Source organism: Rhizobium sp. 16-488-2b, assembly GCF_017741815.1.
Taxonomy (GTDB): Bacteria; Pseudomonadota; Alphaproteobacteria; order Rhizobiales; family Rhizobiaceae; genus Rhizobium.
In genome coordinates, this window is record NZ_JAGHMF010000034.1 from 572,668 (window position 1) to 655,493 (window position 82,826).

Genomic DNA, 82,826 nt, shown 5'->3' on the forward strand with positions numbered 1-82,826 from the left:
TGCGTCTGCGCCATCGCTTTCACGAGCGCCACGATCTTTTCGCGCAGCTGCGTGTCCGTGATCTTGATGAACGCCTTGTTGAGCGCGAGCCCTTCCTTGGAATGCAGGAATTCGGCGACCGGATCGGTCGTTGCCGTCAGATCGAGGCCGGCGAGCGACAGGGGCTCCGACGGATCCTGCTGAAAGAAGAAACTTGGCGTGGTATTCAGAACCTCAGCGATACGCTGCAGCCGGCTGGCGCCGATCCGGTTCATTCCCTTTTCGTACTTCTGCACCTGCTGGAACGTCACGCCGATCTGCTCGGCCAACCTTTCCTGGCTTAGTCCCAGCAACTGCCTGCGCATCCTGACTTGGGAACCCACATAGCTATCGATTGCATTCGGTGTCTTTGCATTCATCCTGTATTTCCTATGCCGGAATCAAAGCGAAACAGTCCCCGGCAAACCGGCTCTATCCAGCAACAACAGTTTGTCTTAGCAAGCGATCAAATTCAACCTCAGGATTATGACGATAAGGTGATCTGTGGGCTGAAACCCCGAAGATGCGCGCCATACGTGCGTTTCGCTCAATCTCTACCGCCGAAGCGGATCGGCCGGATCACACGGTGGACAATCTTTAGCGTCCGGTCGGGCTGGATCATGTAGGTCTCCTCGACCTCCTGTCCGTACTGGTCGATGAAGCTGTGCGGGAAGGTCGAGCCGATCGGCGATTTGGTGAGCTTCGTTCGAGGCTGGCCACTATAGATGATGCTGCCTGGAATCGGCGTCAGGCCGGGTGCGGAGTAGTCCTTGCCCGTCGTGCATCCTGCCATGAGAACCAGCGCGACAATTGCAACCACAGTCCGTTTCATCGCACCCTCACATCTTCGCTTCGCTTGACCTGTGCATATATGGTCGCGGCTTGGAATGGACAGGAGAAACCGGCTTATCCCGGATGTTTTTTGATGGCGGCGGCAGACGCCGCCATCAAAAGCTGCTTGCGCCGCGCGCCTAAAGCAGTCCGCGTTTTGCCAGATTGGCCATCAGCGCGCCGATGCCGAAGGTCCAGGGGGTGCAGTCGTTCGAGCGTCGCACCGTATTCACAAGCGAGCCGAGTCCGGCCGACGAAATCTCCACGACATCGCCGATCTTGTGGGTAAAACCCTGGTTCGGCGCGTCGCGGTCCTGTATCGGGGCAAACAGCGTTCCGAGAAACAGCATGAAGCCATCGGGATATTGGTGATGCGCGCCGCAGGTCTGGCGGACGAGATCGGTCGGGTCGCGGCTGATCTTTGACATCGAGCTCTTGCCGTGAAGCACGAAGCCGTCTTCGCCGGTTACCTTCAGGTCGAGTTCGGCGCTGCGCACGGCGTCGAGATCGAAGCTCTTGTCGAGCAGACGGATGAAGGGGCCGATCGAGCACGAGGCGTTGTTGTCCTTGGCCTTGCCGAGCAGCAGCGCCGAACGCCCCTCGACATCGCGCAGGTTGACGTCGTTGCCGAGCGCGGCGCCCCGGATTTCGCCACGGCTGTTGACCGCGAGCACGATTTCCGGCTCCGGATTGTTCCAGGTCGAGACGGGATGCAGGCCGACATCGGCACCCCATCCGACGGAGGAGAGCACCGGCGCCTTGGTGAAGACTTCCGCATCCGGGCCGATGCCGACCTCGAGATACTGCGACCACATGCCTTCCTCGATCAGCGCTTGCTTGACCGTGGCTGCTTCAGGCGAACCGGCCTTCAGATTGTTGAGGCTACCGCCTATCAACGTGCTGACGCGCTGGCGGATCGCGGCCGCCCGGTCGGGATTGCCCGCCGCCTTCTCCTCGATCACGCGTTCGATCATCGACTGCGCGAAGGTGACGCCGCAGGCCTTGACCGCCTGCAGATCGACCGGCGCCAGCAGATAGGGGCGCGAGGAATCCGGCTTGCCGGTGCTGTTTGCGGCGATGTCCTCGAGCGTTCCAAGCGACTTGCCGTTAGCCGAGCGAACGAAGGCGACGAGATCGGGCCTCTCCAGAAGCGCGCTCATCGTGGCCACGTCCTTCGAGGTGATATCGATCACCTGTTGATCGCGGATCGTCACGAGGCTGGGGCCTTCGGCGGCAGGGTTCCAGACACGGCCAACGAACAGACCACCCGAGGCGGCGGCGTCGAGAAGGGTATAAGGCATGATAATGTTCCGTCACGCGAGCGATGGACGCGCTCTATGAGCCAGGGGATGCGCCGCCCTCCAACCCAGCGGCAGCAGAATCGATCACATTCGCCTGCGACGGGCAAGGCCGGAATGCGGGGGAATGATCGCCTATCTGCGAAAACGATGATGGGCCGATGCCTAACCAGACACCGGCCCATGATCGAAAGTTGCCGCTTAGTGGTTATCGCGCGGGATACCTTTGGTCTGGGCGATCCGCTGATACTTCACCGCCGGCTCCAGCACCGCGCCTGTTTCCATTTGCCCGACATAGGAGCGCTGGATTTCCTGCCACGGCGTCTGGCTTTCCGGATAGACATAGCCGCCGGCGGCGACCAGTTCCGCGCGTCGCTTGGCGATCTCCTCGTCGCTGATCAGGATGTTGGCGGTTCCCTTCTTCAGGTCGATGCGCACCTGATCGCCCGTCTGCAAGATCGCAAGACCACCACCGGCGGCCGCTTCCGGCGAGGCATTGAGGATCGAGGGCGAGCCTGACGTGCCCGACTGGCGGCCATCGCCGACGCAGGGGAGAGACGAGATGCCCTGCTTCAACAGATAGTCCGGAGCGCGCATGTTCACCACCTCGGCAGCGCCCGGATAGCCGATCGGGCCGGCGCCGCGCATGAAGAGGATGGTCGCGGCGTCGATGACCAGCGACGGGTCGTCGATGCGGTGATGATAATCCTCCGGCCCGTCGAAGACGACGGCGCGGCCGGTGAAGGCTTCCGGGTCATTGGGATTGGAGAGGTAGCGGTCGCGGAACTCCGGCGAGATGACGCTGGTCTTCATGATCGCCGAGGAGAAGAGGTTGCCCTTCAGCACGCGGAAGCCGGCGCGCTCCTTCAGCGGCCGGTCAAAGGGCCGAATGACCTTCTCGTCCTCGATCATCGAGGCCGTGTAGTTTTCGCCGACCGTCTTGCCGTTGACCGTCATCGCGTTGGTGTCGAGATGGGCGTGCTTGATCAGCTCGCCCATGACGGCGGGCACGCCGCCTGCGTGGTAATAATCCTCGCCGAGATATTCGCCTGCCGGCTGCAGGTTGACCAGCAGCGGGATTTCCTCGCCATGCGTCTGCCAGTCATCGACCGAGAGCTCGACGCCGACATGGCGGGCAAGCGCGTTGAGGTGGATCGGCGCGTTGGTCGAGCCGCCGATCGCGGAGTTGACCTTGATTGCGTTGATGAAGGCTTCCCTGGTCAGGATGTCCGATGGCTTCAGATCCTCGCGTACCATCTCGACGATCCGTAGACCGGTCTCGTAGGAGATTTCCTGGCGGTCACGATACGGCGCGGGGATGGCGGCGGCGCCCGGCAGCTGCATCCCGAGTGCTTCGGCAAGCGAGTTCATCGTGGTCGCCGTGCCCATCGTGTTGCAGTAGCCGGTCGAGGGCGCGGAGGAGGCGACGAGCTTGACGAAGCCCTGGTAGTCGATCTCGCCGCGCGCCATCATCTCGCGGGCCTTCCAGACGATCGTGCCCGAGCCCGTGCGCTCGCCACGGAACCAGCCGTTCAACATCGGGCCGACGGACAACGCGATCGCTGGGATGTTCACGGTTGCCGCGGCCATGAGACAGGCCGGCGTGGTCTTGTCGCAGCCGATCGTCAGCACGACGCCATCGAGCGGATAACCGTAAAGCACCTCGACGAGGCCGAGATAGGAGAGGTTGCGGTCGAGGCCCGCGGTCGGGCGCTTGCCGGTTTCCTGGATCGGATGCACCGGAAACTCGATGGCGATCCCGCCTGCATCGCGGATGCCTTCGCGCACACGCTTGGCGAGTTCGATATGGTGGCGGTTGCAAGGAGACAGGTCCGAGCCCGTCTGCGCGATGCCGATGATCGGCCGGCCCGACTGCAGCTCTTCCTGGCTGAGGCCGAAGTTCATGTAGCGTTCGAGGTAGAGCGCCGTCATGTCGGGATTGGCCAGATTGTCGAACCAGGCGCGGGAGCGAAGCTGCGGCTTCCCTGTCTTCTCGTCGATTGCGGTGTTGCTGGATGAGGGGGGTGTTTTCTCGACCACGATCATTTTCCTTGGTTTTGCTGCGGTATTGTCATGCGGTTAGCCGATCGGTACGTCCAAGTATTATCGGTAACATGGCGGATTGTCGGCGCGCGAAGCGGCTCACGTCACTCCGGCAACGTTTACGGCGTTGTCTCCTCAGGCCGGAACGTACTGCGAGATGAAGCGCGCGTCGCGACGGAAATCGGATGGCGACATGCCGGCGATATGGCGGAAGGATTTGTTGAAGGCGCTGATCGAGCCAAATCCGCTATCCATCGCCACCTGCAGCACATTCGCCTCTTCGTTCATCAGCATCGCCTGCGCGCGCGAAAGCCTGAGCAGGTTGACGTATTTGCTGAGTGTCATCCCCGTCGTTTTCTTGAAGAGGTTCATCGCATACTTCGGATGCAGGTCGGCGGCGCGGGCGATATCGACCGAATCGATCTCGTGCAGGAAGTTCAGGGCAATGAAATCGCACATGCGCGCGACGCTGCGCGAGGATTGCGGATAGGCCTGCTCGACATCATCCGTCGCCGACAAGCCGTTTGGCGCCAGCATCGAATAGGGCTCGAGCACGATGCGCTCGATGCGCAGAAGCATTTCCTCCACGGCGTGCTGCGCCTTGGCGGCATCGCCGGATTTCGCGTAAGCTACCCAGCGCGGAAAGTTCTCGATGTCGGCGGCATCGGTGGCGGACGTGAAGAGGATCTCGCCCTTCATAAGCCGGCTCGAAATGTTGATCGGCACGCGCATGCGGAAGAAATAGACCAGCGGCAGATGCCCGCCGGCATAGATCGAATCATCGCTGCTCTCGTCCATCTGGTGCGGCTGCCCGCCCCAAAACAGGCACATGTCGCCGGCCTTCATGCTGATGTCGTGGCCGTTCATGCGGTAGTGCACCTCACCACGCATGATGTAGTTCAGTTCCACCTGCACATGCCAATGCGGCATGAGCATTGGCGGCGGATGGTTGTGAAACATCTGGAGTGCCGTCGGCAATCCCTCGATGCTGCTCGCTCCCGGCTGATAGACAGCCCTCTGCTCAATCTTACTTTCCGCCAAATCCATATTCCCTTTTTAGGAGACAGCGGCTCCCTTGCGGTTAGTGTAGTCACGTTCGCTAAGGGACGGCAATTGAAAAGGGAGGATTTTCAATGCGCTTCAAACTTATCGGTGCAACCGCTGCTGTTGCACTTCTCGCATCCGGCTCCGCATTCGCGCAGTCCGCCAATCTCACCATCTGGAGCTGGAACGTCGCCGCATCGGCGCTGAAGTCCACGCTCGAGGGCTTCAACAAGCTCCACCCGGATATCAAGGTCACCGTGGAAGACCTTGGAAACCAACAGGTTTTCGACAAGATGCTGGCAGCCTGCGCCGCTGGCGGCGAGGGCCTTCCTGACATCGTAACGGTCGAAAATTTCGAGGCCGAAATCTTCTGGAATCGTTTCCCGGATTGCTTCGCCAACTTGAAGGACCTCGGCTATACGGCTGATATCCAAGCGAAATTCCCTGAATTCAAGCGTACCGAGCTTGAAGTGGGCGATGTCGCCTATGCCATGCCATGGGATTCCGGCCCGGTCGCCGTCTTCTATCGCCGCGACTTCTACGAAAAGGCGGGCGTCGATCCGGCATCGATCAAGACCTGGGACGATTTCATCGCCGCCGGCAAGAAGATCTCGGCTGCCAATCCAGGCGTCGTTATGGCGCAGGCCGACTTCAATGGAGACAGCGAATGGTTCCGCATGATCTCCAACGAGCAGGATTGCGGCTACTTCTCGACCGATGGCCAGAACATCACCATCAACCAGCCCGCCTGCGTCGCCACCCTTGAGAAGGTCAAGGAGATGAAGGACGCCGGTACGCTGACGGCCGCCATCTGGGACGAAAAGATCCAAGCCAACACCGCCGGCAAGGCTGCCAGCCAAATGTATGGCGGCTGGTATGAAGGCACCGTGCGCTCGGGCTCGCCCGATCTGTCGGGCAAGTGGGGCGTCTACATGATGCCGAGCCTGACGCCGGATGGCCCGCATGCGGCAAACCTCGGCGGCTCATCGCTGGCGATCGCCGCCAACTCGGCCAACAAGGAAGCCGCCTGGACCTATGTCGATTATGCGCTCGGCACCAATGAAGGCCAGGTCGCGATGCTGAAGTCCTTCGGCCTCGTTCCGTCGCTGCTGTCGGCGGTGCAGGATCCGTTCGTCAACGAGGCGCAGCCCTATTGGGGCGGCCAGAAGGTATGGGCCGACATTCTCTCGACCCTGCCGAAGATCAAGCCGAGCCGTGGCACGCAGTTCCAGACGGATGCTGACGCGATCTACAAGGCCACCCAGACCAAGTATTTCGCCGGCGGCTATCCCGATGCGAAGGCGGCGCTCGACGATGCCGCCAAGCAGATCGAGACCGCTACCGGCCTTCCCATTGCGGAATGAGTGACGATGCCGGGCATCCCCGTGGTGCCCGGCTTCCATCTCTCGCTTCGACTTTGAGGAGAATGAAATGCCGACCCGGAACCGGAGCGCATATTTTTTTCTTGCGCCCTATCTGCTCGTCTTCGCCACCTTCTGGCTGTGGCCAATCATCAGTTCGTTTCTGATCTCGTTTCAGAATACGCGCGTAAATCCCTGGAAATTCAGCGCTTCTGTGAATTGGGGACGCCTGATCGGCGATCCCGCCTTCTACAATGCGCTCTATAACACGCTGATCATCCTGGTGATCCAGGTGCCCGTCATGATCGCGCTTGCGACGCTGATGGCCGTGTTGTTGAACTCGCCGCTCCTGAAGGCGCGACCGCTCTATCGCTTTGCCTTCTTCGCGCCCGTCGTCGTCGGCGAGGTGGCCTATGCCGCCGTCTTCCGGCTGATGTTCAGCATCGACTTCGGCATCGTCAACAAGCTGATCACCTCGGTCGGCCTGTCTCCCGTCTCCTGGTTCGACAATGCCAATGCCGCGATGGCGCTCGTCATCATCGCCGTCACCTGGCGCTGGGCTGGCTACAACGCCATCATCCTGCTCGCGGGCCTGCAATCGATCCCCGACGATGTCTATGAGGCCGCCACGCTCGACAAAGTGTCGAAGACCAAGCAGTTCATCCATATCACCCTGCCGCTGTTGAAGCCGATCATCCTGTTCTGCGTCATCCTGTCGGTCATCGGCACGATGCAGCTCTTCGCGGAACCCTTCCTGATCACCAATCGCGGTGGTCCCGGCGGCGGCACCGAAACGCTCGGCCTGCTGCTCTATCGCCAGGGCTTCCTGTCGCTGAACTTCGGCTACGCGTCGGCAATCGCCTACACCATGGCCATCCTCGCCATCACCATCTCGCTGCTCAATCTCTGGGTCGGGAGGGAACAGAAATGAAATCCAAGTCCCAATCCAAGATGCTGCAGACCGTGCTGTTGCATGTCGTGCTGACGCCGCTCGCCATCGTCTGGCTGTTTCCGATCTGGATGATGTTCGTGTTCTCGACCATGCCCGACTACGGCATCTTCAGCCCTGACATCGTGCTCTGGCCGTCGACGAACTTCGTCGAAAACTTCAAGAACCTGCAGGCCGATACAGACTTCGTGCGTGCCATGTTCATCTCGGTCGTGGTCGCCTCGGTCTATACCTTCCTGTCGGTGCTTCTGACCTCGATGGCGGGCTGGGCGCTGGCGCGCTATCGCTTCGTCGGAAAGTCGATGGTCGTCGCCATCATCCTCGGCACCATCACGCTGCCGTTTGCCGTCGTGGTCATCCCGCAGTTCATCATGGTGGCCCGCGAGTTCAAGCTCGCCAACACCTGGGTTGCGCTGATCGTCCCGCCGCTGTTCAACTCGCTTGGCGTGTTGTTCATGCGTCAGGCCTTCTCGATGATGCCGGCTGAGCTCTTCGATGCCGCGCGTGTCGAAGGGGTCAAGGAGCGGCAGATCTTCCTGCGGATCGCCTTGCCGCTTGCCCGCCCGACGATGGCGGCTCTCGCCATCATCCTCTTCCTGGCGTCGTGGAACAACTACCTCTGGCCGCTGCTCATCAATTCCAAGCCCGGAATGATGACCGCGCCGGTGGCGCTCGGATCGCTGATCGGTCTCACCAAGGTTTCTTGGGGCGGCATCATGGCCGGCGCCATGCTGCTCACCGCGCCGATCCTCGTGGTCTTCGTGTTCCTGCAACGTCACTTCATCGCCGGCATTTCGGCCGGCGCAGTCAAATAGTCGGGGAACGCCTGATGTCTGAACTTTCTTTGAAAAACGTGGTCAAGCGCTTCGGCGCGCTCGAGATCATCCATGGCGCCGATCTCGACGTGAAGGATGGCGAGTTCGTCGTCTTCGTCGGCCCGTCCGGCTGCGGCAAGTCCACGCTGCTGCGCATGATCGCCGGGCTGGAGGATATCTCCGGCGGTGAGATCAACATCGGCGGCAGGGTCGTCAACGATGTCGAGCCGGCCGATCGTGGGATTGCCATGGTCTTCCAGTCCTATGCGCTCTACCCGCATATGACGGTCGAGGAGAATCTGAGCTTCGGCCTACGCATGAACGGCAATCCCAAGGCGGATACCGAAAAGCGCGTCAAGCATGCCGCCAACATCCTGCAGATCAACGAGTTGATGCAGCGGCGGCCGAAGCAGCTCTCTGGCGGCCAGCGCCAGCGCGTCGCGATCGGCCGCGCCATCGTGCGCGAACCTGAGGTCTTCCTGTTCGACGAGCCGTTGTCCAACCTCGATGCGGAGCTGCGCGTGCAGATGCGAGTGGAGATCTCGCGGCTGCACAAGCAGCTGGGCACTACGATGATCTACGTCACCCACGACCAGACGGAGGCGATGACGCTTGCCGACAAGATCGTCGTGCTCCGGTCCGGCAACATCGAACAGGTGGGCGCGCCGCTCGATCTCTACGACGATCCCGCCAACCAGTTCGTCGCCGGCTTCGTCGGGTCGCCGAAGATGAACTTCCTGAAGGCCAAGGTGATCGAGACGGGGGGCGGAACGGCCACCGTCGCCATCGCCGGCGAGCAGAACGTGCGCCTGACGCTGCCGATCACCTCGGCGGTCGAGAACGGCGCTGACGTCACGGTCGGCATCCGCCCGGAGCATTTCAGCGATGCCGGGCAGGGGGATACGGATCTCACCGTCTCCATCGACGTCGCCGAACACCTCGGCAATACCAGCTACATCTACGCCACCACGAAAGGCGGCGAGCAGATGATCATCGAGCGCCCGGAATCACGCACCGCCGCGGAGCGCGACACGCTGACGGTCGGCCTTACTGCAAAGCGGGTCTTCCTGTTCGACAGCGCGGGCAAACGCCTGCGCTGACCACTTTTCCATCCCAAGACTTGAAACTGACTGACATGAAAGAAGAGGACTTTCCCATGAGCTCAGATCAACCGATCCGCTGGGGTATCATCGGCCCGGGCACCATTGCGCGTACCTTCGCCGATGGCATCGCGCATTCGCGCACCGGCAAGCTCGTCGCCATCGCAACCCGCAACCCCGAAAAGCCGGGTCTTGCGGAAAACTTCCCCGGCGCCCGCATTGTCAAGGGCTATGAGGCGCTGCTTGAGGATAACGAGATCGACGCCGTCTACATCGCCGTGCCGCACACCGGCCACGCCGAATGGGCGATCAAGGCGATCCGGGCGGGCAAGCATGTGCTGGTCGAAAAGCCGATCGCGCTGACCGCCTACGATGCCGACGCCATCTATCATGAAGCCAAGAAGGCCGGCGTCTTCGCGGGCGAGGCCTTCATGTACCGCGTCCATCCGCAGACCGCCAAGATCGTCGAACTGGTGAAGTCGGGCGCCATCGGCGCCCTGCGTATCATCCGCACCAGCTTCGGCTTCAACATGGGCACGTTCCGGCCCGAACATCGCCTCTTCGCCAACGAGACCGCCGGCGGCGGCATTCTCGATGTTGGCGGCTATCCTGTTTCCATGGCGCGGCTGATCGCTGGGGCTGCCGAAGGCAAGCCGTTCCTCGAACCGGAAAAGGTCGCGGGCGTCGGCCATCTCGGCCAGTCCGGCGTCGACGAGTGGGCATCCGCCGTGCTGCAGTTCCCCGGCGGCGTCATCGCCGAAGTGTCGTGCTCGATCATGGCGAACCAGGACAACACGCTGCGCATCATCGGCTCGGAAGGGCGCATCGAGGTCAAGGACTTCTGGTTCGCGTCGGGTCACAAGGGCGGCGTCGGCAAGATCGAGCTCTTCAAGGGCAACGAACAGCAGACGATCGAGGTCAAGGAAGAGCGTTGGCTCTATTCGTTCGAAGTCGATGCGGCAGGCGATGCCATCCGTGCGGGCCAGCAGGAGTTCACCTCTCCCGGTATGGGCTGGGCTGATTCCGTCGGCAATCTGCGTGTGCTCGACCAGTGGCGCGCGTCGATCGGCCTCGAATACAGCGTCGAGAAGGCGGCAAAGCGGGTGACCAATCTTGCCGGCGACAAGGTCACGCTCGGCAACAGCATTCCCAAGCGCGCCATCCCCGGCATCTCCAAACCCGCCTCTGTGGTCACGCTCGGCTTCGAGTTCTTCCCGAACTTCGCCGCCGCCTCCCTGACGCTCGATGCCTTCTATGAGGCCGGCGGCAATGTCTTCGACACCGCCTTCGTCTATGGCGGTGGCAAGACGGAGAGCATCTTCGGCGACTGGCACACCAGCCGCAATGTCAACCGCGAGGAGATCGTGCTGATCGGCAAGGGCGCGCACTCGCCGCTGGTCTACCCCGATGTCATCGCCAAGCAGCTCGACCAGTCGCTCAACCGCCTGAAGACCGACTATGTCGACATCTACTTCATGCACCGCGACAACACCGATGTTCCTGTTGGCGAGTTCGTCGATGCCATGGACGCGGAGGTCAAGCGCGGCCGCATCCGCGGCATTTTCGGCGGTTCCAATTGGACCCGCGAGCGCATGGACGAGGCAGCGGCCTATGCCCAGAAGAACGGTAAGCTGGCGCTGGCAGCGCTGTCGAACAACTATTCGCTGGCTGAAATGCTCGACCCGATCTGGGCCGGTTGCGTGACGTCGTCGACCGACGAATGGAAGACATGGCTCAATGAGCGGCAGGTGCCGAACTTCGCATGGTCCAGCCAGGGCCGCGGCTTCTTCACCGACCGCGCCGGCCGCGACAAGCACGACGACGAGGAAATCGTTCGTTGCTGGTATTCCGACCGCAACTTCGTGCGCCGCGATCGCGCGATCGAGCTCGCGGAAAAGCTTGGCCGTAGCCCGATCCACATCGCGCTGGCCTACGTCATCGCGCAGCCGTTCCCGGTCATTCCGCTGATCGGACCACGCACAATCGCCGAGCTGGAAGACAGCCTTTCGGCGCTTGATATCAAGCTGACGCCAGAACAGGTGAAGTGGCTCGAGGCATGATCCATCGTCTTTTAGGATGATGTGAGAAAGCGGGAATTTGGGCTCCGGGTTCCCGCTTTTTTCTGGCGTTCGCCGCCATTCGACCTATATCGGTCTCAGCGCTCCGGCGAAGGGTTGGAGCAGCGCTCGGATGGGCGCGATTTCGCGCGATCGGCCGTTTGGCGACCCCGCGCTTAGGCATGAACGATACAGGAGCATCCCATGAAACCGCTCTTTTCAATCGCAGCGCCCCTGGCGCTCGTGACGCAGCTGGCGTTGACGCCGATCGCGTTGGCGCAGGAGCCGGTGGTCGGTGTGTGGAAGACGCAGGTCGGAACGACGGCGACGATTGCGGAATGCGGCAATGGCTATTGCATCACCATGAAGACCGGCGATCATGCCGGCCAGAAGATTGGCTCGTTTACCGGCGAGAACGGCAATTTCACCGGAACGATCATCGAGCCCGACAGCAAGAAGACGTTTGATGGCGTGCTGACCGTCTCCGGCGACACCGTGAAGATGCGCGGCTGCACGATGAAGGTCATCTGCCGCTCGCTGATCTGGACGCGCCTCTAAGTTAGCGCCGCAGTCCCTCGATGACGGCCTGATATTCGTGAGCGAGCGAGATTGCCGCTTTTGCAACCACGGGATTGATCGAATTCCGATCAATCGCCTTTGAGCATGTCTCGAACAGTCCGCGCAGCTCGCATTCGATCTCGGACAGTTCGGGATATTGCTGCACAAGCACGTGCGGAAGCAGTTTTGCTTTCGTTTTCATGGATTTGGAACCGAACCATATATCCGGCGACGCGATCGTCGCGTTCAGGATGGCGGTTTCAAGCTGTCCGGTGGCACTCACGATGTCAGTGACCAAAGCCGTCATTCTTCCCTCCAAGCAAAGAACCCGGAGATGACGATGCATATCTCGTGCCAAGCGCCATTTGTCGCCCGCGGATCGGCTCGATAGCGTTCCGGCGCCGATGCGCGGCAGCCATCGAAATTTACCATCAGGATAAATTGGCCTCCCCAAGCTGCGATTTCGGTACACATCCATTAGACAATTCGCAAATACTTGCTTACGCTGAGATTCTGGGCAGAGGGGACACGTCCATTATCAATCGTTGGCGCTTATTTCGTCATCGCAAGACCGGCCACCGCGAGCATATCGCCGGGGCGGCGCACCCCCACAATTGCCTCCAAGTTTCGCTGGCACTTCTGCTTTGCACCGCCGCCTTCTTGGCGCCGGCACATTCACAGGGACAAGAGCGCGTCCCGTACGACGTCGCGCCGGGCACCACACTTTCGGGTGGCGCCGGGGGCGCGGGTGGTGCGGCTTCAGGCTCGCCGGGATCCACCGGCGGCGCCGGCGGTGCGGGCGGCCCTGGGTTCCTCGCAACTGTCCCGACCGCGATCACGATCGGCACAGGCGCGACGGTCACGGGCGGCGCCGGCGGAGCCGGTGGATCGGGCGGCCTCTTTGGCACGCCTGGGGCGGCGGGCGCGGGTGGCGTCGGCATTATCGGCCGCGACCTTTCGATCATAAATGGTGGCGCGATCAGTGGCGGCTTGAGCGGCGATGGCGCCACGCGCGCGGACGGCTTGCAGACCGGCGGCTCGACCTTTCTCGGGTTTTCGACCGGCGCGACGCTGCTTGGCGGCATCCTGATTTCAGACGGCGAACTGGCCGTCGGCGCAAGCAACACGACCATATCCGGCGCGATCAGGGGCGGCGGCGCGCTGACGCTGCAAAGCGGCCTGCTCACCTTTGGCGGAGCGAACAGCTACACTGGAGATACCACGATCAAATCCGCCGCCACCTTGCAGGCGGGTGCGGACAATGTGCTGTCGCCGACGAGTGGCTTTGTGGTCAACGGCAGCCTCGACCTCGTGGGGCATGTGGCGACGATCGGCTCGCTCGCGGGTTCCGGAGACGTCGGCACGTCGGGCGGTGCGGCGACACTGACCATCGACACGGCGGCGTGGCGGCAAGTCGCGTTTATGGGCAGCTTCTCGGCCGGTCCGCTTGGTATCGTCAAGACCGGCGCCGGGACACAGGTTTTTTCGGGAACGGCGGCCTATACCGGCGCGACAATCGTCAATGGCGGCACCCTGGCGATCAACGGCATGGACCTGTCGAGCTCCAGTTCGCTCACGGTCAATTCCAGCGGCACGATCGCCGGCTATGACAGCACCTTGCCGTCGACGACGGTAAACGCGGGCGGCTTCATCTCGCCCGGCAGCACCGGGCACGATATCGGCGTGCTCTCCATCGCGGGCAATCTGCTGTTGGCGCCCGGCGCGACCTATCGCGCGGACATCGGCTATGTAGGCAGCGTGGGGACCAGCGATCTTCTCGACGTTACGGGCGTGGCCACCATCGGCGGCTCGTCGCTCAATCTCGTCGGCTCCTTCTTTCGTCCGGCGCGCTATACGCTGATCACGGCGACCGGCGGCGTCAGCGGTCTCTTCGCCAACACGCCGCAACAACTTCCGCTGGCCGAGCTCGCCTTCGCCTACGATGCCTCCAGCGGCTATCTCGACGTGACCTATAACGGCCAGCCCATCACATCCGCCATCGCGGCGCGAAGCTTCGCGCGGATCGGGACGGGAACCGGCGTGCAGTCATTGGGCTCGGGCAATCCCGTTTTCGACGCCATCGTTGGGCAGGTCTCCACGACTGCCATCGACACCGCCCTCGATCAGCTCTCCGGCCAGAGCTACGCGTCCATCCGCTCCTCGATGATCGACGACAGCCGATTCATCAGGGACACACTCAACGACCGGCTCTATGGAACCGCGCAGACAGCGCGGAGCGAAGAGACCGCGAACGGCTTCTGGCTTCAAGGTGTCGGCTCATGGGCCAACCGCGACGCAACCTCGGAAGCATCCGCTCTTGACCGCTCCATCGGTGGCTTCTTCCTCGGCGGCGATGGTGAAATGAGCGATACTGTGAGGATTGGCCTCGCCGGCGGCTACAGCAGATCGTCTTTCGACGATGACGGCCGCAATACCCGCGCGAACAGTGACGACTGGTACATCGCGGCCTACGCTGGAGCGGACTTCGGCCAGGTCAGGGTCAGAGGCGGCGTTGCCTACACCTGGCACGACCTCGATACGACACGCGATGTCGTCTTCCCAGGCTTCAACGAGAGGCTCTCGGCCGATTATTCGGCGGCGACGGCGCAGATCTTCGGTGAAGCCGGCTATGCGATCGACCTCGGCCAGGCAACGCTGGAACCATTCGCCGGGGCCGCCTACGTCAACGTGCGCTCCAATGGTTTCAACGAAACTGGCGGGGATGCCGCGCTCCGGGTGGACGACGGCAACGACAATGTCGGGCTCACCACCTTGGGGCTACGAACCACGTCGGCCTTTTCCATCGAGGATGTTACCGTCGAAGCCAGAGGGATGGTCGGCTGGCGCTATGCCTTCGGCGACCTCGCGCCGGTCGACGTCGTCGCCTTTTCCGGCGGCTCGTCCTTCGGCGTGACCGGGCTCACAGCAACCAGGAATGCGGCGCTCATCGAGCTCGGCTTCGATGCCCTTGTTTCCGACAATACGAGACTCGGCCTGTCATACAATGCGGCCTTGTCGCGGGACGCTATCGATCAGGGTGTGAATGCGCGGCTGATGGTGACGTTCTGATAATCTGAGAGTTCCGCTCCCGCTGCCGCCTCTCAAAGATCGACATAGCCCACCCTCCGACGCTGATCGGATGGTTTATCCGAGGAGCTCGTATTGCTTCGCAATCTCAGCAGTGGTCTTTTCGAGGCCAGGGTAGATTGTGCTGGACTTGATGTTTAGCTTGGCCAACTGCTCAAGGATCGACTGCTTGTTTCTCACCGTGACGCGCCTGATGTTAAGCCCGCTGTGCCCGGTCTCAGGAAGGACAGCGTCTTTACCAAAGATGAGAAAGGCGCCTGATTGCGACAAGATGCGCTCATGTGTGCTTCGGGCGCGAACGAATTGAATGCTCTCCAGATCGCTTGGCACTATGCGGGCCTCGAAATACGGCTTCTCGCGTCTGATGAAGTGCAGCAGCCTCCCGCATTCAGGTAGTAGGTTGAACGCCTCGAGGGACCGGCCGGTGTCCAAGCGATCTTTCGCTTGCTCCTCGAGCATCGCGAGGTTTGCGATGCAGCTAACAGTGTCGGACTCGAAGAAGCGAACTTGCTCCTTTGGCGTCGTTAGGATGATGACCTCCCCGTCTATTTCGTGATTGGATTGGTCGAATTTGGCCGTGGAGCAGCAAAAATAAAGCCCCACCAGCGGATTCGACGTCACGTCGAGCAGTCGTGTTGGCAGTCCAAAATGCTGCATGCGGACAAGTCGATCCAGCATATACGCGTCACTGCTGAACGCAGAGGACTGGGCACTCAAGAGTTCCAGTATCATGCGCGCTTCGTTCTGAAGATATCTATACTCGCCCGAGGCCGTCTTCCGATAGAGGGATGGCTCGAGCTTGTAGCGTGAGTCCGAGTGGCCCCGATAGAAAACCTCGTGATCAGGAGGCACCTGCAACGTCATCACGACCTGCATGAACTGTTCAAGGTTCTCGACAACGGTGGATGCTGGCCTTGGCTCCACTGGCAACGGTGGAGCTGGGTTCAACGGCACTGCGAGGCTCGGCGCCGGGGCAGGCCAATCTTCATTTTCAGTCAGAAGATCGGCTGCCCGCAGCGCGCCGACAACATCATGGCTCTTGACTGCCCAATGGCTTCGATGGATCTCGAGCTTTCCCATCCCGAAGGCGTTCTCGAACGGCTTGAGATCGGGAACTGTCCGAGGACCGAAATCGCGCTCGATCACGAAGGAATACCGGATCTCGGTGCTCTCGATGGACAAGGCGAAAACCCGACCGATCTTTACCCAAACTGTTCCGCCCGGCTTCTGTCGGTCCGACTGAAGTTCGGTCATGAATACCGTTGGGAGACCTGCGAGGCGCGCCAACGAGGAAGGGACCACGGGTGTGAACTGCCCCTCTATGTCGGGAATCGTATACTCAAACAGACGCGCTAGGGGAAAGGTTGCCGTGCGGATCGCATTGAGCGGCACCTGCCAGTCAGACCCGTCGTACAACATTATGAGGTTGAACAAGGCGTCAATTCCTTTCGGGGCGGTCGTCGACCGATAACATCGGATACGTGGGCACCATAGGCAGCATAAGGAGAACGACCGTTATCTCGCAACCAACAGGCCCGATGTGTTGAGGTCCCAATGCCAGATCGCCGCGCCCACAATCGCCGGTATTGCGTCTCCGCTCGAGATTGGGGAGGGCCTGCTTCTCGTAGTGCAGTCGTTCTGTTGACGTTGGCAGGCATAGCATAAATTGCAAGCAATTTTGAATGCACGCGCTCTTATCCTTTGGGCGGCGTGCGGCTAGCTGTCGTCAGCCGGCGTTGGAATAAAGCGTCTGGTGCGGCAATTGAGTCAGTAAATAACTATTTAGATACAAAATATCATGATTTAAAAACAATTAGATAGGTTAATTTTTGGCAATCCAGCCGGATCGTCCGATCTTGACAGCATATCGCTTTCGCTGTCTGTCTTGTCACGAGGAGTGCGGTGAAGCCTGATAGATCTGGGTTTCGCGCTGCAAGTGAGGAGGACGCGTTTCTATGTTGAGATTTGCCGTTGTCGGGATCGACCATGGGCATACCTTCGATCACGTGAAGGGATTGCTGGCCGCTGGCGCCGAATTCGTCGGCTATTGCCCGAAGACATCCGTTCCCGCCATTCGCGAGATGTTCGAGAAGACCTATCCCGATGCGCCACAGATCGACCGCGAACAATTGCTCGCCGATCCCTCGATCGACGTGATCTGCATCGCGGCGATCCCGGCCGATCGCGCGGATCTCGCCATCCGCGCCATGAAATCCGGCAAGGACGTGATGTCCGACAAGCCCGGCGTGACGACATCGGCGCAGCTGCAGGCGGTGAAGGACACGATGGCCGAGACGGGCCGCATCTTCTCGATCTGCTTTTCCGAACGCCACTGCGTGCGCTCGGCCGTAAAGGCCGGCAAGCTGGTCCAATCTGGCGCCATCGGCACGGTCATCCAGACGCTCGGCATGGGGCCACACCGGCTGCAACTGCCGACCCGGCCCGACTGGTTCTTCGACCCGGAGAAATTCGGCGGCATCATCGTCGATATCGCCTCGCACCAGGTCGACCAGTTCCTGTTCTACACCGGCTCGACATCGGCCACGGTCGCCGCAAGCTCGGTCGGCAATTTCGGCATGCCCGACCGACCGGCCTTCCAGGATTTCGGCGAGGTGCTCCTGCGCTCCGACAAGGGCTCCGGCTACATCCGCGTCGATTGGTTCACACCCGAGGCCTTGCCGACATGGGGCGACGGTCGCCTCACCATTTTGGGGACAGAAGGCTATATCGAGCTGCGCAAGTACATCGACATCACCGGCCGTCCCGGCAAGGATCACCTCTTCCTCGTCAACGGCAAGGAGATGACGCACATCGATTGCAGCGACGAGAAGCTCGATTATTTCGAAGCGTTCCTGGCCGACGTGCGCGACCGTACGGAGACGGCGATGCCGCAGGCGCATGTCTACGAGGTCTGCCGGTTGTCGCTCGAGGCGCAGGCAAATGCGGTGAGGATCGGCCAAGGTCAAGCTCCGGTCGGAGGGCGCTGAGATGAGCAGGAAGTTTCGCGTCGGCGTGATCGGCGCCGGCATCGCTGCGCGCCATTTGTCCGGCTTCGGATGGAACAAGGAGCTGTTCGACGTCGCGGTCCTTTGCTCGCTCGATGCCGATCGCGGCAAGGCGCTTTGCGAGGAGTTCGGCATCCCTGAATACACGCAGGATGCCGAGGCGATGATCGCCCGCGCCGATCTCGATATCATCGACATCTGCACACCGCCGAGCTCCCATTTCGAGCTCTGCCGCAAAGCGATCGAGGCGGGCAAGCATGTGATCTGCGAGAAGCCGTTGTTCGGTTCGATTGCCGAAGTGGACGAGATGGCCGGCATCGTGGCGAGGGCCAACGGGCCGCAGCTGATGCCAATCTTCCAGTATCGCTATGGCTCCGGTCTTCAAAAGCTGAAGATGCTGATCGAGCTCGGGCTCACCGGCGAGGCTTTCCTGACGACGATCGAGACCCATTGGTGGCGCGGGCCTGACTATTACGCGGTGCCCTGGCGCAGCAAATGGGCAACCGAACTTGGCGGTGGCCTGCTCGGCCACGCCATCCATGCCCATGACATGCTGAACTATATCCACGGCCCATGCGCCGAGCTCTTTTCCTTCGGCGCCACATTGGTCAACCCGATCGAGGTCGAGGATACGGCCGCGCTCTCGGTGAAAATGAAAAACGGATCGCTCGCCAGCCTGTCGATGACGCTCGGTTCGCGCGAGGAGATTTCGCGCCTGCGCTTCTGCTTCCGCGATCTGGTGGCCGAAAGCATCATCGAGCCCTACACGATGGGCCGCGATCCCTGGAGCTTCAAAGCGGGCAACGATGAGCACCAGCAGAAGGTGGATGCGGCGCTCGCCCGCTACGAGGTCCAGGAGGACGGCTATACCCGCCAGTTCGAGCTCTTCCATCAGGCGCTGGTCCGTAACGAAGAACCGCCGGTGACGCTTGCCGACGCTCGCAATTCGCTGGAACTGGTCACCGCCGCCTACCACTCGCAACGCACCGGCCTTCCGACATCCCTGCCGATCCTTCCCGACCACCCGCTCTACCGCTCCTGGCTGCCAGAAGAGGCCCGCTAGCAGGGAGAGACGATCGCGATCAAGCTTAACCGATAATATTGCGACGGGGACGACGAAAGTCGCGCCGAAGTAACGACTTGCTAAGCTCCATTTGTCAGCCTCGGATCCATTGATTTTCATAATCCGTTGTTCGAGGTCTTTCATGTTTTTGAGTAAAGACGATTGGATCAACCAGCGTGCCTATGCGCTGTGGGAAGCGGAAGGTCGGCCCGACGGGCGCGGCGGGGCGCATTGGCAACAGGCGGCCCGCGAGTATCAGTTGCTGGAGCGGACGCGGGCCTCCGCCGATGGCAGCGACCTGATAGAACGCTTGAAGACGATGGGCCGGATGATGCGTGAAGCGGACCGCGACGACCGAGCCGAGACACCGGAAAATTCAGCTTCCTCGCGCCGTTAAGCAAGATGATCTGCCACGCCACGAAGTCGTCATTCGGCCATGCCGCGCGTTAAGGCTTCTTTAGGCATAATCATCTGTTTCCATTATAATTTAGTGGGAAAACGATCGCTAGAGTACAACGTCAACCTTTGCTGAAGAATATGCAAAGTCGAAGGCATGATCGCCTTCTTGCATGGCAGAGGCGGCGAATGTTTTCATCGATTGTACGCGAAGTGAGGTCTCGACTCACGGGACGCCTATCCGCTCGTCCTGATCGCCCCGAGATCGGCGCCGACGCGTGTTCCGCCGATAAGTCCGCCGAACTCGTCCACCTGAAGAAGCTGTTCGATCACTCGTCGCGCGCCGCCCGCATCGGTGTGTGGGAATGCAATCTCCCGGACGAGACGCTGGCATGGACCGACATGGTCTACGAGCTGTTCGACCTGCCGGTCGGCCACCCGCTCAGCCGCGACGAGACCGTCAAGCTCTATACCGAGCGGTCGCGCATCGAGCTGACCATGCTGCGCGATCGAGCCATCAAGGAGCGATCCGGCTTCAGCCTCGACGCGGAGATCATCACGGCCAAGGGCAACCATCGCTGGATCCGCATCACCGCCACGGTCGAATGCGAGGGCGACCAGCCGGTCCGCATCTTCGGGATGAAGCAGGACATCACGGCCGAGAAGAAGCTTTTCGACGAGATTCGCTATCTGGCGGAGTTCGACCTCCTGACCAACCTGCCGAACCGCGTCCAGTTCCAATCCACCTTCGAGAGGCTGTGCGCGACCGAGGCCTCCAGGCAAAGCGTGGCGTTGTTCCTCATCGATCTCGACGGCTTCAAGCAGGTCAACGACCGCCTCGGCCATCAGGCCGGAGACCAATGCCTGCGCGTTGCGGCCAATTGCCTGCGGTCCGTGCTCGGCGGCGCCGAGCTCGTGGCGCGCATCGGTGGTGACGAATTCGCGGTGCTTCATCGCTATGGGTCGAGCGACGAGGCGGCCCGCATCGCGAGCTCCATCGTCACTGCGCTTGCCGCTTCCTGCGACGAGGATGGCCGGCATATCGGCATCGGCGGCTCGGTCGGCGTGGCGCTGGCGGCGGGCTATCTCGCACCGAAGGACATCTTCGCGGCGGCCGACGGCGCGCTCTACGCCGCCAAGAGCGGAGGCCGCAACCGCTTCAGCCTCGCGCATCCGTCGTTTGCGTCGCAGACCCACGCGGCTTAAGGCACGGGCAACTTCCCCCAGATTGTGTGATCAGGCGCAGCCGCTTGCGGCTTTCCACGGCATGCGCTTTTGGGCTAACAGCTTGGCATCGACATGATCCAACGAGCACCAATACATGAGCCACATTCCGCAAATCGATTACGACACCGCTTCCGAGGAGATCCGCTCGGCTCACGACGAGGAAGTCAGGGTTCGCGGTCGGATGACCAACATGAAGCGGACGCTGCTGCATTCGCCTCAGGCGCATCGCATCTATGCGGAATGGTTCACGCTGCGCGCCGAGCTGGCCGCAATCAGCGACCGGCCGATCTGGATCTTCTCCCACGCGATTTCGAAGGCCTGCAAGTCGAAGATCGCCATCACCTTTTTCCGCCGCGCGCTGATCAACAACGGCTTTAAGCCGGATGCGCTTGAGCTCTCCGAGGAGGAGGCGCTGCTCGACGCATTCGGCAAGGCGATCGTCGCCGATTCCAACGCTATCCCGAGCGAAATCTGGGTTGCGCTGAAGCAGCGTTACGACGCCAAGACGCTGGTCGATCTCGTCGCCTTCGCTGGCATCATGATCGCCACCGCCGTCTTCAACAACGTCGTCGAGGTCGATTTCGATCCGGAGCTTGAGGCATTCGCCGAGGGCGCCGCTCGATAACGAAGATGCCGTTTATCAAGCGATATCAATCATGTTCGAGATCTTTCTCGACTTTTTTGTCAAGTTCGCTCGCGACGAAGACCGCGTGTTCGGTGATCTGCGGCAGACCCATCAGCTCGCCGAACGCGCCGCGTGCCAAGGGACCGGAGATCAGCAATGTCGAATCCGGTCGCCCGTCACCGGCAAGCGCCTCGGAGGAGAGGTTGCAGGCGATGCCCAGCCCGGTCGGATCCAGCTGCAGGTGGCCGAGATCGCGTAGCCTCGCCAGCCACGGCTGGCTGTTCAGGATGCCGCCATGGGCGGGGCCCGTGGTGACGACCATCGCATCGTAAACCCGCTCCAAGCGTTCACCGTTGCGCCGTCGCAGCACGACCCTGATGTCTTCGGCCTCGCGCCTGATGCTGGCAACGGAGGCGGCCAGCACCTCCATGCGGCCGTTGGCGACCGCCCGGTCGAGCACCTCTTCCACTTGCGGCGCGATACGGAAGCGGTGCACGTCCCAGAAGGGGCGAAGGTGACGAACGATCCGCCGGCGCTCCGACACAGGCAGCGCCCGCCAGATCGCGTGCCCGTGACCGCGCACCTGATCCAGCACCGCATGCCATGTGAACCCCGCTTGTTCGGCCTCGCGGATGGTGCGGCGCACGAGGCGCAAGAGCTGGGTGGCGCTCTCGACCGGCACCGTCTCGAACGCGCCAAACGGATCCTGCGCGACCGCGGGGTGGCCGCGCGATCTCAAGCCTCGCCGTGAGATCGACGTGACCGGGCCGCGATGTCCCGTGATCGATAGCGACGCCACGACATCGGCGGCTGTCAGCCCGTTGCCGACGACGAGGAGGCGATCATCAGGGTCGATGGCATCAAGCGCGCGCGGCACGGTGGAATCGGCGACGAACTTCGGATGACCGGCGAGCGCCATCAACGCCGAGGGCGGCGATGGCGAGGGGTGGCTTGTCGCGATGACGAGATAATCGGCAAAGGTCTGGCCGCCCTGGCTATCGGAAATCCGCCAGAAGGCGCCGTCGCGCTCGACATCGGTGACGACCGCTCGTCGATGCCTGACGGCGCCGGTTTCGACAAGCGGCCGCAAGGCTGATGCAACATAGCGCCCAAACAGCGCTCGGCGGGGAAAGATGGCCCCATCGACACGACGGGCAGCGGGATCGTCGGCGATCGCGTCGTTGAGCTCGATCCATTCGAGGAAATCTCCGGGATGCTCCGGCAGAAGGCTCATTCTGGCTGCTGGCACGTTGATGCGGTGCGCGGGGTCGTTCGTGTCATAGGCGAGGCCACGGCCAAGCTCGGCGCGCGGCTCGAAGACGGTGATGGCCGGCGGCCGGTCCCTGTTTGCCAATGCCAAATGATAGGCAACACCGGCGCCAGATATGCCGCCACCGATGATGGCGACAAGCGGCCTGCGCGGTAGCTGCAGGTGCTGATGGTCGTAAGGGAGATTATCGTCATGCATGTCTGGTTGCCGTTTTAACTCGGTGTCGAGATTGTTCGATTCTAGTTCGGATGGGTGACAGTTCAAAACCCACGTGATCCTCCCAAGCGTTATTTTTGGCAAACCCACAGAAGTCTTGGCATTTTTGTATTCCATGGCGCGGTCGGGGAAATTGTCGCCGTTCACAATCTCCTGATTGGGATTTAGCCGAAGAAAGAATTGACTCGACCGGGGATAGATGTTCAAAAGCTGACACAATTTGTCAGCAATAGATCGTGGGGAGGCGATCTCACGAAGGACTAGCGATAGCTTTCATGAGCGCCAACCCTCCAGCGGCCACCCCTCCAGTGAATGGCGCTTTCGCGGAACAAGCCGCGCACGTCGGCATCCGCACAGGGCGTATCCTCGGCCTCTTGGTTGCTGCTGCTGTTCTTGTCTTCGTGATCTGCGCCTCCCTGGCGGTCGGCGCGCGAAACATCTCGGTTACCGACGTAATTTCGGTCTTCTTCTCGAGCGCGAGCCAGATAGACAGCGAGACCATCTGGTCCCTGCGGCTGCCCCGCACGCTGCTCGGCGTGATGGCGGGTATTGCCTTTGCGCTGTCCGGCGCACTCATGCAGGCGCTTACCCGCAATCCGCTGGCTGATCCTGCCATTCTGGGCATCAACGCCGGCGCGGCGTTTTCCATGGTCGTCGCGATCGGCCTTCTGGGAATCACTCATCCATTGTCACTGATCTGGTTTGCGTTTGCCGGTACCGGCCTTGCGGCCATTGCGGTCTATCTCGCGGCCATGGGTGGACGCGCCGGCGCGACACCGTTGCGGCTGACGCTGGCCGGCGTCGCGATCGGCTCGATGCTGCGCGGGCTCACTTCCGCGTTGATCTTCCTCGACCCGAACACGTTCGATCACATGTTGAACTGGGAAGTCGGCTCGCTGGCGATCACCGGTTACGACAATCTGATCGTCACGGCGCCGTTCGTCGCCATGGGGATTGTCCTCGCATTGGTATCGGCGCCCGTCCTCAACGTCGTTGCCCTCGGTGACGATCAGGCTCGCTCACTTGGCGCTGGCATCGGCAGGGCGCGCGTGATGGTCGTGTTGGCGGTCATGCTGCTGACGGGTGCTGCCACAGCCGCGGCGGGCCCACTCGGCTTCATCGGCTTGATGGTGCCCTATGCCGCGCGCTGGATCGGCGGCACGGATCAGCGCTGGATATTTGCCTACACCCTGCTGCTCGCTCCGATCGTCCTGCTCAGCGCCGATATCCTGGGTCGTCTGAGCATGCGACCCGCTGAAATCCAGGTCGGCATCGTCACGGCCTTTGTCGGCGCACCGGTGCTCATCTGGCTGGTGCGTTCAAGAAAGGTCAGAGCGCTGTGACCCTGCATCCCGCTTTCACCCGCCGACGTATCATGGTTCGCGCGTTCAGCGACAAGCTGGCTCTGGCTATCGACAAGCGGCTTCTCCTTGTATGCCTGTTGCTTCTGCTTGCCGGGTCGACCGTCATGATCGCGGCGCTCGTCAGTGGCCAGCTGCACGTGCCGGCCATCGACGTTCTGAACGTGCTGATGGGGGGTGGCGAGCGCCGCTTGCGTATGGTCGTTCTCGACTGGCGCATGCCGCGGGCTGCTGGAGCTGCAATCCTTGGCGCGCTGCTTGGGCTGGGCGGCGCGGTTTTCCAGTCGATTACGCGCAATCCGCTTGGAAGCCCCGATGTTGTCGGCTTCGATGCGGGCGCATACACCGGCGCCATCCTGGCGATCACCTTCGCCGGTGGCAGCTGGATTGCGCTTGCGGGCAGCGCCATAGCCGGCGGCCTCGCGACGGCGTTCGTCGTCTACCTTCTCACCTGGCACAAGGGCATCCAGGGTTTCCAGCTGATCGTCGTCGGCATTGGCGTCAGTGCCATGCTGACTTCGGCCAACCACTGGATTCTGCTCAAGTCTTCTTTGTCGACGGCCATGGCCGCCAGCACCTGGGGCATGGGCTCGCTCGCTAAGATCAACGGTCAGCAGCTGTCTCTGGTCCTGTGGCTGGGTATTCCCGTGATCTTTTTTGCTCTCATCCTGGCGCGACCGCTAAAGCTCATGGAAATGGGTGACAGTCGCGCAAAGGCGCTTGGAGTGCCGGTCGAAGCTGCAAGGTTGGCACTGATGGTGGTTGCCATCGTCGCAACCGCGCTCGTCACGGCGATTGCCGGTCCCATTCCTTTCGTCGCGCTTGCCTCGCCACCGATCGCCCATGCGATAACTCGCACGGCGGGCACGTCGATCGCCGCATCCATGGCGACCGGCGCCTTGTTGCTGTCGGCTGCAGATTACGTCGCTCAGCACAGCTTCGCACCCATCCAGCTCCCCGTCGGCGTCGTGACGCTCTGCATCGGAGGCACTTATTTCCTTTGGCTGATCATCAAGGAGGCGCGTCGCGCGTGAAGCCTCAAACCGCTCCCCGTCTCGAGGCGCAGGCCATCGAACTCGCATACGGAAAATGCGTCATCGCGGAGGATCTTTCGGTAACGGTTCCATCAGGATCGTTCACCGCGATCGTCGGACCGAATGCCTGTGGCAAGTCCACTCTGCTGCAGGCGCTGTCGCGCTTGCTGATGCCTGGCCAGGGTGCCGTCCTGCTCGACGGCCGCACGATCTCGACCATCCCGGCCAAGGAATTTGCCCGCAGCGTCGGGCTCATGCCGCAGAGTTCGGTGGCGCCGGATGGCATCACCGTCACCGAGCTTGTCGCCTGTGGCCGCTACCCCCATCAAAACCTGCTTCGCCAATGGAGCCGGGCAGATGAACAGGCGGTGTCGGCTGCGATCGAAGCGACCGGCATGAACGATCTCGCCGGCCGCCGCGTCAACGAATTGTCGGGCGGTCAGCGTCAGCGTGCCTGGATCGCCATGGTGCTGGCGCAGGAAACCCCGCTTCTCCTGCTCGACGAGCCGACGACTTTCCTCGACATCGCCCACCAGATGGAGCTGATGCTTCTGCTCGAGCGGCTCAATCGCGAACGCGGCTACACGATCGCCGCCGTGCTGCACGATCTCAATCAAGCCTGCCGCCATGCCACCCACATGATCGCCATGCGCGGCGGCCGCGCGATCGCCGAGGGCCGTCCAGGAGACATCGTGACAGAGACGCTGGTCCGCGAGGTGTTCGGCCTCGATAGCATCATCATCAAGGATCCGGTCGTCGGTACGCCGTTGGTGGTGCCGCGCGGACTGCATCACAATTCTGATTGAAAAAGGAAAGGATAAGACTTTGTCGCTGCGACTGACACGACGTGAGATCATTGCCGCATCGCTGCTGCTTGCGGCCGGTCCGCTACTGGCCCAGGAAGAGACAATCACCGTGGATGGGATGTTTGGTCCCGTGCAAGTGCCGAAGTCGCCGAAGCGCGTGGTCGTATCGGATGGTGACGACGTGCTGCAGCCGACCGTCGCGCTTGGAATTATTCCGGTCGGCGCATCCCGGCCGAACTTCACGGGCGGTTTCGCAAAGGGCGTTGCCGAGCGTCTGCCGGCCGATATCGGCTATATCGGATCGTCTGGGGAACCCAATTTCGAGACCGTGCTTACGCTCGAGCCCGATCTCATCTTGATGAGCAACGACGATATTCCCGATCTGCAGGGAATGTACGAGCGCTACAGCCAGATCGCTCCCACCGTGCTCATCGATGTGCAGCCCAAGGATTGGCGGAAGACGCTGACGACGATTGCGGGTGCCACGGGGCGTGAGGCGCAGGCGAGCGAGTTGCTGACGAAATACGATGAGCGCGTCGGACAGGTTCGCAGCGCGATCAGCGGCAATATCGGAACGGCGACGATCGCCCGCGTTCGCACCAATCTCGTGCGCTACATGCTGCAGGACACCTCTTTCACCTGGAGCGTGCTGAAGGATGTCGGCTTCCGCGCCCCGCCGCAGCAGCAGATCACCAGCAATGACGGCTTCATCAACATCAGCCTCGAACGGCTTGACCTCCTGGAGGCCGATTTCATCCTGCTGCTGGAGGACGAAGGCGCCAAGGGGCCGGGCGCCATGAGCGAGAAACTCAAGGCGCTGCCGACCTTCGCCAACCTGAAGGGCGACAAGATGGAGCTCCCGTCTGCGGACTACCTGTTCGGCAACGTCCTGACGGCCTTCAACATGCTCGACGTGCTGGAAGCCAAGTTCAAGGCATAGCCAGGCCCATCCCTGTGGCGATGGTGCAACTGCATCGCCACGGGAACGCTCTTTTAGCTCTTCCCCTTCCACGGCACCAGCACGGCTTCGAGGATGCGGATGGCGGCGCTGAAGGAGAAGGCGCAGGCGGCGATGATGCCGATGCCGACGAAGACGACATCTGTCGCCAGGAACTGCGACGCCGACATGATCATGTAGCCGATCCCACGGGTGGAGGCGATCAGCTCGGCTGCGACCAGCGTGCCCCAGCCGATGCCGAGCGCGATCCTGAGCCCCGTCAGGATCTCCGGCAACGCCGAGGGCAGAACGATGCTGATCAGGATCTGCCACGGCCGGGCACCGAGCGACCGCGCGGCGTTGACGCGCTCGATCGGCAGCGAGCGGACACCGGCCTGGGCCGAAAGGCAGATGGGCGCGAACATGGCGAGCACCAGCAGCGTCACCTTTGAGGTCTCGCCGATGCCGAGCCAGATGATCATCAGCGGCAGATAGGCAAGCGGCGGCAGCGGCCAGTAGAACTCGATCGGCGTATCGAGCACGCCCTTGACCCAGCGGTTTAGCCCCATCAGCAGGCCGACCGGAATGCCGACGACGGAGGCGATGGCGGCGGCGGTGACGATGCGGAACAGGCTCGCGGAAACGTGCTCGTAGAGCGAGGCGCCGGCATAGCCGTCATTGTAGATCGCCCCCACTTGCGTCCACACTTCCTGCGGTGTCGGCAGGAAGAGATGCGGCACCAGCGCCAGCTTGGCCACGAGCCACCAGGCGGCCAGAAGCACCAGCGCGGTAGCGATGCTGATCAGCACGGTCGGCTTTTCGCCGGCACCGAAGCCATTTATCTTCACGAGTTTCGGCTGTTCCGCAGGCGAGCCGATGACGACGCGGCCGGTTTCTGTGAAATCGCTCATTCGGCGGCACTCCTCAGTTCTTCCGATCCATGCAGGATGTCGCGGATCTCTTCACGCAGATTGGCGAATTCCGGCGATGTCTTCACCGCCCTGGCATCCCCCGTCTCGGCGAAGCGGCGGACGAAATCGAGGTCGAAGCGGGCGACGATGCGACCCGGGCGCGGTGACATCACCACGACCTGCGTGCCGAGAAACAGCGCCTCCTCAATCGAGTGGGTGATGAAGAAGATGCGGGTATGCGTCTCCTTCCAGATCGAGACGAGCAGTTCCTGCATCTGTTCGCGGGTGAGGCTGTCGAGCGCGCCGAAGGGCTCGTCCATCAGGAGCACGGCGGGCTCGGTGGCGAGCGCTCTGGCGATGCCGACGCGCTGACGCATGCCGCCGGAGAGCTCATAGGGGAAGGCCGCTGCGAAATCCTTGAGGCCGACTAGGTGCAGCAATCGTTCGGCGCGTTCGCGGCGGGCGCCTTTCGGCACGCCGGCGAACTTCAGGCCGAGGGCGACATTGTCGATCACCGTCTTCCAGGGCAGCAGCGTGTCCTTCTGGAACACGACGCCGCGATCGGCACCCGGCGAGGTGACGGGCCTCCCGTCCAGCGTGATCGCGCCTTCGGAAAGCGGCAGGAAGCCGGCGATGGCGTTGAGCAGGGTGGACTTGCCGCAGCCGGACGCGCCGAGCGCGACCACGAAGCTGTTTTCGGGAATGGCGAGCGAGACGCGGTCGAGCGCATGGACCGTCCGGCCGTCTCGTGTCTGGAAATAGACGCTCGCGTGATCGACTTTGAGCATGTCAGGTCTCTTTGAAAATGAGGACGCCGGCGCGGTGTCGCGCCAGCGTTTCTGCCGGAAACGGCTTAGTTGCTCGGATTGGCCAGCGCGTCCGCGGTCACGAAGGCGGCGTAGCTCCGCAGCACTTCGCTGACCTTGCCCTGCTCCTTCAGGAAGGTGGCGGTGTCCTTGAGGATCTTGGCAGCACCAGCCTTTTCGCCGCCGCCGAGCCATGCGTCGGATGCCTGGACGTCGGGCGTCAGAAGCGTCAGGTTCTTCAGCGCCGCAGCCTGCTGTTCGGGCGTGCCGCCGAGCGCCTTGGCGAGCAGCTTTGCGTTCTCGCTATCGGCGTCCCAGGCCTTCTTGTCCTTGGCGAAGGAGGCGTAATAGGTGTTGATGACACCGGCAAAGCCCTTCAGGAATTCAGGGTTTTCATCGGCGAATTTCGAGGCTGCGACCCAGGCGGAGAAGGTCGGCGCGCCCTTGTCGGCGACGTCCTTGGAGGTGACCAGCACCTTGCCCTTCTTCTTCAGTTCCGTCAGCGCCGGATCCCAGACGAAGCCGCCATCGATGTCGCCGCGATTGTAGCTGGCGACGATCTCGGGCTGCGGGATCGCGAAGACCTGCACGTCCTTCTCGCTGAGGCCGAGCGACTTGATCAGCGCCAGGAGCTGGTAGTGGTCGGTGGAAACAGGCGCTGCGGCGAGCTTCTTGCCCTTCAGGTCCTTGAGCGAGTTGATGCCCGAACCGTCGCGGACGACAAGAGCCTCATCAATCCCCGAGATCGAGGAGAGGTAGAAGGCCTTGACTGCGAGGCCGCGCGAGGTGGCGGCCGCGAAGGGGCTGGAGCCGACATAGCCGACCTGCACGTCGCCCGAGGCGATCGCCGCGAAGATTTCGGCGCCGGAATTGAACTTGCGGAAATCGATGTCATAGCCCGTCGCCTTGGCGAACTCGCCATTTGCGATGGCGACCGACGACGGCAGCGCGTCCGTCTGGTAGGCAACGACAACCTTCTTGTCGGCTGCCTGCGCGAGCAACGGCGCGGCCACGGCTGCTACGCCAAGTGTAAGTCCTGCGATAATGCCCTTGATATTCATGTTTCGCCCCCAAATGCCGCGCTTGTGCGTCGGCTCAACTTGTTTCGACGGGAAAACACTACGGCGGGCCATGGGCGGCACACAGATAAAACTATCTATTTTATAGAGTATGGCGACAATATTGTTTTGCGTCTGATTTGCCGGGCAGATGATTGCGGCTTGTCGGTGGTTGCCGCGTCAGGCGGCATCCATGGTGATGAGGTAGCAGAGCGCCTTGCCATCCATCTCGAGCGAGATGCCGGCCGCGTCCTGCAGCAGCAACGTGTCACCTTCTGCGAGAGATGCCTGGCTATCGGCCCAGGTGAGATTGACCGCGCCGCGATGGCAGAACACCAGCAGCGTGCCGGCCGCGCCGCCGAACGTCACTTCGCCATCGACGGCGACGCGCTCGACCCGGTGCCACAGGCCACCGCGGCGCGTCATGACGTTGAGATCGGTGATCGGCCCGGATTTGAGCGTCGCGGACACCGCGACGTCCGCGGGAAAGGCGAGGGGTGCGCTCTCCTGCGTCAACAGCAATGGCGCGCGACCGTCGATCGCAAGCGACATGCCCTCGCCGTCAAGGATCGACAGGGTCCTGTCGATGCCGGGGAAGATCGAGAACGGTCCATCGGTTGCGACCGTCGCCATGCTGATCCGCCAATCGAACTCGGACAGTGCGGCCCCCTCCGGCGAAACCGCAATCTCCACCGTCTCCCCGCCACCGTTCTTCCACGGCATGCGGCGATAGCTGCTGGCGGTCAGGGTTGTGGCGCGGGGCATGGAATCTCCGGAGGTTGCAAATGGGAGGGGAGTGGAAGACACTCAGGGGATTGGAGGCGAGTGATGGACATCGTCAACATGGCAAAGGATGCCCCGATCAATCAACCGGAAACGGCGCCCAAGAAGCGCCGCATTGGTTTCATGGAAGGCATGATCACCGTTCCCGACGACTTCGACACGATGATGGCCGAGGAAATCGAAGACATGTTCTATGGCGGCGACCTCTTTCCTCCTGAAGACCCAATCAAGCCGATCGTAACAGACAAGGAATGAGCGGGGACGTTCGAGCGGACGCTGATTGCGACCTCTCGTAACAGTCGACCAGACCATCCTTCAGTATCCGGGCCTCATACCGTTCTGAGGCCCGGTGTCTCGCTCTATCAGTTCCCGAGAATCCCCGGCAGGCGCAGGCCCTTCTCTTTGGCGCAATCCAGCGCGATGTCGTAGCCGGCGTCGGCGTGGCGCATGACGCCGGTGGCCGGGTCGTTCCAGAGCACGCGCTCCAGGCGCTTGGCCGCATCGTCGGAGCCGTCGGCGCAGATGACCACGCCCGAATGCTGGCTGAAGCCCATGCCGACACCGCCGCCGTGGTGCAGCGAGACCCAGGTGGCGCCGGAGGCGGTGTTGAGGAGCGCGTTGAGGAGCGGCCAGTCGGACACGGCGTCCGAGCCGTCCTTCATCGCTTCCGTCTCGCGGTTCGGCGAGGCGACCGAGCCGCTATCGAGGTGGTCGCGGCCGATGACGACGGGGGCCGAGAGTTCGCCGTTCTTGACCATCTCGTTGAAAGCCAGCGCCAGGCGGTGGCGATCGCCGAGGCCGACCCAGCAAATGCGGGCCGGCAGACCCTGGAAGGAGATGCGCTCGCGGGCCATGTCGAGCCAGTTGTGCAGGTGCTTGTTGTCGGGCAGCAGCTCCTTCACCTTGGCGTCGGTCTTGTAGATATCCTCAGGATCGCCCGAGAGAGCCGCCCAGCGGAACGGGCCGATGCCGCGGCAAAACAGCGGGCGGATATAGGCCGGCACGAAGCCCGGGAAGGCAAAGGCGTTTTCAAGGCCTTCGTCCTTGGCAACCTGGCGGATGTTGTTGCCGTAGTCGAGCGTCGGCACGCCGGCATCCCAGAAGGCGACCATGGCTTCGACGTGCTTCTTCATCGAGGCGCGGGCGGCGGCCTCTACCGCCTTCGGATCGCTTTCGCGCTTGGCCTTGTGCTCGGCAACGGTCCAGCCGATCGGGAGATACCCATTGAGCGGGTCATGCGCCGAGGTCTGGTCGGTGACGATATCGGGGCGCGGGCCGCCGGCCTTCATGCGAGCCACGAGTTCCGGGAAGATTTCGGCGGCGTTGCCGAGCAGGCCGACCGACTTGGCTTCGCCCTTCGCCGTCCATTCGGCGATCATGGCAAGCGCTTCATCGAGCGACTTGGCTTTGGCATCGACATAGCGGGTGCGCAGGCGAAAATCGATGCGGGTCTCGTCGCTTTCGACCGCGAGGCAGCAGGCGCCGGCCATGACGGCCGCCAGCGGCTGCGCGCCGCCCATGCCGCCGAGGCCGCCGGTCAGGATCCACTTGCCCTTGAGGTCGCCATTATAGTGCTGGCGGCCGGCTTCCACGAAGGTCTCGTAGGTGCCCTGCACGATGCCCTGCGTGCCGATATAGATCCACGAGCCGGCGGTCATCTGGCCGTACATGGCGAGACCCTTCTTATCCAGCTCGTTGAAATGGTCCCAGGTCGCCCAATGCGGCACGAGGTTGGAATTGGCGATCAGGACGCGCGGCGCATCCTTGTGTGTACGGAACACGCCGACCGGCTTGCCGGATTGGACCAGCAGCGTCTCTTCTTCCGTCAGCGTCTTCAGCGTCGCGACGATCTGGTCGAAATCCGCCCAGGTACGCGCGGCGCGGCCGATGCCGCCATAGACCACCAGCTCGTGCGGGTTTTCGGCGACGTCGGGATCGAGATTGTTCATCAGCATGCGCAGCGGCGCTTCGGTCATCCAGCTCTTGGCGTTGAGCTCGGGGCCAACAGGGCTTCTGACATCGCGAATGTTGTGGCGTGGATTGCTGGTCATTGCGTTCCCCTTATCCGGGTTGGATGGCTTGTTGTTTCAGGCTTATTTCTTGAGGTTCGGCGCAATCGCGGCGATGCGATCGAGAATGTCTTTGAGATGGACGCGCAGGCGGTCGGCCTTGGCGGTGTCGTAGGCAAAGGGCGGCTTTTCGGTCTGAAGATGCGTGGATTGCGCGAGCTCCATCTGGATCGCATGCACACCGGTTTCCGGCCGCCCGTAGTGCCGCGTCGTCCAGCCGCCCTTGAAGCGGCCATTGAGGATGCTGTCGTAACCGGTGGCCGAAGCGGTCGCGGAGACGACTGCCTGCTCGATGGCGCGGTCGCAGGTCTTGCCCAGATCGGTGCCGATATTGAAATCCGGCAGCTTGCCTTCGAAGAGGAACGGGATGTGCGAGCGGATCGAGTGGCAGTCGTAGAGGATCGCGACGCCGTGGATCGCTTTCACCCGCTCGATCTCGGCGGCAAGCGCCGCGTGATACGGCGCGTGGAAATCGCGCAGGCGTTCAGTGATATCGGCGTCATCAGGTGCCTCGCCGTCCTTCCAGATCGACAGGCCGTCGAAATCCGTTTCAGGCACCAGGCCGGTGGTGTTCTGGCCGGGATAGAGGCTGGTGCCGGATGGATCGCGATTGGCGTCGATGACGTAGCGGTGGAAGGTGGCGCGCACGGTTGTGACGCCATGGATGAGGCCGTCATAGAGATCGTGGATGTGCCAGTCGGTGTCGGCGAGCAGCTTGCCGTTGTCGTTCAGGCGGTCCCAGATGGCTGGCGGCACGTCCGTGCCGGTGTGCGGGAAGCCGAGGATGATGGGGGATGTGCCCTGGTGGGTTTCGTGGGTGGTCATTGGTTGAATGCTCCACGGGTTGCGGGGGTGTTACCCCCCTCTGTCCTGCCGGACATCTCCCCCACAAAGGGGGAGATCGACTCGTTGTTATCGCCTTGCAGAACGGTTGACTTTGGAGCGAGCGGGAGCGCCCAGCCAATCTCCCCACCTGTGGGGGAGATGCCCGGCAGGGCAGAGGGGGGCGCCACGAGTGCCGACATCACCATCACCCCTCCAACCCAGGCAGAATCCCCGAAGACACCGCTGCATTCAGCCCACCCGAGGCCACCAGATCGCTCGCCGCCTGCAGATCACCGGCCATGTAGCGGTCGACCTCCAGCGTCGGCACGACCGTGCGGATCGCGGCGATGGCGCTCGAAAGCTCCGGGCTGGTGGCGAGCGGCGCGCGGAATTCGACGCCCTGGGCTGCCGTCAACGCTTCGATGCCGATGATCGAGAACAGGTTGTCGGTCATGGCAAGCAGGCGGCGGGCGCCGTGGCAGGCCATGGAGACGTGGTCTTCCTGGTTGGCCGAGGTCGGCGTCGAGTCGACCGAGGCCGGGTGCGACATCTGCTTGTTTTCCGACATCAGCGCCGCGGAAGTCACTTCCGCGATCATCAGGCCGGAGTTGAGGCCGGGCTTCTTGGCGAGAAAGGCAGGCAGGCCGTAGGAGAGGGCGGGATCGACGAGGAGCGCGATGCGCCGCTGCGAAATGGCGCCGATCTCGCAGACGGCGATGGCGATCTGGTCGGCGGCGAAGGCGACCGGTTCGGCGTGGAAATTGCCGCCGGAGACAACGGAATTGTCAGACAGCACCAGCGGGTTGTCGGTGACCGCGTTGGCCTCGATCTCCAGCGTGCGGGCGACCGAACGCAACAGGTCCAGGCAGGCGCCGTCGACCTGCGGCTGGCAGCGGATGCAGTAGGGATCCTGGACGCGCTCGTCGCCCTCGATATGGCTCTGGCGGATAACGGAGTTGTCGAGAAGTGCGCGGAGCGCAGCGGCCGTGTCGATCTGGCCCTTGTGGCCGCGCAGCGTGTGAATGTCGGGATGGAACGGCGCCGAGGACCCCATGGCAGCATCGGTCGACATCGCGCCGGTGATGAGCGCTGCCTGGGCGGCGCGATGAGCGCGGAAGAGGCCGGCGAGCGCCAGAGCGGTCGAGGTCTGCGTGCCGTTGATCAGCGCCAGGCCTTCCTTGGCTGCCAGCACGACAGGGGCCAGCCCGGCCTTGTCGAGCGCCGCAGCGCCGGTCAGGCGCTCGCCTTTGTAAAAGGCTTCGGCTTCGCCCATCATCACGGCCGCCATATGCGCCAGCGGCGCGAGGTCGCCGGAGGCGCCGACGGAGCCCTTTTCCGGAATGACGGGAATGACGCCCTTTTCCAGCATGCCCTCGATCAGCCGCACCAGTTCCAGACGCACGCCGGATGCGCCGCGGCCGAGCGAGACGAGTTTTAGGGCCATGATCAGGCGGACGATGTTTTCGGGCAGCGGCGCGCCGACGCCGCAGCAATGCGACAGGATGAGATTGCGCTGCAGGGTCGCGACGTCAGCGCTGTCGATCTTGATCGAGGCGAGCTTTCCGAAGCCGGTGTTGATGCCATAGACGGGCGCATTGCCGGCGGCGATCTCGGCGATACGGGCGGCCGCCTTGTTGATGCCGGCGTCGAAGGAGCGGTCGAGCACGGCAGGCTCGCCGGCCCAGTAGATCGTTTCTAGATGTTTGAGCGATACGGAGCCGGGATGAAGAGTGATGGTCAACGGTCGATCCTTTCGCCCTTGAAGACGTGTGCGTGAAGCGGGTTGAAGCCGATGCGGTAGACGAGTTCGGCGAGGCTCTCGACATCCCAGATAGCGAAATCGGCGGACTTGCCGGCTTCGAGCGTGCCGGTTTCGTCGATGAGCCCAAGGGCGCGCGCACCTTCCCGGGTAGCGCCGGCGATGCATTCCTCGACGGTGAGGCCGAACAGGGTGGCCGACATGTTCATGGTCAGGAGCAGCGAGGTCAGCGGCGAGGTGCCGGGGTTGCAGTCGGTGGCGATGGCGATGTGGGCGCCGGCCTCGCGCAGCGCCTTGACCGGCGGCTTCTGCTTTTCGTTGATGGCGTAGAAGGCGCCGGGCAGGAGCACCGCGACGGTTCCGGCCGCGGCCATGACGACGGCGTCATCGGCGGTGAGATATTCGAGATGATCGGCCGACAGCGCCAGATAGGAGGCGGCGAGGCGGGCGCCGCCGAGGTTGGAGAGCTGCTCGGCATGGAGCTTGACGGGAAGACCGAGCTGCTGGGCGCGATCGAAGACGCGGCGCATCTCTTCGACGGAAAACGCAATGCCTTCGCAGAAGCCGTCAACAGCATCGACCAGACCTTCGGCATGCGCCTGCTCAAGGCCGGGCAGCACGACATCGGTGATGTAGTCGCCATTGCGGCCTTTGTACTCGACCGGCGTGGCATGGGCGCCGAGGTAGGAGGTGACGACGCGGACCGGGCGAATATTGCCCAGCGTACGGGCGGCGCGCAGCATCTTCAGCTCGGCTTCGATGTTGAGCCCATAGCCGGACTTGATCTCGATCGTCGTCATCCCCTCCGACAGCAGCGTGTCGAGACGCGGAAGCGAGGCGGCGACGAGGCCGTCGACAGAGAGTGCGTTGGTGGCCTTGACCGAGGAGACGATGCCGCCGCCGGCGCGGGCGACTTCCTCATAGGTAGCGCCTTCCAGGCGCATCTCGAACTCGCGGGCGCGGTTGCCGCCATAGACGATGTGGGTGTGGCAATCGACGAGGCCGGGTGTCACCCAGCGGCCTTCGAGATCGGTGATCTCGGCGCGCTCGATCGCCAGAACCGGCAATTCGCTTTCCGGGCCGACATAGGTGATGCGGCCGGATTCGACGACAACGGCACCCTTTTCGATGACGCCGAGTCCATCCTTGCTTGGGTCGAGTGTTGCCAGGCGGGCGTTGCGCCACAGGTGCGGGCGAACCTCTCCCTGGGCTTGCTCGTCTGAAAAATTGTTCCCGTTCATCAGCTTTGCGCCTTTCCTTATGCCTTAACATGTATATACATAATAAACAGGTGACAAGGGAAAATTTGGGCGTATCTCTGGAAAAGAAAGAGACGCTTCCGCCAGAAGGAGAGAAATCGATCATGGCACAAACCGTTGCGACGACACTCCATGCACGCGCAGCACTTCTCCCGGAAGGCTGGCGGGAGAATGTCCGGCTGACGCTCGCGGGCGGACGCATATCGCGCATCGAGACAGCGGTTCAGCCAGAGCCTGCCGACGAACGCCATCATACGCTCGTTCCGGCCATGGGGAACCTTCACAGCCATGCTTTCCAGCGCGCCATGGCGGGTCTTGCCGAGGTAAGGGGCCCCGCCAACGACAGCTTCTGGAGCTGGCGCACCGTCATGTATAAATTCGCGCTGTCGATGACGCCTGAACATGTCGAGGCGGTGGCCGCGCAGCTCTACATGGAGATGCTGGAGGCCGGTTTCTCCCGTGTCGGCGAGTTCCACTATCTGCATCATGACAAGGATGGGCGGCCTTATGCCAATATCGCGGAGCTGGCCGAGCGGATTGGCGCGGCGAGTGCCACTGCTGGCATCGGGCTGACCTTGCTGCCGGTCTTCTACGCGCACTCCGGCTTCGGCGGCGCCGAGCCGATCGACGGCCAGCGCCGGTTCATCAATTCGCTCGACAGCTTCGCGGCGCTGATGGACGGCTGCCGGACGATGACGTCGCGGCTTGCCGGCGCCGAACTCGGGCTTGCGCCACACAGCCTGCGGGCAGCGACGCCGGAAGAGCTCATCAAGGTGGTGCCGATGGCGGGCGAAGGACCTGTTCATATCCATGTTGCCGAGCAGGTGAAGGAGGTCGAGGATTGCATCGCCTGGTCCGGCGCCCGGCCGGTCGAATGGCTGCTCGACAATGCCGATGTCGATGGCCGCTGGTGCCTGATTCATGCCACCCACATGACCGAGAAGGAGACCCGCGAGATGGCGCGGCGCGGCGCGATTGCCGGTCTCTGCCCGATTACCGAGGCCAATCTCGGCGACGGCACCTTCCCGGCGCCGTTGTTTCTCGAAGAGGGTGGGCGTTATGGCGTCGGCTCCGATTCCAACGTGCTGATCTCGCTACACGGTGAATTGCGACAGCTCGAATATTCGCAGCGTCTGGCGCTGAGGGCTCGCAACGTCATCGCCGCATCCGGCGGCTCGACGGCGCGCAGCCTCTTCGACCATGCGATCACCGGCGGCGGTGCGGCGCTGAAGGCGCCGGGCGGGCTGGCGGTCGGGCATCACGCCGATATCGTCGCGCTCGATACATTAGCCGTTCCCTATCTCGCCGCTGATCAGCTGCTCGACCACTGGATGTTTGCCGGCGGCGTTGCGGTCGACAGCGTCTGGGCGTTGGGCGAGAAGAGGGTCGAGGGTGGCCGGCATATCGGCCGCGAGGCGATCAACCGGCGCTTCCTCAAGGCCATGAGCGAGTTGCTGGCGGCCTGATGGCCTTTCCAGACTCAGGCAATGCCGGTAGACCGAGAGAAAAGCGGAGCGTGACGATGGATCAGGGCAGGGACATCACCTTGCATCAGCGGATCGTAAACGACATCGAAGGCCGCATCGTCTCGGGCGAGTGGCCGCCGGGTCACCGCATTCCGTTCGAGCTCGAGCTCACCAAGGAGTATGACTGCTCGCGCATGACGGTCAACAAGGCGCTGACCCAGCTCGCCAAGGCGGGCCTGATCGAGCGTCGCAAGAAGTCCGGCAGCTTCGTCACCCAGCCGCAGGCCCAGTCGGCGGTGCTCGAGATCCACGACATCGCCGCCGAAGTGAAATCGCTGAACCTCGCCTATGCGTTTTCGGTTGCCAGACGCGCCAGGCGCAAGGCGGATGCTGACGATAACAGGCGTCTCGAACTGCAGCCGGGCTCCTCGGTCGTCGAGGTGGTCTGCATCCATTTGGCCGGCGGTCGTCCCTTTTGTCTCGAAGAGCGCCTGATCAGTCTCGCCACCGTGCCCGAGGCGGAGGAGGCCGACTTCTCGACGGTTCCGCCGGGCAGCTGGCTGATCAACCAGATTCCATGGTCGAGCGCCGAGCACCGGATCCACGCGGTCCCTGCCGGAAGTGAGGCTGCGGCGTTGCTCGACATTGCGCGGAATACTGCCTGCCTGGTGGTCGAGCGTCGTACCTGGAGCAATGTCGGCCCGGTCACCCATGTGCGGTTTACCTATCCCGGCGACAAGCATGCGTTGGTGGCGCGGTTTACGCCGGCGTCTTGAGCGCTGGGCGTTCGGTCTGACAGGCGACTGAGAGGTTGTGCCGTGCGGCCCCCTCATCCGGCTGCCGCCACCTTCTCCCCGCGGGGGAGAAGAGACTCGTGGCAGGCCGCTCGCTCAACCTCCCCTTCGCCCCAACGGGGAGAAGGTGGCCCGAAGGGTCGGATGAGGGGGCCACACGGCAAAACTTCTCAACCATAACCTTGTATCCCGCCGACACACCAAAACCCCACGCCGCCCGAAAGCCCGTGTTTCCACCATGCAAACTTCACTCGGACGGGGCGCTGGAAATCACCTCGATTGAGTAAGTAGAATATGGCGCTTTCCAGCGCCCCGTTCGGCGGTTTATGAACGCAACTCCGGTCTCTCTGCCTTCTCGCCCAACTTCGCGACGAGACCATGTGTGCCTCACAGGCACGTCCGGGCTCAACTCGGGCCCATCTTGCGACGGAACCCGCCGTCACCGGAGGGAGACCATTTTCTGCGAACCCGGGTCATGAGGTTTTGCGTCCTACCCTCACGCTCCGCGCCGATCCCGCCTCGCCGGCACGCCTGCCGGTGTATCCGATGACGGGACGGCGTTATTCTAGGCCGAGGTTTTTCGAATGGGGAAAATTGAAGCAGAAGATTCGTGTAAGCTGTTGATTTGACGAACATACGTCGCCCGCAGAAACGAAAAAGCCGCGCGCCTTTCGACGCGCGGCTCTAAAGCCTTGGGAGGCTCAAAACCTTAGAGCAGGCCGGCTGCGGTCATCAGTTCGACGACCTTCTTGTTGTCGAGCTTGGAAGCTTCGACCTTCGGTGCCTTCAGGTCGGCGATCGGGACCAGCTTGGCGTTGGAATCGCCGGCAACCGCGTATTCGAACGAGCCGCCGTTCTTCAGGACGTCCTGTCCAGCCTTGGAGGTGATCCACTTCAGCAGGGCCTGTGCTTCCTTCGGGTGCTTGCTGGACTTCAGCACGCCGCCGCCGGAAACGCTGAGGAAGGCGCCCGGATCTTCGTTCTTGAAGTAGTGGAGGCTGACGTTCTTGCTGTTTTCGCCGGTCTTGGCCTGATCGCCGAACCAGTAGTAGTGGTAGATCACGGCGCCTTCGACTTCGCCGGCATTGACGGCCTTCATGGCAACGCTGTTGCCCTTATAAGGCGTTGCGTTTTCCTTCATGGCCTTCAGCCAGGAAGCGGTGGCTTCCTCGCCCTTCAGCTGCAGCAGCGCGCCGACGATCGCCTGGAAGTCGGCGCCACCGGGAGATGCGCCCCAACGGCCCTTCCAGGCCGGATCGGCGAGATCGAGCATCGACTTCGGCAGCTTGTCTTCCGTGAGCTTGGTCTTGTCGTAGGCGAAAACGGTCGAGCGGGCAGCGATGCCCGTCCAGGTGCCGTCGGCCGGGTGGAACTGGGCCGGAACCTGAGCCAGCGTTTCCTTGTCGACCGGTGCGAAGAGGCCAGCGGAAGCGACCAGCGCCATGGCCGGGGAGTTTTCGGTCAGGAACACGTCGGCCGGCGAGGCGTCGCCTTCCTGGACGATCTGGTTGGCGAACTGCATGTCGCTGCCCTTGCGGACAGTGACCTTGATGCCGGTTTCCTTGGTGAAGCCTTCGGCCCACTCGGTGCCGAGGCCCTCGTGCTGGGCGTTGTACACGACGATGCCTTCGGCATCCTGCGCGAACGCGCCGTTTACGAAGGCTGTCGCGGCAAGAAGCGCTGCGGCGGAAGCCAGCTTCAGGCTGATGGATTTCTTCATGTCAAACTCCCGATTGGAGCGAAACCAAGCGCACATGGGCTCAAGTTTTCGGTCGCTATGAATTGGTCTTTTCACGCGTCTGCATGTCTCGGCCAGCGCTGCCGGCTAAAACTATTCCAACGCACTCCACTTATCGTGAGCCTTGGTCCGTGACCATGGGGACTAAAGTCCCTAGTGGCGGCGTAGAGGACCGGGGCCGCTAGAAATGGGCGCTCAATCGTCGAGAATTGCAGCATCCGGCCGGTAGCAATCAACCGATGGCAACCGTTTCGGTCGGAAAACCAAGGAGCATACGCATGAAGAAGATCATCGTTCACACTTGCGTTACCGCCGGATCGCTGTTGCTGGCGCTTGGCGCGGCCGTGGCTGGCCCACTATCTCCCAATGCCGGCATGACAGCGACCAAGCCGCCGCTGGCAACACTCGTGCGCCAGGGCGCAGACCATCTCGTCAAGCACAAGCGCCACGGCCGCGGGCTCGATGACGGTCCGGGCCATGTCCGCCACAGCTCGTCGTCGTTCTCGTCGGCATCCTCTTCCTCCTCCCGTGGACGCGGCTCCGATGATGGCGCGAGCCACGAGCATCACGGCGGCGACGACCATGGTGGAGACCACCACGGCGGTGGTGGCGGCGACGATCACGGCGGACGCCGCTGATCGCGATGTCAGTCATGTCCTGGCCCATTGAGGGCCGGGACCGTTCTCAAGGAGATCGATCGTGAGCACGTGGCCGAAAATCGCCTGTACCGTCATTCTCTGCACGATGTCAGTCGTGGCGGGTCCGGTCTGCGCATGGGCGGACAAGGGAAGCGGCGGCGGGTCGAGCGGAAGCGGGAGTTCGGGCGGAAGTGGGAGTGGTAGCTCGGGGGGTAGCGGATCTGGATCGGGGTCCGGTTCGGGCTCGTCTGGCTCCGACCATTCCGGATCCCCCGGTTCGGGGTCTTCGGGCTCAGGCTCAGGTTCATCCGAGTCGCACTCGTCTGATGATGGCGGCAGCCGCTCGGGAGGTGGCCGGCATGGCGGCAGGGATGATAGCACCGGCTCGATAGCCCCGCGCGAGGATCGCGCCTTCGATGGCGGCTGGCGCGAGCGCATCCGGAACGGCCGCTACGAGCTGTTCGATCCCGAGGGTCGCCTCGTCATCCGCCGCGACGCCAAGAAAGCCGATATCGACCGATTCCGCTGATCGATATCCGGAATGATCAGGACCGCGATCGCGCGTCGCGCAGGAACATCGCGGCTTCCGTGCGATTGCGCGCCTTCAGCTTCTGCAGGATGCGCGTCATGTTATGCTTGATCGTCTTTTCCTGAAGGTTGAGCTGGCGGGCAACTTCCTTGTTGCTGTTGCCATCGGCAACCAGGGCGAGGATCTGCTCCTCACGTGGCGTCAGCGAGGCCAGGGCATCCTCTTGCAGGGTGCGCTCCGCGGCGGCTTGGGGCTGGGGCGCATCGCCCTTCATCTCCGTCAGGATGCGCGCGGCGAGGCTTGGCGACACATAGCTCTCGCCGGCCACCACATTGCGTACCGCCGACACCAGCGTGGATGCGTTCACGCCTTTCAGAATGTAGCCCTTCGCCCCTTCCTTCAGCGCGTCGAACAGATCGCTGTCTTCTTCCGAAGCCGTGAGCACGATGACGGTTGCGGCCTCATCCGCCTTCATGATCATGCTCAGCGCGTGGTGACCGCCGCCGGGCATGGAGAGATCGAGCAGCAGCGCATCCGGACGGTGCTGGCTGAAAAGCGCGATAGCATCGGCGGCGCTGGCGCCTTCGCCGACCACCTCGAAACCCGGCTCATCGGACAGGCTGCGGGCGAGGCCGTTGCGGAATATCGGGTGATCGTCGACGATCGCGACCCTGAGCATGTCTGACGTCATTCCGCCGTCCTCCTCGGTAGTGTCATGCATATGCGGGTGCCGGTCTTCGCGTCGGACGCAATGTCGAGACGTCCGCCAAGCCCGGCAAGCCGTTCCTCCAGGCCGGCAAGGCCAAGGCCGTCTTCATCGCCCGACCGGACGAAGCCGGTTCCGTTATCTTCGACGGCGATCCTGATATGCTGGTCGTCCTCAGCCGCCGTGACTGAAATTTTCGACGCGCCGGCATGCCTGGTGGCGTTGCTCAGCGCTTCCTGGATAAAGCGGTAGGCGCAGATCTTGGCGGCCTGCGAGGGTATATCGAGCGGCCCTACATTCGAGATGATCCTGGTGCGCGAATGCGTCTCGTGCGCCTGGATGGCGCGGCGAACGACATCCTCGCCCGAGAGCCTTTCGAGCTCCGGCAGGGTCAAGCCGCGGCAGATGTCGCGGATCTCCTGGATGGCCTCGGTGATGGAACTGCTGACGAGCGACTCGTCATCGCCCTTTGCCTTGCCCTTGGCGATCGCTTCCAGCCTCAGCGCCGCAAAGCCGAGCAGCTGTGCCGGGCCGTCATGCAGCTCGGCTGAGATGCGGCGGAGATAGCGCTCGTTGAGCGTTGCCGTGCGCTGGTTTGCCCTGTCGGCGCGCTTTCGCAGCGCCCGGTTGAGGTCGAGCATCCGCGACAGCTCGATCACCTGCGCGTCAAGCGAGCGGCGCTGGACATCGATCAGATGGCTGCCTCTGGCGACGATGATGAAGAGCAGTGCGAGCATGCCGGCCGTCACCGTGCCGACGACCAGCCAGCTCTGCAGCCTGGCCACCGCGAGCTCCGCGCGCAGGTCGCTGGCGATCTCGTAGAATTCCGCGACGCCGATGATGTCGCCCGACCAGGGTTCGCGGATTGGACTGTAGATCTCCAGAAGCGGCTGGCCGCTTTTCTGCTCCAGCTGGTTTTCCTCGCCCTTGAGATCGTCGAATTCCGCATGAACCGAACCGGAAAGTGCCGTGGCGAGACCCTCGGTCATCGAGAAGTGCTTGCCGACGAGGCTGGGCTCGCTGCTGAAAAGCACGGTCCCATCGGGCCGCCAGATCTTGAACGAATAGAGCCTGTCGCGCAGTACGCCTTGCTGCAATGTTTCGGTCAGCGCCAGCTTGGCGCCTTCGCCAAGCGAGGTGGCCGAGGCAAGTTCCTGTGTGAGCGGGGCGATGATGCTGTCGACATAGAGCGCGGTGGCGTTGGCGGCGTTGCGAACAGCTGCGCCCTCGATGCGGCTTGTCACCCATAGTCCGATCAACGCCATGCCGAGCACGAGCACCAGGCCACCGGCGATGCCGAATTGCCACGCCAAAGTAAGCCTTTGGCGCAATATCTTGCGGGGTTGGGTGACCGAAACGACGTTCATTACGCTAGCATATCGATGTTTCCGCCTGAGCAGAAGAAGGACCAATGGCGGTTCTGCACGGACGAAAGCCGGTGAAGGGGAGGCGTGTTGCCCGGACGCTCCATGTGCGGCGCCTGAAATATTGAGAATTAGGTAAGGTTCTGCCGCTAGGCTGGTTAGCGTTAACGAAGCCTTACCCGGTAGAAGATGATTCGGCGCATCCTCATTGTTGTGATGATCATGCTGACCACGATCGGCAGTGCGCAGCTTTGCCTGCCGAGCGCTTCCTTCGCGGCCCCGTGCCAAACCGAGGTCGTTAACGAAGGCGACGCCCTTTCCGGCGCAGACAGCCGCGACATCAGCCATATCCATGACGCTGAGCACTGGACGAGGCGGTCGCCTATCGATGCCTGGCCCAGTGCCTGGGAACTCGCCGACGTAAGCTACCATCCCAATCTCCCGATCCATCTCGAAGGCCGGACGCTCGATCCCATGTATCGGCCGCCGATCGCCGGTGGCGCTCTTTCCCGTCCCGATTCACTAGCCAGAGCAGCCTGACGATCTCCTGATGATATCAGGGCTGCTCGAGAGAGAGCCCCGATGTTGTTACTCGCTGACGCACCCAAGAGCCTTCCTGCCTCGCCGCGATATCTCAGGATACCGGGAGCGCGCGCACGATGACCCTCGTATCGAAAATCATCCTCGCCAAACGCCGCGGCCATCTCAATGTCTCGGCGCTCAACAGGGGGCGCCGAAAGAAGGTCGATCTCTATAGGCAGGGCAAGACGCGTGTGCTTCTGGTCGCGCTGGCGCTCGTCATCGGCTTTACGGCCAGTGCCGCGCGGCTCGTCGAATACGGGGCTCGCGATCCCGAGGAGACATCCGGCATCCTGCCATCGGACAAGCTTCTGGCCTCGCGGCCCGACATTCTCGACCGGCATGGGCAATTGCTGGCGACCGACGTTCGCACCGTCTCGATGTTCGCCGAGCCCAACAAGATCGTCGATGTCGATGATGCGGTGGAGAAACTCGCCACGATCTTCCCCGATCTCGATCGGCGGGGGACCTATGCGAAGCTTTCCGTGAAATCGTCGCGCTTCGCGTGGCTGCGCCGGCAGATCACGCCGCGCCAGCAGAGCCAGATCCTTGAGTTGGGCATCCCGGGGGTCGGTTTCCGGCCGGAGAAGAAGCGGTTTTATCCGGGTGGGAATACCGCCGCGCACGTGCTCGGCTATGTCGATATCGACAATCGCGGCGTCGCCGGGATGGAGCGATACCTCGACCAGCAGGGTCTGCTCGACCTTCGCGCCGCAGGCCTGACGAGTGACATGCCGCTGGAGCCTGTGAAGCTCTCCATCGATCTGCGGGTGCAGAACATCGTGCGCGAGGTCGCCGCCGAAGCCATGGTCAAATACCGCGCGGAAGCAGCCGGCGCCGTCATTCTCGACGTGGAGACGGGCGAGGTCCTGGCGATGGCATCGGTCCCCGACTTCGATCCCAATCAGCCGTCGCGAACGCTTGCCAACGGCAAGGTCGACAAGGAATATGAGAAGGGCTGGTTCAACCGTATCAGCAACGCGACATTCGAGATGGGCTCGACCTTCAAGAGCTTCACGCTGGCGATGGGCCTGGACGAGGGCAAGATCAACCTGAACTCGATGGTCGACGCCACCCGGCCGATCCGCATGGGCGGCTTCATCATCAAGGACTTCAAGGGCAAGAACCGCGTTCTCTCGATCCCCGAGGTCTTCCAGTATTCCTCGAACATCGGCACCGCCGCCGTCGCCGACATGGTCGGCATCGACCGGCACCGGGAGTTCCTGACCAAGCTCGGGCTGCTCTCCAAGATGGAGACGGAAATGCCAGGCGTGGCGACGCCGACGCAGCCGCGAACCTGGAAGAAGATCAACTCGGTGACGATTTCCTTCGGTCACGGTGTCGCGACGACGCCGCTTCAGACGGCCGTGGCTGCCGCCTCGCTGATCAACGGCGGCAAGCTTCTCCCCCCGACCTTCCTGCCGCGCAGTTCTCAGCAGGCGGGGGATATCGCCAAGCTCGTTCTCAGCGACAAGACGAGCCAGGACATGCGCTACCTCTACACCTGGAACGGCATCAAGGGCTCCGGCCGCAGCGCGCAGGTCGAAGGCTTCAACATCGGCGGCAAGACGGGCACGGCGGACAAGGTGGTCGACGGCCGCTATGCGAGCGACAAGAACTTCAACGCGTTCGTCGCCGCATTTCCGATGGACCGGCCGAAATATATCGTGCTGACCATCATCGATGCGCCGGAAACGGGTGAACATGGCGGCCGGACGGCGGCCTCGACAGCTGCCCCGATGATCAAGTCCATCATCGGCCGCGCCGGGCCGCTGCTTGGTGTCGCCCCGCGCTTCGGAAGCCCGGATGCGGAGTATCTGCTGGCGGACTACTGAGTGCGGCAGGAGGCTTGCGGTCGTCGAATATCAGGCGACCGCCAGTGCAAGACGCCTGGGTCGAGGATCGCCCGCCCCATTCTGCGAATGCTTCGCAGCTGCATTAAAAACTGGAAGATGCAGTTGCAAGTCATTGTTAAGTAGCGATTTTTGCTGTTTTCTTTTCCACTTTGATTGTTGACAGAAAGAGGCGGGTCGCCTACCCAGCGCTCATCGGGGAGTAGCCACCGCCTGAGGGCGGGAGCGTGTCAACATACTCGTGCGAGAGCACGTGGCGCGTTCGGCCGGTAAGATCGGCTCGGCAAGACCGTGGCGGACGTCACCTGGCCAAAACAGGGTGAATTGGCTCAGCTACGAATCTCCTGAAGGGTTCAACCATGTCATTGCTATCGATCATCGTGCTGGCGTTCAGCATGTCCATGGACGCGTTCGCCGTCTCCGTCGGCCGGGGTGCAGCCCTTGGTCGCCCGCGCTTCAGCGAGACGCTGCGCACCGGCGTCGTCTTCGGCATCGTCGAGGCGATCACACCGCTGATCGGCTGGGCGGCGGGTGTCGCCGCTGCCCGCTTCGTGACGGCAGTCGACCACTGGATCGCTTTCGGCCTGCTTGCCGCGGTGGGCATCAACATGCTCCGCGCAGCGATGAGCAGCGAGCAGGAAGAAGAAAAGAAGCCTGGCATGTCCTTTGCCATGCTGATCGCGACCGCGATCGGGACCAGCCTCGATGCCATGGCCGTCGGCGTCTCGCTGGCGTTCCTGGAGGTCAACATTCTTGTCATTGCGGTGGCGATCGGCGCCGCCACTTTCCTGATGGCGTCAGGCGGGATGCTGGTCGGACGCCTGATCGGCGAGCGTTTCGGGCGCTACGCCGAGGGTGTCGCCGGCGTGGCGCTGATCATTCTCGGCTCAACCATTCTCTATGAACACCTGATGGCCGGCTGAGGCGATCAGGCAAACGCGCGGTGGTGGAGCGCCGTCAGGCCTTGATCAGCCGGACCTCGGTTCCCCAGGGATCCATTGCGATATAGCCGCCGGGCACATGGCCGCCGATGCCGGCCGTGTTGAACCGCTTGATCTGCTGCTCGTAGAGCAGGGGTTCCGAGACTGTCAGCGAGAACCAGCTGAGGCCGGTCTTGGAGCTGTCGCGGCCGCCGGCGCCGGCGCTGCGCCATGTGTTGACCGCCACGTGATGGTGATAGCCGCCTGACGACAGGAAGGCTGCGTTGTCGCGCTCGGCGCTGGTGGCTGCGAGGCAGAGCAGATCGCGGTAGAAGCCGTTCGCCTCGTCGATGTCGCCGACGCGCAGATGGATGTGGCCGATGCGCAGCCCTTCGGGCGCCGCGTCATAGGTGTCCTTGGACATGTCGGTCAGTGCGGCGATCGCGTCGATGTCGAGCTCCTTGGTGCCCATGGTGACGACGCCGTCCTTCCATTGCCACTGGTCTCGCGGCCGATCGGAATAGACCTCGATGCCATTGCCCTCAGGGTCGGTCAGGTAGATCGCCTCGCTGACGCTGTGATCCGCGAAGCCGTCGAGCGGGATCTTGGCGACCGCGGCATGCACCAGCCAGCGCGCGAGATCGACCCGCGTCGGCATCAGATAGGCGATGTGGAAGAGGCCTGCCGAGGTCGGATCCTCGTAGCCGGCGTCGGGTATGCTGGTCAGATAAAGCAGCGGTTCGTTTGCCACGCCGAGCATAACCTCGTCGGCACTTTCGGCGAGCACCTGGAGGCGCAGCGTGTCTTGATAATAGCGGCTCATGCCAGCGAGATCACGGACGCGGAGCGCCGCGCTCTTGATATGCGCGGCGGTGGTCACGCCATAAGGCAAAGCGGCGGCCGCCGGCATCGTTCCCGTTTCGGCGTTTACGGCATGATTGAATGCGGCTGCGAGCGAGCTCACGCCCGCGAGTTGCAGCATATGGCGGCGGCTGATGACCATTAAGACGATCCGGTGGCTGGCATGTTTATTCCCCACCACCGCATCGGGCCTTCGGGCCGGTTCATCAAGTCAAAACTATGTGAGCCGGCCCTCCGTCTTTAAGGCCTTAGAGTTTGACGGCCTGGCCGGTACGCACGCTTTCATCGGCCGCAAGGCAGATCTTCAGCGAGGTGACGGCGTCGTCCATATGGCGGGCGAGGTCGAGATCTTCCGTTATTGCGCGATAGACGAAATCCTGCTCGCGATCGCACAGCATCTGATGGTCGGGCTCGTCGTGCATGTCGAGCCAGTCGTCGGATCGGCTGAAGCCGCCGGCCGCATCGGTTCCCGCGTGGTGGACGCGCAGGCGCGACGTCTTGGTGTGGGCGTCAAGGCTGGCGGAGCTTGCGCCTTCGTCCATGACGATCGAGACCGAGCCGTTGGGCGAGATCACGTCTTTGACGAAGAAGGCCGTCTCCGACATCATCGGCCCCCAGCCCGCCTCGTACCAGCCGACGCTGCCATCTTCGAACAGCACCTGGAAGTGACCGTAATTATACATGCCCTTGGGGAGGCCCTGCGCCAGTCCGACGCCCATGCCGCGCACTTCGACCGGCTTGGAATCGGTGATCTGGCACATGACGTCGACATAATGCACACCGCAATCGACGATCGGCGATGTCGTCTGCATGATGGAGCGGTGAATGTCCCAGGCGGCACCGCTCGATTGCTGATTGAGGTTCATGCGGAACACGTAGGGACCGCCGAGGCTGCGCGATTCGGCGATCATCCGCATCCACGAGGGATGGTGACGCAGGATGTAGCCGATGACGAGCTTGCGGTCATTGGCCTTGGCTGCTGCGACGACGCGCTCTGCATCGGCGACATTGGCCGCGAGCGGCTTTTCGACGAAGACGTGAGCGCCGCTTTCCAGGGCTGCGACCGCCATGTCGGCATGGGTGTTGGTATGCGTGGCGACCGAGACGACGTCGGGCGAGAATTCGGCGAGCGCGGCGGCATAGTCGTTACGCAGCGGATAGCCGGAAAGCTCTTCCGGCAGCGTCGGTGTCGAGCGGTTGACGAGACCGACGATCTCGAAGCCGGGATGCGCGTGGTAGGCGAGCGCGTGGCTTTTGCCCATCTGGCCGAGGCCGACCACCAGGACCTTGAGTTTTTGTTTTGTCATGACATTCGCCTCGTTTTTCAGGCCGCCGTCCGGCGCGCTTCGGCAATCGCGCGGGCACCGATGCTGGCAAGGGCGACCGAGAACAGGGTGGGATTGGTCGCGGTTGCGGTGGGAATGACGCCATTGCCGGCGACATAGAGATTGTCGAAGCCCCAGACCTTCGACGTCTTGTCGCAGACGCTGGTGCCATCGTCGGCCTCACCCATGCGGATCGTGCCCTGGAAGTGGAGCGACGAGCCCACCGGCTGCACGAAGGTGGCGAAGCCAGGAGCGGGCCGGCCGATGATGTTGGAAATCTTCACCGCGAGGCTCTTCGCGTCTTCGAGGCGCGCCTTGTCGCCTTCCGATTGGCGCCACTGGATCGAGATGGCGGGCAGGCCGAGCCAATCGGTGCGGGTGTCGTCGAAGGTGACGCGGTTGTCGGGGCTGATATCGGAAGAGACGAAGACGCCCATGCCGATCGGCTGTCCCAGAATATCGCCCGAACGCGGCATGCTGTGCAGGCTGGCAGGCGCGATGGTCACCGAATATGGGAGTTCCTTGGTGGCCGGAATCCAGTTCATGGCCTTCATCGGCACATCGGTCTCCATCTCGGAAATCTGCGAGACGATGTAGTGGTCGTTGAGGTTGCGGCCGAGCGCTTCCGGGCGGATGCCGGATGCATAGAGAAGCTGTGGCGAATGGAGCGCGTCGCAGGCGACGACGACGGTGCCGGCGGTGACCACGAAGGTGTCGCCGGAACCCGTGCCAGCGAGCTCGACGCCGGTGACGGTCTTGCCATCATGGATGACGCGGCGGCAGGCGGTCTCCTTCAGGATAGAGAAGCGCTCGGCCCGCTCATCGACGAGATCGCCGAGAACGACGTCGGTGCCGTGATAATGCAGGCCGTCGGGGCCGGGCGTGGCCGCGAGCGGCATCGGCTGGACGAAGCGGTCCGGCGTGCGGCCCGCATTGAAGACGGCGCCGAGACGGTCGCGAAGCGCAATCGCGGCAGGATCGCCGGCATTCGGGTCGGTGTTGGTGCCGAGAAGCTTGGCGGAAGTCGCGAGCGCCGCCTGCATCTCACCGGCTGGGATGAACGGTACGAGCTCGATTTCCGACGGCACCGGCGTGCCGGTCGACCATTTGGTGCCCATGCCGCCGACATTGGCGGCCGAGAAGCCAGCAAACAGGTTTTCGTCCTGCGGGTCGCCGTCATTGGCGATGAACAGGCCCGAGCGGCGCAGCAGCGAGCCGTCGAAACCACCGGCGCGGCGGGCTTCCCACTCTTCCTTGTTGATCGGCATGCGCGGGCTGCGGTCGCCGCCCTGGGCGAGGACTTCGAGCGCGCCGCGCTCATCGAGATCGGCGACGTTGTCGAGATGTGCGCCTGTCTTCGGCAGGATCTGCGGCCCGGCCTCCACCATCACGATGCGCGCTTCGGGCCACTCGTTGCGAATGACCCGGGCATAGGCCGAGCCAGTCGGACCGGTTCCCACAATGACGACGTCTGCAGACTTTATTGCCATTCCCGCATGCTCCATGCACTTCATCTCTTTGATAACAAACAAGGATGTATCGCGGTGATTGTCAATCTCGATATTGACAGTCTCAACCGCGTTTCCGATGGTGACGCCACAGATCGCGAGGAGTCCCCATGAAGTTCGGTTTGAGTTCCTACAGTTTCCGCCCGCTGATGTTGGATGGTTCGATGCAGATCGAGGACCTGTTCACCTGGCTCAGGGACAATAGCGGCGAGCACCTTGAGCTCGCGACGCTGTCGATCGCACCAGGTGGCGACGACCTGAACTACGAGCTGATCAAGGATGAGGCGAGTATCGAGCGTCTCCGCAAGGCATCCGCCGAGACCGGCATTCCGCTCTCCGGCCTCTGCATCGCCGGGAACTTCATCGGCGACGACCGACGCGCACAGATCGACCGGGTGAAGCGCTATGTCGAGCTTTGCGACCGCCTCGACGTCCGCTTCCTCCGCCACGATGTCGTGCCGTGGTCGCTGCGGGCGACGAATGCCGCGCAGTTCGAAACGGTCTTCCCTGTGATTGTCGACGCCTGCCGGGAGGTGGCCGACCATGCGGAGCGCCTTGGCGTCATCGCAAGCGTGGAGGACCACGGTTTCTTCATGAACTCCAGCGAGCGTGTCAAACGCCTGCTCAACGCCGTCGACAGCCCGAACTTCAAGATGACGCTCGATGTCGGCAACTTCCTCTGCGTCGACGAAAATCCGGTGACCGGCACGCGCGCGTCGATCGCGCATGCGAGCTTCGTGCACATCAAGGATTTCTACGTGCGCGCCGAAAGCCCGGGACCGGGCTGGCTGGAGACGCTGAACGGGCAGTTTATCCGCGGTTCCGTCTTCGGCTTCGGCGACTTGCCGGTGAAGTCGATGCTGAAGAGTGTGGTGGATTCCGGCTATGACGGCTTCGTCTCGCTCGAATACGAAGGCAACGAACCGACGCTCTATGGCTGCCAGACGGGTCTTGCCAACGCCCGTAGGCTGTTCGCCGAACTCAAGGGCTGAGGCTGCGGGTGATGATCGGCGGGCTTGAGCGCCCGCCGGTGTTCTTAGAGAGCGGCGATTCGATCGACCCGCTCCTTGAGCGCCGCCAGCCGGTGGCGGTCGCCGCCGGGTACCTCGACGGAAGCCCAGCCGGAATAGCCGACCTCGGCGAGGGCGCGGTTGACCGCCGCCCAATCGCAGTCGCCATCGCCGATCTCGACCTCGAAGCCCTTCCACGGACCCTCGCTGTTCATCTTGTCGAGGCTGTACTCCTTGACGTCGATCTTCAGGATGCGGTGGCCCAGCGCCTCGATCCAGTCGGTGGGTCGGCCGTAGCGCAGCACATTGCCGACATCGAAATACCAGCCGACCTTCGGATGGTTGCAGGCGTCGACGAAAGCGGCGGCTTCCAGCGGGCTGAGCAGAAAGTCGTTCCACACGTTTTCGAGCGCGATCGAGACACCGGTCTTTTCTGCGTAAGGGATGATCTTGGCGATCTCTTCGAGTGCACGGCTATAGGCCGTCTTGTAGCTCGTCGGGCTGTTGCGCACGACGCCTGGAACCAAGAGCACCGTATCGGCGCCGTAGAGCTTGGCATCATCAAGCGCCGTGATCATCGAATCCACACAGGCCTGACGGACGGCGGGATCGGCATCGGTCAGCGGGCTCTTCCAGTGCATCGAGTTTACGAGGCCCGGAATGGCCACGCCGGTCTTGTCGCGGGCATCCAGAACTTCGCGGGACGGCAGGTCGTTGGGGGAATCGAGTTCGACGCCATCGAAGCCGAGGTCCCGCAGCAGCTGGAATTTTTCGAGGATCGAAAGCTTGTCCTCTTCGATCATCGACCATTTCAGGCTGATCTTCGCCAGCGGGCGAGGGGACTGCGATGCTTTATGGGAAGGCGAGGCGGTGGGATTGGTCATGCTCATGTCTTTGCTTGGAAAATGGATGCGCGGGCGCACTATGTCATTGAAGTCGCAGGCCATCAACGTCTGTTATGGTGAGCACGATTTCTACTGGCTGAGCCCACCGAATGCCTTGAGATAGATCGCCAGCAGTTGCGTCTGCGAGGAGATCCCGAGTTTGCGGTAGACGTTGCGGCGGTGCACTTTCACGGTGCCGGTTGAGATGTTCAGCTTGAGCCCCACCGATTCCGAAGAGTGCCCTTGCAGCACCAGATCGACGATGGCGGTCTCGCGGCTGGTGAGGTTCAGATCCTGCCACACGGCGTCGGCGGGCTGGATGTCGGCCTTGTCTTCGCCCCGCTTGCGCGTGCGCCTCTTGCTCGATTGGGCTTGGCCATCGAAGCGCTCGGCGAGCCCGGCGAAATAGTGCTGCGTCAGCCGGGTGACGAGCGGCTCGGCCTTCTTCAGCAGCGCGATCTCCGCCGGCGGAAAGACGCCGGTCGCTTCCCGGCGCATCAGTGACAGCACGACGGTAATGTCGTCATCCTGTTCGACGAAGAAGCCGATCTCTTCGGCTAGACCCGTCTGCACATAATAGGTTCGGTAATATTCGCTGGAAAAGAAGCGGTCCGGCACGAGCTCGCGCATCCGGAACACACCGCTGCGGCGCGCCCGGGCGGTGTGGTAGAAAGGATCGAGGAGATAGGGCCCGGCCTGGTAGAGCGTGACGAAGATGATGTGCTCCTTCGGATCGAAGGTGCTGTAGAGATCGATCGGCCGTTCCTTGCCGCGGTAGGCGAAGACGACGACGTAGTCGAAGCGCACAAGGGATGCCATCATCTGGCGAAAGGTCTCGCCGAATTCGGCATCGCTCATGACAGGCTTGCCGACGGTGGCCTTGAAGGCCTGCAACAGCGCCTCCAGATCCATGCTCATGCCGAAAACCTCCCGATCGGGCCGCAGATATCCGCATACCCCTGTATATACCTTCCACGAAGCCGCAAGGCCTTAAATACCACTCTTGGGGTATATACCGTCAGGGAAGGGCGGGCTTAGTCTTTTCCCAACGCCGGTGGCAAAAGGCAGCGTAGACTGCCGCCAAACCAACCGCAGGGAACAGACGTGGCATCCGCTTCGACGAACGATATCGAATTCCGTTCGGTCACCAAGAATTATGGCTCCGTGACCGCCGTAACGGACATCAACCTCAATGTGCCCAAGGGCGCATTCCTGGCGCTGCTCGGCCCATCGGGCTGCGGCAAGACGACATGCTTGCGCATGATCGGCGGCTTCGAGCAGCCAAGCGACGGCACGGTGCTGATCGACGGGCGCGAGATGAACGGCGTGCCGGCTTATCGGCGGCCAGTGAACATGGTGTTTCAGCACTATGCCTTGTTTCCGCACTTCAATGTCGAGCAGAACGTCGCCTATGGGCTGCGGCAGATGCGGCCGAAGATCGCTGCCGCCGAGATCAACCGTCGCGTCGGCGAAGCGCTCGAAATGGTCCGCCTCGGCGGCTTCGCCAAACGCCGTATTCACGAGATGTCCGGTGGCCAGCAGCAGCGCGTGGCGCTGGCGCGCGCCATCGTCAATCGCCCCTCGGTGCTGCTGCTCGACGAGCCGCTGGCCGCGCTCGACAAGAAGCTGCGGTCGGCCATGCAGATCGAGTTGCAGACGCTGCAGCGCGAGCTCGGGATTACCTTCGTTCTGGTCACGCATGATCAGGAAGAGGCGCTGTCGATGGCCGATATCGTCTGCGTCATGAGCGCTGGTCGCATCCGCCAGCTTGGCTCGCCGCAGGAGGTCTACGACCGGCCGGCGGATCTCTTCGTTGCCGATTTCGTCGGCAAGACCAACCGCGTCGATGCAATGGTCGAGACGGATGGCCGGACGCTCAGGCTGGGCGACGGTTCGGCGCTGCCTGTTTCGGCGGCGCAGGGCGCCTTGTCCGGCCAGGCCATCGTCGCGATCCGCCCGGAAGCGATCAGGCTTACCCGCGTTCAGGCGGGCGGCGGTGCAAGCTTCAAGGGAACAGTCACGCACCGCATCTTCCTGGGATCCTCGGCGGAATATGCCGTGGCGGTGCCCGGGCTTGGCGACTTCCTGGTCACGGCCGATCGTCGTGACAGCCAAAGCGATCTCGTCGAACCCGGCGAGACGGTCTTCCTCGGCTTCGATCCGGCCGGGGCGCATGTTTTTCCAGCTTCCAATGCAGCATAAAACCACAAAAAGGGAACAGCATCATGAGCAAGGACTACAAGGATAATCTCCCCATTTCCGCCGAAGGCTTCATGGACGAGTTCATGCGTCTGAAGCGCGGCTCCATCAGCCGCCGTCATTTCCTCGGCATCACCGGCCTCGGTCTCGCCACCGCCGTGATGTCGCGCTTCCCCGGCGCGCTGTCGACACCGGCTTATGCCGCCGGCGAACTCGGCACGCAGATGTCGATCGCCACCTGGCCGAACTACCACGACCCCGCGACCTTCGAAAACTTCAAGGCAGCCACCGGCGTTGCCGTCGAAGTCAACGTCTTCGGCTCCAACGAGGAAATGCTGGCCAAGCTCCAGGCCGGCGCTTCGGGCTGGTCGCTTTTCGTGCCGACCAACTACACGATCTCGACCCACCACAAGCTTGGCCTGATCGATGAACTCGATCTCTCGAAGATCCCGAACTTCAGCCAGACGGCCGAGAACCCGCGCTTCACCAAGGAAGGCCAGATCGACGGCAAGACCTATGCCGTGCCGAAGAACTGGGGCACGACCGGCTTCTCGGTCAATACCTCGAAGATCAAGACCAAGCTCACCAGCTGGAAGGATTTCTTCGAGATCGCCCAGACCGAGGCCGATGGCCGCGCCATGGTGCACGATTACCAGCTGACGACGATCGGCAGCGCGCTTGTGTCGCTCGGCTACGACTTCAACTCGATCAAGGCCGACGAGCTCGCCAAGGCCGAAGAGCTGCTGATCAAGGTCAAGCCGCATCTCTTCGCCATCAACAGCGACTACCAACCCGGCATGCGCGCCGGTGACGCCTGGATGACCATGTGCTGGACCAATGACGGCGCACAGCTCAACCGCGACATGCCGGAGCTTGCCTTCGTTCTCGGCAAGGACGGCGGTGAGATCTGGACGGATTACTACGCGATCCCGAAAGATGCGCCGAACAAGGCCGCCGGCTATGCGCTGCTCAACTACCTGATGGACCCCGCCAACGCAGCCAAGGAGCACATCGCCAACGGCGCGCCGGCCACCGACAGCCGCGTCATCGCGCTGCTGCCGCAGGAGATCACCTCCAACAAGATCGTCTATCCGGATGAAGCTTCGCTGACGCCGCTGGAATTCGGCGCCGCCGTGACGCTCACCGACCCGAGCCGTGCCGAACTGATGGCACGCTTCAAGTCGGCCTGATCCATCGCCAAGGCACGTCGCCCTTAAAGGAGGCGTGCCTTGCATCGATCACACTGCTCTTTTTACGAACGCTTCTCTGGACCAAGATGACCCTGACACCGGACACCAAGAAACGCCTTGTCACCGCCGCGCTGGTCGCGCCGGCGAGCGCATGGCTGTTTATCTTCCTGGTGCTGCCCTTCATCGCCATCGTGGTGTTCTCCTTCGGCGAGCGGGCGCCGGAAGGAGGCTATCAGGCGGCCTTCACCTTCGCGCAGTTCGCCAATCTCGGCTCGCGCGCCGCTGCCTTCAAGAATACGCTGGTGCTGGCGCCGATCGGCGCCTTTGCCTGCCTGCTCGTCGCCTATCCCGTGGCCTATTATCTGGCCGTGAAGGCCAGCCCACAGCACCGCCTGCTTCTGGTTTCGCTGGTCGTGGTGCCGTTCTGGACCAGCCTGCTGGTGCGCACCTATGCCTGGATGTATATTTTGGGCGCGCGCGGCATTCCGCATCTGCTCGAATTCGTCGGCATAGAGAATGTCAGGCTCTTGAATACGCCCGGCGCCGTGCTGCTCGGCATCGTCTACGGCTACCTGCCGCTGATGATCATGCCGATCTATGTCAGCCTCGAAAAGCTCGACCGCCGTCTGCTGGAGGCCTCGGCCGACCTCGGCGCCAAGCCGCTCTCGACCTTCTTCGGCATAACACTGCCCCTCTCGCTTCCCGGCGTGATGACCGGCGTGGCGCTGGTGACGATCCTCTTGCTTGGCGAATACCTGATCCCGCAGTTGCTCGGCGGCGGCAAGGTCTTCTTCATCGGCAACGCGCTCGTCGATCTCTTCCTCCAGTCGCGCAACTGGCCGTTCGGATCCGCGATCGCGGTTACGCTGGTGGTGGTCGTCGTCATCGTGCTGCTTGTCGCCATGCGTATCGCATGGCGCGTCGCCGGCACCCGACAGGTGGATCTCGTCTGATGCGTAGCCTCGTCACCGCAGTCTATCTGTTTCTTTATACGCCGATCGCGCTGGTCGTCCTGTTTTCGTTCAACGCCGGGCGCAACGCATCGGATTTCACCGGCTTTTCCACGCAGTGGTATGGCAAGGCGCTCTCCAACACCTTCCTGATGCAGGCGCTCGAAAACAGCCTGATCATCGCATTCACCAGCGCGACCCTGGCGGCAATCTTCGGGACGATGGCAGCGATCGGCATGGAGCGGCTTGGCCCGAAGGCGCGGGCGGTGTTCGACGGTCTCTTCGCCGCGGCAATCGTCGTTCCAGGCGTTGTCATCGGCATTGCGACGCTAGTAGCGCTGGTCGAGGTCTTCGGTATCCTCAATCCTCTGCTCGCCGCCGTCTGGCCGGGTGAGCAGCCGCCCCGGCTCCAGCTCGGCTTCGGCTCGATCATCGCGGCGCATGGCCTGTTCACGATGGCGCTGGTGACGATGATCGTGAAAGCCAGGATTGCCAGCCTCGGCCGCGATATCGTCGAGGCATCGAGCGATCTTTACGCCACGCCGCTCACCACATTTCGCGAGATCGTCCTGCCGCAGATCCTGCCTTCGATCCTCGCCGGGTTCCTGCTCGCCTTCACCTTCTCGTTCGACGACTTCATCATCGCCTTCTTCGTCGCCGGCTCCAACACCACGCTGCCGATCTATGTCTTCGCGTCGATCCGCCGTGGCGTGACGCCCGAGATCAATGCGATCGCAACCATGGTGCTGGTCGCCTCGCTCGCGATGATCCTGATCGCACGGTTCCTGATGCGTGAAAAACAACAAAAGACATTAGGGGAAACACCATGATTCTTGCCAACCGTGTTGCAATCGTCACCGGCGCCGGTTCCGGCATTGGCCGCGCAGGGGCTTCGATCATGGCGCGAGAAGGCGCCCATGTCGTCGTCGCCGATGTCGACTTCATGAATGCCGAAGAAACCGTCCGGGAGATCGTCGCAGCCGGCGGCAGCGCCGAGTCCCTGGTGCTCGATGTCACAGACGACAGGGCGCTGGAAGACGGCGTCGCCGCGATTGCCAGCAGGCACGGACGCATCGATATCCTGCACAATCATGCCGGCGCGCAGGTGGCTGGCGATCTGGAGCAGGTCGCGATAGAGGGGTTCGACAAGTCCTGGGCCTTGAACGTGCGCGCCCATTTCATGGCCGCCCGGCTGGTGATGCCGCTGATGACGCGGGCGGGCAAGGGCGTCATCCTTAACACCTCGTCTTCCTCGGGCGTACTCTACGACCGCGAGATGATCGCTTACACCACGACAAAGCACGCGGTCATCGCCATGACCCGCCAGATGGCCGGCGACTATGCGAAGTTCGGTGTGCGCGTAAACGCGCTGTGCCCCGGTTGGGTCGACACGCCGTTCAACGAGCCGTTCATCGCGCAGATGGGCGGCAGGGATGCGATCGAAAGCTACATCGCCGAGAAGGTGCCGCTCGGGCGCTGGGCCGATGTTTCCGAGATCGCCGAGCCCATTCTCTTTCTCGTCTCCGACCGCTCGTCATACATGACCGGGCAGATCCTGGTCGTCGATGGGGGCGAAACCGTCGTTTGACGCGGGTGTCGAAATAAACTTCGAAATAGATCGGATTCAAACGATTCCGTGGCTTGAGCAATCGGATGGGCTGGACTAGTCCGTTGCTGAAGCGACAGCGGAGAACACGACAATTTCCAACAGCACCAGCCCCAAGCTGCAGGGTTACCTATTCACCTTGGCTGCGGTTTTCATCTTCGCCGTCCAGGACAGCTTTTCGAAATATCTTGGCGAACGATATTCGCCGATCCTGATCACCATGATCCGCTTCTGGGCGTTCGCGGCTTTCGTGATGCTGCTGGCGATGCGCAAGCCCGGCGGCGTGCGTGGCGCCTTCGTCACGAAACATCCGCTGATGCAGGTTATGCGCGGCGTGCTGTTGGTGGCCGAGATCGCGCTCTTCGTTTACGGTCTGGCGCATACGGGGCTTGCCATCACCCAGGCCATTTTCCAGTCGACGCCGCTGATCGTGACCATTCTTTCGATCCCGTTTTTGGGCGAGCATGTCGGCTGGCGGCGATGGCTAGCTGTTGTCGCAGGCCTGTTTGGCGTGCTGTTGATCATCAACCCGACCGGTGGCGCCTTCAGCTTCTATCTCTTGCTGCCGCTCGCCTGCGCGACCATGTTCGCGGCCTATAGCGTCGCCACAAGGGCGGTCAGCCGCAACGATTCGACCTTTACGAGCCTCATCTACACCGCCGTGGGCGGCGCGGTCGCGATCTCGCTGCTTGGCCCCTTCTACTGGACGCCGATCGCCGTATCGGACTGGCCGATGGTCGCCGCACTCTGCATCTGCGGCACGGTCAGCCACTATTGCCTGATCCGTGCATACGATTCCCTGCAGGCCTCCGAAGTGCAGCCGCTCGCCTACCTCCAGCTCGTCGTAGGCGCGGTCATTGCGGTGATGTTCTTTGGGGAGACGCTGAGCTGGAACATGCTGCTCGGCTCCGCGATCGTCGTCGGCGCGGGTCTTTTCACCATGTGGCGGGAGCATCGCGCGCAGTCCAAGAACAATCCGGCCTCCGGCTCGGGGATCGCCGAGCGGCCATAACCGGCTAAAGCGCCATGTAGCTGCGCCACAACACATAGAGGCTGACGGCGAAGATGACGGCGCGGAAAATCGTGGCTAGCGTGTTGCGCCGGTCGGCAAGGCGCGTTGCCGCGATCGTTCCGATGATGCCGCCGCCGATGCCACCCGCTATGAAATAGCCCGCGGTCGCCCAATCGACCAGGCCTGATGTGGCATAGTTGGCGGCGGTGGTCAGGCCGAAGGTGCCGACGGCCATGAGCGAGGTGCCGACGGCGTTGATGAGGGGCATGCCTGTTGCGAGCAGCAGCGCTGGCACGATCAGGAAACCGCCGCCGATGCCGAAGAAGCCTGAGAACATACCCGTCAGCAGCGCGATCGCGGTCGTCTTGCCGTGCACCGCCATCGTCAGCGAGTGGGCGGTGATGTCAGAAGCGGTGCGGGTCTTGCGCATGGCGAAGCTGACGAACATCATCAGCAGGCCGAACATGAAGAGCAGCCTCTGACCGTCGACAAGCTTGCCGAGGCTCGATCCCAGATAGGCGCCGAGAGCGCCGGCGGCTGCGAAAATCAGCGCGCAGCGCCACCAGACGTGGCCCTTGGCGGCGTGGCCTGCGAGGTTGAGATAGGCATTGGCGGAAACGGCGAGCGCGCCGGTTCCGATCGCGGTGTGCACGTCGCGCATGCCCACGGCATACATCAGAAGCGGCGTGGCGAGGATAGAACCGCCGCCGCCGATCAGGCCCAGCGTGCATCCAACAAGCGAGCCAGAGCCGAGCGCGAAAAGGACATGCTGGAGCGATCCATCCACGATGTCATCTCCCCCAGACCGATCCGGGAAGGGCGTCGAGCGGGATCTTCAGGTAACGACGGCCATCGGCCTCGGGCTCCGGCAGCGCGCCGCCGCGAATATTGACCTGCAGCGCATGCAAGATGAGCTTCGGCATCGGCAAGGTCCGGTCGCGGGCCTCCCGGATCTCGATGAACTCGGCGCGCGAGCGACCGGCGACATGCGGGTTCTTCTGCTTCTGTTCGGCAACCGAGCTTTCCCACAAGGCATCGCGTCCGCCGGGCATGTAGTCGTGGCCAGTGAAAAGCCGGGTCTCGTCGGGGAGATCCAGAATGCGCTCGATCGACGTCCACAGGCTATCGGCGCTGCCGCCCGGAAAATCCGCCCGCGCTGAGCCGCTATCGGGCATGAAGAGCGTGTCGTGGATGAATGCTGCGTCGCCGACGATGTAGCTGATCGATGCCAGCGTATGCCCGGGCGAATGCATCACGCGGGCCTCGAGATCGCCGATCCTGAAGGTGTCGCCGTCGGCGAACAGCCGGTCCCATTGCGATCCGTCGCAGGCGAGGTCGGGCCAGTTGTAGATTTGTTTCCAGATCTTCTGCACCTGCACGACATGCTCGCCGATTGCGGTCGGCACGCCGGTGCGCGCCTTAAGGTAGGAGGCGGCGGAGAAATGGTCGGCATGCGGATGCGTGTCGAGGATCCACTCGAGCGTCAGGTTATGGCGCGCGATGTGGTCAAGCAGGCGATCGGCATTCGTCGTCGCCGTCGAGCCCGACTTCTCGTCGAAATCGAGCACGGGGTCGATGATGGCGCATTTGCGGGTGGTCGGGCAGGACACCACGTATTGGATGCTGCCCGTGCGCACATCGTGAAAGCCGGCGACCTCAGGCTGCTGCATAGACCGTGCTCTCCGTGGCCGCCACACGCGGGAAGAAGATCGCCCGGCTCGGATCGAAATCGTAATCCCTCTCAAAAGCGGTCGCATCGGCGGCGATCTGGGCGACAGAGTCGAGAATGAACCGGGCCTTCTCGTCATCGAGCAAAACGCTGAAATTCAACCGGATGAAGCCGGGCTTCATGATCTCCGCGCCGGACAGAATGGCCTGCCGGATCGCCTCCGATTGCTGATCGTCGATCGAGAGCAGCCGGTGGACATAAGGCCCGGCGCAGGCGCAGCCGCCGCGCGCCTGGATACCGAAGCGGTCGCTCAGCATGCGCGTGATCAGCTGCTGGTGGACATAGCCGCCCTTGCCGTCCTTCACGCGGAACGAGAAGATCGGCAGACGGTCGGGGCCGGGCAGGCCGAGGATTTCCAGCCGCTCGATATGTGTCCAGGCGCTGAAGGCGCGCTCCGCAAGCGCATGATTGCGCTCGGCCATCGCCTGCGCGCCGATCGCGTCCTTGACGATGAAGGCGAGTGCCGCCCTGATGTCGCCGACGACATTCGGCGTGCCGGCTTCCTCGCGGGCTTCGAGGCTGTCGCTATAGTCATGCGCGGTGGGAGACACGAACTTCACCGTGCCGCCACCCGGCCATGACGGCTTGGTCGCCGAGACAGCGTCGCGCCGGACGATCAGGATGCCGGAAGCGCCGGGGCCGCCGATGAACTTGTGCGGAGAAACGACGATGGCGTCGACCTCAGCACCTGATGCCGGTGACATGGCGATCGGCACATAGGGGCCGGCGCCGGCGTAGTCCCAGATCATCCTGGCGCCCGCGGCCTTGACGATGCCGGTGATCGTGGCGACGTCGCTGGTGATGCCGGTGATGTTTGACGCGGCCGAGAGCGTGCAGATCGTGAGATCCGCGTCGCTATCGCGCAGTGCTGCTTCGAGCAGACCAAGGTCAGGGCCGCCGGATGCCTGCTCGGGAATCTCGACGATCTCCGCGCCGCTCTCGCGCCAGGGCAGGATGTTGGAGTGGTGCTCGTAGGGGCCGATGACGACGCGCACGCGCTTGCCTGACGCAATCGCGTCCGTCACGCCGAACAGCGAGACCAGCCGGTTGATGCCCGCTGTCGCGCCGGAGCCGGTGAAGATCACCGCATGATCAGCATTCGCGCCGCAGAAGCCGCCGATCAAGCCGCGCGCTTCGCGGCGCATACGCGTCATGAAGCCACCGCAGTAGGAGGCCTCGGTGTGGCTGTTGGCGTAATAGGGGAGAACCTCTTCGAGCACGAAACGCTCGACCTGGTGCAGCGCCCGGCCCGACGCGACATAGTCAGCGTAGACGAGGCTCTTCTCGCCATAGGGACCGGATATCTTCGCTTTCGCTCCGACAAGCCCGTCGCGAAGAGCGGCGATGACATCGGCGCTTGCGAGACTATCGCGGAATTTCGACAATGCTGTCGCTGTGTGCGATGGGGCGAGGCGAGGGGTTTCCACGGTCGTTCTCCTTGCTGGGGATGGCGACGTGGATTGTAATCTGGAACGGGCCGAGCAAACTCACCTGATTTTAGGCGGAATTGGCTGAAGTCGGATCGTATGATCTAATTGGGCGGCATATCCGCTTATTTTGATATGGCTGTGCCGGCGAGCGCAATCTGGCTGAGCGAGATGGCAGCGAGTCAGGATGATCGGTTGTCGGAAACGGTGTTGCTGCACTCTCGCAAACAACGCGCACGACAAAGCCGACGCCTTGAGCGAGACAAGGCGCCGACCAACTGACTGACTTGGATCTTCCGGCCTTGATTAGCCTTCGTAGTGCCCGGACGCGGCTTCCTTGGCGGACTTCACAACGACGGCAAAATTGACGTCCTTCGTGATGGACGTGCCGCTCTTGCGGAGATCGGCGACCTCCTTGAGCTTGCTACCTGCCGGCGGATCGAGCGGGGTGACGGTTCCCGCGCGGAGATCGGCGACCCAAAGACCTTCTTCGCCGGTGATGCTGATGACAACGACTGCGCTCATGTTCTCTTTCCCTCTAAGATGAACTGTTAAAAGCCTGCCTTCTTGAGGCCCTCTCGGTAGAGGTCCTTATGCCATTGCTCCTTGCTGGGCACTGCCGCCAGCCAGGTATCGACGTCGAAATTCGGGTTTGCCTCGCGCACGCGGCGCACAAGAATGCGTGCCTTGTCGGCATGCCCCATCATCGCCCAGCTGGCTGCCGCCAGGCGATCCGCGAGGCTCGGGTCGGACATCTGGCCGATGTAATCGATCGACGAGCCGAATTCGCCGAGCGCGTAGTTGGCGCCCGCCGCTGTCCAGAGATACATGTCTGGGGTCAGTGGGTTCAGTTCGATCGCCCGCTCGATCTTCTGCAGCGCCATGCCGGGGCGAGAGCAATGCACCAGCGTATCGGCGTGGTCGGCGATGACGTCGGCGTAATGCGGCGCCAGCGCTTCGGCGACTTCCATCGCCTCGGCGCTCTCGTCGAAGTCGCCCTGCAACAGCTTGGCGACGCCGAATTCACGGTAGCCGTCGGCGAAGTCCGAGCGCTTCTCGATCGCCTGCCTGGAGAGGTTCTCCGCCTGCTTCAGGAGCTCGATATCGCCGCGCGCGGTGAGCAGCCACTCCTTGGAATAGGTGCGCCCCATGGCGCTCAGCGCCGGCGCGAAATCGGGGCTCGCGGCAAGCGCTGCCTTCATCTCCTTGCGCGCGCGCCGGAGGTTGGGAAGCGTCATGCGCGTCATATCGCGCTTGCCGGCGAGATAGCGGTGATAGGCCGCGGGATTGAGTTCGATATCGGCGCGCTGCTCCTCGTGGCGGGCGATTTCGCGCGAGACGGAGAGCGCGATCTGCCGCGAGATCGCGCGCTTGTCGCGCAGCAGGTCGAGGCGATGCAGGCCGAAACGTTCGGCCCAGAGAACCTGCGCGTCGTCGACGAAGATCAGCTGGGCAAACAGCGTCACGTCATCTGCGCTGCCACTGATGCGCGTCTCCAGCACGTAGTTGACGGCCTGTCGTTCGAAGAAGGCGGCCTGCGTTTCCACGTTGTGGCCGACCTGGACAGCAGAGTAGGGCGCGATCACGCGCAGGCTGTTGAAGGCGCAAAAACCGATGGTGATGTCCTCGATCAGCGACGAGGCGATGAGGCCCGCATCCGGGCTCACCGTCTGGTTGCTCGGAGGAAGCAGCACGAGACGCGGGATCGCATGGGCTATGCTGCCCGCTTCGACGGCCAAGCCGGCGGCCGCGCCATTGCGCGAAGGCGCTCTCGCTTCGGCTGCGACCTTAGCGCTGCTGTTCCCATTATCGGATGCCGAGAATTTGGCGCCGCGCTCGATCGAGCCGCGTCGCTTGGCGAAATAATTCTGAAGCGATTCAACATCTTGTTCGGCATTGAAGATCTTCAGCAACAACTGCAGAGTTTCCGGGTCCTGCGGCTCGGAACGGAAGAGGATAACCGCCGCCTTGCGCAGCACTTCCGCGTCTTCACGGGTCTGCGCATCGCCATGAGCCGCCCTCAGCGTCCGCTCAAGCAGCTCGACGTGCCGGTTTCCTTCATCGACGACCCAGCTCCTGAACTCGCGGCTCTGGATCTTGACCGGGCCGAGGAATGGCTGATCGAGCAGCTTGACCAGCCGCCGCAGCCGCGCGAACGGCGCCGAGGTCTCGTCTTCCCGAATGAGCTGGATGTCTGACGTCAGCAGCGTGCGATCAATCGAGATCGTGCTGCCCTCGAAGGATACGAAACTGGATCCGAGCTCGCTCTGATAGGCCTTCAGCCGGGAGAGCAGCTTTCGCAAGGTCGTGTCTGAAGCGCCGTTGTCCGTTTCACCCCATAAAAAGCGGGCGATCGTGGTGCGATACGCCGCCCCCTCGTCAAGCGTCAGCAGGTAGGCAAGCAGCAACAGCCCCTTTTCGGGCAAGGCGATAACACTGCCATCCTCGCCGGCCAACCGCAGCTTTCCAAAGGTCTCCAGAACGAACGTCATTTTACCCCTGATAGGTCCGCTTTTGCTGGGCGCCGGCTCGTCCCACGGGCAGTTTGTCACGATGTGCGGCGACATTCAACAGCTGCATTCGCGCTTGCGAGACGCAAAGGTTGTAATATCCTTGCGGTCGGAAACGTTCACTTACAGCTTGTCACACGCCCTCGTTTGCAAGTGAATGCGGAAAACAACGTATGGTCTTTCGGGCGCATAAGACAAGATCGGGATCAAGATGCGAGTGATCTTTGCCGGACCGACTCTTTTTGGTGCGGCCCTACCGCCCAGCGCGGATTATGAGATCCGGCCGCCCGCAAGGCAGGGCGACGTCTACCGGGCAATCATGGACGGCGCCAATGTCATCGGCCTGATCGACGGGATCTATGAGCACGTGCCGGCAATATGGCACAAAGAGATACTGTTCGGGCTGTCGCGAGGCGTCCACATGCTCGGCGCCGCCAGCATGGGTGCTCTGCGAGCAGCGGAGTGCGCCACCTACGGAATGATCGGCATCGGTGAAATTTACGAGGGATTCGCATCCAATGCGCTCGAAGATGACTCCGATGTCGCGCAAACGCATGCACCCGCCGAAATGGGGTATCTCCCGCTCAGCGAACCGCTCGTCAACGTCCGCGCCACAATATCGCGATGTCTGGCGCTCGCTCATATCAGCCGCGAAGAGCATGACGCGCTGCAGGCTGCCGCGCGGGCCATCTTCTTCAAGGAACGCACCTATCGTCAGCTGGTGCGGCGCGCACTGGGCGATGCGGAGCGCGCAGACGCAATCCTGACGCTGCTACGTGACAACGACACCAACCTGAAACTCCGTGACGCCCGGCTTTTGATCGAAGCGGTCGCCAAGACGCCCGACCGGAGGTTTGCATCGAATGTGACCTGGACGTTTCAGGCGACCGACTTTTGGAAGGCCGAGTTTCCGGATTGGGCTTAACAGTCGGCTGTTAAGGACGGAACGCTAAGCCGATACGAAGCCAATCAGGCTCTCACCTTGTCTAAGAGCAGTTGAGAGCTGATAGATATAAATCGAAAGTGGTAGATATATTTCAGAAATCCGTGCCAGAATGAGAACTATACATGTGGAAATCCTGCACATTTGTAGTATCTGGACATGTATAAGATGGCGTTATATAAGCGATACTTGAAGTGGGGGCTTCCATGGTATCTATATCGCTTGCTTTAGCGGACGATCATCCTTTGATGCTAGCCGGTCTGGTGGAATTTCTCAGGCCGCACGATCAATTCTCGATTGTTGCCACCGGTTCCACCGCCGACGATGCGCTCGACATAGGATTGCGGGCACAGCCGGACATTCTCATTGTCGATCTTATGATGCCCGGCAATGTCCTCGACGCGATCGGAAAGCTGGTGCGACAGGCTGTGACGACACGCGTTCTGGTCTTTACGGCAATGACGAGAACCGACCTTGTCATCAAGACGCTTGATGCCGGTGCCAGCGGATATGTCCTGAAAGGCAGCAACCCGCAGGAACTTATTCAAGGGCTGAACGCAGTTCACAATGGCGAGATATTCATTACATCGAGCCTTGCATGCCGGCTTGTGGAAGAGCAGCGGATGGCGAGCTATAAACGGGCCACGGGGACGGAGATCAAGCTAAGCATCCGTGAAGCTCAAATCATCGCCATGCTTGCGCGCGGCTGGACCAATCGGCAGATCGCATGCGAGCTGAAACTGGGCGAGAAGACCGTCAAGAACTACATGACGATCCTCATGCACAAATTGAACGCCCGAAACAGACTGGAAGTTCTCCTCGCCGCGCAGAAGCTCGGCGGTGATATCGAGCCGGCTGTCCGGCATTAGCTAGAGTCTGTCAGCAAACCTCACAGGAACAGTGACAACCAATTCCGTGCCTTTGGCGCGACGTTGTCTTATCTCCACGGAACCACCAAACGATTGGACACGGTTGTGAATGCCCGCCAACCCCAGCGTCGGCAAACGGTGCTGCGCCGTTGATTCGGGAACACCCGGACCGCTGTCACTAACGATGATTTTGATTTCCTCTTCACCAGCTCGCGCAATCACCTGCTGATCAATGCCGCCAGCGTGTCGGAAGGCGTTGGTCAATCCCTCCTGAACCGCCCTGTAGAGACAGATTTTCAGAGCTTCCGGGACTTCGCTGGGCAGGTTTTCGTAACTGGCCTTGACTGTGGTTCCGCTTGTGAATTGATGCCGATCGACGGCGAGCTTCAGAGCATCCTCCAACGAGAGCTGGGCGATTTCCGGCATCACCAAGCCAGTGGACAGATCACGCAGCTCGGTGAAAACCTGGCGGGCGATCGCCGACGATGACAGAGACGCCGTTGCGACACTTCCGGATTTTCCGTCCGCGGCGTCCCGCGCGCTGTCAGCTCCCAGCCGCAATATCAAGGCACCAAGAAGCTGGAGTGGACCGTCGTGCAGATCGGAGCCAAGGCGGTTGAGGAAGGTCTCGTTGAGCGCGCTGGCATCAAGGCGTGCTTTATCCGCGGCCCTTCGCAGCTCTTCGTTTTGCTGCGCCAGCGCGCGCGCTTCAGCGAGCTGGGTCTTAAGGCGCAAACGCTGTTCGATGATGGTCTTGTCGGCACGGTGTACAACGAAAAAGAGAGCACCAAAGATCGAGAATGTCGTGCCGGTGACCAGCAGCCAGGTCTGCCGCTGGACCAGGTCTCTTTTGTCGATGAAATCCTGAGCAGTTTCGTAAACCTCACCGACAGCAATGATGTCTCGTGTTCCCGGACTGTAGATAGGCGCGTAGATTTCGATCAGAGGCTCCTCGGTATCCCGGGGCCGCTCACCCTCGTCATCGTGGCCGTATTCAAGATGGACAACGACGTTGCCTGTGAATGCCTGATCGACGTTGGTGGACGGAAAGCGGCGGCCGATGAGAGAATTGTCCGTGCTATAGACGATTTCGCCATCGCGTCGCCAGACCCTGAGGCTTTCGATACGGCGGCTGAGGTCAGCGTTGGCGAGAAGATGATCGAGCTCCTCCCGCCTGGCCGGAGATACACGCGGCCCGGTTTCGGTCACTTCGACGTGTCGTGCGAGGAACCCTTCCATATAGAGGGCCGCGGATTCCGCGCGGCTTCGGAGTTGGCTGTCCGCGATCCTCGCGCTCAGCCACTCCCCCAATATCGCCGTCGCGCCGAGTATGATCAGCGCCGCCAAAATCCCAAATTGGGCCGAAAGGCTCAGCCTCCTCCAAGACCAGCGGCAGTTGCGCTCCCGCAATGAATGTTCCCCCTCCGACGGGACCAAAGTCCCATTATCGCCCATGCCTTAGGTCCTCCCCTTCCAGGCGGAAAGTCCTGAAAAATAGCAGGACCTCAGCAACTGTCGTTCTCCCCCTCGCATATTAGTATCAGCGCAAGAAGACTTAGCCAAATTTCACGGTGTGTCTGTCCGCGCGGCTCCATTTTCCCCGCTGGGCAGTCCTGCCGCCACGTCGAAACAGACCGACATCGGGCCCAACGCGGCCAACCCAACGGGAGGAGATAGAGATGGTTACCTACATTCGTTCCGACCTCGACTTCATACTGAAGCAGATCAAGATCGCGGAAGCGGACGCCGCATTCCGGCAGGGTGTTTCGACCGGCGATCCTGAAAACGTGGCAAAGCCGCTTTTCGGCCCGGGCGGATCGATACCGACCTACAATCTATCCTGGGGACTTCGCACTGTTGATGGGACCTATAATAACCCCCTTCACCCGGAGTGGGGCGCTGCCGATAACGAATTCCCCGAGCCGCTTGGCACGCAATTCAAGACCATCATGGTTCCGGCCGGCCCTGGAGGACAACTGGTCCCTGTTTCATACAACCCGACCGTCGACAATGATGGCCCCGGGCCCTCGGGTGCCGGCGACGTTTTCGATCCTTATGTCCGCACCATCTCGAATCTGATCGTCGATCAGACGCTGGGCAATCCGTCCGCTATCCTGACGGCGCTGCAGCGCGCTGGCATCGTCCCCGCTGCGCAGCAAATGGCGGTGACCGCACAGATCACCGCGGCTTATGAGCCGCTCAAGCCGCTGTTCAACGCACTTGGCGTGGCCGAGCGACTGAACGCCGAGGCCCAGGCCGCAGCGTCCGCTAGCCCCAACAACCAGGGCCTGCAGGATGCTGCCGCCCAGACGGCCGCCAACCTTGCCGCGGCGGAAGCGGCGCTTGCACTTGCCGATGACGATCTGATGCTGCTGCTCGATGCCAACGGTGTCGAGCTTGACGGCGTCAACGTCGTGATCACCAACGCCGCCCCCGATGAAGGGCTGTCGGCGCCGTTCAATTCCTGGTTCACGCTGTTCGGCCAATTCTTTGATCACGGCCTGGATCTTGTTGCCAAAGGTGGCAATGGCACGGTCTTCATACCGCTGATGCCCGACGATCCGCTCTATGTTCCGGGCGGCTCGACAAACTTCATGGTCCTGACGCGCGCTACCCTGGCGGGGCCCGGCGCGGATGGTATCCTGGTCGATGATCCGAACACGGCGGTTAACGAGGCGGCGGACAATACCGATCGCCCGGTCAATACCACGACCTCTTTCGTCGATCAGAACCAGACCTACACCTCTCATCCTTCGCATCAGGTCTTCCTGCGCGCTTACGCCCTCAATGCGGCCGGCGACCCGGTTGCCACCGGCAAGCTCATTGAGGGCGGCAATGGCGGCATGGCGACGTGGGGCGACCTGAAGGCGCAGGCGGCTGATCTCTTGGGCATCCAGCTTGTTGACGCCAATGTCGGCAACGTCCCATTGCTCGCCACCGATCCTTATGGCGAGTTCATCCGCGGCCCCAACGGCTATCCCCAGATGGTTACGGCCACCGGCCTGGTGGAAGGCAATCCCGCGGCCAATGGCGGGCTCGGGGTTCTTGTTCCTGCCAATGTCCTTTTGACGGGCCACGCCTTTCTTGCCGACATCGCGCATAACGCGGTGCCGGATGGTCTGGCCGATGGCGATATCGAAATTGGTCTCGGCAACCCCGACCAATCGCCGACCGATGGCAACTACGACAATGAGTTGCTCGATGCCCACTACGTTGCCGGGGATGGTCGCGCCAATGAGAATATCGGCCTGACTGCCGTCCACCACGTATTCCACTCCGAGCACAATCGTCTGGTCGAGCACACCAAGGAAACGGTGTTGCAGGACGCGATCGCACTGCTCGACGGCGGCGCGTCCCAGGCGGAGGCCGTGGCCTTCCTCAACGAATGGCTGATCAACGATGTCACGGAGGTTCCGGCCAACGCCGACGGCCTCGTCTGGGACGGCGAGCGCCTGTTCCAGGCTGCGAAGTTCGGAACCGAGATGCAGTATCAGCACCTGGTTTTTGAAGAGTTCGCCCGCAAGATCCAGCCGAACATCAACGTGTTCCTGGTGCCGGATGGCTTCGATGTGACGATCGATCCCTCAATCGTCGCTGAGTTCGCGCATGTGGTCTATCGTTTCGGCCATTCGATGCTGACGGAGTCGATCGATCGCTTCGATCCCACGTTCACTGCCGATCATATCGGTCTGATCGAAGGCTTCCTCAACCCGCTCCAGTTTGAAAACAACGGCGGCATCTCGACCGTCGATGCCGACATCTCCGCCGGCGCCATCGTTCGTGGCATGACCCGCCAGGCTGGTAACGAAATCGACGAGTTTGTGACCAGCGCACTGCGCAACAATCTGCTGGGCCTTCCGCTCGATCTCGCGACGATAAATCTGGCACGCGGCCGAGACACCGGCGTTCCCTCGCTGAACGAGGCGCGCTCGCAGTTCTATAACGCCACCAACCAGGACATTCTGCTGAAGCCTTACGAGAGCTGGGTCGATTTCGCCGGGCATCTGAAGCATGAAGCGTCGATCATCAACTTCATCGCCGCCTACGGCACCCACACGCTCATCACCTCGCAGCCGACACTCGAGGGCAAGCGAGATGCAGCACTGACGCTTATCTCCGGCGTATCGGTCGGCGGCCTTGCCGTGCCCGCGGATCGTCTGGATTTCCTGAATGCCACCGGAGCTTACGCCGGAGGCTCGCTCGGAGGCCTGAACAACGTCGATCTGTGGATCGGCGGTCTGGCCGAGGAGATCATGCCGTTCGGCGGCATGCTCGGCTCGACATTCAATTTTGTCTTCGAAATGCAGATGGAGAAGCTGCAGAACGGCGACCGCTTCTACTATCTGCAACGCCTCGATGGCTTGCACCTGTTCGGCGAAATGGAGAACAACTCGTTCGCCGCGATGATCATGCGAAATACCGACGCGACGCATCTGCCTTCGGATGTGTTCTCGACCCCCGGCCTGATCCTCGAGGTCGACGCCACACGGCAGTTCAATGACCTTGACGGGGACGGCGTGCTCGAGAGCACGGATCCTGTCGGCGACGGCATCCTGACGCAGCTTGTCATCCGCAACAATCCGGCGACGACAGGTCCAGACACGAACTACCTGCGCTATACCGGCGGCGACCACGTCGTCATGGGCGGCACCGATGGTAACGACATCATCATCGCCGGCATCGGCGACGACACGCTGTTCGGAGACGCCGGCAACGACAGGCTGGAAGGTGGCTTCGGCAACGATATCATCAACGGCGGCGACGGCGATGACATCATTGTCGACAGCGGCGGCGACGACAACATCAAGGCCGGCAAGGGCAATGACGTCGTTCACGCGGGTCCCGGACTCGATCTGGTGATGGGCAATGACGGCCAGGACTTCATCTTCCTGGGCACGGACATGGGCTCGGAGGTCTTTGCCGGCACCGGTAACGACTTCATCTATGGCAACAAGAACGCCGAACGCATCCTCGGCAACGAGGGCAATGACTGGATCGAAACCGGGACCTTCGACGGCGCTCCCGGCGACAACTTCGACGAAATCTTCTCGCACGACGAAATCGATGGCCACGACGTTTTCCTGGGCGACGGCGGCTTCGACGAATTCATCGGGGAGGGCGGCAACGAAATCTTCGTCGGCAGCGCCGGCCGAGGCAAGATGGTGGGCATGTCCGGCTTCGACTGGGCGACCTACAAGGACAACCCCAACTTCGTGAACGCGGACCTGTCGATCCCCATCGTGTTCGATGAGGCTCCGACCTTGCCGCAGAACGCTTCACTCGACGAATATGAGTCCGTCGAGGGCCTTTCCGGTACGCGGTTCAACGACATTCTCACCGGCACCAACGTGCTTGCCGCGGAACGCCTTCCGGCCGCTCAAGGCGGCACCGAAGGTTATCAGGGCAGCGCGCTCGATGCAGAAGGTATCGCGCTCATCGCCGGCTTGCAGGAACTCCTCGGTGCAGGCGTGACCGCTTACAGCGAAGGCGACATCATTCTGGGTGGTGACGGCAGCGACCGCATGACGGGGCAGGCCGGAGACGACATCATCGATGGCGACAAATGGCTCGACGTCCAGATCGGCGTCTTCGCACCAGGAGACACGGAGCATGCGGGCCCGCCGATTGCCTTGCACAACTCGATGACCACGCTTGCCGCCAGCATGTTCAATGGCACCATCAATCCCGGCCAGCTGGCGATCGTGCGAACGATCAGAAACAGCAACGATCAGGTCGACAGCGATGGTGTTGCAGACATCGACACCGCCGTATTCTCCGGCGCACGGGCTGAGTATGACATCACGTTCAATCCTGACGGAACCGTTCTCGTCGCTCATACCGGTGGTCTTGCGACCGACGGCACGGATACGGTCCGCAATGTCGAACGGCTTGAGTTCACGGATCAGACCATCTCGCTGCAGGCACCCACGCTTGACCTTAATGGCGACGTGACAACCACGATCACCACGACGGTTGCGCAGGCATATCGCGACCAATTCAATGGAGCGTCTCACGCCAACAGCAACGGCACGGTTGCCTGGGCGACCAGGCCTTGGGTGGAAACCAATGATACGACGACCGGCAACGTCGTCACTGGTGGACAGATACAGATCGATACCGGAGGTGGCACCGTTGACGGTGCTGCCGGAACAAACCAGTTGCGCTTCCTAGCAGGCGACGGAGCGACAATTACGCGCGCCCTCGATCTTACCGGCCGCACCACCGCGACGCTTACATTCAGCTACGACATGACGGACTTGGAAGCTGGAAAGAACCTCGTCGTCGAGGCGTTTAACACCGTAACGTCGACCTGGCAGTCACTGGGATCCTTGCAAGGATCGAACATCGGCGGAGGCAACAACACAAACGGCACCTTCACGGGAACGCTCACTCCGGCCCAGATTGGCGCAACCTCCGCGATCCGCCTCACCGCGGTGGGTAATTGGAACGACGGCAACGACACGCTGTTCATCGACGACCTGAACATCGCGACCACCACCGTGACAACCACGACCACGCCCGGAACGCCAGGCAATAACTACGTGGCGAATTACACCGAGAATGGCGCGGCAGTGGCGATCGCCTCGGGTGCCCGGATTACCGACGATGGCACGACCATGGCTTCGGCCCGTGTCGTTCTCACCAATGCCAGCGCAGGTGACGTTCTGTCGGTGGCGGGCGGATTGCCGGGTGGCATTACCTCGGCGGTCGACACCAGTGTTGCCGGGCAGATCACGCTCACCCTGTCCGGCAACGCATCGCTCGCCAATTATCAGACTGCGATCGGACAGGTCCGTTTCGCCAACAGCACGGATAATCCTGCCACGGTCGACCGCATCTTGCAGATCACGGTCAATGACGGGCTGCTCAGCAGCGCGGTCGCGACGACAACGGTTCATGTGGCTGCGACCAATGATGCACCATCCGCCAACAACGACACCGTCATCACCAACGTGGCCGCGAACACCGCCTTCACGATCTCACAGGCAGCGCTTCTTGCCAACGATACGGATCCGGAGGGTTCACCGGTCACCATCACGGCAGTGGGTGGCGCCAACGGTCTTGCAAGCGGGCCGACACTGGCTGCGGGCGGCATCACTCTGTCGGACAATGGAACGGCTGGTGGCTCGTTCACATACACCGGCAGCGACGGAACGCTGACCGATCCGGCAACCGTGACCATCAATCGGGTTACGACAGCGGGTATAACCGGGACGGCTGCCGCCGACATCATCGTTGGCAATACCGCGGCCAATACGATCACGGGCGGTGGCGGCAATGACCATATCAGCGCCGGCGACGGCGGTGACACGATCAGCGGCGGCACCGGAAACGACATCATTCTCGCAGGCGCCGGCAACGACACGATCAACTGGAACGCGAATGCTGCCGGTGACACCGATGGTTTCGACATGGTCAACGGCGAAGTAGGCGGGGCGGATACGTTCATCGTGAACGGCCGCGCCGGTCTGGCGGAGACGTTTACGATCTATGCCAGAGCTGCGGCAGTCGCAGCTGGCATCCAGGTCGTCGGAGCTGATACCGAGATCATCATCACCCGCACGGTGGCAGGCACGACATCCGTCATTGCCGAGCTCGACAACATCGAGGAGATTAGCGTCAACACGCTCAACACCACCGCCAACAACGGCAATAACCCGACGGCGCCGGATGGAGGAACAAGCAACGGTGATACAATTCAGGTCATCGGTAATTTCGATGCGCCGAACACTAGCCTGAACTTCAGTACAATCACAATCGACGGCAATGCCGGCGACGACACCGTGGACATCAGTTCTCTCGGCTCCGCGCATCGCATCGTCTTCCGTTCGAATGGCGGCAAGGACACGATCATCGGCCAGCTCCGGCCGCAGGACGTCATTGAACTGCCTGCCGGCGCCGTGCTTGCCGACTTTGAGACCACCGAGGCCAATGGCAAGGTCACGATCAGCAACGGTACCAACTCCATCACCTATACTGCCCAGGCGGGTAGCACGCCGCAGATTGTCGGGAACGGCGAAGTTCCAGACGAGGAAGGCGAAGTACCCGAAGTCCCGACGATACCTGCACCGACCACCGGTGCACCGATCGCCGGCACTGCTACCGCCAACGTTTTGATCGGCACCGCAAGCGGTGAAACGATCGTCGCCCTTGCCGGTAACGACACGGTCATTGGTGATGGTGGCGCCGATGTCGTCAGGGCCGATGAAGGAGACGACTTCGTCTCGGCAGGCGGTGGCAACGACATGGTCTTCGGCGGCGACGGCAATGACGACCTGTTCGGCGGCGATGGCAACGACATGTTGTACGGCGACAGCGGCAGCGATCGCATCTTCGGTGACGCCGGCAACGACATGATCAACGCCGGGGCGGGCAACGACACGGCCTACGGCGGCAGCGGAAACGATCTGTTCGTGGCTGGTGTCAACGATGGAGACGACATCTACTACGGTGAGGCCGACATCGATACGCTGGACATGTCGTCGATCACCGCCAATCTCACTGTCGACATCGGCAGCGGCTTCATGGGCCAGGGAAGCGCTTCCAGCAGCCAGTCGGGCCATGACACGCTGTGGGGCTTCGAGAACGTCGTAACAGGGTCCGGCAACGATGTGATCACGGCCAACTCGTCCGTGAACATCATCGAAGGCGGAGCGGGCAACGATACCTTCCGCTTCCTGTCGGACACCGCAGCAAATGGCGACACGATCACCAGCTTCCAGGCCGGTGACAAGATTGATCTCAGCGGCACGGACGCAAACAATGGTGTCGCCGGCAATCAGGCATTCACGCTGATTTCAGGATCGACCCTCAGCGGGGCCGCCCAGATCGCCGTGACGCATGAAACCAGGGATGACGGCGACTACACCGTGGTCTCAGGCAGTGTGGACAATGACGCCACCGCTGAGTTCCGGCTGAGCATCAAGGGCAATCACAACCTGACCAGCACGGACTTCAACCTCTAGCCAGAAGTGTCCTGCGCGCCCGTGAAACGGTGCGCAGGACCTTTCCTCAACAGCAGGAATTGGTGACATCATGCGTCCGAAGAGCCCGTTGACCGGTACGAAAAGAAAGAATGTCGAGAAGCTGACGCAGAGGTTCAGGGGGATATTCCTGTTCCTTTTCCTCGCATCCGGCATCATCAACATCCTTGCCCTGACCGGGTCGTTCTACATGCTGCAGATCTATGATCGCGCGTTGACAAGCGGCAGCGTGCCAACCTTGCTTGGTCTGTCGGCACTGGCGATCGGGCTCTACCTGTTTCAGGGCCTGTTCGATATCATCCGTTCGCAAGTGCTGGTGCGGGTCGGAGCGCGTCTCGATGCCAAGATCGCGCCCATGGCGCATCAGGTGGCCATCGACATGCCTCGTTTCGGCTTCTCTACGGCTGAATCACTGGACCGTGGGCGCGACGTCGACACGGTGAGGGGATTTGTCAGCAGCCAGGGACCGCTTGCGTTCTTCGATCTTCCCTGGATGCCGCTCTATGTCGTGTTCGTCTATATGCTGCATCCCTATCTCGGCGCCCTGACCTTCGGCGGCGCCTTTGTGTTGTCGATCCTGACGATCGTCACCGAACTCATGACACGCAGATGGGCGGCCGCGACGCACAAATCAGGCATCGAACGCAATGCCATCGCGGAATCGAACACCCGCAATGCCGAAGTGCTGAAGGCGATGGGGTTCGCGGAGCGGGCTGTAAGGCGGTTCAATCGCGCCAACCAGGAGCACCTTGCCCTGCAGACACGCACCAACGATATCAGCGGCACTTTTGGTGCCGTTTCAAGGGTGCTGCGCATGATATTGCAATCCGCGGTTCTCGGTCTCGGAGCATGGCTGACGATCATCGGAGAACTATCAGCAGGCGCTATCATCGCTGCCTCCGTTGCATCTGCCCGCGCGCTCGCACCCGTCGACCTCGCGGTCGGCAACTGGAAAGGGTTCGTTGCCGCGCGGACAGCATTCGGAAGGTTGAAGGAAACAGTGGTGGCGCTCTCCGGCGCCGAACCGCTCATGACCCTGCCGGCGCCAAAAAGGACCTTGAAGGTCGAAAAGCTCACAGTGGCCGCGCCAGGGTCGGGCCGCATCCTCTTAAGCGATGTCAGCTTCGAGATCACCGCCGGACAAGCGCTCGGGATCATCGGGCCGAGCGGTGGCGGAAAGACCACGCTCGCGCGCGCGCTGACTGGTATCTGGCCGGCATTGCGCGGCAGTGTACGTCTTGATGATGCCGAATTGACCCAGTGGAACGACACCACGCTCGGACAGCATATCGGCTATCTTCCGCAGGATGTGGCGCTGCTCGATGCTACCGTCGAGGAAAACATCTCCCGTCTGGAAGATCGCCTTGATGCAAGAGCGATTGTCGAGGCTGCGCAGACCACGGGTGTTCATGAGATGATCGTCCGCCTGCCGGAGGGCTACCGGACCGCGCTTGGGCCGCAGGGCGCTTCGTTGTCGGCGGGACAGAGGCAGCGGATCGCGCTTGCGCGCGCGCTGTACCGCAACCCATTTGTCGTGGTTATGGACGAGCCCAATTCGAACCTGGACGGGGAGGGGGAGTCCGCTCTGACCGAGGCGATAAATGCCATACGAACTCGCCAGGGTATCGCCGTCGTGATTGCCCATCGGCCAAGCGCTCTGGCTGCGGTCGACCTTATCGCTGTCGTGCAGAATGGCAAGATGGTCGCATTCGGGCCCAAGCACGAAATCTTGAAACCAGCCGCAGTTGGCGATGCCAATGGCAGAGCGCCGATGACTGCGCGCATGACCTCAAGGGTGTCGGAATGATCGAGGCCAAAGGAACAAAATCGGCCAAGGACGAAGATCCTCAGGCCAAATATCTTCTGAAGAACGAGGACGTGCGATCGAAGGCTCCGGCGTTCGTTGCGATGCTCCTGACAGGGATCGCGCTCTATCTGAAGAGCGCATTGTCCAGCGACGCAGCCGAACCGAGCCGCGATGAATCGCCGCCTCCGGACGAGCCGGAGCAGGGGCGGATGCCGCCGGCGGCGATCAAAGCCGGCGTATTGCGAGTGATCGAACCAGCATCGCGTCCTGAGGCGGCGCCCAGAAAGCCCGCGGGGCCGCTGCCGGGTGGTGGATCGCGCGAAGAAGCCATCGATGCCATCGAGTGGCCGCCCTTCATGTTCCAGCGCATCGAGTTGTCCGCACCGCTCTTTCAAAGGCTGCCAGCCGCCGGCTCGATCACCTTGCGGGCGTCGAACGACAATATCGACCGAGGCGGCTCTTTCTCCAGTTCCCATACGACGGGAAGGCGAGGTCAACAGGACGTCGAGGATGAGAGAACGGACGAAGAGAGGGAGGAGGACGAAAAAACCGAGGAAGGCACCCCGTCTGCCAACCGTGCGCCTCGCGTCGCTGGCCCTGTCACGCTGCTTGATGTATCCGGCTGCGCCGCTGTCCTCATCGGCCTTTCAGATCTCTTGCGCGGCGCGTCGGATCCGGATGGCGACGCGCTGCAAGTTACGAATGTGACCGTGTCGTCAGGGACAATCGTCAAGGCGGAAACGGGTTGGCTGTTCGACTGGACCGAGCTTGGTGGCGTGACCGTCAACTACGTGATTTCGGACGGCAAGCTTTCGGTTGCTCAAACCGCGCATTTCGCGGTCGTCACGGCGCCACCGATCGTTGGCACCGACGGCGGAGACCTTCTGCTCGGCACGGACTGTGCGGACGTGATCGATGCAATGGCGGGCGACGACAATATCGACACGCGCTCTGGCGCCGACACGGTCCACGGAGGAGGAGGCAACGACAACATCGTTGCTGGCAGCGGTGACGATATCATCTTTGCGGGTCTGGGCGATGACGTTGTTTTCGGAGGCGCCGGCAACGATCAGATTCACGGCGGCGCGGGCAGGGACCGCCTGTGGGGAGACGAAGGCAACGATGTCGTGTTCGGTGATGAAGGAGATGACTTCCTCAGCGGCGGATCAGGTGATGATCGGCTCTTTGGCAACGATGGCAATGACACCGTTTCCGGCGACAGCGGAGATGATGTGCTGGACGGTGGCGATGGAAACGACGCACTTTCTGGCGGAGAAGGCGACGATACGCTTTTGGGACAAGAGGGCCGTGATACGCTTTCGGGAGGGGACGGCGATGATGTTCTGACCGGAGGCTCGGGCGGCGATACGGTCGCAGGCGGGGCAGGCGCTGATAGCGTCATCGGAGATCTGGATGCCGCTGATGACTATTACGATGGCGGTGATGGTCTGGATACGCTCGACTACTCCGCGGCCGCGATGTCCATCGTGGTGGACCTTTTGGAGTCGGTCGCGACCGGAGAGGAGATTGGATCGGATAACGTTGCCTCCTTTGAGGTCATCAGGCTGGGCAGCGGATCCGATACGGTTACGGGCTCGGCTGGTGACGAGACGGTCATCGCCGGTGCAGGCGAGGACCGCATTCTCGATGGAGGCGGCGCCGACCTCGTCTACTGCGGTGATGGCGACGACATCATCATCGCTGCAAGCGACGGCGCAGACGATCGCTATGATGGCGAGGCCGGATCGGACACCGTGGACTACTCCCAGTCGGCTCATGGCGTGCTCGTCGATCTTTCGACCGGCGTGGCAACCGGCCTGGATATCGGGAGTGATATTCTTGAGAACATCGAACAGGTGATCGGAACTAACGAGGAGGATGTCTTTACCGTCGGGCTGACGACGTCCATTCTTCAGGGCGGCGGCGGCAACGACGTGTTCCAGTTTACCCTGCCATCCAGCGCGTCAAGCAGCGACGTCATCCATCATATTCTGGACTTCATGGTCGGCGACCGGATCGAGACATCGGCCTACCGCATTTTCGAAGAGCTCGCCGACGATCTCGAGGACCATTTCGAGGCTGTCTACGGGCAACAGGACGACGATGATGCTCAGCCGATCCGGGTGCGACACGAAGGGACACACGAACTCAGCCGCACGCTCATCGAGATCGATGCCGATAACAACCAGACTTACGAAATGACAATCAATCTGAGCGGTCACCACATGCTCGTGGTCATCGACGCGGCCGCTTGAGGGGAGGGACGTGCATGTCCGAGCAACGAAACATCTGCCGAGATGGCGACGACGCCGACACTTCATTTCCCGTCACCGTGCGAGTGATGGCGGGGGCAATCCTCGGCGTCCTGCTTTTTGCGGGTGCAGGCGGGTGGGCGGCGACGACACAGCTGAGCGGCGCCATCATCGCATCCGGCTTGGTCAAGGTCGATCAGAACCTCAAGGCCATCCAGCATCGCGACGGCGGGATCGTCAGCGAAATCGCCGTCAGGGAAGGGGATTTCGTCACCGAGGGGCAGATCATGCTGAGGCTCGACGATGCTCAGACCCGTGCTGAACTATCGATCGTCAAACACCAACTGGTCGAGCTTCTGGCCAGACAGAGCCGCCTCATCGCCGAACGCGATAACCTCGCCAAGATCGACTTCGGGTTCGGACAGCGTGACCTGCTAAGCACAAACCCCGCTGCATTTGTGGGCGAAACGCGTCTGTTCGTCGGTAATCGGCAAAATCGTGAAAGCCAGAAGCAGCAACTGCAACTCGGTATTTCGCAGCTCGAGGAGGAGATAAAGGGGCTGTCCGCCCAACGCGATGCCAAGATCGACGAGCTGGCCCTGGTCGAGCTCGAACATAAGAAAATAAAAGGGCTCACCGACAAGAAACTGATGGAGACGTCGCGGAAATACGTGATCGATCGTGAAATGGCGAAGCTCAAGGGCGAGAGCAGCGAGATCTACGCAAGCATCGCTCGATCAAAGGCACGCCAGAGCGAGATAGGGCTGCAGATCATAGCGATCGACGAAGCCGCGCGAACCGAGGCGCAGCGCGAATTGAGCGCGGTCGAGCCGAAGATCTCGGAACTGAAAGAGAAGAAGATTGCGATAGAGGATCGTCTGTGGCGCACCGATATTCGCGCGCCGCTCACCGGAACGGTCAACGAACTTTTCGTCCATACGATCGGCGGCGTCATTACGCCCGCGGAAAAGCTCGCAACGCTTGTTCCCTCGCAGGCTGCCTTGAAAATCCAGGCAAAGCTCTCGCCCACCGATATCGACCAGGTTTTCTACGGGCAGCATGCACGCATGCGTTTTTCCGCATTCAACCAGCGAACCACGCCTGAGTTATCCGGCAAGATTGCCTACGTCTCGCCGGCAACGAGCAGCGACCCTGCATCGGGCGATATATTCTATTTGGCTGATGTCATGGTATCGGCGGAGGAAATGGCAAAGCTTGAGGGCAACGTCCTGCTTCCTGGCATGCCGGTCGAAGTGTTTATCTCGACGGAACAGAGAACCGCTTTCTCGTTCCTCGCAAAGCCTTTGACCGACCAATTCAGCCGCGCCTTCAAGGAGCAATGAGATAGGACTGCCAAGCTGGAAGCGTTGGCTTGTGAGTTCATGCTGAAGCGCGACTTACGGGTTCAGCCAAGCTAACCAGCATAACGAATCTGCGCGAGGAGTTTCTTTCGAAAGACCTCTGCCGGCGTTCGATAGCCAAGGCATTTGCGTGGCGTAGTGTTCAGCCGATTGCAGATCTCGATAAGGTCGGCATCGCTGACGGAGAGCGGATCGACTTCTCTCGATAGCCATTTACGGGCTCGTCTGTTGGTGTTTTCGACCGTGCCTTTTTGCCATGGCGATTGCGGATCGCAGAACCAGGTCTGGGTGCCTATGCTTGCCTGAAGGTAAGGCCAATCGGTGAACTCCGTGCCGCGGTCAAAAGTGATGGAGCGACGCGCTAGATGGGGCAGGGCTTGCAGTGCCTGGACGAGGCCGTCCATGACCGGCCGGGATTGCCGGTCATTGTTACGCAGGAAGATGGCAAAGCGGCTCACCCGCTCGACAAGCGACGTCACATTGGCTTTCCCGAACTTCTTGCGGAACTGAATGAGATCGCATTCCCAATGCCCGAATTGCTTTCGATCAGCAACAGCGTCGGGGCGGCGAAGAATGTTGAGTTCCGGGCTAAACCGTTGACCGTGTTTGCGTCTGGCGTGACGCGGTCTACGTCGAGCCCGATGTTCGGGCAAATGTCGCCATAATTTTATCGCCTGACCATCGGCCGAATACGCGAACTTGTAGATCGTTTCGTGGCTCACCGAGACAGGATGTCGCTCTAGCCGCATTCGGCCGGCGATCTGCTGCGGCGACCAGCCATGCATGATCCGGTCTATGACGGACTGCCTGACATTCGAGAAGCGCGACAGCTTCCGCAATTTAGCGCGCCGTTCGCACGCCATGTCATGCGCCGTAACACAATAATAGCCGTTCAGATCCGGGACGACGTTATCGATAAACATGTTGCGCCGGATTTCCCGGAAAATCGTCGAGCGATGACGCCCGAGCTTCTCGGCGATAATGTCAACAGTCAGGCCCGCCATGCGCCAGCGGGCGATCTTACGCCGTTCATCCATGTCGATGTGGGAGTAGGTGCGTTTCATTGCAGCTTCCTTGCGAGTGACAACCCATTGGTATCATTCGCAAGTCGCACTTCATCCTTGAACCCACCCCGGCTACATACAATGTCAAAGCTGAATAGGGCTGCGACGTTGTCAGCCATTTAGATACGCGACACTGGCTGCTCGGATCAGCCCCCGATCCGACCGGCTGGGCCGGGT

General features: G+C 62.0%; 68 protein-coding genes and 1 riboswitch (1 of these 69 running past the window's edge). Of the genes, 37 read left to right on the plus strand and 31 right to left on the minus strand.

The genetic code is table 11. The features are described from left to right. The 5 genes from J5286_RS26155 to J5286_RS26175 form a co-directional block, all read right to left on the minus strand. On the minus strand, window positions 1-398 hold the 5' portion of the coding sequence (locus tag J5286_RS26155) for a helix-turn-helix domain-containing protein (RefSeq protein ID WP_018901631.1). The gene continues 40 nt to the left of window position 1, outside the view; 398 of the gene's 438 nt are visible here — the first part of the coding sequence; its start codon is at window positions 396-398; its stop codon lies off the left edge, out of view. Between the two features lie 167 nt (window positions 399-565). Continuing rightward, entirely contained in the window at window positions 566-811 is a 246-nt protein-coding gene (locus J5286_RS26160) for a hypothetical protein (RefSeq protein WP_449090036.1), read from the minus strand. A gap of 178 nt (window positions 812-989) precedes the next feature. Further along, window positions 990-2,150 carry a fumarylacetoacetate hydrolase family protein gene (locus J5286_RS26165; RefSeq protein WP_209192907.1) on the minus strand — a complete coding sequence of 387 codons (1,161 nt, stop codon included), beginning with the start codon at window positions 2,148-2,150 and terminating at the stop codon, window positions 990-992. A gap of 198 nt (window positions 2,151-2,348) precedes the next feature. Then, window positions 2,349-4,193 carry an IlvD/Edd family dehydratase gene (locus J5286_RS26170; protein WP_209192908.1) on the minus strand — a complete coding sequence of 615 codons (1,845 nt, stop codon included), beginning with the start codon at window positions 4,191-4,193 and terminating at the stop codon, window positions 2,349-2,351. Between the two features lie 132 nt (window positions 4,194-4,325). Further along, entirely contained in the window at window positions 4,326-5,237 is a 912-nt protein-coding gene (locus J5286_RS26175; protein WP_047503809.1) for a helix-turn-helix domain-containing protein, read from the minus strand. Window positions 5,238-5,323: 86 nt separating this feature from the next. Here J5286_RS26175 and J5286_RS26180 point away from each other — a divergent pair, with 86 nt between their 5' ends. From J5286_RS26180 to J5286_RS26205, 6 genes are all read left to right on the plus strand, one after another. Next, a complete protein-coding gene (locus J5286_RS26180) occupies window positions 5,324-6,598 on the plus strand; it encodes an ABC transporter substrate-binding protein (protein WP_209192909.1) in 1,275 nt (424 codons plus the stop codon). 67 nt (window positions 6,599-6,665) lie between these two features. Continuing rightward, on the plus strand, window positions 6,666-7,526 hold the full coding sequence (locus tag J5286_RS26185; RefSeq protein ID WP_112819055.1) for a carbohydrate ABC transporter permease: 861 nt from the start codon (window positions 6,666-6,668) through the stop codon (window positions 7,524-7,526). Then, complete coding sequence (locus J5286_RS26190) at window positions 7,523-8,359, plus strand: carbohydrate ABC transporter permease (protein WP_018901638.1); 837 nt, start codon at window positions 7,523-7,525, stop codon at window positions 8,357-8,359. The genes J5286_RS26185 and J5286_RS26190 overlap by 4 nt, the downstream gene beginning before the upstream one ends. A gap of 14 nt (window positions 8,360-8,373) precedes the next feature. Further along, on the plus strand, window positions 8,374-9,459 hold the full coding sequence (locus tag J5286_RS26195; RefSeq protein WP_209192910.1) for an ABC transporter ATP-binding protein: 1,086 nt from the start codon (window positions 8,374-8,376) through the stop codon (window positions 9,457-9,459). A 56-nt stretch (window positions 9,460-9,515) separates the two neighbouring features. Then, the gene (locus J5286_RS26200; RefSeq protein WP_209192911.1) at window positions 9,516-11,519 is read left to right on the plus strand and encodes an aldo/keto reductase; all 2,004 of its coding nucleotides are present in this window, start codon (window positions 9,516-9,518) and stop codon (window positions 11,517-11,519) included. 201 nt (window positions 11,520-11,720) lie between these two features. Beyond that, window positions 11,721-12,074 (plus strand): DUF2147 domain-containing protein, encoded by a 354-nt coding sequence (locus J5286_RS26205; RefSeq protein WP_018901641.1) that lies wholly within the window; start codon window positions 11,721-11,723, stop codon window positions 12,072-12,074. Window position 12,075: 1 nt separating this feature from the next. Here J5286_RS26205 and J5286_RS26210 read toward each other — a convergent pair whose 3' ends face one another. After that, complete coding sequence (locus tag J5286_RS26210) at window positions 12,076-12,381, minus strand: hypothetical protein (RefSeq protein WP_113238771.1); 306 nt, start codon at window positions 12,379-12,381, stop codon at window positions 12,076-12,078. A 353-nt stretch (window positions 12,382-12,734) separates the two neighbouring features. Between J5286_RS26210 and J5286_RS26215 the strand changes: the two genes are divergently transcribed. After that, window positions 12,735-15,143: an autotransporter outer membrane beta-barrel domain-containing protein gene (locus J5286_RS26215; protein ID WP_209192912.1), complete on the plus strand. Its 2,409-nt coding sequence runs from the start codon at window positions 12,735-12,737 to the stop codon at window positions 15,141-15,143. A 75-nt stretch (window positions 15,144-15,218) separates the two neighbouring features. On the opposite strand, the gene J5286_RS26220 is transcribed toward J5286_RS26215, so the two are convergent. Further along, window positions 15,219-16,595 carry an FRG domain-containing protein gene (locus J5286_RS26220; RefSeq protein WP_245206546.1) on the minus strand — a complete coding sequence of 459 codons (1,377 nt, stop codon included), beginning with the start codon at window positions 16,593-16,595 and terminating at the stop codon, window positions 15,219-15,221. A 521-nt stretch (window positions 16,596-17,116) separates the two neighbouring features. Here J5286_RS26220 and J5286_RS26225 point away from each other — a divergent pair. From J5286_RS26225 to J5286_RS26245, 5 genes are all read left to right on the plus strand, one after another. Continuing rightward, window positions 17,117-18,148, plus strand: coding sequence for a Gfo/Idh/MocA family protein (locus J5286_RS26225; protein ID WP_209192913.1), 1,032 nt, complete (start codon window positions 17,117-17,119; stop codon window positions 18,146-18,148). A gap of 1 nt (window position 18,149) precedes the next feature. Then, entirely contained in the window at window positions 18,150-19,229 is a 1,080-nt protein-coding gene (locus tag J5286_RS26230) for a Gfo/Idh/MocA family protein (RefSeq protein ID WP_209192914.1), read from the plus strand. A 142-nt stretch (window positions 19,230-19,371) separates the two neighbouring features. Continuing rightward, entirely contained in the window at window positions 19,372-19,626 is a 255-nt protein-coding gene (locus J5286_RS26235; RefSeq protein ID WP_209192915.1) for a DUF2934 domain-containing protein, read from the plus strand. Window positions 19,627-19,814: 188 nt separating this feature from the next. Beyond that, the gene (locus J5286_RS26240) at window positions 19,815-20,831 is read left to right on the plus strand and encodes a diguanylate cyclase domain-containing protein (protein ID WP_209192916.1); all 1,017 of its coding nucleotides are present in this window, start codon (window positions 19,815-19,817) and stop codon (window positions 20,829-20,831) included. A gap of 115 nt (window positions 20,832-20,946) precedes the next feature. Next, on the plus strand, window positions 20,947-21,477 hold the full coding sequence (locus tag J5286_RS26245) for a carboxymuconolactone decarboxylase family protein (RefSeq protein WP_209192917.1): 531 nt from the start codon (window positions 20,947-20,949) through the stop codon (window positions 21,475-21,477). A 25-nt stretch (window positions 21,478-21,502) separates the two neighbouring features. Here J5286_RS26245 and J5286_RS26250 read toward each other — a convergent pair whose 3' ends face one another. Next, window positions 21,503-22,945, minus strand: coding sequence for an FAD/NAD(P)-binding protein (locus tag J5286_RS26250; RefSeq protein WP_209192918.1), 1,443 nt, complete (start codon window positions 22,943-22,945; stop codon window positions 21,503-21,505). A gap of 293 nt (window positions 22,946-23,238) precedes the next feature. Between J5286_RS26250 and J5286_RS26255 the strand changes: the two genes are divergently transcribed. The 4 genes from J5286_RS26255 to J5286_RS26270 are packed head-to-tail and all read left to right on the plus strand — an operon-like array spanning window position 23,239 to window position 27,104. After that, window positions 23,239-24,306 (plus strand): FecCD family ABC transporter permease, encoded by a 1,068-nt coding sequence (locus J5286_RS26255; protein ID WP_209192919.1) that lies wholly within the window; start codon window positions 23,239-23,241, stop codon window positions 24,304-24,306. Continuing rightward, a complete protein-coding gene (locus J5286_RS26260; RefSeq protein ID WP_348529289.1) occupies window positions 24,303-25,358 on the plus strand; it encodes a FecCD family ABC transporter permease in 1,056 nt (351 codons plus the stop codon). The genes J5286_RS26255 and J5286_RS26260 overlap by 4 nt, the downstream gene beginning before the upstream one ends. Beyond that, entirely contained in the window at window positions 25,355-26,164 is an 810-nt protein-coding gene (locus tag J5286_RS26265; RefSeq protein WP_209192920.1) for an ABC transporter ATP-binding protein, read from the plus strand. Before J5286_RS26260 ends, J5286_RS26265 begins: the two co-directional genes overlap by 4 nt. A 19-nt stretch (window positions 26,165-26,183) precedes the next feature. After that, window positions 26,184-27,104 (plus strand): iron-siderophore ABC transporter substrate-binding protein, encoded by a 921-nt coding sequence (locus J5286_RS26270; RefSeq protein WP_209192921.1) that lies wholly within the window; start codon window positions 26,184-26,186, stop codon window positions 27,102-27,104. Between the two features lie 53 nt (window positions 27,105-27,157). Here J5286_RS26270 and J5286_RS26275 read toward each other — a convergent pair whose 3' ends face one another. The 4 genes from J5286_RS26275 to J5286_RS26290 form a co-directional block, all read right to left on the minus strand. Then, the gene (locus J5286_RS26275) at window positions 27,158-28,012 is read right to left on the minus strand and encodes an ABC transporter permease subunit (RefSeq protein ID WP_209192922.1); all 855 of its coding nucleotides are present in this window, start codon (window positions 28,010-28,012) and stop codon (window positions 27,158-27,160) included. Beyond that, entirely contained in the window at window positions 28,009-28,800 is a 792-nt protein-coding gene (locus J5286_RS26280) for a taurine ABC transporter ATP-binding protein (protein WP_209192923.1), read from the minus strand. The genes J5286_RS26275 and J5286_RS26280 overlap by 4 nt, the downstream gene beginning before the upstream one ends. A 65-nt stretch (window positions 28,801-28,865) precedes the next feature. Further along, window positions 28,866-29,879 carry a taurine ABC transporter substrate-binding protein gene (gene tauA / locus J5286_RS26285; RefSeq protein ID WP_209192924.1) on the minus strand — a complete coding sequence of 338 codons (1,014 nt, stop codon included), beginning with the start codon at window positions 29,877-29,879 and terminating at the stop codon, window positions 28,866-28,868. 177 nt (window positions 29,880-30,056) lie between these two features. Beyond that, a complete protein-coding gene (locus J5286_RS26290) occupies window positions 30,057-30,641 on the minus strand; it encodes a HutD/Ves family protein (protein ID WP_209192925.1) in 585 nt (194 codons plus the stop codon). A gap of 63 nt (window positions 30,642-30,704) precedes the next feature. Between J5286_RS26290 and J5286_RS26295 the strand changes: the two genes are divergently transcribed. After that, on the plus strand, window positions 30,705-30,914 hold the full coding sequence (locus tag J5286_RS26295; RefSeq protein WP_209193004.1) for a hypothetical protein: 210 nt from the start codon (window positions 30,705-30,707) through the stop codon (window positions 30,912-30,914). A 107-nt stretch (window positions 30,915-31,021) separates the two neighbouring features. Here J5286_RS26295 and hutU read toward each other — a convergent pair whose 3' ends face one another. The 4 genes from hutU to hutI all read right to left on the minus strand — a co-directional run bounded on the left by hutU (window position 31,022) and on the right by hutI (window position 36,553). Then, window positions 31,022-32,710: a urocanate hydratase gene (hutU, locus tag J5286_RS26300; protein WP_209192926.1), complete on the minus strand. Its 1,689-nt coding sequence runs from the start codon at window positions 32,708-32,710 to the stop codon at window positions 31,022-31,024. A 42-nt stretch (window positions 32,711-32,752) separates the two neighbouring features. Further along, window positions 32,753-33,553, minus strand: a complete 801-nt coding sequence (gene hutG, locus J5286_RS26305) for an N-formylglutamate deformylase (RefSeq protein WP_209192927.1) — start codon at window positions 33,551-33,553, stop codon at window positions 32,753-32,755. Window positions 33,554-33,758: 205 nt separating this feature from the next. Then, a complete protein-coding gene (gene hutH / locus J5286_RS26310) occupies window positions 33,759-35,294 on the minus strand; it encodes a histidine ammonia-lyase (RefSeq protein ID WP_209192928.1) in 1,536 nt (511 codons plus the stop codon). After that, complete coding sequence (hutI, locus tag J5286_RS26315) at window positions 35,291-36,553, minus strand: imidazolonepropionase (protein ID WP_209192929.1); 1,263 nt, start codon at window positions 36,551-36,553, stop codon at window positions 35,291-35,293. Before hutI ends, hutH begins: the two co-directional genes overlap by 4 nt. A gap of 122 nt (window positions 36,554-36,675) precedes the next feature. On the opposite strand from hutI, the gene J5286_RS26320 reads away from it, so the two are divergent. Together J5286_RS26320 and hutC are read left to right on the plus strand one after the other, a co-directional pair. Continuing rightward, complete coding sequence (locus tag J5286_RS26320; RefSeq protein ID WP_209192930.1) at window positions 36,676-38,037, plus strand: formimidoylglutamate deiminase; 1,362 nt, start codon at window positions 36,676-36,678, stop codon at window positions 38,035-38,037. 56 nt (window positions 38,038-38,093) lie between these two features. Then, entirely contained in the window at window positions 38,094-38,813 is a 720-nt protein-coding gene (gene hutC, locus J5286_RS26325) for a histidine utilization transcriptional repressor HutC (RefSeq protein ID WP_209192931.1), read from the plus strand. 727 nt (window positions 38,814-39,540) lie between these two features. Here hutC and J5286_RS26330 read toward each other — a convergent pair. Further along, complete coding sequence (locus J5286_RS26330) at window positions 39,541-40,551, minus strand: iron ABC transporter substrate-binding protein (protein ID WP_209192932.1); 1,011 nt, start codon at window positions 40,549-40,551, stop codon at window positions 39,541-39,543. Between the two features lie 296 nt (window positions 40,552-40,847). Between J5286_RS26330 and J5286_RS26335 the strand changes: the two genes are divergently transcribed. Further along, window positions 40,848-41,207 (plus strand): hypothetical protein, encoded by a 360-nt coding sequence (locus tag J5286_RS26335; protein WP_209192933.1) that lies wholly within the window; start codon window positions 40,848-40,850, stop codon window positions 41,205-41,207. Between the two features lie 61 nt (window positions 41,208-41,268). Beyond that, window positions 41,269-41,736 (plus strand): hypothetical protein, encoded by a 468-nt coding sequence (locus J5286_RS26340; RefSeq protein WP_209192934.1) that lies wholly within the window; start codon window positions 41,269-41,271, stop codon window positions 41,734-41,736. 16 nt (window positions 41,737-41,752) lie between these two features. Here J5286_RS26340 and J5286_RS26345 read toward each other — a convergent pair whose 3' ends face one another. Together J5286_RS26345 and J5286_RS26350 are read right to left on the minus strand one after the other, a co-directional pair. Next, window positions 41,753-42,427, minus strand: coding sequence for a response regulator (locus tag J5286_RS26345; RefSeq protein ID WP_209192935.1), 675 nt, complete (start codon window positions 42,425-42,427; stop codon window positions 41,753-41,755). Continuing rightward, window positions 42,424-43,809 (minus strand): sensor histidine kinase, encoded by a 1,386-nt coding sequence (locus J5286_RS26350; protein ID WP_209192936.1) that lies wholly within the window; start codon window positions 43,807-43,809, stop codon window positions 42,424-42,426. The genes J5286_RS26345 and J5286_RS26350 overlap by 4 nt, the downstream gene beginning before the upstream one ends. Window positions 43,810-44,028: 219 nt before the next feature. Here J5286_RS26350 and J5286_RS26355 point away from each other — a divergent pair, with 219 nt between their 5' ends. From J5286_RS26355 to J5286_RS26365, 3 genes are all read left to right on the plus strand, one after another. Next, window positions 44,029-44,346: a hypothetical protein gene (locus J5286_RS26355; RefSeq protein ID WP_209192937.1), complete on the plus strand. Its 318-nt coding sequence runs from the start codon at window positions 44,029-44,031 to the stop codon at window positions 44,344-44,346. Window positions 44,347-44,465: 119 nt separating this feature from the next. Next, window positions 44,466-46,220 carry a peptidoglycan D,D-transpeptidase FtsI family protein gene (locus J5286_RS26360; protein ID WP_209192938.1) on the plus strand — a complete coding sequence of 585 codons (1,755 nt, stop codon included), beginning with the start codon at window positions 44,466-44,468 and terminating at the stop codon, window positions 46,218-46,220. Window positions 46,221-46,423: 203 nt separating this feature from the next. After that, window positions 46,424-46,520: riboswitch (yybP-ykoY riboswitch) on the plus strand. Window positions 46,521-46,597: 77 nt separating this feature from the next. Beyond that, window positions 46,598-47,161 carry a manganese efflux pump MntP gene (locus J5286_RS26365; RefSeq protein ID WP_112950181.1) on the plus strand — a complete coding sequence of 188 codons (564 nt, stop codon included), beginning with the start codon at window positions 46,598-46,600 and terminating at the stop codon, window positions 47,159-47,161. 34 nt (window positions 47,162-47,195) lie between these two features. Here the strand turns inward: J5286_RS26365 and J5286_RS26370 are convergent, their stop codons facing one another. From J5286_RS26370 to J5286_RS26380, 3 genes are all read right to left on the minus strand, one after another. Continuing rightward, the gene (locus tag J5286_RS26370) at window positions 47,196-48,161 is read right to left on the minus strand and encodes a VOC family protein (RefSeq protein WP_209192939.1); all 966 of its coding nucleotides are present in this window, start codon (window positions 48,159-48,161) and stop codon (window positions 47,196-47,198) included. A gap of 106 nt (window positions 48,162-48,267) precedes the next feature. Then, window positions 48,268-49,326 (minus strand): Gfo/Idh/MocA family protein, encoded by a 1,059-nt coding sequence (locus J5286_RS26375; protein WP_209192940.1) that lies wholly within the window; start codon window positions 49,324-49,326, stop codon window positions 48,268-48,270. Window positions 49,327-49,343: 17 nt separating this feature from the next. Next, entirely contained in the window at window positions 49,344-50,834 is a 1,491-nt protein-coding gene (locus J5286_RS26380; RefSeq protein WP_209192941.1) for a GMC oxidoreductase, read from the minus strand. A gap of 128 nt (window positions 50,835-50,962) precedes the next feature. On the opposite strand from J5286_RS26380, the gene J5286_RS26385 reads away from it, so the two are divergent. Then, entirely contained in the window at window positions 50,963-51,844 is an 882-nt protein-coding gene (locus J5286_RS26385; RefSeq protein ID WP_209192942.1) for a sugar phosphate isomerase/epimerase family protein, read from the plus strand. 44 nt (window positions 51,845-51,888) lie between these two features. Here J5286_RS26385 and J5286_RS26390 read toward each other — a convergent pair whose 3' ends face one another. Both J5286_RS26390 and J5286_RS26395 read right to left on the minus strand, forming a co-directional pair. After that, window positions 51,889-52,746 (minus strand): sugar phosphate isomerase/epimerase family protein, encoded by an 858-nt coding sequence (locus J5286_RS26390; RefSeq protein ID WP_245206547.1) that lies wholly within the window; start codon window positions 52,744-52,746, stop codon window positions 51,889-51,891. A gap of 90 nt (window positions 52,747-52,836) precedes the next feature. Beyond that, window positions 52,837-53,664, minus strand: a complete 828-nt coding sequence (locus J5286_RS26395) for a helix-turn-helix transcriptional regulator (protein WP_209192943.1) — start codon at window positions 53,662-53,664, stop codon at window positions 52,837-52,839. A 186-nt stretch (window positions 53,665-53,850) separates the two neighbouring features. On the opposite strand from J5286_RS26395, the gene J5286_RS26400 reads away from it, so the two are divergent. The 6 genes from J5286_RS26400 (at window position 53,851) to J5286_RS26425 (ending at window position 59,703) form a co-directional block, all read left to right on the plus strand. Continuing rightward, window positions 53,851-54,948, plus strand: a complete 1,098-nt coding sequence (locus tag J5286_RS26400) for an ABC transporter ATP-binding protein (protein WP_209192944.1) — start codon at window positions 53,851-53,853, stop codon at window positions 54,946-54,948. Between the two features lie 23 nt (window positions 54,949-54,971). Continuing rightward, window positions 54,972-56,135 (plus strand): ABC transporter substrate-binding protein, encoded by a 1,164-nt coding sequence (locus J5286_RS26405; protein ID WP_209192945.1) that lies wholly within the window; start codon window positions 54,972-54,974, stop codon window positions 56,133-56,135. Window positions 56,136-56,221: 86 nt separating this feature from the next. Then, the gene (locus J5286_RS26410) at window positions 56,222-57,088 is read left to right on the plus strand and encodes an ABC transporter permease (RefSeq protein ID WP_209192946.1); all 867 of its coding nucleotides are present in this window, start codon (window positions 56,222-56,224) and stop codon (window positions 57,086-57,088) included. Continuing rightward, window positions 57,088-57,915, plus strand: coding sequence for an ABC transporter permease (locus tag J5286_RS26415; protein ID WP_209192947.1), 828 nt, complete (start codon window positions 57,088-57,090; stop codon window positions 57,913-57,915). Before J5286_RS26410 ends, J5286_RS26415 begins: the two co-directional genes overlap by 1 nt. Further along, complete coding sequence (locus tag J5286_RS26420) at window positions 57,912-58,673, plus strand: SDR family NAD(P)-dependent oxidoreductase (protein ID WP_209192948.1); 762 nt, start codon at window positions 57,912-57,914, stop codon at window positions 58,671-58,673. Before J5286_RS26415 ends, J5286_RS26420 begins: the two co-directional genes overlap by 4 nt. Window positions 58,674-58,809: 136 nt before the next feature. After that, a complete protein-coding gene (locus J5286_RS26425; protein ID WP_209193002.1) occupies window positions 58,810-59,703 on the plus strand; it encodes a DMT family transporter in 894 nt (297 codons plus the stop codon). 4 nt (window positions 59,704-59,707) lie between these two features. Here J5286_RS26425 and J5286_RS26430 read toward each other — a convergent pair whose 3' ends face one another. The 5 genes from J5286_RS26430 to J5286_RS26450 form a co-directional block, all read right to left on the minus strand. Then, entirely contained in the window at window positions 59,708-60,490 is a 783-nt protein-coding gene (locus J5286_RS26430; RefSeq protein WP_209192949.1) for a sulfite exporter TauE/SafE family protein, read from the minus strand. 4 nt (window positions 60,491-60,494) lie between these two features. Further along, complete coding sequence (locus J5286_RS26435; RefSeq protein ID WP_209192950.1) at window positions 60,495-61,373, minus strand: MBL fold metallo-hydrolase; 879 nt, start codon at window positions 61,371-61,373, stop codon at window positions 60,495-60,497. After that, window positions 61,360-62,859: an aminotransferase class V-fold PLP-dependent enzyme gene (locus tag J5286_RS26440; protein ID WP_209192951.1), complete on the minus strand. Its 1,500-nt coding sequence runs from the start codon at window positions 62,857-62,859 to the stop codon at window positions 61,360-61,362. The genes J5286_RS26435 and J5286_RS26440 overlap by 14 nt, the downstream gene beginning before the upstream one ends. Window positions 62,860-63,165: 306 nt before the next feature. Beyond that, window positions 63,166-63,384 carry a hypothetical protein gene (locus J5286_RS26445; RefSeq protein ID WP_018901692.1) on the minus strand — a complete coding sequence of 73 codons (219 nt, stop codon included), beginning with the start codon at window positions 63,382-63,384 and terminating at the stop codon, window positions 63,166-63,168. A gap of 26 nt (window positions 63,385-63,410) precedes the next feature. Beyond that, complete coding sequence (locus J5286_RS26450; protein WP_209192952.1) at window positions 63,411-65,351, minus strand: hypothetical protein; 1,941 nt, start codon at window positions 65,349-65,351, stop codon at window positions 63,411-63,413. A gap of 229 nt (window positions 65,352-65,580) precedes the next feature. Here J5286_RS26450 and J5286_RS26455 point away from each other — a divergent pair, with 229 nt between their 5' ends. After that, window positions 65,581-66,294 carry a TfuA-like protein gene (locus J5286_RS26455; RefSeq protein WP_209192953.1) on the plus strand — a complete coding sequence of 238 codons (714 nt, stop codon included), beginning with the start codon at window positions 65,581-65,583 and terminating at the stop codon, window positions 66,292-66,294. Between the two features lie 212 nt (window positions 66,295-66,506). Beyond that, window positions 66,507-67,181, plus strand: coding sequence for a response regulator (locus J5286_RS26460; protein ID WP_348529290.1), 675 nt, complete (start codon window positions 66,507-66,509; stop codon window positions 67,179-67,181). On the opposite strand, the gene J5286_RS26465 is transcribed toward J5286_RS26460, so the two are convergent. Further along, the gene (locus J5286_RS26465; RefSeq protein ID WP_209192954.1) at window positions 67,182-68,636 is read right to left on the minus strand and encodes a sensor histidine kinase; all 1,455 of its coding nucleotides are present in this window, start codon (window positions 68,634-68,636) and stop codon (window positions 67,182-67,184) included. Window positions 68,637-68,860: 224 nt separating this feature from the next. Between J5286_RS26465 and J5286_RS26470 the strand changes: the two genes are divergently transcribed. From J5286_RS26470 to J5286_RS26485, 4 genes are all read left to right on the plus strand, one after another. Beyond that, window positions 68,861-76,147 (plus strand): peroxidase family protein, encoded by a 7,287-nt coding sequence (locus tag J5286_RS26470; RefSeq protein WP_209192955.1) that lies wholly within the window; start codon window positions 68,861-68,863, stop codon window positions 76,145-76,147. 70 nt (window positions 76,148-76,217) lie between these two features. Continuing rightward, window positions 76,218-77,972 (plus strand): type I secretion system permease/ATPase, encoded by a 1,755-nt coding sequence (locus J5286_RS26475; protein ID WP_209192956.1) that lies wholly within the window; start codon window positions 76,218-76,220, stop codon window positions 77,970-77,972. Continuing rightward, on the plus strand, window positions 77,969-80,227 hold the full coding sequence (locus J5286_RS26480) for a calcium-binding protein (protein ID WP_209192957.1): 2,259 nt from the start codon (window positions 77,969-77,971) through the stop codon (window positions 80,225-80,227). Before J5286_RS26475 ends, J5286_RS26480 begins: the two co-directional genes overlap by 4 nt. Before the next feature lie 14 nt (window positions 80,228-80,241). Then, window positions 80,242-81,567, plus strand: coding sequence for an HlyD family type I secretion periplasmic adaptor subunit (locus J5286_RS26485; protein ID WP_209192958.1), 1,326 nt, complete (start codon window positions 80,242-80,244; stop codon window positions 81,565-81,567). A 71-nt stretch (window positions 81,568-81,638) separates the two neighbouring features. Here the strand turns inward: J5286_RS26485 and J5286_RS26490 are convergent, their stop codons facing one another. Beyond that, window positions 81,639-82,649 carry an IS30 family transposase gene (locus tag J5286_RS26490; protein ID WP_209192959.1) on the minus strand — a complete coding sequence of 337 codons (1,011 nt, stop codon included), beginning with the start codon at window positions 82,647-82,649 and terminating at the stop codon, window positions 81,639-81,641. Window positions 82,650-82,826: the final 177 nt, after the last annotated feature.

What these genes read in the sequence shown, in the direction of transcription:
- J5286_RS26160 (WP_449090036.1), bottom strand. Translation starts at nt 811, where the DNA reads ATGGCAGGATGCACGACGGGCAAGGACTACTCCGCACCCGGCCTGACG.
- J5286_RS26165 (WP_209192907.1), bottom strand. Translation starts at nt 2,150, where the DNA reads ATGCCTTATACCCTTCTCGACGCCGCCGCCTCGGGTGGTCTGTTCGTT.
- J5286_RS26170 (WP_209192908.1), bottom strand. Translation starts at nt 4,193, where the DNA reads ATGATCGTGGTCGAGAAAACACCCCCCTCATCCAGCAACACCGCAATC.
- J5286_RS26175 (WP_047503809.1), bottom strand. Translation starts at nt 5,237, where the DNA reads ATGGATTTGGCGGAAAGTAAGATTGAGCAGAGGGCTGTCTATCAGCCG.
- J5286_RS26180 (WP_209192909.1), top strand. Translation starts at nt 5,324, where the DNA reads ATGCGCTTCAAACTTATCGGTGCAACCGCTGCTGTTGCACTTCTCGCA.
- J5286_RS26185 (WP_112819055.1), top strand. Translation starts at nt 6,666, where the DNA reads ATGCCGACCCGGAACCGGAGCGCATATTTTTTTCTTGCGCCCTATCTG.
- J5286_RS26190 (WP_018901638.1), top strand. Translation starts at nt 7,523, where the DNA reads ATGAAATCCAAGTCCCAATCCAAGATGCTGCAGACCGTGCTGTTGCAT.
- J5286_RS26195 (WP_209192910.1), top strand. Translation starts at nt 8,374, where the DNA reads ATGTCTGAACTTTCTTTGAAAAACGTGGTCAAGCGCTTCGGCGCGCTC.
- J5286_RS26200 (WP_209192911.1), top strand. Translation starts at nt 9,516, where the DNA reads ATGAGCTCAGATCAACCGATCCGCTGGGGTATCATCGGCCCGGGCACC.
- J5286_RS26205 (WP_018901641.1), top strand. Translation starts at nt 11,721, where the DNA reads ATGAAACCGCTCTTTTCAATCGCAGCGCCCCTGGCGCTCGTGACGCAG.
- J5286_RS26210 (WP_113238771.1), bottom strand. Translation starts at nt 12,381, where the DNA reads ATGACGGCTTTGGTCACTGACATCGTGAGTGCCACCGGACAGCTTGAA.
- J5286_RS26225 (WP_209192913.1), top strand. Translation starts at nt 17,117, where the DNA reads ATGTTGAGATTTGCCGTTGTCGGGATCGACCATGGGCATACCTTCGAT.
- J5286_RS26230 (WP_209192914.1), top strand. Translation starts at nt 18,150, where the DNA reads ATGAGCAGGAAGTTTCGCGTCGGCGTGATCGGCGCCGGCATCGCTGCG.
- J5286_RS26235 (WP_209192915.1), top strand. Translation starts at nt 19,372, where the DNA reads ATGTTTTTGAGTAAAGACGATTGGATCAACCAGCGTGCCTATGCGCTG.
- J5286_RS26240 (WP_209192916.1), top strand. Translation starts at nt 19,815, where the DNA reads ATGTTTTCATCGATTGTACGCGAAGTGAGGTCTCGACTCACGGGACGC.
- J5286_RS26245 (WP_209192917.1), top strand. Translation starts at nt 20,947, where the DNA reads ATGAGCCACATTCCGCAAATCGATTACGACACCGCTTCCGAGGAGATC.
- J5286_RS26250 (WP_209192918.1), bottom strand. Translation starts at nt 22,945, where the DNA reads ATGCATGACGATAATCTCCCTTACGACCATCAGCACCTGCAGCTACCG.
- J5286_RS26255 (WP_209192919.1), top strand. Translation starts at nt 23,239, where the DNA reads ATGAGCGCCAACCCTCCAGCGGCCACCCCTCCAGTGAATGGCGCTTTC.
- J5286_RS26275 (WP_209192922.1), bottom strand. Translation starts at nt 28,012, where the DNA reads ATGAGCGATTTCACAGAAACCGGCCGCGTCGTCATCGGCTCGCCTGCG.
- J5286_RS26280 (WP_209192923.1), bottom strand. Translation starts at nt 28,800, where the DNA reads ATGCTCAAAGTCGATCACGCGAGCGTCTATTTCCAGACACGAGACGGC.
- tauA (WP_209192924.1), bottom strand. Translation starts at nt 29,879, where the DNA reads ATGAATATCAAGGGCATTATCGCAGGACTTACACTTGGCGTAGCAGCC.
- J5286_RS26290 (WP_209192925.1), bottom strand. Translation starts at nt 30,641, where the DNA reads ATGCCCCGCGCCACAACCCTGACCGCCAGCAGCTATCGCCGCATGCCG.
- J5286_RS26295 (WP_209193004.1), top strand. Translation starts at nt 30,705, where the DNA reads ATGGACATCGTCAACATGGCAAAGGATGCCCCGATCAATCAACCGGAA.
- hutU (WP_209192926.1), bottom strand. Translation starts at nt 32,710, where the DNA reads ATGACCAGCAATCCACGCCACAACATTCGCGATGTCAGAAGCCCTGTT.
- hutG (WP_209192927.1), bottom strand. Translation starts at nt 33,553, where the DNA reads ATGACCACCCACGAAACCCACCAGGGCACATCCCCCATCATCCTCGGC.
- hutI (WP_209192929.1), bottom strand. Translation starts at nt 36,553, where the DNA reads ATGAACGGGAACAATTTTTCAGACGAGCAAGCCCAGGGAGAGGTTCGC.
- J5286_RS26320 (WP_209192930.1), top strand. Translation starts at nt 36,676, where the DNA reads ATGGCACAAACCGTTGCGACGACACTCCATGCACGCGCAGCACTTCTC.
- hutC (WP_209192931.1), top strand. Translation starts at nt 38,094, where the DNA reads ATGGATCAGGGCAGGGACATCACCTTGCATCAGCGGATCGTAAACGAC.
- J5286_RS26330 (WP_209192932.1), bottom strand. Translation starts at nt 40,551, where the DNA reads ATGAAGAAATCCATCAGCCTGAAGCTGGCTTCCGCCGCAGCGCTTCTT.
- J5286_RS26335 (WP_209192933.1), top strand. Translation starts at nt 40,848, where the DNA reads ATGAAGAAGATCATCGTTCACACTTGCGTTACCGCCGGATCGCTGTTG.
- J5286_RS26345 (WP_209192935.1), bottom strand. Translation starts at nt 42,427, where the DNA reads ATGACGTCAGACATGCTCAGGGTCGCGATCGTCGACGATCACCCGATA.
- J5286_RS26350 (WP_209192936.1), bottom strand. Translation starts at nt 43,809, where the DNA reads ATGAACGTCGTTTCGGTCACCCAACCCCGCAAGATATTGCGCCAAAGG.
- J5286_RS26355 (WP_209192937.1), top strand. Translation starts at nt 44,029, where the DNA reads ATGCTGACCACGATCGGCAGTGCGCAGCTTTGCCTGCCGAGCGCTTCC.
- J5286_RS26360 (WP_209192938.1), top strand. Translation starts at nt 44,466, where the DNA reads ATGACCCTCGTATCGAAAATCATCCTCGCCAAACGCCGCGGCCATCTC.
- J5286_RS26365 (WP_112950181.1), top strand. Translation starts at nt 46,598, where the DNA reads ATGTCATTGCTATCGATCATCGTGCTGGCGTTCAGCATGTCCATGGAC.
- J5286_RS26370 (WP_209192939.1), bottom strand. Translation starts at nt 48,161, where the DNA reads ATGGTCATCAGCCGCCGCCATATGCTGCAACTCGCGGGCGTGAGCTCG.
- J5286_RS26375 (WP_209192940.1), bottom strand. Translation starts at nt 49,326, where the DNA reads ATGACAAAACAAAAACTCAAGGTCCTGGTGGTCGGCCTCGGCCAGATG.
- J5286_RS26380 (WP_209192941.1), bottom strand. Translation starts at nt 50,834, where the DNA reads ATGGCAATAAAGTCTGCAGACGTCGTCATTGTGGGAACCGGTCCGACT.
- J5286_RS26385 (WP_209192942.1), top strand. Translation starts at nt 50,963, where the DNA reads ATGAAGTTCGGTTTGAGTTCCTACAGTTTCCGCCCGCTGATGTTGGAT.
- J5286_RS26390 (WP_245206547.1), bottom strand. Translation starts at nt 52,746, where the DNA reads ATGACCAATCCCACCGCCTCGCCTTCCCATAAAGCATCGCAGTCCCCT.
- J5286_RS26395 (WP_209192943.1), bottom strand. Translation starts at nt 53,664, where the DNA reads ATGAGCATGGATCTGGAGGCGCTGTTGCAGGCCTTCAAGGCCACCGTC.
- J5286_RS26405 (WP_209192945.1), top strand. Translation starts at nt 54,972, where the DNA reads ATGAGCAAGGACTACAAGGATAATCTCCCCATTTCCGCCGAAGGCTTC.
- J5286_RS26410 (WP_209192946.1), top strand. Translation starts at nt 56,222, where the DNA reads ATGACCCTGACACCGGACACCAAGAAACGCCTTGTCACCGCCGCGCTG.
- J5286_RS26415 (WP_209192947.1), top strand. Translation starts at nt 57,088, where the DNA reads ATGCGTAGCCTCGTCACCGCAGTCTATCTGTTTCTTTATACGCCGATC.
- J5286_RS26420 (WP_209192948.1), top strand. Translation starts at nt 57,912, where the DNA reads ATGATTCTTGCCAACCGTGTTGCAATCGTCACCGGCGCCGGTTCCGGC.
- J5286_RS26435 (WP_209192950.1), bottom strand. Translation starts at nt 61,373, where the DNA reads ATGCAGCAGCCTGAGGTCGCCGGCTTTCACGATGTGCGCACGGGCAGC.
- J5286_RS26445 (WP_018901692.1), bottom strand. Translation starts at nt 63,384, where the DNA reads ATGAGCGCAGTCGTTGTCATCAGCATCACCGGCGAAGAAGGTCTTTGG.
- J5286_RS26450 (WP_209192952.1), bottom strand. Translation starts at nt 65,351, where the DNA reads ATGACGTTCGTTCTGGAGACCTTTGGAAAGCTGCGGTTGGCCGGCGAG.
- J5286_RS26455 (WP_209192953.1), top strand. Translation starts at nt 65,581, where the DNA reads ATGCGAGTGATCTTTGCCGGACCGACTCTTTTTGGTGCGGCCCTACCG.
- J5286_RS26465 (WP_209192954.1), bottom strand. Translation starts at nt 68,636, where the DNA reads ATGGGCGATAATGGGACTTTGGTCCCGTCGGAGGGGGAACATTCATTG.
- J5286_RS26470 (WP_209192955.1), top strand. Translation starts at nt 68,861, where the DNA reads ATGGTTACCTACATTCGTTCCGACCTCGACTTCATACTGAAGCAGATC.
- J5286_RS26475 (WP_209192956.1), top strand. Translation starts at nt 76,218, where the DNA reads ATGCGTCCGAAGAGCCCGTTGACCGGTACGAAAAGAAAGAATGTCGAG.
- J5286_RS26480 (WP_209192957.1), top strand. Translation starts at nt 77,969, where the DNA reads ATGATCGAGGCCAAAGGAACAAAATCGGCCAAGGACGAAGATCCTCAG.
- J5286_RS26485 (WP_209192958.1), top strand. Translation starts at nt 80,242, where the DNA reads ATGTCCGAGCAACGAAACATCTGCCGAGATGGCGACGACGCCGACACT.
- J5286_RS26490 (WP_209192959.1), bottom strand. Translation starts at nt 82,649, where the DNA reads ATGAAACGCACCTACTCCCACATCGACATGGATGAACGGCGTAAGATC.